The organism is Thermoanaerobacter kivui (assembly GCF_000763575.1).
In the GTDB taxonomy this organism is placed as follows: Bacteria; Bacillota; Thermoanaerobacteria; order Thermoanaerobacterales; family Thermoanaerobacteraceae; genus Thermoanaerobacter; species Thermoanaerobacter kivui.
On sequence record NZ_CP009170.1, the window covers coordinates 894,681 to 1,010,023 of the forward strand.

101 protein-coding genes, 3 tRNA genes, 1 other RNA gene and 4 pseudogenes (2 of these 109 cut by a window edge) are annotated in these 115,343 nt (G+C 39.9%); 101 read left to right on the forward strand and 8 right to left on the reverse strand.

What is annotated here, in order from left to right; genetic code table 11:
* Nucleotides 1-1,159: the 3' portion of an asparagine synthase B gene (gene asnB, locus TKV_RS04520; protein ID WP_049684919.1), read on the forward strand. It extends 353 nt beyond the left edge of the window; the window shows 1,159 of its 1,512 coding nt (coding positions 354-1,512); the start codon falls outside the window, past its left edge; it ends in the stop codon at nt 1,157-1,159.
* Nucleotides 1,160-1,462: 303 nt separating this feature from the next.
* Here the strand turns inward: asnB and TKV_RS04525 are convergent, their stop codons facing one another.
* Nucleotides 1,463-2,725, reverse strand: a complete 1,263-nt coding sequence (locus TKV_RS04525) for a D-alanyl-D-alanine carboxypeptidase family protein (protein ID WP_049684920.1) — start codon at nt 2,723-2,725, stop codon at nt 1,463-1,465.
* 118 nt (nt 2,726-2,843) lie between these two features.
* Here TKV_RS04525 and TKV_RS04530 point away from each other — a divergent pair, with 118 nt between their 5' ends.
* Nucleotides 2,844-3,449 (forward strand): helix-hairpin-helix domain-containing protein, encoded by a 606-nt coding sequence (locus TKV_RS04530; RefSeq protein WP_049684921.1) that lies wholly within the window; start codon nt 2,844-2,846, stop codon nt 3,447-3,449.
* 56 nt (nt 3,450-3,505) lie between these two features.
* The gene (locus TKV_RS04535) at nt 3,506-3,775 is read left to right on the forward strand and encodes a hypothetical protein (protein ID WP_049684922.1); all 270 of its coding nucleotides are present in this window, start codon (nt 3,506-3,508) and stop codon (nt 3,773-3,775) included.
* Nucleotides 3,776-3,873: 98 nt separating this feature from the next.
* Here the strand turns inward: TKV_RS04535 and TKV_RS04540 are convergent, their stop codons facing one another.
* Nucleotides 3,874-4,344: a phosphatidylglycerophosphatase A family protein gene (locus TKV_RS04540; RefSeq protein WP_049684923.1), complete on the reverse strand. Its 471-nt coding sequence runs from the start codon at nt 4,342-4,344 to the stop codon at nt 3,874-3,876.
* Nucleotides 4,345-4,519: 175 nt separating this feature from the next.
* Between TKV_RS04540 and TKV_RS13440 the strand changes: the two genes are divergently transcribed.
* From TKV_RS13440 to gltX, 17 genes are all read left to right on the forward strand, one after another.
* Nucleotides 4,520-4,696, forward strand: coding sequence for a hypothetical protein (locus TKV_RS13440; protein ID WP_236617422.1), 177 nt, complete (start codon nt 4,520-4,522; stop codon nt 4,694-4,696).
* A 66-nt stretch (nt 4,697-4,762) separates the two neighbouring features.
* Nucleotides 4,763-4,897, forward strand: a complete 135-nt coding sequence (locus tag TKV_RS13800; protein ID WP_268870122.1) for a hypothetical protein — start codon at nt 4,763-4,765, stop codon at nt 4,895-4,897.
* Nucleotides 4,898-5,244: 347 nt separating this feature from the next.
* Complete coding sequence (locus TKV_RS04550) at nt 5,245-6,483, forward strand: coproporphyrinogen-III oxidase family protein (protein WP_268870114.1); 1,239 nt, start codon at nt 5,245-5,247, stop codon at nt 6,481-6,483.
* 35 nt (nt 6,484-6,518) lie between these two features.
* Nucleotides 6,519-6,947, forward strand: a complete 429-nt coding sequence (locus tag TKV_RS04555; protein WP_049684926.1) for an NUDIX domain-containing protein — start codon at nt 6,519-6,521, stop codon at nt 6,945-6,947.
* Nucleotides 6,947-7,624 carry a 4'-phosphopantetheinyl transferase family protein gene (locus TKV_RS04560; protein ID WP_049684927.1) on the forward strand — a complete coding sequence of 226 codons (678 nt, stop codon included), beginning with the start codon at nt 6,947-6,949 and terminating at the stop codon, nt 7,622-7,624. The genes TKV_RS04555 and TKV_RS04560 overlap by 1 nt, the downstream gene beginning before the upstream one ends.
* Nucleotides 7,625-7,643: 19 nt before the next feature.
* Nucleotides 7,644-9,140, forward strand: coding sequence for a class I adenylate-forming enzyme family protein (locus tag TKV_RS04565; protein WP_158506595.1), 1,497 nt, complete (start codon nt 7,644-7,646; stop codon nt 9,138-9,140).
* Between the two features lie 4 nt (nt 9,141-9,144).
* Nucleotides 9,145-9,402 (forward strand): hypothetical protein, encoded by a 258-nt coding sequence (locus TKV_RS04570; RefSeq protein ID WP_049684929.1) that lies wholly within the window; start codon nt 9,145-9,147, stop codon nt 9,400-9,402.
* 61 nt (nt 9,403-9,463) lie between these two features.
* Complete coding sequence (locus tag TKV_RS04575) at nt 9,464-10,306, forward strand: Gfo/Idh/MocA family oxidoreductase (RefSeq protein WP_049684930.1); 843 nt, start codon at nt 9,464-9,466, stop codon at nt 10,304-10,306.
* The gene (locus TKV_RS04580) at nt 10,293-10,946 is read left to right on the forward strand and encodes a hypothetical protein (protein ID WP_049684931.1); all 654 of its coding nucleotides are present in this window, start codon (nt 10,293-10,295) and stop codon (nt 10,944-10,946) included. The genes TKV_RS04575 and TKV_RS04580 overlap by 14 nt, the downstream gene beginning before the upstream one ends.
* Before the next feature lie 14 nt (nt 10,947-10,960).
* Complete coding sequence (locus TKV_RS04585) at nt 10,961-12,244, forward strand: phenylacetate--CoA ligase family protein (RefSeq protein ID WP_049684932.1); 1,284 nt, start codon at nt 10,961-10,963, stop codon at nt 12,242-12,244.
* On the forward strand, nt 12,222-15,359 hold the full coding sequence (locus TKV_RS04590; RefSeq protein WP_049684933.1) for a non-ribosomal peptide synthetase: 3,138 nt from the start codon (nt 12,222-12,224) through the stop codon (nt 15,357-15,359). Before TKV_RS04585 ends, TKV_RS04590 begins: the two co-directional genes overlap by 23 nt.
* A gap of 6 nt (nt 15,360-15,365) precedes the next feature.
* Nucleotides 15,366-16,586, forward strand: coding sequence for an ATP-grasp domain-containing protein (locus TKV_RS04595; protein WP_049684934.1), 1,221 nt, complete (start codon nt 15,366-15,368; stop codon nt 16,584-16,586).
* The gene (locus tag TKV_RS04600) at nt 16,583-17,848 is read left to right on the forward strand and encodes an MFS transporter (protein ID WP_049684935.1); all 1,266 of its coding nucleotides are present in this window, start codon (nt 16,583-16,585) and stop codon (nt 17,846-17,848) included. The genes TKV_RS04595 and TKV_RS04600 overlap by 4 nt, the downstream gene beginning before the upstream one ends.
* The gene (locus TKV_RS04605; RefSeq protein ID WP_049684936.1) at nt 17,845-18,609 is read left to right on the forward strand and encodes a TatD family hydrolase; all 765 of its coding nucleotides are present in this window, start codon (nt 17,845-17,847) and stop codon (nt 18,607-18,609) included. The genes TKV_RS04600 and TKV_RS04605 overlap by 4 nt, the downstream gene beginning before the upstream one ends.
* A gap of 260 nt (nt 18,610-18,869) precedes the next feature.
* On the forward strand, nt 18,870-19,046 hold the full coding sequence (locus TKV_RS13450) for a hypothetical protein (RefSeq protein WP_236617424.1): 177 nt from the start codon (nt 18,870-18,872) through the stop codon (nt 19,044-19,046).
* Nucleotides 19,031-19,330, forward strand: coding sequence for a hypothetical protein (locus tag TKV_RS13455; protein ID WP_049684937.1), 300 nt, complete (start codon nt 19,031-19,033; stop codon nt 19,328-19,330). The genes TKV_RS13450 and TKV_RS13455 overlap by 16 nt, the downstream gene beginning before the upstream one ends.
* A gap of 178 nt (nt 19,331-19,508) precedes the next feature.
* Complete coding sequence (gltX, locus tag TKV_RS04615; protein ID WP_049684938.1) at nt 19,509-20,948, forward strand: glutamate--tRNA ligase; 1,440 nt, start codon at nt 19,509-19,511, stop codon at nt 20,946-20,948.
* A 328-nt stretch (nt 20,949-21,276) separates the two neighbouring features.
* Here the strand turns inward: gltX and TKV_RS04620 are convergent.
* Nucleotides 21,277-21,352 (reverse strand) — tRNA-Glu (locus TKV_RS04620).
* A gap of 4 nt (nt 21,353-21,356) precedes the next feature.
* Nucleotides 21,357-21,430: transfer RNA gene (locus TKV_RS04625), tRNA-Gln, on the reverse strand.
* Nucleotides 21,431-21,600: 170 nt separating this feature from the next.
* Between TKV_RS04625 and TKV_RS04630 the strand changes: the two genes are divergently transcribed.
* The 17 genes from TKV_RS04630 to holA all read left to right on the forward strand — a co-directional run bounded on the left by TKV_RS04630 (nt 21,601) and on the right by holA (nt 40,468).
* Nucleotides 21,601-21,774, forward strand: coding sequence for an indolepyruvate ferredoxin oxidoreductase subunit alpha (locus tag TKV_RS04630; protein WP_049684939.1), 174 nt, complete (start codon nt 21,601-21,603; stop codon nt 21,772-21,774).
* A gap of 117 nt (nt 21,775-21,891) precedes the next feature.
* Nucleotides 21,892-22,764, forward strand: coding sequence for a branched-chain-amino-acid transaminase (gene ilvE, locus TKV_RS04635; RefSeq protein WP_049684940.1), 873 nt, complete (start codon nt 21,892-21,894; stop codon nt 22,762-22,764).
* A 57-nt stretch (nt 22,765-22,821) separates the two neighbouring features.
* A complete protein-coding gene (locus TKV_RS13460; protein ID WP_236617425.1) occupies nt 22,822-22,965 on the forward strand; it encodes a hypothetical protein in 144 nt (47 codons plus the stop codon).
* A 138-nt stretch (nt 22,966-23,103) separates the two neighbouring features.
* Nucleotides 23,104-23,310 (forward strand): hypothetical protein, encoded by a 207-nt coding sequence (locus TKV_RS13465; RefSeq protein WP_049684941.1) that lies wholly within the window; start codon nt 23,104-23,106, stop codon nt 23,308-23,310.
* A gap of 137 nt (nt 23,311-23,447) precedes the next feature.
* A complete protein-coding gene (locus TKV_RS04645; protein WP_049684942.1) occupies nt 23,448-23,669 on the forward strand; it encodes a hypothetical protein in 222 nt (73 codons plus the stop codon).
* A gap of 70 nt (nt 23,670-23,739) precedes the next feature.
* Nucleotides 23,740-23,928, forward strand: a complete 189-nt coding sequence (locus tag TKV_RS04650) for an aspartyl-phosphate phosphatase Spo0E family protein (RefSeq protein WP_049684943.1) — start codon at nt 23,740-23,742, stop codon at nt 23,926-23,928.
* A gap of 715 nt (nt 23,929-24,643) precedes the next feature.
* A complete protein-coding gene (locus TKV_RS04655) occupies nt 24,644-28,276 on the forward strand; it encodes a cobaltochelatase subunit CobN (protein WP_049684944.1) in 3,633 nt (1,210 codons plus the stop codon).
* Between the two features lie 44 nt (nt 28,277-28,320).
* Entirely contained in the window at nt 28,321-29,046 is a 726-nt protein-coding gene (locus tag TKV_RS04660) for an energy-coupling factor ABC transporter permease (RefSeq protein ID WP_236617426.1), read from the forward strand.
* Nucleotides 29,043-29,381: a PDGLE domain-containing protein gene (locus TKV_RS04665; protein WP_049684945.1), complete on the forward strand. Its 339-nt coding sequence runs from the start codon at nt 29,043-29,045 to the stop codon at nt 29,379-29,381. Before TKV_RS04660 ends, TKV_RS04665 begins: the two co-directional genes overlap by 4 nt.
* A gap of 182 nt (nt 29,382-29,563) precedes the next feature.
* A complete protein-coding gene (locus TKV_RS04675) occupies nt 29,564-30,190 on the forward strand; it encodes an HD-GYP domain-containing protein (protein WP_049684947.1) in 627 nt (208 codons plus the stop codon).
* Nucleotides 30,190-31,620 (forward strand): GGDEF domain-containing protein, encoded by a 1,431-nt coding sequence (locus tag TKV_RS04680; protein ID WP_049684948.1) that lies wholly within the window; start codon nt 30,190-30,192, stop codon nt 31,618-31,620. The genes TKV_RS04675 and TKV_RS04680 overlap by 1 nt, the downstream gene beginning before the upstream one ends.
* Nucleotides 31,621-32,057: 437 nt before the next feature.
* Complete coding sequence (locus TKV_RS04685) at nt 32,058-34,670, forward strand: calcium-translocating P-type ATPase, SERCA-type (protein WP_049684949.1); 2,613 nt, start codon at nt 32,058-32,060, stop codon at nt 34,668-34,670.
* Between the two features lie 479 nt (nt 34,671-35,149).
* Complete coding sequence (locus TKV_RS04690; protein ID WP_049684950.1) at nt 35,150-35,650, forward strand: ECF transporter S component; 501 nt, start codon at nt 35,150-35,152, stop codon at nt 35,648-35,650.
* Nucleotides 35,651-35,726: 76 nt separating this feature from the next.
* The gene (locus tag TKV_RS04695; RefSeq protein ID WP_236617427.1) at nt 35,727-36,431 is read left to right on the forward strand and encodes an HAD family hydrolase; all 705 of its coding nucleotides are present in this window, start codon (nt 35,727-35,729) and stop codon (nt 36,429-36,431) included.
* Between the two features lie 18 nt (nt 36,432-36,449).
* Entirely contained in the window at nt 36,450-37,172 is a 723-nt protein-coding gene (locus TKV_RS04700) for an MBL fold metallo-hydrolase (protein WP_049684951.1), read from the forward strand.
* 1 nt (nt 37,173) lies between these two features.
* Complete coding sequence (locus TKV_RS04705) at nt 37,174-39,447, forward strand: DNA internalization-related competence protein ComEC/Rec2 (RefSeq protein WP_049684952.1); 2,274 nt, start codon at nt 37,174-37,176, stop codon at nt 39,445-39,447.
* A gap of 4 nt (nt 39,448-39,451) precedes the next feature.
* Entirely contained in the window at nt 39,452-40,468 is a 1,017-nt protein-coding gene (holA, locus tag TKV_RS04710) for a DNA polymerase III subunit delta (RefSeq protein WP_049684953.1), read from the forward strand.
* Between the two features lie 24 nt (nt 40,469-40,492).
* On the opposite strand, the gene rpsT is transcribed toward holA, so the two are convergent.
* Nucleotides 40,493-40,777 (reverse strand): 30S ribosomal protein S20, encoded by a 285-nt coding sequence (gene rpsT / locus TKV_RS04715; protein ID WP_049684954.1) that lies wholly within the window; start codon nt 40,775-40,777, stop codon nt 40,493-40,495.
* A 137-nt stretch (nt 40,778-40,914) separates the two neighbouring features.
* Here rpsT and TKV_RS04720 point away from each other — a divergent pair, with 137 nt between their 5' ends.
* From TKV_RS04720 to TKV_RS04815, 20 genes are all read left to right on the forward strand, one after another.
* Complete coding sequence (locus TKV_RS04720) at nt 40,915-41,241, forward strand: phage holin family protein (RefSeq protein WP_049684955.1); 327 nt, start codon at nt 40,915-40,917, stop codon at nt 41,239-41,241.
* A gap of 5 nt (nt 41,242-41,246) precedes the next feature.
* Entirely contained in the window at nt 41,247-42,212 is a 966-nt protein-coding gene (gene gpr, locus TKV_RS04725; RefSeq protein ID WP_049684956.1) for a GPR endopeptidase, read from the forward strand.
* A gap of 69 nt (nt 42,213-42,281) precedes the next feature.
* Nucleotides 42,282-43,460, forward strand: a complete 1,179-nt coding sequence (spoIIP, locus tag TKV_RS04730; RefSeq protein WP_049686210.1) for a stage II sporulation protein P — start codon at nt 42,282-42,284, stop codon at nt 43,458-43,460.
* A 260-nt stretch (nt 43,461-43,720) separates the two neighbouring features.
* The gene (locus tag TKV_RS04735; RefSeq protein ID WP_049684957.1) at nt 43,721-45,895 is read left to right on the forward strand and encodes an alkaline phosphatase family protein; all 2,175 of its coding nucleotides are present in this window, start codon (nt 43,721-43,723) and stop codon (nt 45,893-45,895) included.
* Nucleotides 45,896-45,907: 12 nt separating this feature from the next.
* Nucleotides 45,908-47,026 carry a glycosyltransferase family 4 protein gene (locus TKV_RS04740; protein WP_049684958.1) on the forward strand — a complete coding sequence of 373 codons (1,119 nt, stop codon included), beginning with the start codon at nt 45,908-45,910 and terminating at the stop codon, nt 47,024-47,026.
* A gap of 3 nt (nt 47,027-47,029) precedes the next feature.
* Nucleotides 47,030-47,305, forward strand: coding sequence for a hypothetical protein (locus TKV_RS04745; RefSeq protein WP_049684959.1), 276 nt, complete (start codon nt 47,030-47,032; stop codon nt 47,303-47,305).
* Nucleotides 47,306-47,331: 26 nt separating this feature from the next.
* Nucleotides 47,332-49,143: a translation elongation factor 4 gene (gene lepA / locus TKV_RS04750; RefSeq protein WP_049684960.1), complete on the forward strand. Its 1,812-nt coding sequence runs from the start codon at nt 47,332-47,334 to the stop codon at nt 49,141-49,143.
* Complete coding sequence (hemW, locus tag TKV_RS04755) at nt 49,140-50,267, forward strand: radical SAM family heme chaperone HemW (RefSeq protein ID WP_049684961.1); 1,128 nt, start codon at nt 49,140-49,142, stop codon at nt 50,265-50,267. The genes lepA and hemW overlap by 4 nt, the downstream gene beginning before the upstream one ends.
* 95 nt (nt 50,268-50,362) lie before the next feature.
* Nucleotides 50,363-51,394, forward strand: a complete 1,032-nt coding sequence (hrcA, locus tag TKV_RS04760) for a heat-inducible transcriptional repressor HrcA (RefSeq protein WP_049684962.1) — start codon at nt 50,363-50,365, stop codon at nt 51,392-51,394.
* Nucleotides 51,384-52,025, forward strand: a complete 642-nt coding sequence (gene grpE, locus TKV_RS04765) for a nucleotide exchange factor GrpE (RefSeq protein ID WP_049684963.1) — start codon at nt 51,384-51,386, stop codon at nt 52,023-52,025. Before hrcA ends, grpE begins: the two co-directional genes overlap by 11 nt.
* A 17-nt stretch (nt 52,026-52,042) precedes the next feature.
* A complete protein-coding gene (gene dnaK, locus TKV_RS04770) occupies nt 52,043-53,869 on the forward strand; it encodes a molecular chaperone DnaK (protein ID WP_049684964.1) in 1,827 nt (608 codons plus the stop codon).
* Between the two features lie 55 nt (nt 53,870-53,924).
* Nucleotides 53,925-55,085: a molecular chaperone DnaJ gene (gene dnaJ / locus TKV_RS04775; protein ID WP_049684965.1), complete on the forward strand. Its 1,161-nt coding sequence runs from the start codon at nt 53,925-53,927 to the stop codon at nt 55,083-55,085.
* A gap of 21 nt (nt 55,086-55,106) precedes the next feature.
* Complete coding sequence (gene prmA, locus TKV_RS04780) at nt 55,107-56,033, forward strand: 50S ribosomal protein L11 methyltransferase (RefSeq protein WP_049684966.1); 927 nt, start codon at nt 55,107-55,109, stop codon at nt 56,031-56,033.
* Nucleotides 56,034-56,039: 6 nt separating this feature from the next.
* Nucleotides 56,040-56,777, forward strand: coding sequence for a 16S rRNA (uracil(1498)-N(3))-methyltransferase (locus TKV_RS04785; protein WP_049684967.1), 738 nt, complete (start codon nt 56,040-56,042; stop codon nt 56,775-56,777).
* A 127-nt stretch (nt 56,778-56,904) separates the two neighbouring features.
* Nucleotides 56,905-57,183, forward strand: a complete 279-nt coding sequence (locus tag TKV_RS04790; RefSeq protein WP_049684968.1) for an ACT domain-containing protein — start codon at nt 56,905-56,907, stop codon at nt 57,181-57,183.
* 9 nt (nt 57,184-57,192) lie between these two features.
* Complete coding sequence (locus TKV_RS04795; RefSeq protein ID WP_049684969.1) at nt 57,193-58,560, forward strand: PFL family protein; 1,368 nt, start codon at nt 57,193-57,195, stop codon at nt 58,558-58,560.
* A gap of 645 nt (nt 58,561-59,205) precedes the next feature.
* Nucleotides 59,206-60,552, forward strand: a complete 1,347-nt coding sequence (gene mtaB, locus TKV_RS04800) for a tRNA (N(6)-L-threonylcarbamoyladenosine(37)-C(2))-methylthiotransferase MtaB (RefSeq protein ID WP_049684970.1) — start codon at nt 59,206-59,208, stop codon at nt 60,550-60,552.
* A 36-nt stretch (nt 60,553-60,588) separates the two neighbouring features.
* On the forward strand, nt 60,589-60,933 hold the full coding sequence (locus TKV_RS04805; protein WP_049684971.1) for a histidine triad nucleotide-binding protein: 345 nt from the start codon (nt 60,589-60,591) through the stop codon (nt 60,931-60,933).
* A gap of 111 nt (nt 60,934-61,044) precedes the next feature.
* Nucleotides 61,045-61,230: a 30S ribosomal protein S21 gene (rpsU, locus tag TKV_RS04810; RefSeq protein ID WP_049684972.1), complete on the forward strand. Its 186-nt coding sequence runs from the start codon at nt 61,045-61,047 to the stop codon at nt 61,228-61,230.
* Between the two features lie 14 nt (nt 61,231-61,244).
* Nucleotides 61,245-61,688, forward strand: coding sequence for a GatB/YqeY domain-containing protein (locus tag TKV_RS04815; RefSeq protein ID WP_049684973.1), 444 nt, complete (start codon nt 61,245-61,247; stop codon nt 61,686-61,688).
* 30 nt (nt 61,689-61,718) lie between these two features.
* Here the strand turns inward: TKV_RS04815 and TKV_RS13945 are convergent.
* Nucleotides 61,719-62,020 (reverse strand): annotated as a pseudogene (locus tag TKV_RS13945) (asparaginase domain-containing protein); the annotation flags it as partial.
* Nucleotides 62,021-62,235: 215 nt separating this feature from the next.
* Here TKV_RS13945 and yqfC point away from each other — a divergent pair.
* The 38 genes and pseudogenes from yqfC to TKV_RS04995 all read left to right on the forward strand — a co-directional run bounded on the left by yqfC (nt 62,236) and on the right by TKV_RS04995 (nt 106,661).
* Nucleotides 62,236-62,508 (forward strand): sporulation protein YqfC, encoded by a 273-nt coding sequence (gene yqfC, locus TKV_RS04820; RefSeq protein ID WP_049684974.1) that lies wholly within the window; start codon nt 62,236-62,238, stop codon nt 62,506-62,508.
* A gap of 11 nt (nt 62,509-62,519) precedes the next feature.
* Nucleotides 62,520-63,713, forward strand: a complete 1,194-nt coding sequence (gene yqfD / locus TKV_RS04825) for a sporulation protein YqfD (protein ID WP_049684975.1) — start codon at nt 62,520-62,522, stop codon at nt 63,711-63,713.
* On the forward strand, nt 63,706-64,692 hold the full coding sequence (locus tag TKV_RS04830; protein ID WP_049684976.1) for a PhoH family protein: 987 nt from the start codon (nt 63,706-63,708) through the stop codon (nt 64,690-64,692). Before yqfD ends, TKV_RS04830 begins: the two co-directional genes overlap by 8 nt.
* 12 nt (nt 64,693-64,704) lie before the next feature.
* Nucleotides 64,705-66,771, forward strand: a complete 2,067-nt coding sequence (locus TKV_RS04835; protein WP_049684977.1) for an HD family phosphohydrolase — start codon at nt 64,705-64,707, stop codon at nt 66,769-66,771.
* Entirely contained in the window at nt 66,768-67,244 is a 477-nt protein-coding gene (ybeY, locus tag TKV_RS04840; RefSeq protein ID WP_049684978.1) for an rRNA maturation RNase YbeY, read from the forward strand. The genes TKV_RS04835 and ybeY overlap by 4 nt, the downstream gene beginning before the upstream one ends.
* Before the next feature lie 4 nt (nt 67,245-67,248).
* Nucleotides 67,249-67,947: a diacylglycerol kinase gene (locus TKV_RS04845; RefSeq protein WP_049686211.1), complete on the forward strand. Its 699-nt coding sequence runs from the start codon at nt 67,249-67,251 to the stop codon at nt 67,945-67,947.
* Between the two features lie 11 nt (nt 67,948-67,958).
* Nucleotides 67,959-68,861: a GTPase Era gene (gene era / locus TKV_RS04850; protein ID WP_049684979.1), complete on the forward strand. Its 903-nt coding sequence runs from the start codon at nt 67,959-67,961 to the stop codon at nt 68,859-68,861.
* A gap of 108 nt (nt 68,862-68,969) precedes the next feature.
* A pseudogene (locus TKV_RS04855) lies at nt 68,970-70,042 on the forward strand (hypothetical protein).
* 148 nt (nt 70,043-70,190) lie between these two features.
* A complete protein-coding gene (gene deoC / locus TKV_RS04860) occupies nt 70,191-70,847 on the forward strand; it encodes a deoxyribose-phosphate aldolase (protein ID WP_049684980.1) in 657 nt (218 codons plus the stop codon).
* A 21-nt stretch (nt 70,848-70,868) separates the two neighbouring features.
* Nucleotides 70,869-71,615: a DNA repair protein RecO gene (gene recO, locus TKV_RS04865; protein ID WP_049684981.1), complete on the forward strand. Its 747-nt coding sequence runs from the start codon at nt 70,869-70,871 to the stop codon at nt 71,613-71,615.
* A 14-nt stretch (nt 71,616-71,629) separates the two neighbouring features.
* Nucleotides 71,630-72,040 (forward strand): DUF4342 domain-containing protein, encoded by a 411-nt coding sequence (locus tag TKV_RS04870; protein ID WP_049684982.1) that lies wholly within the window; start codon nt 71,630-71,632, stop codon nt 72,038-72,040.
* A gap of 106 nt (nt 72,041-72,146) precedes the next feature.
* Nucleotides 72,147-73,535 carry a glycine--tRNA ligase gene (locus tag TKV_RS04875; protein WP_049684983.1) on the forward strand — a complete coding sequence of 463 codons (1,389 nt, stop codon included), beginning with the start codon at nt 72,147-72,149 and terminating at the stop codon, nt 73,533-73,535.
* A gap of 181 nt (nt 73,536-73,716) precedes the next feature.
* On the forward strand, nt 73,717-74,358 hold the full coding sequence (locus TKV_RS04880; protein ID WP_049684984.1) for a helix-turn-helix transcriptional regulator: 642 nt from the start codon (nt 73,717-73,719) through the stop codon (nt 74,356-74,358).
* A gap of 12 nt (nt 74,359-74,370) precedes the next feature.
* Nucleotides 74,371-75,183 carry a pyruvate, water dikinase regulatory protein gene (locus TKV_RS04885; protein ID WP_049684985.1) on the forward strand — a complete coding sequence of 271 codons (813 nt, stop codon included), beginning with the start codon at nt 74,371-74,373 and terminating at the stop codon, nt 75,181-75,183.
* On the forward strand, nt 75,180-77,813 hold the full coding sequence (ppdK, locus tag TKV_RS04890; RefSeq protein ID WP_049684986.1) for a pyruvate, phosphate dikinase: 2,634 nt from the start codon (nt 75,180-75,182) through the stop codon (nt 77,811-77,813). Before TKV_RS04885 ends, ppdK begins: the two co-directional genes overlap by 4 nt.
* 126 nt (nt 77,814-77,939) lie before the next feature.
* Nucleotides 77,940-78,491: an HD domain-containing protein gene (locus tag TKV_RS04895; protein ID WP_049684987.1), complete on the forward strand. Its 552-nt coding sequence runs from the start codon at nt 77,940-77,942 to the stop codon at nt 78,489-78,491.
* 9 nt (nt 78,492-78,500) lie between these two features.
* Nucleotides 78,501-80,630, forward strand: coding sequence for a ribonuclease R (gene rnr / locus TKV_RS04900; protein ID WP_049684988.1), 2,130 nt, complete (start codon nt 78,501-78,503; stop codon nt 80,628-80,630).
* A 198-nt stretch (nt 80,631-80,828) separates the two neighbouring features.
* A complete protein-coding gene (smpB, locus tag TKV_RS04905) occupies nt 80,829-81,299 on the forward strand; it encodes an SsrA-binding protein SmpB (protein ID WP_049684989.1) in 471 nt (156 codons plus the stop codon).
* Nucleotides 81,300-81,302: 3 nt separating this feature from the next.
* Nucleotides 81,303-81,656, forward strand: a transfer-messenger RNA (tmRNA) gene (gene ssrA / locus TKV_RS12340).
* An 11-nt stretch (nt 81,657-81,667) separates the two neighbouring features.
* Nucleotides 81,668-81,743: transfer RNA gene (locus TKV_RS04910), tRNA-Ala, on the forward strand.
* A 717-nt stretch (nt 81,744-82,460) separates the two neighbouring features.
* On the forward strand, nt 82,461-83,399 hold the full coding sequence (gene nikB / locus TKV_RS04920; RefSeq protein ID WP_049684991.1) for a nickel ABC transporter permease: 939 nt from the start codon (nt 82,461-82,463) through the stop codon (nt 83,397-83,399).
* Nucleotides 83,400-83,403: 4 nt separating this feature from the next.
* On the forward strand, nt 83,404-84,342 hold the full coding sequence (gene nikC / locus TKV_RS04925; RefSeq protein WP_049684992.1) for a nickel ABC transporter permease subunit NikC: 939 nt from the start codon (nt 83,404-83,406) through the stop codon (nt 84,340-84,342).
* 6 nt (nt 84,343-84,348) lie between these two features.
* Complete coding sequence (locus TKV_RS04930) at nt 84,349-85,323, forward strand: ABC transporter ATP-binding protein (RefSeq protein ID WP_049684993.1); 975 nt, start codon at nt 84,349-84,351, stop codon at nt 85,321-85,323.
* A 9-nt stretch (nt 85,324-85,332) separates the two neighbouring features.
* On the forward strand, nt 85,333-86,298 hold the full coding sequence (locus TKV_RS04935) for an ABC transporter ATP-binding protein (RefSeq protein ID WP_049684994.1): 966 nt from the start codon (nt 85,333-85,335) through the stop codon (nt 86,296-86,298).
* 62 nt (nt 86,299-86,360) lie between these two features.
* Entirely contained in the window at nt 86,361-86,546 is a 186-nt protein-coding gene (locus TKV_RS04940; RefSeq protein ID WP_049684995.1) for a hypothetical protein, read from the forward strand.
* 17 nt (nt 86,547-86,563) lie between these two features.
* Nucleotides 86,564-87,601 (forward strand): methyltransferase, encoded by a 1,038-nt coding sequence (locus tag TKV_RS04945; RefSeq protein ID WP_049684996.1) that lies wholly within the window; start codon nt 86,564-86,566, stop codon nt 87,599-87,601.
* Complete coding sequence (locus tag TKV_RS04950) at nt 87,594-89,183, forward strand: ABC transporter substrate-binding protein (protein WP_049684997.1); 1,590 nt, start codon at nt 87,594-87,596, stop codon at nt 89,181-89,183. The genes TKV_RS04945 and TKV_RS04950 overlap by 8 nt, the downstream gene beginning before the upstream one ends.
* 13 nt (nt 89,184-89,196) lie before the next feature.
* A complete protein-coding gene (gene cobN, locus TKV_RS04955; RefSeq protein WP_049684998.1) occupies nt 89,197-93,090 on the forward strand; it encodes a cobaltochelatase subunit CobN in 3,894 nt (1,297 codons plus the stop codon).
* A complete protein-coding gene (locus tag TKV_RS04960; RefSeq protein ID WP_084574187.1) occupies nt 93,033-94,649 on the forward strand; it encodes an ABC transporter substrate-binding protein in 1,617 nt (538 codons plus the stop codon). Before cobN ends, TKV_RS04960 begins: the two co-directional genes overlap by 58 nt.
* A 127-nt stretch (nt 94,650-94,776) precedes the next feature.
* On the forward strand, nt 94,777-98,406 hold the full coding sequence (locus TKV_RS04965) for a cobaltochelatase subunit CobN (protein WP_049685000.1): 3,630 nt from the start codon (nt 94,777-94,779) through the stop codon (nt 98,404-98,406).
* A gap of 38 nt (nt 98,407-98,444) precedes the next feature.
* Complete coding sequence (gene nikC, locus TKV_RS04970) at nt 98,445-99,344, forward strand: nickel ABC transporter permease subunit NikC (RefSeq protein ID WP_173402327.1); 900 nt, start codon at nt 98,445-98,447, stop codon at nt 99,342-99,344.
* A gap of 19 nt (nt 99,345-99,363) precedes the next feature.
* Nucleotides 99,364-100,311 (forward strand): annotated as a pseudogene (locus TKV_RS14250) (ABC transporter ATP-binding protein); the annotation flags it as partial.
* A 42-nt stretch (nt 100,312-100,353) separates the two neighbouring features.
* Complete coding sequence (locus TKV_RS14255) at nt 100,354-101,328, forward strand: ABC transporter ATP-binding protein (protein WP_201769492.1); 975 nt, start codon at nt 100,354-100,356, stop codon at nt 101,326-101,328.
* Nucleotides 101,329-101,381: 53 nt separating this feature from the next.
* Complete coding sequence (locus TKV_RS04980; RefSeq protein WP_049685002.1) at nt 101,382-102,926, forward strand: ABC transporter substrate-binding protein; 1,545 nt, start codon at nt 101,382-101,384, stop codon at nt 102,924-102,926.
* A gap of 144 nt (nt 102,927-103,070) precedes the next feature.
* Complete coding sequence (locus TKV_RS14135; protein WP_407702017.1) at nt 103,071-103,244, forward strand: Rossmann-like domain-containing protein; 174 nt, start codon at nt 103,071-103,073, stop codon at nt 103,242-103,244.
* Between the two features lie 41 nt (nt 103,245-103,285).
* On the forward strand, nt 103,286-104,824 hold the full coding sequence (locus tag TKV_RS04985) for an ABC transporter substrate-binding protein (protein WP_049685003.1): 1,539 nt from the start codon (nt 103,286-103,288) through the stop codon (nt 104,822-104,824).
* A 566-nt stretch (nt 104,825-105,390) separates the two neighbouring features.
* Nucleotides 105,391-106,161 carry an ATP-binding protein gene (locus tag TKV_RS04990; protein ID WP_049685004.1) on the forward strand — a complete coding sequence of 257 codons (771 nt, stop codon included), beginning with the start codon at nt 105,391-105,393 and terminating at the stop codon, nt 106,159-106,161.
* Nucleotides 106,162-106,358: 197 nt separating this feature from the next.
* Nucleotides 106,359-106,661, forward strand: a complete 303-nt coding sequence (locus tag TKV_RS04995) for a TroA family protein (protein WP_407702018.1) — start codon at nt 106,359-106,361, stop codon at nt 106,659-106,661.
* 1,330 nt (nt 106,662-107,991) lie between these two features.
* Here TKV_RS04995 and TKV_RS05000 read toward each other — a convergent pair.
* Nucleotides 107,992-108,891, reverse strand: coding sequence for a selenium metabolism-associated LysR family transcriptional regulator (locus tag TKV_RS05000; RefSeq protein ID WP_049685006.1), 900 nt, complete (start codon nt 108,889-108,891; stop codon nt 107,992-107,994).
* 319 nt (nt 108,892-109,210) lie between these two features.
* Between TKV_RS05000 and TKV_RS13480 the strand changes: the two are divergent.
* From TKV_RS13480 to TKV_RS05015, 4 genes and pseudogenes are all read left to right on the forward strand, one after another.
* Nucleotides 109,211-110,015, forward strand: a pseudogene (locus TKV_RS13480) (NADH:flavin oxidoreductase); the annotation flags it as partial.
* Nucleotides 110,016-110,243: 228 nt separating this feature from the next.
* Complete coding sequence (locus tag TKV_RS13485) at nt 110,244-110,978, forward strand: NAD(P)/FAD-dependent oxidoreductase (protein WP_236617459.1); 735 nt, start codon at nt 110,244-110,246, stop codon at nt 110,976-110,978.
* A gap of 11 nt (nt 110,979-110,989) precedes the next feature.
* Nucleotides 110,990-111,580 (forward strand): alpha/beta fold hydrolase, encoded by a 591-nt coding sequence (locus TKV_RS05010; RefSeq protein WP_049685007.1) that lies wholly within the window; start codon nt 110,990-110,992, stop codon nt 111,578-111,580.
* A 119-nt stretch (nt 111,581-111,699) separates the two neighbouring features.
* The gene (locus TKV_RS05015) at nt 111,700-111,915 is read left to right on the forward strand and encodes an ATP-binding protein (protein ID WP_049685008.1); all 216 of its coding nucleotides are present in this window, start codon (nt 111,700-111,702) and stop codon (nt 111,913-111,915) included.
* Nucleotides 111,916-111,937: 22 nt separating this feature from the next.
* Here the strand turns inward: TKV_RS05015 and TKV_RS05020 are convergent, their stop codons facing one another.
* Nucleotides 111,938-113,170 carry a M48 family metallopeptidase gene (locus TKV_RS05020; protein WP_049685009.1) on the reverse strand — a complete coding sequence of 411 codons (1,233 nt, stop codon included), beginning with the start codon at nt 113,168-113,170 and terminating at the stop codon, nt 111,938-111,940.
* Nucleotides 113,171-113,318: 148 nt separating this feature from the next.
* On the opposite strand from TKV_RS05020, the gene TKV_RS05025 reads away from it, so the two are divergent.
* Nucleotides 113,319-115,007, forward strand: coding sequence for a B12-binding domain-containing radical SAM protein (locus TKV_RS05025; RefSeq protein WP_049685010.1), 1,689 nt, complete (start codon nt 113,319-113,321; stop codon nt 115,005-115,007).
* Nucleotides 115,008-115,071: 64 nt separating this feature from the next.
* Nucleotides 115,072-115,343 carry the start of a glycerophosphodiester phosphodiesterase gene (locus tag TKV_RS05030; protein ID WP_049685011.1) on the forward strand. It continues 460 nt past the right edge of the window, so only the first 272 of its 732 coding nucleotides appear in the window; it begins with the start codon at nt 115,072-115,074; its stop codon lies off the right edge, out of view.

Here is a 115,343-nt window from a genome sequence, read left to right on the forward strand (position 1 = left end):
AGTTATTTATGACTCTAAAAAAAAGACCATATTTATTGCTCGCGATCCGTTAGGAATAAAGCCATTGTATTATGGTAAAACAAAAGAAGGTTATTTTGCCTTTGCTTCGGAGATTAAAGCACTTCAGGAAGTAACTGATGATATAAATGAATTTCCTAATGGATATATTTATACAACTGAAAATGGATTTGAAAAATATTATTCAATTCCACAAGATCCGATGTATTTTGCAGATGTTGATAATATTATTAATGGATTAAGGCTTAGATTAGAGGATTCAGTAAGAAAAAGGTTGATTGCTGATGTGCCTGTTGGAGTATTTTTAAGCGGCGGATTGGATAGCAGTCTTATAGCAGCAATAGCAGCAAAATACAAAAAACCCCTTCATTCATTTGCAGTAGGTGTCGAAGGAAGTAATGACTTAAAGAATGCAAGAGTTGTTGCTGATTATGTAGGTACGATTCACCATGAATTTATTTATACAGAGGAGGACATAAAAAAAGTTTTACCCGAAGTTATATATCATCTTGAATCCTGTGATCCAGCCTTAGTCAGAAGTGCTGTTGCAACATATTTTGTATCAAAACTTGCAAGCAATTACGTAAAGGTTGTTCTTTCGGGAGAAGGTGCTGATGAATTGTTTGGTGGATATCATTACCTTAAAAATTATTCAAATCCTTGGAAATTACAATCCGAATTAAAATATATAACTCGAAATTTGCATAATACAAATCTTCAAAGAGTTGACAGAATGACAATGGCACATTCCATTGAGGGACGTGTACCGTTTTTAGATGTAGAAGTATTAAGGTACGCATTTAAAATAACACCGTCATTTAAAATTAACGGCCGAGAAAAAATCGAAAAGTGGATACTTAGAAAACTTGCAGAAAATTATTTGCCAGAATCAATTGTATGGAGAAGAAAAGAAAAATTTGCAATAGGAACTGGTACATCTGAAATATTAAATAAAATAGCCGAATCAGAAATTAGTGATGCAGAGTATATAAAAAATAGGTTTCTTTCTAATGGTTTTGAAATAAAGTCAAAAGAAGAAATGTATTATTTTAAAATTTTAAAAAGATTTTTTAATGTTGATTCTTTTATAAAAGACATGGGAAGAAGTAGAAGTCTCAATGACAACCAAATATATGCATAAAAAGAGGGCATTCTGCCCTCTCAGACTGTACACAAACTTTCGGAAATAGGATATTTTGCATAAGGAACGACTTGTGACAAAGCGGCAACAAAACTTAGCAAGACCAAGGGTGGAGGCAGGGCCGAAGCCAAGGATGGCGGAGGCGGTCACTAAGACAGGACGTCGAATGTGCCCGGAACCCTGCCGGAACCCGAAGGTCGAGTTTAGTTTTGTCGCTTTGGAACATCGGAGTGACGATGCAAAATATCCTATTTAAAAAATTTTTTTACTTTGTCAACAAGCTGAGAGGGCTTTTTGCCCTCTTTAATATTTTGAGAAGATATATTTTTTTCTATTTCTAATTTTCCGTCTTCTCCAAAGGATAAAAGCTATTCCCAGACTTGTTGTTCCGACAATAAATTTTACAGGTCTTACATACATTATATTTCTTACACCAGAAGGTTGTACATCCCCATAATAATTTCCCCAAAAATTTTTGTAAACTGATTCAGCTGCAATGAGAGGATTTGTGCCTATTTCTTTCCCGTCTAAAGTGTATTTAATATATCCTAAAATATCCCCTTTATTTATTGGTGCTTTTATGTCTTTATTTAGTATTATTTGAGACTCTATGGAATTTTCTTGACCTTTAGGAACTTCATAGTAAAAATCATTTTTTGCTATAAGAGGAAGTTTAAATTGAGATTTTCCTAAATTTACATATGTTATTAACTTGCCTTTTTGTACCTTTTTTACTAAGCTAAAGTTTTCAAAACCATAGTTTAAAAGTTTTATAGTGTCTGTCCAAATGTTTGTTCCCTGGTCACCCATTATGACAGATATAAGTCTATGACCGTCTCTTGTAGCAGAAGCTACTAACACTTGACCTGCTGCAACCGTATATCCTGTTTTAACTCCATCAGCTCCTTCGTAATTAAAGCTTGAAGGTTTTATTAAGCGATTGCTTAGCCACAGGTCTCTAACTTTATCACATTTATTTGTGGGAGGAATTTGGTAATGTATAGTACTCACTATTTTTCTAAATTCCGCATTTTGCATGGCGTATCTTGCGATCAATGCCATATCATAAGGGGTGGAATAGTGATTTTCATCAGGGAGGCCATTTGGATTTACAAAATGACTATCATGAGCCCCAATTTCTTTAGCTTTTTCGTTCATTATTTTAGCAAAATTTTGTACACTCCCACCAATATATTCCGCTATAGCAATGGCAGCATCATTAGCTGATTCTAACATAAGAGCATAAAGTAACTGCTTCAAAGTGAGTTTTTCACCAGGAGAAAGATAGATAGAATTTCCATCTATTTTTGTGACATTATCACTAGCAGTTACAATATCATCTAAGTTTCCTCTTTCAATGGCAATAATTGCCGTAAGAATCTTGGTTGTACTAGCAGGGTACATTCTTTTGTGCATGTTTTTATCATATAGTACTTGGCCTGTAGTAAAATCCATCAAAACTGCGGTGGGTCCGACTATTTCTGGTTTTTGCGTGGTAGCATAGATAGGAGTAATTTGGCCTATTACAATGAGTATTGCGATTAAAAATATCAATATTTTTTTCATTTTTATGCCTCCAATTTATGCTGATACTTAAAGTATACCAAAAAATCGCGAAAAATAAAAAGGAATTTTTTAATTCATGTAGAAATAAATAAAGGAAGCTGTAAAAAGAGGTGTTAGTATGCCTTATTTTTCAAAAAAACAGCAATATGCTATAGTTGTTTTATTATGCCTTATACTGGCATTTTCAGGATATGTAATTTACAAAAATTATAAATTAAAAAATGAATTTGTCGTCAATGCAAGCAATGATAGTATGCCAGTGGAAAGACCTGTAGATAGTGAAGAGAACAAAGAAAAGTCTTTAGAGATAAAGGTATATGTCACAGGATTGGTAAAAAATCCGGGAGTTTATACTATGGAAGAAGGAGAAAGAGTAATAGACGCTATAAATAAAGCAGGAGGACCTTTGGAGGAAGCAGACCTCACAAATATAAATCTCGCGCAAAAAGTTAAGGATGAACAAATGATAATAGTTCCAAAAAAGGGTGAAACAAATAATATTTCTCCTACTAGTACAATACAAAAAAATGAAAAAATAAATATAAATACTGCGACTAAAGAAGAATTGCAAACTTTGCCAGGAATAGGACCTGTGACGGCTGAAAGGATAATCGAATTTAGAGAAAATAAAGGTTCTTTTAAAAAAATTGAAGACATAATGAATGTTCCGAGAATAGGTCCTAAATTGTTTGAGCAGATAAAGGACAAAATTACTGTAGATTAGTTAATGTTAAATAGTTCCATGTAGAACAAAAAATGCTATATTAAATGAGGGGTTTTATGAAAAAGTTGATAGCTATTATAATTGCGAGTATATTTTTATTTAATTTTATACTAGTACCAGCGCAAAGTGATACTTTTTCGGATTTTGATAAGGCGAAAAAGGAGGAACAAAAACTTGTATTAGAGCTATTAAATCTTGAGGTAGAAAGGCTTAAAACCCAAAAGTCTTTGGAGAATCTAGCGGTAGAAATTGTTAATAAATTCTCTAAATATAGGAGATATAAAAATTGGCGGCCAGTTGCTTCAAAAAATTCTTTATGGCTATGACACGACTATAAACATTAAAATTCCTGTTGAAGGATTTAAATTAAAAAAGGTGGAGGCAGAAAAAGGCTATGTAAAGTTTACTTTAGAAAAATAGTTTTTTATAAAACTTCTTTTTTAGAATGGGCAATTCTGGCACAAGCAGCAGCTACTATAGCAGCCACTAAATCGTCAATAAAAGTATTGCACTTTTTTTCTTTATCTTCATTTAGTTTACCTATTATTCCAGGTTTTACTTTGTCAAGATAGCCGAAATTAGTAAGCCCAATAGAGCCGTACACGTTTGTTATGCTGAGAGCTAAGATTTCATCAATGCCATATAAAGGTTCATCCCTTTTTAAAATTGATAAAAGCGGTTCTTCCAGCGCATCTTTTTCTGCCAATTTATCTAAAGCGATGCCTGTTAGAATTGCGTTTTGAACTTCTCTCTTTTCAAGGACGGCATGTAAGTTTTCTATGCACTCTTCTAATGTAAGGACATAATATTTTTTTTGAAGCTCCATTACCAATTTTGCCATGTCCTCCAATGTGACTCCACGTTCTTTTAAAAGATTTATGGCAATGTCTTTCATTGTTAACAACCCCTTTTTAAAAAATTTATAATATGATTATACCACAAATTTCTCCTATAATACTGATAGTGTAAAATTTCAGTAGGTAACGAAGCAGGAAAATGAGGTATAGATGTAGAAAAAGACCTCACCGGGAAAAAATCAAAAATCAAATCAAAGGAAGGTGAGGTCTGATATGTTATTAGATATTCGACACATAGTGGGCATAATCCTGCTTTTTGTTCAAGGTTTAACGAGAATAATAAGAGAGAGTAAAGATTTTTATGAACTGGAGAGAGGGATACATGAACTTAACAAAAAGTATCGAAACAACTTCTTGAGAGGGCAGCAGAAGAGATGGATAGAAAGTTAATGGAGAACCAAGAGAAAAGAGTGTGGGAAGTAATAGGATTTAGAGCAAAGCAGGTAATAAGCATTTTTGGGGAATTTACATATAGGAGAATGGTTAAGAGTTTCATTACCGATATTAGAAGGTCCATTTGCGAGCAAGCCATGGATAAAATACGTTTTAAAGGAAATAACACGAGCAAATGGTTCAGCAGTAGGTATTTGAGGAAGGAGTATAGTTCCATTATTTTACATTAAGAAAAGCAAAGAAAGAAAAGATATTTGTGTTTTTGTTAAAGTAATAATTTAACATAAATGGAATATATATAAATTACTAATCAAGCTTATAGTTTATTAGCGGTGAAGTCAGTTACAAAAATTTTTACCTACAAAATCTTGACATAGACAGATAAATAGTGTAAAATCAAATAATTGATGGAAGTAGTATATAATAATGATAATTTTGTTTTTAAAAGGGGGAATGACATGGATTTAGAAACAAAAGTAAATGCATTATCAAAGCAAATCAGCAAAATGATTCAAACTGGTTTTTGGCCTGGATTTGTAGTTGGAATGTATCCAAGTCAATTTGCTTACAGACCAATAAAAGTTGATTTTAATTGTTGGAGAAAGGTAAGGGAGGTTAATTTGTACTACCATATTCCATTTTGCAAATGGAAATGTCCTTACTGCACGTTCTTTATGACTGTTCATTATGACGATGAAGTTGCTGCTAGATATATAGATAAAGTAAATGAGCAGTTCAACTTTATCAATTCTTATTTTGAAGAACCTATGGTTGTAAAATCTATTTGTTTTGGTGGAGGGACTCCAAACAGCATTCCTGTTGATTTATACGAAAAAATATTCGATACTTTACGAAAGGCAAATGTTATCTTCCATGAAGATTTAGAGCCTTCCATGGAAGTATCCCCTGAGATTCTTGACGAGCCGTATATTAAACGATTGGCGGAAATCGGAATTAAACGATTAAGTCTTGGGGTTCAAAGTTTAGATAAGGATTTAAGAAAGAGTATCAATCGTAAGGAAAACCTAAATATCTATGATATCGTGGATATTTTGAGAAAATACAACCTGAATATTAATTTCGATGTCATGTATGGATTGGAAGGACAAACAGCAGAAAGTTTCATGGATACGTTAAAGGAATTGGTGAAATTGGCACCTGAAACTTTCTCTTTATATCCGCTGGCAGGTTCGAAGACCAGTATGTTTAAAAAGAAGGATTCTTTAATGACTACGAAAGAAAGATATCAATTATTTGACGTATTTTATGATTATTTGACCAGCAATGGTTACGAGTGTGAATCGCACGTTAAGTTTAAAAAGAAAAATCAACATTCGACACACCAGCAAAAAATCTATGAATATCAAGGGACTCCAACGTTAGGATTGGGTTGTGCTGCAAGAAGTTACAATGAACACGTGCATTACACAACAGAATACACCAAGAACAGCCTTACTGCTCGCAAATATATAGACGAATATATCGAAAAAGACTATAAAGACCTTCAATTTTGCGGATTTGAAATGAATGAAGATGAAAATAAACGAAGAACAGTGATTTATGCTTTCTTCATGGGTAAACTTGACCCAAAAATTTATTTCGACAAATACGGAACAGATGTATGGCAAGATTTTCATGTAGAGCTTAATGCTTTGCTTCAAAATGATTTAATTGTGATTAAAGATAATGAAATCTATCTCACAAGGAAAGGTCGAAAATACACTGATTTAGTAGGTTTCATTTTCTGGAGCGAAGGTGTTGCAAGCATGTATGCTCCAATATAATAATCAGGTAAACAAATAAAGCGGGAGGAGTTCTCATGTATCCTAATTATCGAATTTCTGTTGAAATCATTTTACTGCATGAGGGGAAGGTTCTTTTGACTAAACGTGCACCGCATTGCAAGGTCGCTCCGAATGTCTGGAATGTTCCAGCAGGAAAAATAAAATATGATGAAATTCCCATTCAGGGTATGTATCGAGAAGCAAAAGAGGAAATCAATTTGGATGTGGAATTGTTGGAAGAGCTATCAGTTAGAAATATAAAAAGTAAAAGTGGAGATGAAGATATATACCGAGTTGTGTTCACGTATCTTGTCAAACCCAAAAACGATGATATTTCTTCGCTCAAACTGAACGATGAACATTCCGAGTATGCTTGGGTTACCAAAGAAGATCTCAATAATCCAAAATATGAAACACTTCATGAAGATATACGGAACATTCTTTTAACGGAAGTGTTTAAGTGATGAATGAGGTATATGCTGTAAAGCTGGAAACTCCTATTGAAGAGGGACGACTTTTGGAATTTGTGTCTCCTGCGAGGAGAAAGGAAATTAAGCAATTTTCGCTTCGAGCTGAACGAATACGGAAACTTGTTGGACAATTGCTCCTTCAATTTGTTTTACAAAACAAGAAAAAGATATTTCTGTGTCCATTACAATTTATTCGAAATGATTGGGGAAAGCCTTCTATTGCTGGTCTTGAGGGTGTTCATTTTAACATTTCTCATTCTTATGATTGTGTTGTTTGCGGAATCAGCTTACTTCCAATTGGTATAGATGTGGAGAAAGTCAGAGAAATAAATACAAATATTGCCAACCGCTTTTTTTCTACCGAAGAAATTGAATACGTTAATATGAAAAATGGAAATGAGCGATTGGAACGCTTTTTTCAAATTTGGACAAGAAAAGAAAGCTACGTTAAAGCAGTTGGAAAAGGATTAATGATTCCGCTTAATAGTTTTAATATAACGCCTGTGAAGGTTTCTCAACTCTATGACCAGAATGGGTTTATCTATTATATAAAAGATTATCACTTAAAAGATGGTTACAAGTTAGCCATATGTTCTCAAAGTAATGAGTTTTTTGATGATGTTGAATTCATAACAATAAGAGAAATCCTGGATGGTCTACAGGCCTCTTAACAAAGAAAGGGAGGGGGCTTTGTCTATTGTATATTGGCGATATTTAGCAAAGTGGGAAAATAGTCCCAAAATAGCGATCAAACAAAAAAACCGCTCGATTAGTTATTCAGAGCTATATGAAAAATCAACTCTTGCTGCAAGGCAAATACAAAAAGAGAAAAAACCGAATATCGGTATTTATTTACCCAATTCGATTGATTATGCTATATCTTATTTTGGAATTACTTTAGCGAAAAAGTGTATTGTGCCGATTCCAATTGAATTTACAATAAAAGAAATTCGAGACACTGTCTTGCACTGTGAGCTAAGTGCAATTATTACCAATCTCGCCAACTTAGAAAAACTTAAACCATTAAAGATGGCTTTCCCCCAATCGCTTAGGATTCTAACCATAGAAGATCTTTTAAGTAACAATAATATTTCAGAACAAGAAAACAATATTCCCTTGGCTTCCGAATCCAGCGAACATGATGTTGCCATTATGTTATGTTCGTCTGGAACTACAGGTAGCTCTAAACGAGTTATGCTAACCCACCATAATTTAATTACTAATATCAAGTCCAACATTTTATCTTTAAGTTTTAACCAAGATGATATTACCCTAATCGTTCTTCCTATGTACTTTGGATATTGTAATACTGCCCAATTCCTCACTCATCTATATGTAGGAGCGACCATTGTAATTAATGAACCTCCTTTTACACCACAGTCTCTTTTAAGCACTATTCAGAAGGAGAAAATTACAAATTTTACAGCAGTTCCGAGTATATTGGTTATGTTAATGCAGTTCAAAAGAAAAGATCAATATGACTTGCATTCCCTAAAAATGGTTTGTTTTGGAGGAGGAATTATTGCAGAAGAGATCATTAAAGGTTTAATTGAAGCGTTCCCAACTGTTGGGTTTGTTCATACGTATGGCCTAACAGAAGCATCACCCCGATTAACCTGTTTGCTTCCCAGTGATGCACTTAGGAAAATAGGCTCAGTAGGGAAACCAATTCCTTTTGTTCAAGTGAAAGTTGTTGATGAAAATGGGAAAGAAAAGAAAATAGGAGAAGTCGGAGAAATTATCGCATTCGGGGAAAACATCATGAAGGGTTACTATAAAGACGAAGAAGCGACCCGAAAAGCGATCAGAAATGGTTGGCTTTATACGGGTGACCTTGGATACTTTGATGAAGAGGGATATCTCTATATTGTTGGAAGAAAGAAAAACATCATTATAAGTAAGAGTATCAATATATTACCCGAAGAAATAGAAAAAGTGTTATTAAATCATCCATTGGTAAAAGAAGTGTGCGTAACAAGTGAGCCAGATGAGGTTTTGGGAGAAGCTGTCATTGCAAAAGTAGTTCCTTCCAGTTCAATGCCAAGCACCGAAATAGAAAATATATTGGAAGATTACTGCAGGGAAAATCTTGCTACTTTTAAGATCCCGAAAAGGATCGACATTGTTCCTTCCTTAGATAAAACTTATACAGGAAAAATCAAGAGAAATTATAACGAAAGGAGATAGATAAATGTTAGAAAAATTAAAAAAGATTGTTATCAAACATGCAAGAAAAAAGGTAACTGAAAATGAACTAACAGAAAATACCGATCTGGTAAAAGATCTCTGTTATGAATCAATTAATGTTGTTCAGTTAATGGCAGATTTTGAAGCAAATTTTGATTTTGTCTTTGAAGATGATGAAATTGACTTTGACGTGATTTGTAATTTTGGGAAATTGAGTAAATTTGTTCAGATGAAAGTAGAAGCAAATGCAACTAAACAATAGGAACTCTTAAATAAATTCTAGTTAAATATTATCCTGAATCATACTATACGAGGTGATGTGCTTGAAAAACAGTCAAATAACCTTATTGAATACAAATGCAACTGAAACCAAGCAAAGTTTGCAATATATTCCATTAGTGATAGTTGGATTGGGACCTCATTCCAAACGAATTTACTTTCATTTCTTAATAAAACATGGAATGGCTCCCCAAATAATCGTTGAATTATCATCTAAAAAACAAGATGTTGAAAAATTTTTAAAGCAAAAAAGACTAGATGGGACTTTGGTTTATTATGTGGATGATTCTGTCAAATATAATGAAGTATTACCCGAAAAGGTTCAATCCGAATTAAAAAAACTTTTGTCCCAAAACCGTATTACCCATGCTATTATTTCTACAGAGCCAAAAGCCCATTTTTCATATATCCGATTCTTTTTACAATCCGATATTCACATATTAGTGGACAAGCCAATCACTTCGCCTGTAGATGTTGCTAATGATGAAAGAATGGCAAAGAAAATAATAGATGATTATAGTGCCATTATCGATGTTTACAAAGAAAAGAAAAAGAAAGGTATAAACTGCATAGTTCAATGCCAACGAAGATGGCACGAAGGATATATGTTCATACGTAGGTTGTTAAAAGACACAATTTCCAAATATCAAATACCTATCACCTCAATGGAAATATATCATTGTGATGGAATGTGGAATATGCCCGATGAATTCTTGTTTAGAGAAAACCACCCATATAAATATGGTTATGGAAAGCTATTTCATAGTGGGTATCATTTTTTCGACTTAATGAGTTGGATGATTTCCCTGAATAACATTCTTGAACAAAAGAAAATAGACAATGTTGAACTATACACAGCAGTAATAAGGCCAAATGATTTTCTTTGAAATCATTAATAAAGAGGATTATCACCGTTTGTTTGGAACAACTAAATTTGACAACTTGTTTGAAAATAAAGCGACGCTAAATCTAGACAGTTTTGGCGAAATAGATTGTTGCAGTTTAATTCAATTCAAAAAAGCCGAAACACCTATTACGATATGTAGTGTAAATCTTCTTCAAAACGGATTTTCCCGCCGTGCTTGGACTGAACTTCCAGAAGATACCTATAAAGGTAACGGAAGAGTCCGTCATGAGCGAGTGAATATACAAGTGGGACCATTGATGAATATACAGGTTCACAGTTATCAGTCTACTGAGATTAAGGACAGAGGTTTAATCAATCATAATGATGTAGGAGCAGTAGAACATTTTGATATTTATGTTTTTCGAAATGTCGGTTTGATTGGCGGAAAGCCTTTTGAAAAGATTGCTATAAATGATATTGTGAAAGAGGAGCAATCTTCCTCTTTTATTGGCTACAATGAACGGGCAAGGGAGAATTGTTTGATGAATTTCTTAAACAATGTTCCGACTCATTCAGATATATTGGACCATGAAATGACAATCAAATTACTCTCACATACCTATTTATCTATTGCAAAACGCAAACATAAAGAAAATCCTATCGTTCAATTTGCTTTGTAAAAGGGGTTGGAACGATGATAAACGAAATATTTTTTGGTGAAAAAAAAGATAAAATTTATTCAGCTCTGAAAAACGTACTGGAAAACGTTCCGTACTATCGTGAAAATTGGGGTTTTAAATTGCCTCCAATAGAAAAATTTGATTATTCCTTTTTCCAACAATTTGTGCCGATTTTAGAAAAAGATGAGGTTAGAACTCATAATGACCAATTTATTTCTACCAGATACGACAAAAATGAACTAACATTCGATGTAACAAGTGGGACAACAGGAAATCCTCTCCTTTGTTACAAGTCAAAAAAGGAAAGGCTAAAAAGAGCAAACGAACTTTGGAAGCAACGAAGAATGTTTGTTCCAGACCTATCAGTGTATGATAGATTCGCTCGCTTCTATGCTTATCGCATGAATGAAGAGTATTTAATCACTAACAAAGTTTTGCACCGAGGCAATGAGCTTCATATCCCTCTTTTCGATTATAGTGAAGATAGAATAGAAGAGTATTTGAGTGAAATATCTCAATTTCATCCAAGATGGATGCATGGTCCGTCTACTGCTATTTTTAATTTAGCCAAACATGCAAAATCGAAAAAGATTGATTTAAAAATTGAATTGATAGAACTTAATGGAGAATTCGTTACGGATATCCAACAGTCCTTAATTAAAGAAGTCTTTCAGTGTAAAGTGGCAAATCATTATGGAAGCCGAGAATTTTGGGCAATGGCTTATAGCTGCGAAGAAGGTCATTTGCATGTATTGGATGAAAGCCTTTTTATTGAGTCTATATACAATGAATCTTTGCAAGATTATGAACTGGTCGTCACTTCTCTGAGCAACGATGCATGGCCTTTGATTCGATATAAAATCGGGGACGTAGGAACCATCGAAAAAATCAGTTGTAATTCTCATTCATCTTCTTATGTGCTTCATCTAAAAAAGGGAAGGATAGCAGATTACTTTACACTTGCAGGGAACAAATATATCAATGCAATTACGTTCTCTGGTATTATACGGGGACTGAGCAATATTAAAGGCAGTTTGGTGGTTTATCAATATCAAGTCCTTAAAGTAGCGGAAAACGAATTAATCATAAAGTTATGCATGAACAAAGAAAATGCTGAGAATATCAAATCATTTATTGTTCGATTAGGAACAGAAATTCGAAAAATCATTGGGAACGAAATCATTCTTCACTTTAAGATAGTCGATTCTATTCAACCAGACCCCAAAACAGGTAAGTGCAGAGATTTTGTAGACCTAACAAAGAAAGGGGTAGAATATGAAAGGGCATTATTGGAATAAAGTAAGTTTAATTGAACTATTAGAAAATAAATTTCAGCAATATCAAGACCGAACAGCAGTTATATATGAAGGAAACAGCCTGACGTATCGAGCCTTAAATAATAGGGCAAATCACTTGGCAAAAAAATTAAGGAATAAAGGAATTGTTCCAAATGACATTGTTGCAATTTGTTCTGAACGATCTCTCCATTTAATGGTCGGCATCCTTGCGATTATGAAAGCAGGAGGTGTTTACCTGCCAATTGAAGCAACTACTCCTTTAGAAAGAGTAGAGTACATGCTGAGAAATAGCAACGCAAAGCTGTTTCTCACGTATAAAAAATATCAAGAAAAAACCTCTTCCTTCATTCCAAGTATTTTTTTAGATGAAGAAATCAACGAAGAAGAGTGCGAAAATCCCCGTCCCTGCTTAACAACACCCAATGACCCGCTATATGCTATTTACACATCAGGAACAACAGGTCTTCCAAAGGGAACGGTATTAAGAAATAATTCGTTTGTAAATCTGATTGAATGGTATACCGAGGAGATCAAATTAGACAAGGATGAAACCACGCTTGTCTATACTCCTGTTAGTTTTGATGCTACACAAAAAAGCATTTTTTCACCATTATTAACAGGCGGAAGATTATTGTTGGCATCTTCTGACCCTTACGACCCATCGGTTATATTAAAATACATTCAGGATTATCAAGTGAACCATATTATTGCCACGCCGAGTTCTTTTTATCCTATTTTATATTTAGCTGAAAAAGAAAGATTTGAAACCTTACGAAGTCTAAGAATTTTATCTTTAAACGGAGAAACTATCAATATCAAGAACTTAAAAAATTGGTTGCGTTCTTATAACTGCAATGCAACGGTTTACAATCTTTATGGTCCATCGGAATGTGCGGATATTTCTATTGCAAGAAAACTTAACCCATATCCGTTGCTCCGAGACGATGAAGGAACTATCATCGGCAGACCGATCCCCAATGTAAATGCCTATGTGCTAAATGAGAGCGGTCAATTAGCTGATATAGGAGAAATTGGTGAGTTGTATTTAGGCGGAATCTGCGTGGGAAACGGTTATTTCGACAAGTCCTTGAATAAAGGAAAATTCGTTCCAAATCCTTTCAATGAAAATGAAATCATTTATAAAACGGGAGATTTGGTGCGGATTTTGGAAGATGGCAACATTCAATATATTGGAAGAGTTGACAATCAGGTAAAAATAAGAGGGCAACGAGTTGAACTGGAGGAAATAGAAAACGTAGCACTTCGCTATCCAGGGATTCTTCAATGTACGGTTACTTTTGACTCTGACAAAAATTGCTTGACACTCTATTATTTTTCAAAGGAAATTTTAAATCCAGAAGAGATTCGCTCATTTTTAAAAAATAAACTTTCTGGTTATAGCGTTCCGTCGTTTTTGTATCAAGTGTCAAAGATACCATTAAACAAAAACGGAAAAGTTGACCGTCCATCTTTACCCAAATATATTATTAAGACTGAAACGAAAAAGGAAGAAGAATGGAGCGAGTTAGAATTAAAAATTAAGGAAGTATGGAAAGAAGTGATTTATACTGATGTGAAAAAAGACGATATTTTCTTTCACGTTGGTGGCGATTCTTTAAGTGCGTACGTTATTCTTAATGGTTTATACGATGTGTTTAAAGTAAAAATTACGATGAAAGAGTTTTATGAAAATCCTACAATATCAGGACTTTCAAAGCTAATCAAAGAAAAACTGTCACAAGGTGCTTCTGAAGAACCCAAGAAAAACCTCGAACAAATAGGAGCCAATATTGCTCGGACATTATCAGAAGTAGATTTGCAACAAATAAAGCTAAAATATCAGGAGATCAATCAAAATCTATTTGAAACAGTGATTAACTCCAACATCAGACATGAATATTCATTTCCTTATTTCCGAAAAAGCAAGCACGGTTTTAAGGGGAAAAAATCAGATATTTATCACTTTGTTTATGAAGTTGTTCTGGATAACACATCGGTACAAGAAATTCAAATGATGTTCAATAAACTTTTAGAAAGTCAAGTTCTCCTTAGAACCACATTAAAGGAACAGGGGAAAGAATTTATTTGTAATGAGTATTCATATTCCCCTGCGAATATAGACTTCATTGACATTAGTGCTTACGATGAAGAATCTCAAAAGAAAATAGAAAAATTACTATTGAATGAGATGAAAGATTCGATTTATCAAAATTGGGAGAACCCTCAATTATATTATCGGATGTGTTTACTAAAGATCAATGTTACAAAGTATAAACTGTTATTTGTATTTGAACATCTTATTTCAGATACAGAAACGGGAAGGATTTTGAACGAGTATTTTAAATCTCCAAGCTATAGTTCTTCTATTGTTCAGACAGATGATTTCAGGCTTTTCTTAGAAGAAATCTATAGGTTAAACAAAGACGAAAAATTGACAAAATATAAGGACTCATCTCAATATCGTTCGCTTCGGAACGAAATTGAACTCTTTTATCAGAAGAATCCATCTTACAAAAAAGGGAATCCGATAATACTGTCAAGTCCCAAAATATTAGAAATTGATATGCGAACTATTGATAGGAAAGTTGGAAATATTCCTATGCATTATTTCTTGTATATTTGCACGAATTTATTAAGTATTGCGTTCAAATTAAAGAAGATTCCAATACGAATTTTTGTAAACAAAAGGAATTATGGAAAGCTCAATTTTTACAACACTATCGGTGATTTTTCGGAAACAATTCCTGTAGTCTTTGATGCGGAACTGCAAAGCGGAGAACTATATTACCTACAATACAAAGAAAATAATGACTATTTAACGAATAACAAAATAGCGTTGAAAAGTTTCAGAGATGATCCCGAAATCTTCAATGTTATCTATTTGAGTTGTCCATTTACGTACAACTTTTTAGGAGAACTAACAGATGAAGAGGATAGGTATTACAAGGAAAATGCCTCTAATTTCCATAGCCTCCCATATCCAATATTAGGTTATTGCAAAGAAAATCAGATGACCATCATTATTAATAATGGATTAAAAATGGAGGAGGTGGAAGAGTTTGAACAATTCCTAAAGTCACTAAAAATTTCCTATAAACTTACAAACAAGGAGTGATGTTAAGTGAGTAAGCACGTTATGGTTTTTGGCGGATTCTTTCCTCTTCATGAAAGATTAGTTGAAATGGGGGCAAGTTTAACCATTTTGACAACAACAGACAAGATTAAAGCACATTACCCCAAAATATATAAGAGAGTAGTCACTTTAGAAAAAGGAGCAAAAAGAGAAGATTGGATTGCAATGGCAAAAGCCATTGATGAAATCGAAAAAGTGGATGCTATAGGAGCTTTTCAAGATTATCTGCAAAAAGAAGCCGCATGGGCTGCAGAAGCATTAAACCTTCCGTTTGATAATACAGCAGATGTTGTAAGGTTAGTTGAAAACAAAAATTTAATGAGAGACAGATTGAGAGCAGCTGGTGTAGATAAAATCAAAAACGCTGTTATCAACAACATTGAAGAAGCTCTTGCTTTTGTATCAGAAGTTTCCTATCCAGTAATCCTCAAGCCGACTGATTCCATGGGAAGTACAGGAATCTACAAAATTGAGAATGAAAAAGAATTAAGAGAAAAAATTTCCGACTTTAAATCAAAATATCCACATTTGCAGATGTACATGGAGGAATTTATTGAGGGAGAAGAATTTAGCGTGGAGGCATTCTCTAAAAATGGAACGCATTACGTTTACGGTATCACAAAAAAATACAAGGAATTAGAACGGTTCGTTGAGATCGGACATACCGTTCCCGCTGATATACGTTCTGAGAAAGAACAAGAAATCAAGTCTTTTGTAGAAAAAGTTTTAACCTGTTTAGGGGTAATGAATGGTCCCACGCATACAGAAGTTATGATAAGCAAAGATGGGATCCATGTTGTCGAAACCCACACTCGGTTGGGTGGAGATATGATCCCTGAATTATATTCTTACTCAGTAAATAACAAAGTTGACATTTTAGATTTAGTAGCAAGACATACCTTAGGGGAAAATGTAATGGAAGAGTTTAAAAAACATTTTAAAGGAGAAAAAGAAATATTTGCTTCTATCTTCTATAAAATTCCTGAAAAACTAGGTGTAGTAAAAAGAATTTCGGGATTGTCTGAAGCAAAGGCAAAAGAAGGGGTACAACAAGTTGAATTATCTGTGAAAGAAGGCGATAAAGTAACAGAATTACTAAATTCCTTTACACGACTTGGATTTGCTATTGCAACTGGAAGAACTGCAGAAGAATCGCTCCAACGAGCAAAAGAAGCAATTAATTCAATAGAAATGGAGATCGAGGAATGATGAAGTACTTATTAAATCTCCTAAAAGATTTCTTGACTTTATCTCGCAACTCTAAATTTCTTTTGTTATCTGTTTTGATTTCTAACATTGGAAATGGAATTCAATTGTTGACCGTTGGAAAAGTGCTATATGATAAAACAAATTCGGTAGGAGCGTTTGGGTTTGTGATTTTGTCCGAACAGCTAATTAAATTCTTTTTGCAATTATTCTCGGGTTCCTACGTAGATAGTAGGAACCCGAGAAATGTCGTTGTCGCATCAGATGCAATAAGAGGAATTATGTTATTGTTATTATTGCTCTGTTTTTGGAGTAATGATTGGATAGCAATTGGATTAATGGTCACAACATTAGCAATAAATGCAGTGAAACCTTTCTACAATGCCAGTATATTTGCTCTATCCAGTAGAATTGAAGAAGGGGATGAATTGTTAAAACTAAATATTGTGTTCAATACTTTCTTCCAAGTAGGTCAACTTTTAGGAAGTGGCATTGCCAGTATTATATTAATGTGGTTTAATCCGTTATGGGGTGTTTTTATTAATGCTGTAACATTTTTAATCTCTGCGTTTTTCCTTAGTTGTATAACCAATGTCGAGGTTGAACATGGGACGGAGAGACAAAAAAAGAAGATTACCCTCGCTTTTTTCCTACAAGATTGGAAGGAATTTTTCAAAAAGCTGAGATACAAACTCGCATTAGTTATTCTGGTTTTGCTATCAGTTGGAGATATTTTTATGGTAAATGTGATTAACCTCTTAATGATCCCCATTATTAACAACAAATTAAGTGGTCATTACAACTGGTTGTTTTTCTTGGATGGTGGTTTTGCTTTCGGGGCAGGTGTATTTAGTCTATACGTCTACAAAGTTAAGCAAAAAATAGGGATTTACAAAACTATCCTGCTCTCAGTTCTGATTCAAGCTGCCTCTTTTGCTTTAATTTCCGTAACTTACTCACTAATTCCTATGACTATACTCTTCATACTAATAGGAGCTACTAATGCTTCTTCTATTTCACTTTCTATAACCCTGACCCAACAATTTAGCGAAAAAGAAATAAAAGGAAAAATATCTTCATTGAGACAATTAGTCTTATCTATTTTCCTCCTTGTCAGCATACCTCTCATTGATAAACTGCACAAAATTAATTTTGATGCAACGCTCCTGTTGAGCAGTGGCATTCTTTTCTTGTTTTTCTTAGGATACTTTGCAAGCAAGTCGGTTATTTTTCAATCCAAAAAAACAGGAGTGATAGCGGGATGATTGACACCCATGCTCACATGGACAATATATTTTATCTACGTGATCGAGATAAAGTAATAAAAAATGCGATAGAAAAAGGAATTAAGCACATTATTACAATTGGGATAAATGTAGATTCATCTAAGCAATCTATCCAGTTAGCAGAAAAATATCCTCAAATTTATGCAAGTGTTGGTATTCATCCTCAATGTGTAAATCAACTTTCAGATGAAAGTGTTTTAAATAAGATTGAACAATTGGCAAAACACCCAAAAGTAGTGGCAATTGGGGAAGCAGGACTTGACTATAAATACGGTCAAGTAAATGATGAATTTGCTCGTCGTATTTTTATAGGACAAATTCAAATTGCCAAGAAAAGAGAACTTCCTATTATCATTCATAGTTGGCTATCTCATAATGAAGTAATAGAAATTTTAACAAAAGAGGGCGTTCCACGCTCAGGTGGAATTATTCATTGTTTCGATGAAGATTGGGAAACAGCTAAAAAATATTTATCATTAGGAATGTATATATCCCTATCAGGGATTTGCACCTATAAAGAAAATAGCTTTTTATTAGAAGTGATAGAAAAAACTCCAATTGAAAAATTGCTGCTTGAAACAGATAGTCCGTATATTTCTCCCGAACCTAACAGGACTAAACGAAACAATCCAAGTAGAGTATTAGATGTTGCCAAATTCGTTTCAGAAGTTAGAAAGGAACCTTTTGAATATATTAAGGAAAAAGTAACTGAGAATGCAAAAAAAATCTTTAAAATATAAATATCAGAAAGGTTTCTTCTTTTGTTTTTAATTTCTTTTTTTAGCATGATAAGCGAAAAGGCTCCTGCCTCTATAGGTAGGAGATGAATCGCTATTTTTATAGGGGGATTTTAATTGAGAAAACATTTAGGGAAAGTATCTATTGCTAGATAGTGTAAAATTTCAGTAGGTAACGAAGCAGGGAAATGAGGTATAGATGTAGAAAAAAGACCTCACCGCGAAAAAATCAAAAATCAAATCAAAGGAAGGTGAGGTCTGATATGTTATTAGATATTCGACACATAGTGGGCATAATCCTGCTTTTTGTTCAAGGTTTAATGAAAATAATAAGGGAGAGTAAAGATTTTTATGAACTGGAGAGAGGGATACATGAACTTAACAAAAAGTATCAAGACAACTTCTTGAGTGGGCAGCAGAAGAGATGGATAAAAAGTTGATGGAGAACCAAGACAAAAGAGTGTGGGAAGTAGTGGGATTTAGAGCAAAGCAGGTAATAAGCATCTTTGGGAAATTCACATATAGGAGAATGGTTAAGAGTTTCATTACCGATATTAGAAGGTCCATTTGCGAGCAAGCCATGGATAAAATACGTTTTAAAGGAAATAACACGAGCAAATGGTTCAGCAGTAGGTATTTGAGGAAGGAGTTAGTTCCATTATTTCACATTAAGAAAAGCAAAAAAGAGAAAGGATATTTATACTTTATTAAAGTAATGATTTAACATAAATAACAATATATACAAATCACTAATTTAAACTTATAAATTCTTAGCGGTGAGGTCGACTACAAAAAATTTTTACCTACAAAATCTTGACACGGACTATAATACTTCTTTTGTTGAAAAACAAAATAGATTAAAGTATAATCAAAATAGTTTAAACTTATGAAGAGGTGATAAGATGAGTGAAGTGAGAGTAAGATTTGCCCCAAGTCCTACAGGGAGTTTACATATAGGCGGTGCCAGAACTGCTCTCTTTAATTGGCTTTTTGCAAGGCACAATGGAGGAAAATTTATTTTAAGGGTGGACGATACTGACCTACAAAGGTCTACAGAAGAATCTATGAAAGGAATACTTGAAGGACTTAGATGGTTAGGTATTGATTGGGATGAAGGACCTATTTACCAATCGCAAAGGATAGAAGAATATAGAAAATTTGCAAATAAATTATTAGAGGAAGGAAAGGCTTACTACTGTTTTTGCACAAAAGAAGAGTTAGAGGAAATGAGAAAACAGGCAGAAAAAGAAGGTAGGCCTCCAATGTATACGGGAAAATGTAGAAATTTGACCAAAGAGCAAATAGAGGAGCATTTAAGGCAAGGGAGAAAACCTGTAATAAGGTTAAAAGTGCCTCAACAAGGGAAGACAGTAGTTCACGACGTAATAAGAGGGGATGTAGAGTTTGATAATTCCACCTTTGATGACTTTATAATTATGAAATCAGACAATATGCCTACTTATAATTTTGCTACTGTGGTAGATGATTACCAAATGGGGATAACTCATGTTATACGGGCAGAGGAACATTTGTCAAATACTCCAAAGCAAATACTAATTTATGAGGCTTTAGGATTAGAAATTCCTCAATTTGCCCATGTGTCTATGGTTTTAGCACCTGATAGAAGTAAACTTAGTAAAAGACATGGAGCGACTTCTGTGCAGGAGTTTAGAGACCAGGGGTATCTTCCTGAAGCAATTGTAAATTATATAACTTTGCTGGGATGGATGCCAAAAGATGGGGAAGAAATTTTTGATGTGTCAAAAGGCATAAAAGAATTTACTTTAGAAAGGGTATCAAAAAATCCTGCTATTTACGATGTACAAAAGCTGACTTGGATAAACGGCCATTACATAAGGAATTATGATCTAGATAAATTAACTGAAGCAGTCATTCCGTTTTTGAAAGCTAAAAACTTAATTAGGGAGGATTTCGATTATGATTATATCAAAAAAATAGTAAGTGCAGTAAGAGAAAGGGAAAAAACTCTTGTGGATATAGCTGATGCCATGAGCTATTATTTTACAGAAGTTAACGAATATGAGGAAAAAGGAGTTAAAAAGTATCTTACTAAAGAAAAAGTTGTGGATATCCTAAAAAAAGCAGTAGTGACTTTAAAAGAAGTCGAGCCTTTTAATAAATTTACAACTGAGGAAGCTTATCGCAAACTTGTGGAGGAATTGCAAATATCCAGTGGTGAACTTTTCCATCCTACGAGATTAGCTATTTCGGGTAGAACTTTTGGACCAGGACTATTTGACATAATGGAACTTTTGGGAAAAGAAAGAACTATAGAGAGAATTGAAAAAGCCATAGATTTTATTGAAAAGATGAGGAAATAACAAAAATATTGCCATAGTGTATAATTTTTACTACTATAGACAATAGTATTACCCTTATAAGGGTGATACTATTATTTTAACCCATGAAAGGGTGGTACCACGTGTATACAGTGATAACAGGCGACATAATTGGTTCAAGAGAACTGTTGGCAAAGGGGATTAAATTCCATCGCAAGATATAAAGAGTTAGATGATAAAAATTTTGCAGAATACTATTTAATAGGGACAATGTTAAGTATGTTTATACCTCTTTTTGAAAGTTTACTGATAAAAACTGTATTAAAAACATAAAAGGCATCCACAGGATGCCTTTTTCTCAATTTGATATTGGTAGCCCCAAGGGGACTCGAACCCCTGTCTTCGCCGTGAGAGGGCGATGTCCTAGGCCGCTAGACGATGGGGCCAAAATGGCTGCCGAACTAGGACTCGAACCTAGACTAGATGATCCAGAGTCACCTGTGCTACCATTACACCATTCGGCAGCGCCTCGACGAGTGTAATTATAGCACAGTTTTTCTTTTTTGACAAGAGACTTTTTTGCTATTTTGAATTGAGAGATATCTAAAAAGTTTGATTTAATTATTTACATGTTGTTGTAAATGATTTATAATTTTTATGGAAGTACATCCTATTTACAGAGAGGGGGAAAAGAATGGCACATTATATTGTTACTGATGAATGTACCGGTTGTGGGTCTTGTGCTGCAGAATGTCCGGCAGAGGCGATTCACGAAGTGGATGGGAAATACGAAGTTGACTCTGATACTTGCATTGATTGCGGCGCATGCGAAGATGTGTGCCCTACAGGTGCTATAAAAGCTGAATAAACTTAAAAACAAAAAGCCTCATTTTGAGGCTTTTTGTTTTTAAGTTGCATTGACTAAATCATTTTAAAGTGATAAAATTTTGCTAAATTAAGTTGAAGTTAAGGAGGAGTCATAATTATGGGGTTAGTTTATGTCAATGGAGAATTTGTAGACAGTGAAAGGGCGTCAGTTTCGGTTTTTGACCATGGGTATCTTTATGGTGACGGTATATTTGAAGGTATAAGGGCGTACGACGGAGTTATATTCAAGCTTGATGAACATTTAAAGAGACTTTATAGTATGGCAAAGGCTTTGCTGATTGACATTCCTTTGACAATGGAAGAAATGAAAGAAAAAGTTGTCGAAACGGTAAGAATCAATAATTTGAGAGATGCCTATATAAGGCTTGTGGTATCAAGAGGAAAAGGAGATTTAGGTCTTGACCCTTACAAATGTCCTAAACCTACGGTTGTAATAATAGCTGATAAAATTACTTTGTATCCTGAATCAATGTATCAAAACGGTTTAAAAATTATTACTTCAACTTACAGGAGAAATTCTATTCAGGCATTGGACCCCCAGATAAAATCTCTCAATTATTTAAACAACATACTTGCAAAAATTGAAGCAGTTAAGGCAGGCTATCCAGAGGCATTGATTTTAAATCAGGAAGGATATGTGGCAGAGTGTACCGGAGACAATATCTTTATAGTTTCAAATGGAACTTTATATTCTCCACCTTCAGCAGTAGGAGCATTAGGTGGAATTACAAGGGCTACAGTAATTGATATAGCAAAACAAATGGGAATACCTTTTGAAGAGAAGTATTTTTCGCTATTTAATGTGTATACAGCGGATGAATGCTTTTTGACAGGAACGGCTGCAGAAGCGATACCGGTAGTAGAGGTAGATCACAGAGTAATAGGAGACGGTAAACCAGGTCCAATAACAAAGAAAATAATAGAAGAATTCAGAAAACTCACTACTGTTTTAGGAACAAAAGTTTATTAATAAAATTGCATGGATTACTTCCATGCAATTTTATTGAAGAAAAGAATGTGGATTTTTATGTCTGAGAAGCTTTTTTATGAAGACAGCTATATTACTGAGATTGATGCCAATATAATAGACAAAAGAAACTCACAGAATAAATGGGAATTAGTTTTAGATAAAACTTATTTCTATCCTGAAAAAAGTTCATTGTCAAATTGAGTAGGATAGAAGATTTGACCATAATGTAAAGGAAAGCATATTGCTAAAAGAAGCTAAAGAGCTGGTAAAGAGCTCTGAATTGTATCGGGGAATACATATAATGTACAAACTGAAAATAGGACACCTGAAGATATAAAGGTGTTAGCTAAATACATAGCTTCTAATGACAAATGTATAGCTATACTTGGAAACAAAAGAGGAGAAACAGCAGATTTAGCGATTTCAAGGTCCAGTGGCGTAGACATTGTAGTAAACGGTTTTTTTAAAGATGTTTTAAGAGTCTTTGATGGAAAAGGCGGAGGAAATGCTAACATGTCCAAGGTGGAGGCTCCCCAGAGAGATTAGAGCTAGCAATGGACAAGGCTTTAAGCATTGTTATAGAGGAAATAAAAAGAAAGGAAAAAATTTTAAAATTGTAGGAGGAAATTTATAACATATATAGAATATATTATAATAAATACTAAAATGGGGAGAGTAGAAAAATGGGTGCAGAAAAAAACTTGAATGAGGAATTAAAAAAATTGATGGCAAACATTAATGAAAAAATAAAAAGTGACGATATACTTAATAGTTTGCTAAACAACGATATATCTTATGTACGTGAGGGAGAAAGTGATTGGAAACTGAAATACGGGCGGGAAATTGTAGAAATTTATAAGAAATTGCTCAAGATAGTAGATAAATTAAGTGCTGTTTCGCAATAAAACCTATTGTAATTTTTGTATTATGATGGTAAAATTGTATTTGCAAATTCTCAAAAAAGGGGAACAGGTGATGAAAAACATAGAGGCATTAGAAGAGCAAATAAGTGTTTTAAGGCGAGAACTTGATAACCTTGTAGATCAGAAAGAAACTAAGTATGACAAGGTTCTTGATATAAGTAGGCGTCTTGATGATTTGATTGTTTTGTATATAAGCAATAAAAAAGGTAAATACACTACAATAGGTGATAATTTTTATTGATTTCGTGTCACAGATATAGTATTATATATAGTATCAAAAATTGACAAACAAATTTAAACATGTTAAAATTTTTAATAAAATATATACTTTCTTAGTTCAGAGGGACGATGAACTTATGCACAAAGGTTGAAAGCTCCTTGGTGGGAATCGCTCACTGCAAGGCTAAATTCTAGTTTTGCATAGTTAGACGCCAAAACAATGGTGGGCGCAAGGGAGTTAACTAATTAAGTTAAAGAATTAGAAAGTATTCCCCGAAGCATTTGCGGAGGGGATAGAGGGTGTAGGGTTACACCCGGTTAGGCTGAACATAGCCTAATAAAGAATAATGTTTAATAAAATTTTGAATGGTTTTTAATATTTTAAACACTATTCATAACCTAGGTAATCAGTTTTATGGTTCTGAAGAGGAATTTTTTTTTAAATACTCAGTGTTACAAATTATCAAAAAGTAATACGTCATTTTACCTGAATAACCTCATCAGCAATTATCGCATTGGTCAGGCCTATGGTAAGACCATATCTACGAAAGTTCACCGGCGAGCCAGGTCAACACGTTAGGCGAGATATTCATCCGTGAAGAGGAGGTGGGGGGGAAATCAGGGCCATGCTCTAGGAAAGCGTATCAGGGATAATTTTAGATTGACCTGGCACGACGAGACGGCTAAAACAGGGACGAGTTTCTTAAAAGTCAAGGTCTCAGAATGGAGGCGAAAGAATGGTCGATTTTCTTATTCTCAGCACCATTGATAATACCCGGGAGCTAAGAGAAGCTATGTTAGAGATCAGGGCGGAATATGGAGAAATTCTTTCGGTCAAAAAAATCTATTTCTCCGACTGGGAGCGGGGAAGAATTGACCCAGAAAAGGTAGAAGAAGCGGTAAAAAGCGCCCGGGTTATTCTCGTGGACATCCGGGGGCAGACAGAATTCACGGACCGACTCCGGGAATTAATAACCGGGAGCACCGCCACGGTGGTGGTTCTGGTCGGTGGTAGCCGCGATATTCTTTCTCTCACCCGGATGGGTTCTTTTTCCGGAGCCGATCTCCCCCGGCGCGAGGGGCGCTTTGACATCGAGGCTTATCTTAAAGCGAGGAAGTTTGCCGAGATTGCTAAAAAACTGGGAGCAGTTCTCCCCGTGGGCAAGCTTAAGCACATGCGCAACTGGGTGCTGGCCTGCGAATATTACGCCGAGGGCGGTAAGGAGAACCTCAAAAACCTGCTCCTTTTCTTACTGCGGGAATACTGCGGGGCAAAGGTAGAGGTCAGGCCGCCCCAAAAAATGCCCGACTGGGGGATCTGGTGGCCTCCTGATCGCCACTTTACCGACTTGAAGGCTTTTAAGACTTCTGTAGGGTGGGACGAGGGCAAGCCTGCCGTGGGTATTTTCTTTTACGGCGGCATGCATTTTGACGACTGCACGCCGGTGGTGGAAGCGCTGGCCAAGGAATTAGGAGACGAGGTCAACCTCATCCCCGTTTTTTCCAAGGCGGAACACAACCTCACAGCTCTCCGGGCCTGCTTCTTTGACGAAGGGCGCCCGGCGGTTGACCTCGTGGTTAACCTGCAGTATTTCCGGTTGCACGGCGGGCCTTACGGCGGGGCGCCCGAACCCACCTACCAGTTGCTGTCTGAACTTGGCGTTCCGGTGCTGACAGGATTTCGGTCTTACACGACGGAAATAGGGGAATGGCAAAAAGAGAACCGGCTTAATCCTCTAGAAATTACCCTCGGCGTTATGTTGCCGGAGCTGGACGGCTGCATAGAGCCGGTTTACGTGGGGGGGCTCGTGTCCCTCGGGGAAGACGGGATCTTGGGTGGGGAAGTAAAGGAAGTCCAGGCCTTGCCGGAAGGAATAGAGAGGCTGGCCGGGCGAATTCGTAAATGGTTTGGGTTACGGCGCAAGCCTAACGCCGAAAAAAAGGTGCCCATCATTCTTTACGATTATCCTCCGGGAGAAGCTAAGCTGGGCAGCGCCGGCTATCTCGATGCTCTGGAAAGCCTACGGGTCTTCCTCGAAAAGCTGGCGGCTTGCGGGTACCGGGTAGAAATTCCGACAGGGGATTTGGGGGAGTTTCTATTATCCCGCGGCGTGGCGAACACACCTAAATGGCAGGTGGCTCCTCCTGGGATAGCAGTGGATGCGGCGGTTTACCGCCGGTGGTACAGTGAGCTGCCGCCAGATTTGCGGGCGCAAATCGAAAGGCACTGGGGAGAACCGCCGGGAACCGTAATGGTCAGGAATGACGAGATTCTGCTTCCCGGCGTGGTGGTAGGCAATGTTTTCATTGGCGTGCAGCCGTCGCGCGGTGTTCACGAAAATCCCGAAAAAGCTTATCACGACAAGGAGTTGCCGCCGCACCACCAGTACCTCTGTTTTTACTGGTGGTTGCAAAAAGAATTTAGGGCGGACTGCATCATCCACTGGGGAATGCACGGCACCCTGGAGTTCACCAAGGGCAAAGAGGCCCCGGTATCGCGCCGCTGCTTCCCGGACATTCTGATTGGCGACGTTCCCCACCTCTACTATTACTGGGTGGGGAACCCCTCGGAATCCACCATCGCCAAGCGGAGAAGCTACGCGGTTACGGTTTCTCACGCCTCGCCGCCGGTGGTTGCTGCCGGCCTTTACGGCGAGTACTTGGAGCTGGAGGAACTGCTGGCTGAGTACCGGAAAGCCGAGGGCCGGGACAAGGAGACCCTTGCCGGTGCAATTAAAGAAAAAGCGCAGGTGCTCTCTATGCCTGTCGGGGATTTGGCAGAATTGGAAGTCTATCTTTACCGGATGAAGAGGCGGCTTATCCCCAAAGGTTTGCACGTTCTGGACCGGCAGCTTGAGGGAGAAGATTTGGTCAATTACTTGGCGGCTCTGGTGCGCTTTGACCGGGAAGTGCCCTCATTTTACCGGATGGTGGCCGAGAGAATGGGCTTTTCCTACGAGAGTCTCGCCCGGGAACCGGAAGCATTTGCTGCTGTTGACCGCGAAGTTCACCAGGCGATCAGGCGCTGGCTGGCGGGGGATGAGACGGCCCTGCCGCCGGAAATAGGCCAGTATCTTGCCCAAGTGAGGGAAAACATTGCCCGCTCGCAGGAAAGTGCGGGGCTCCTCTCAGTGCTGGATGGGCGCTACCTTCTTCCCAACCTGGCCGGAGATCCGGTGCGTTCGCCCGAGGTTTACCCTGTTGGCCGGAATATGTACGAGTTCGACCCGCGGCTGATTCCCACTTCTTTGGCGCTAAAGCGCGGGGAGGAGGCAGTAAAGGCCATTTTGGAGAGATTTTACCGCACGTACGGGCGCTACCCCGAAACAGTAGGGATGGTACTGTGGGGCTTCGAGACCCTGAGTACGGGGGGCGAAACCATTGCCCAAATTTTGGCTTATCTCGGCGTGCGCCTGGTGCGGAAGGAAAGCCCCTGGTTCAAAGAACTGGAGCTTATTCCTTTGGAGGAGTTGGGCAGGCCTCGCGTCGATGTTCTGGTGACCATCTGCGGCATTTTCCGCGACATATGTAGTCCTCAGATTGAACTGATCAACCAGGCAGTAGAACTGGCGGCCAATGCTCCGGAACCGGAAGATATGAACTTTGTCCGCAAACACAGCTTGGAAATGGAAGCGGAACATGGTAATGTCGGCCGGGCACGAGTATTCGGGCCCCATGCTACGGAGTACGCCACGTCGATGCGGGCACTGGTGGAAAGCGGGGTCTGGCGGGAAGAAAAGGATCTGGTGGAAAGTTATGATAGTTCCATGTGTTACTGCTATTATCGGGGCAAGGTCGAGGAAAACCGTGCTCTCTTCGCCAGGCTTGTCTCTACAGTTGACGTGGTTTCGCAGGTAAGGCACAACACGGAGTATGAATTTACTGACCTCGACCATTACTACGAGTTTTTTGGCGGGCTTTCCCGGAGCGTGGCGGAAAAGAAGGGAGAGACCCCCGAGCAGTGGGTGGTGGACACTACAGAAGAAATCGTTGAAGTGTCCGATGTGGGCCTGGCTATTGACCGGGCGGTGAGGACGCGACTTTTCAACCCCAGGTGGATTGATGAGATGCTGAAGCATAAGTACCATGGCGCCCAAAAAATAGCCGAGCGGCTGGAATATCTAATCGGCCTTAAGGCCACCACTGGCCAGGTGAGCGAGTGGGTTTTCCGGGAGGCGCTCCACCGCTTCCTGCTGGACCAGGACATGCGCCGCCGGTTGGCGGAGAACAACCGCTTTGCCGCCCTGGAAATAGCCAGGCGTATCGCTGAAGCCATCCGCCGGGGCTACCTCAACTGCAAAGACGAAGAGTTGACCGGATTCCAAAACGCGGTACTGGAACTGGAGGGCTGGATTGAAGAGAAGACTTGAGGAGGTCGGACTTATGCGTTACGTGTATCCTTGGAGGTTCCTACATGTACAGGCTGAGGCGTTCATTTTTATTTCCTCGGCCTCACACAAATCCTAAAAAGGGGGCGATTTTAGTGCATATTCCCGATGGCTTTTTAGATCCTAAAGTTTGGATGGGTGCTAGCGCAGTAAGCGCCGGAGCGCTGGCCAGAGCGTTGGTCCAAACCAAAAAGACCCTGGAGGAACGCCAGGTGCCACTGCTGGGTATCACGGGTGCATTTATATTTGCCGCACAAATGTTCAACTTTCCAGTGGCCGGAGGCACTTCAGGTCATCTCATAGGAGCTGCTTTGGCAGTTGTGCTGCTGGGGCCATGGAGTGCCACGTTGATACTCACCGCAGTCCTGGTAATCCAGATGCTCTTCTTTTATGACGGCGGCCTAACTGCCCTGGGGGCCAATGTACTGAACATGGCCGTTATTGCGCCGTGGGTAGCTTACGGTACCTATCGCTTGTTCGTAGGCCTTTTCAGGGGAAATATCGGCCGTGTAGCGGCTATTTTCGTGGCTTCCTGGCTTTCGGTGATGGCTGGGGCTATGGCTTGCAGTTTAGAGCTTGCTCTTTCCGGCACGGTGCCCTTGAGAATAGTTTTGCCGGACATGATGGGATGGCATGCTCTCATTGGTATCGGCGAGGGTCTAATTACTACAGTTGTAGTTAGTTTTGTGCCTTGGGCTCGGGGCTTAGAGTATTTCGGACAGAAATGTCTTGTGGAGGGTGAGAGGAGATGAAGAAGAATTTATTCTGGGGATTTTTGATTGCCTTGGTCGTGGCGGCATTTCTTTCCCCCTTTGCTTCTCCTTACCCTGACGGGTTGGAGCGTGTAGCCAAAGATAAGGGCTTTCTGGATTTGGCCGAGGGCAAAGAACTGATTCACGCCTTTATGCCCGACTACCAATTCCCGGGGATCCCCCATAAAGGCCTGGCCACATCCATTGCTGGTATAATTGGCACACTTTTGGTTTTCGGGGCTGTGTACTTACTGGGAAGGGTTTTATCAAAAACCCGGCGGGGATCCTCCTCCGGCAGTGAAAAGATGAGAGGCGATATTGATTTTGGGGATTGATGTGTGTGTGCTTCCGCCTGGGATGCAGGCCTGAAGCTGGCTGCAATGAAAGTGCTGCTGCCAACGACCTGCCCGGCAAAGCTCTTGCCGGGTTGGCTTGGCTGCTGGTGTGAAAACCAGCTCTCTAACCTATATAAGAGGAGTCTTTGTGTCCTTATTTTTTGGGATGGAGGGAAGCTTTAATGATAAATAAGCGGTGGGGGGCTTTGGCGGTCGATGAAAATGTTTTATATCCACGAGCTTACTCCTTTTTAGAGCGCTTTTTCCCCGAACTTGTTAGTTTCCAAGAATTACTAATGCACAGTGTGCGTACAGCAAAGTATGCCTTTCAATTAAGTTGCTTTCTTGGGCTCGGCGACCCCCAACTCCTTTTTTGGGCTGGTGCCTTGCATGACGTGGGTAAGCTGATGGTACCCCGTCATATTTTGGAAAACCCCGGCCCTTTATTAGAAAACCAATGGAAAATAATGATGCAGCATCCTTTGTGGAGTTTTAAACTGGTGGAAACAAGGTGCCGCGGTACCCGGTGCCTGAAGGGTATTCTGGTCGCAATCAAAGCGCATCACGAGGCCTGGGATGGCACGGGCTATCCTGCGGGCCTGAAAGGTAGCGACATTCCCCTGGAGGCGAGAATTTTGGCCCTAGCTGATGTGTTTGATGCTCTAACTTCTCCACGGCCCTACCGTCCTCCTTTGAGTCTAGGAGAAGCTCGTAAGGTGATGACGGAAATGGTGGGTAAAAAGCTGGATCCCTACTTATTCCAAAAAGCACATATTTCCCTGCTTTCTTTTAAGGAGGAAAAAGGTTGATGTGGGGGAACAAGAGAAGGCGTAGTATAATCCAACTATTCACCTTATGGTTTTTTGTCCTTGCTCTAGTTCCCACTCTACTGGTTATCTATGCTACCGCCAAGTACCTTACCTTACAAACCGTTGCTTGGGCAAATAGATACCTGACCCAGATAGCTTTTGACGAGAGCCGGGATATTTCTCTTTCCCTAAAGAACATCCTAGGAGAAGATGAATTTTTCTTCTCTTTCCAGGGGGACATGATTATAGCTACTAAAGATGGGTTGGCAAAAAGGATAGACTTGGCTCAGCTTGCGCCGTTGCTTCCTGTGGAACCTGAGCCCGAGCAAATTTTTGCTCCCAAGTTTCTTTTTGGGTTTGGTTACCAGCCCAAACTGCGGCTTAGGGAAAAGCCCGCCATTTACCTAGAGGATAGTAATGGTTCTACTCTTCATTTGGCCGGGGAAGAAGAGGAACTCCTGTCCAGGGAGGGGTTGTTACTTAAGGCCTTTGGGTTAAAAGAAAACCTTGAGGTTAGCGTGCCGGTACCAGGAACCAATCTTAAGGTAAACGTTCGGGCTTCAGTGGGAGGATTTCTGAAAGAACCTTTGCAACAATTATGTGTTCCTCTAGGAGGTACATTTATCCTGGTGATATTGCTATCGACCCTTCTTTATCCCCTGGCTGCGGCGCAAATAGTATATCCCTTGAAAAACCTGGCTGACCGCTTGTCTTGCTTCGACCCGGCAAAAAAAGAAAATAGTTTTTCAAGCAAAATTTACCAGACCAGCGAATTGGCCGAGATTGCCTCTTCATTTGATAGAATGGCTTTGCGGGTACGAGAAACTATGTCTGAATTAGAACAGAAAGTAAAAGAACTAGAGGAGAAGAATAAACTCCTTGACCAGGCTCAGCGGCGGCTGGAATGGCTGGCTAGCTATGATCCCCTTACAGGTGTTTTAAACCGCAGGTCTTTTATGGAGCGGTGTTTGTATTTGCTCAAGGAAGAAGAGGGAGAATTTCCTTATGTGGCTACTTTGATGATGGACGTGGATAATTTCAAAACCATAAATGATACATACGGACATCCAGTGGGTGATATGGTTCTGAAAAAGGTAGGAGAATTGTTGAGGCAGCAGGTTAGGAAGGATGATCTTGTAGGACGGTACGGTGGTGATGAATTTGTCCTATTCTTTCTCATTAATCAAGTGGAAGAATTTAATGCTCTTGCCCAGCGTATTTTTGCTTCTCTTTGCTCTGCGTTAGCTTCTATGTCAGAATTAAAAATGACTGTTTCCGTCAGCATGGGTGGAGCAATTGCCAGACGCTTTTTGATTGAGAAGGGATCTGATCTTGAGCAGCTTATTGACCTTTCTGACCAGCTTCTTTTAGAAAGCAAGCGCCAGGGGAAAAAGACGGTTAAAACACAATATGTGGAAAAATTACCCTAAATACGTATAGAAGAGCAACTTAATAAACCTCCGTGAGATTTTATCCAAAATCCAAAAAGAGGCCATCACTGTTATTCTAAAAGAGGTGCCGGTTGAATTTGATAACTTCCAGCAGACTCCGCGGGGGTTTCAGGGGGGTCAAGTCCAAATTTTTGTGTAAAATTCCTTTTGGTTAGAACCGGGCGTTTCAATCACCACCGGTTGGCTTATTACCTATTAAATCTTGACACGAACTAAGGTGATATTGCTAATTGACTTTTGGTTTAAATGATAGTATAATTTCTTCAGTAAAGGGGAGTAACTCCAAGTCAATCAGTCGTCATGACGGCTTTGCCCGGCTGATTGAGCAAAAAATGCGAGTGAGACCTTTACTTTGTGGGATACTACAAAGTAAGGGTCTATTTTATTTTGCAAAAATTTTTAAAGGAGGGCTGCTAATGAAAAGATATTGGAATATGGATGTAGAAGAGATAAAAAAAGAATTAGAAACTGATGATAAAAATGGATTGACACAAGAGCAAGCTAATGAAAGGTTATTAAAATATGGTAAAAACGCTTTAAAAGAAAAGAAAAAGAAATCAATATTTTCATTATTTCTTGAACAGTTTAAAGATTATATGGTGTTAATTCTTATTATTGCCTCAATTATATCTTTTTTTCTCGGAGAAACAACGGATGCTGTTATAATATTAGCTATAGTAATTTTAAATGCATTATTAGGAACGATTCAGGAAAACAAAGCTGAGAAGTCTCTTGAAGCTCTTAAGAAATTGTCTCAACCTCTTGCAAAAGTAATAAGAGATGGAAAAGTAATGGAAGTTGAAGCATCTTCTCTTGTAATAGGAGACGTAGTATTAATAGAAGCAGGAAATATTATACCTGCAGATGGAAGATTGGTGGAGGCTAAAAACCTTAAAGTAGATGAATCAGTATTAACTGGTGAATCAGTACCTGTTGAAAAAGTTGATACAGTAATAGAAAAAGAGGATATACCTTTGGGTGATAGATTTAATTTAGTTTACATGGGAACTACTGTTACTTACGGTAGAGGAAAATTTATTGTAACTGCTACAGGTATGGATACCGAAATGGGGAAAGTAGCCGGTTTGATAGAAGACGAAAGGGATGTCAAAACGCCACTTCAATTAAAACTTGAGGAATTGAGCAAATATTTAGGAACGGCTGCCATACTCATAAGCGCAATAATATTTGCAATAGGAGTACTTCAAAAAAGACCAGCATTTGATATGTTTATGACGGCTGTAAGCCTTGCTGTTGCAGCGATTCCTGAGGGACTTCCTGCTATTATAACTGTTACGCTTGCACTTGGCGTACAAAAGATGATTAAGAAAAATGCGATAATAAGGAAACTTCCGGCTGTAGAAACGCTTGGCAGTACAAGTGTTATTTGTTCTGACAAAACAGGAACCCTTACACAGAACAAGATGACAGTTGTGAAACTTTATATTAACGATAGAAAAGTGAATGTTAAAGAAGATGAAGTAAAACAGGAGGACTATTTCCTTTTAAAAAATGCTGCATTATGTACTGATGCTTTTATAGATGAAACAGGAAAAGGAATTGGCGATCCTACGGAAGTTGCGATTGTTAACCTGCTAAATGATGTGGTAGGCCTAAAAAAAGCCGATATAGAAAAAGAATTTCCAAGAATTGCAGAAATTCCCTTTGATTCGGATAGAAAAATGATGTCAACAATACATATTATGGATAAAGGGGACTTTAGATTAATTACCAAAGGAGCGCCTGATAATATCATAAAAAGGTGTAAATATATTTTGAAAGAAAATAAGATTTTACCCTTTGATGAAATAGAAAAGAATAAGTTAAGTTCTATCAACGAAGAAATGGGAAAAGAAGCTTTAAGAGTTATTGCAGTTGCTTATAAAGATATCAAAGAAATACCTAAAAATTTGAGCAGCGATGAAATGGAAAAAGATTTGATATTTATAGGGCTTATTGGCATGATAGATCCGCCGCGAATCGAGGCCAAACATTCAGTTGAAATATGTAAAAAAGCAGGAATAAAACCTGTTATGATAACAGGTGATCACAAGATAACGGCTTCTGCGATAGCACGGGAGCTTGGAATTCTTGAGGATAATGATGAAGCAGTAACAGGCGAAGACCTTGACAGAATCTCTGATGAAGAATTAAAGGAAAGGATAAAAAGAATATCTGTTTTTGCAAGGGTATCTCCTGAGCACAAGATGAGAATTGTAAAAGCGTGGCAAAAAAACGGTGCTGTGGTAGCAATGACAGGCGATGGTGTAAATGATGCACCTGCCCTCAAACAGGCGGATATTGGAGTTGCAATGGGTATAACTGGTACCGATGTGGCAAAAGAAGCAGCAGATATGGTTTTAACTGATGACAATTTTGCGACAATAGTTGCAGCAATAGAAGAAGGCAGGACCATATTTACAAACATAAAAAAAGCTATCCATTATTTATTAACCTGTAATTTAGGCGAAATAGTTGTACTGTTTATTGCTACAATATTAGGCATGCCGATGCCTTTAAAACCCATACATATACTATGGGTGAACCTTATAACTGATAGCCTGCCAGCTCTTGCTCTTGGATTTGAACCGCCGGAAAAAGATATAATGGAGAAAAAACCTAGACAAAAAGGAGAAAGTATTTTTGCAGGAGGATTGGCCTATAGAATACCGCTTGAAGGTATGTTAATTGGATTGGTTACATTAATTGCTTTTATAATAGGACTTAAGCAAAATATAGAGACTGCAAGAACAATGGCTTTTGCAGTGTTGACTTTATCGCAGCTTGCTCAAGCTTTAAATGTAAGGTCGGACAAATCCCTTTTTAAGATAGGATTATTTACAAACAAATATATGGTTTTTGCTTTGATAGTGGCGATTTTGTTACAAGTTATTCTAATTGTAACTCCTTTAAACACTATATTTGGACTTAGAAATATTAATATTTATGACTGGGATATAATCGTTGCAATGTCAGTTACACCCTTTTTGGCGATGGAGATAGTGAAATTTTTTAAAAATAAAAGGTAGGATTCCTTTATTTCAGTCCCAAGCTTGTTGATAAACCTTTTTATTGGATTTAAAGCCTCCTGCTTTTATGCTTAAGTGCAGGCTCACGTATCTAAGTGTGCCTAAGGTTCGTTTTGGGCAGCTTCCGAATTCGCTTTCTTTCTTTCATGGGTCATCCTGAGGAGTGCGCAGCAGAAGCCTGAGAGAAGCGAAGGGTCTGCGGAGCACGACGAAGGATCTCAGACCCTAAAGAATCTCTTAGGTATTTCTTTCCCGTCTGAGATCCTTTGCCTTCGGCTCAGGATGACAAGCCAAGGCACACTAAGATACTTCCGCGATGCACTTTGCGCATAAAAGCAGAGACTATTAAAAATGACTTTGCTACAGTCTAAGACTGTTTTATTGCGGTCTCTTTTTTGTTATTACATTGTTATGATTGAATCATTACAATTGTATAGTATAATATAGCCATAATGCATATATTTATTGGAGGTGTGACTATGGAGCAAAACAATGTTAAAAAAATAGTATATGGAGCTTTTATGATGGCATTAATCACTGTTGGTACTATGGTCATTCAAATACCCACTCCTGCCACAAAAGGCTATATAAATGTGGGTGATTCTTTTATATTCCTAAGTTCTACTTTATTTGGTCCTGTGATGGGGCTTATCACAGGGGGAATTGGTTCGGCTCTTGCGGACTTATTGTCAGGATATGCTTATTGGTCGCCGTGGACTTTTATAATTAAAGGAGTAGAAGGTTTATTTGTAGGACTCATGTATAAAAAATACAGTAATGAGTATTTAAAAATTGCTTCCCTTGCTATAGGGGCATTATGGATGGTATTTGGTTATTACATTGCGGGAGGGATTATGTACGGTTTTAAAACTTCATTAGTTGATGTGCCAAGTAATTTAGTGCAAGGTTTTGCAAGTATCATAATAGGTTATATTTTGATACGTCTGATATCTCGATTAGAGGTATTTAAAAAAGTGTAGCAGGGTTTTTAAACCTTGCTTTTTTTTGTATAAAAATATATCATTATATAGAGAAAAGAAATTTGGAGTGATGACGATGATAGATACATTTTTGTTTGACCTGGATGGGACACTGCTTCCTGTCGATACGGACAAGATGTTGGATGAATATTTTTTAAGCCTTACAAAAAAACTTTCTCATCTATTTGACCCCCATTTTCTGTTTAAAAGTATTTATAGTGCCAGTATGGATATGATAAACAATTTGGACCCCAATAAGACAAATGAAGAGGCGTTTTTTGAGTCTTTTTTGCAAAAAGTCAATTATTCCAAAGAAGAATTGGTGGCTCTTTTTAATGACTTTTATTTAAATGACTACAAAGAGCTGGGAAAAAGTATTAAAGCCAATGAATATGTCAAGAAGTCATTGGAAATTTTAAAAGAAAAAGGTTATAACATTGTATTGGCGACAAATCCTGTATTTCCAGAAGTTGCGATTTTGGAAAGGCTTAAATGGGCAGGTCTTGTTGAAAGTTATTTTTCCTTTATAACTACTTATGAAAATATGCATTTTTGTAAACCCCATATACAATACTATGAAGAGATATTAAAAATCATAAATAAGAAGCCGGAAAATTGCTATATGGTTGGAAATGATGTGGAAGAGGACCTTATAGCTTTTAAGCTGGGGCTGAAGACATTTTTGATTGAAGATTATATGATAAACAGAAACTCAAAAGAAATAGTTGCAACCCAAAGTGGGAGTTACAAAGATTTATATGAATTTGTTTTTAAGTTATGATAAAGGAGGTAACAACAGTTGAAACTTATAGTATTGGGGTGCCATGGACCTTTTCCTGGATCTTATGGGGCTACTTCTGGCTATTTGGTTGAAGAAGAAAATACCCACATTTTATTGGATTGTGGGAGTGGAGTGATAAGTAGGTACCAGCGATATTACGGCTTGGACAAGTTAAAGTACATAATCCTTTCTCACTTACACTCTGACCATGTGGGCGACATGATGGTTTTAAGGTATGCCCTTGATATTATGAGGGCAAGAGGGATGGTAACAGAGGCTGTAAATGTGTATTGTCCTCAAACCCCTCAAAATGTTTTTGAAGATTTTAAGTTTAATGAAGTCTTCAATCTGCAGATTATAAATGAGGAGACTACTTTGAATATAGATGGGATAGAGATTTCTTTTGAAAAGATGACACATCCTGTAGAAACTTATGCGGTTAAAATGAAAAAAGGAGAAAAAGTTTTTGTGTACAGTGGAGATACTACCTATAATGAAAAATTGATATCTTTTGCAAATAAAGCCGATTTATTTCTGTGTGATGGAAACCTTTTAAAAGAAGCCCAAGGACCCCATTTAACTGCAGCGCAAGCCGCTGAAATTGCAAAAAAAGCTGAATGTAAAAAATTAGTATTAACTCACTTATCGCCTCTTAATTCTATTAAGGATTATTATGATGAAGCGACTAAGGTTTTTGGGAATACAGAAATTGTAAGAGATTTTGAAGTTTACGTGATATAAAATGGAAGTGCCTTTTTTATACTTCACAATAACCCTCTCTTTAGGAATGATAGCAAGTAGATACTTTTTTCATCCCTTTGTATTTTTATTTTTATTAGCAATTTCGGTGGCTATATCTTTAGGGTTATACATAAAAAAGAAAAATGCAAGTTTACCTCTTTTGATTTCTTTTGTTTTTGTGGGTGTCATTTTGGGAGGCAGTGCGATTAATTTCCCTAATCCCTATTTAAAACTTCAAGATAAGTTTGTAACTATAAAAGGAACTGTAGAGGATGTAAAAATATATGAAGAATACGCTAAGTATACAGTGAAACCGACAAAGACTCCAAAAATACTGGTGACTCAATATGGCGGCAAATATCCTTCTGATGGAGATGTTGTAAGTATAAGGGGGATAGTTTCAATACCTAAAAGGGCTACAAATCCAGGAGGTTTTGATTACAAGCTCTTTTTAAAGAAAAAAGGAATTTATGCAGTTATGAAGGTGCAGGGGCATGCCGTTGACATTATAGGCAAAGGTAATTTAAATTTTATTGAAAAGGCTGTACACGCTGCAAAGCAGAAAATAGAAAGCAATTACATAAATTCAATGCCCGAAAGAGATGCTAAGTTTGTCATATCGGTTTTGTTAGGAGATAAACTTGTTGACGATGAGACTTTGGGACAATTTAGGACAGCAGGTATTTCACATATTATTTGTGTATCAGGAATGCACGTAGCAATTATAACAGGTTTTATACTTTATATCTTAAGTCTTTTTAACATAAGAAGGTACAAAGTTCCTATCATTATAACTGTATTGACCTTCTATGCAATTTTAACAGGAGCAAATCCGCCAGTTATAAGGGCAGTTCTTATGGCTTCTATCGCTTTAATTGGTACTACTTATGGCAAAAAACATAATTCTATAAATTCTTTGTCTTTTGCTGCTTTTGTGATATTAATATTTAACCCTTTGATGCTGTGGGATGTAGGTTTTCAACTTTCATTTGTTGCTACTTTAGCTATTTTGTATTTCTATAAGCCGATACAAGAAAAATTATCAATGCTAAATCCCAAAATACGAGATTTAGTTGCTTTAACTCTTTCTGCTCAAATTGGCACAATCCCCTTTACCATGTATTATTTTCATTATATATCCATAATTTCGCTTTTGTCCAACATTGTAATAGTGCCATTGGCGGATATAGCAGTTGTTTTGGGATTTTTATCGGCTGTTACAGGATTGATTTTTCATCACTTGTCGTATTTTATAAATTATATAAATATACCTGTTGTAGAAGCTATTTTGTATATAACGAAATTGTTCGACAGTTTGCCTTATGCCAGTATAGACACTATTGTTCCGCCTTTTTATGTGATTGGTTTGTATTATGGGATTTTAGCAGTCCTATTGAGCAGTTTTGATAAAAAAACTAAAAAGATTTCTATTGCAATTGCCTTGACTTTTATTATAGCAATTTTCTTTTATAATTATCTATCGCCTAAAGATTTAGAAGTGACTTTTCTGGATGTAGGACAAGGGGACAGCACTTTTGTCAGGACATCACACGGCAAAACTTTTTTAATAGATGGTGGAGGCAAACCTTTATTTGCGACTTCTTCTTGTGATGTTGGAGAAGATGTGGTACTTCCATTTTTGTATTACAAAGGTGTTATGAAGCTTGATGGAGTTTTTATATCTCATACTGACATCGACCATGTAGGCGGGATACTTACTGTGTTACAGCAAATGAAAGTTGACAAAATCTTTATAGGAATACAAAAGGTTACTGACGATAATTTCAAGAAAATAATGGAAACTGCAAAATCAAAAAACATCCCTGTCATTTTGTTAAAAAAGGGTGATAAAGTCGAAATAGATGATGTTGAAATATATGTTTTGCACCCTGACCCTGCAAATTTGATAGAGGAAAATCCCATAAATAACAATGCTCTTGTTTTTAAGATAAAGTACAAGGAGATGGAGTTTTTATTTACAGGTGACATAGAAAAACCGGCGGAAGAGATTTTAAGGAATTTGGACCTAAAGACTCATATTTTAAAGGTGGCTCACCACGGGTCAAGTACTTCTTCTACTGAGGAATTCATTGAAAAAGCCAATCCCAAAGTATGTATTATTCAAGTAGGTAAAAACAACTATGGACTCCCTGATGAGAGAGTGCTAAAATATCTTAAAAGCAAAGCTAAAGTGTATAGGACAGATAAAAATGGAGCAATTATAGTAAAAACAGATGGCAAAAAGGCTTACATAAGTACTGTTGTCAAGGAGTGAAATAATGAATTATAAAGAATTAATAGACAGCTTAAAAAAAGAAGAAATACATAACGTATATCTTTTTTACGGAGAAGAGAGATTTTTGTTGTCAGAAGCTATCAAGAGGTTTAAAGAAAGACTATTAAAAGAAGAAACTTATGAGATGAACTATGTAGTCATTGAAAAAAATGACCCAGAAGAGTATGTAGATGCTATTATTGAGAGCTGTGAGACTTTGCCTTTTTTTTCTGAGTACAAGTTAGTTGTAGTAAAAAACGAAGAGGACCAACTTTCTAAATTGACTGATAAGGGTCTAAAAAAACTTACGAATTATATGGAAAAAAGAATTAATACGCTGGAGAATAAAACAGTTTTGATTATTGTAGATGGTGAAAAGATAGATTTGAGGAAAAAATTTTACAAATTTATAGAAAAGGTAGGTAAAATAGCGTATTTTCAAAGACTTTCTTTTGAGGAAGCAGTAAATTATGCAGGATATTTGCTAAAAAAAAGCGGTAAAAAAATAAGCAAAGCTAATGTGGAATATCTTGTAAAGAATGTAGGCACTGATTTGTATGCTATTGTAAATGAAATCCACAAGATTGTATTTTATTGTGACAAAGAAGAAATAAAAGTTGAAGACATGAAGGAAGTGTTAACCACTAATGTGCAACAGAATATTTTTGACCTTGTAAATGCTATAGGAATGAAAAGAGAAAAGGAAGCTTACAGGGTATTAAATGCTCTTTTGGAAAAAGGTGAGATGCCTCTTATAATATTGACAATGATTGTAAGGCAACTGAGGCTTATTGCAAAAGCCAAAAAATTTGATGGCAAATGGGTGGATAAAAAGACTTTTGCATCTTATGTGGGGATTCCTTATTTTGCGGTAGATGAGCTCATGAGGCAAAGCAGTTTATTTAAAAAAGAAGATTTAAAAGAAGCTTATAGAGAGTGCTTAAAATGCGATATAGCCTTGAAATCAGGAATGGATAGTGATCTTGCGCTAGAAAGCCTTATAAAAAAGCTGTGCAAATGATAAAAAGCGTACTTTTGGTACGCTTTATTCATTACTGGCTGTAGATTTGATGAGGGCATTAAATTTGGCATAAAGTCTGGATTTTTTTCTTGCTACTGTGTTTCTGTGAAGTACTCCTTTTGTTGCGGCCTTGTCCAACTCTTTTACAGCAAGTCTTAATCTTTCTTTTATCGTATCTATATTTCCCGTTGCTAAGCTTTTTTGAAATTTTGAAATTGCAGTTTTAACTCTGGATTTTATCATTTTATTGCGTAAAGTCTTTCTTGCAATTACTGAAATTCTCTTTTTAGCAGATTTTATGTTTGCCAAAAGTTTCACCTCCTCAATCAATCGAATTTAATTTTACCACGAAAGAAATAGTTTTTCAAGGATTAATACATTTTTTACTTTACCACATAGGTATAAAATTTGTCAATTTGTTCATTATAATTAGAGGAGGTGATTTGATGTTACAAACCATTATACGTTTTATTGTATCAGCGATTGTGCTATTGGTGGTCGGATATCTTGTACCTGGCTTTAGTGTTGCAGGCTTTTGGGGAGCTCTCATTTCTGCGGTGGTAATAGCGTTATTGGGGTATATTGTTGAGTTGATATTAGGAAAGGATATTTCACCAAGAAGCCGAGGCTTTGTAGGGTTTATTGTTGCAGCGGTAGTGATATATGTTTCGCAATTTATAGTTCCTACCATTCATGCGACAATAGTTGGTTCTCTCATTGCCGCTTTTGTGATAGGGCTGGTAGATGCGTTTGTACCGACTGAGTTGAGGTGATTTAAGTGTTTAATATAAGGACAGACCTTGCTGTAGAGGCCAGGGAACTTTACAAAGGCGGTGAAATTCCGGGGGTAAGTGTAGAAGAAAATCGCTTTAATGGAGTAAAAGTGACAAAGGTTAGGATTTTAAATGAAGAGGGAGAAAGAGCAATGGGAAAGCCTGTGGGGGATTATATAACAATTGAAGCCCCCGGGCTACTTGAAAGAGACTTGGATTTAGAAGAAGAGGTCGCTAAAGTACTGGCTGATATAATAAAGGAAATAGCTAACTTAGCTCCTCATACAAAAGTGTTAGTAGTAGGTTTAGGAAATTGGAATGTCACTCCCGATGCATTGGGGCCCCGTGTTGTTTCTAATATTGTAGTGACAAGGCATTTAAAAGAATACGCACCGCAGCAATTTGGAGAGGAAATTCGTTCTGTTAGTGCGATTTCCCCAGGAGTACTCGGCATAACAGGAATTGAAACAGCAGAAATTTTAAAAGGAGTAGTTGATAGAATAAAACCTGATTTAATAATTACAATTGATGCTTTGGCTTCAAGAAAGTTGGAGAGGCTGTCTACTACAATACAGATTTCAAATGCTGGAATAAGTCCGGGTTCAGGAGTAGGTAATAAAAGGCTCTCTATTACTCAACGAAGTTTAGGAGTACCTGTTATAGCAATAGGTGTTCCTACGGTAGTGGATGCAGTGACAATAGCTAATGACACTATAGAATATTTGACAGAAGAGTTGCTAAAACAGACAAAAGAAGAGAGTTCTTTTTATGCAGTACTTAAAAACATGAGTCAACAAGAAAAATACAGTCTCATACAAGAAGTGTTGACCCCCTATGTGCATAACCTTATGGTCACCCCTAAAGAAATAGATTCACTGGTAAAAAATATATCTTCAGTTATTTCCAGAGGGATAAATCTTGCCCTCCAACCCGGTCTTACAGAAAAAGAAATGAATCAACTGCTGCATTAAACACTAAGTATAAAGCACCCTTCTTTAGAATATGTATTAATATAGAAAACTAAAGAGGGGTGCTTTTTGTTGTACAGATATTACAGTTATTCTAAAATAAACAAAATAATGTTTTTGGTTTTGGTGCTAATAAATCTTTTTACATACAATTGGCTGACAAAAACTTGCATAATAGATTCTAAACAAGTTATTGGAGATTCTTTTTCTGAAGAATATGATAAGATGGACAGCATTTTTGTAACTGCTATAAATTACGCGATTCCAGCGATAGATATAGCGTTTACATCTCAGGGATATACAGGAAAAGATTTGACTTTTTCTTCTTTTTTAAACGCAAAAGTAAAAAATCCGATTAATATATTGAAGTTTCAAATACCTGTTTTAGCACAGATTGAGGTAAAAGAAAATAAAAATCTCAATATAGTAATAGAAAATTCTCAAAATAGTGTGTCGGAGGAAGAAAAGGAAGAGAAAGAAAAAGTTACAGAAGAAATTAAGAAGCAACAAGACAATGAAGCGCAAACTGTTTTGGAAAACAAAAATTTTGATCAACCTTATCTTTTAATATACCACACCCATACAATGGAATCATATGCGGCAACAGAAAAAAATAAGTATGAGGCGAAATACGGCTACGACAGAACTAATGACTTAAATTATACAGTAGCCAAAGTGGGAGACTATCTTGCAGAATATCTCATAAGAGAGGGTATACCAGTATTGCACGACAAAACTATTAATGATTATAATTATGATAAGTCCTACGTCAATTCTTTGGCTACAGTGAGTAAAATTCTTAAAGAACATCCTTCCATTAAAGTTACTATTGATTTGCATAGGGATGGATATGGTGCTGTCATGATGCCAGGAGTAGATAGCATACCTGTTTTGAGTAAATTGCCAAATCAAGATTTTAGAAAAAAATATGTAACAGAGATTAACGGAGAAAAAGTAGCAAAGGTCTCTTTTATAATCGGGTCAAGAAGGACGCCGGAAATGAAGGAAGACTGGAGAAAAAACTACGAGTTTGCCAAAAAAATAAGCGATAGATTAAATAAACTTTATCCAGGATTATCCTTAGGAGTTCAGGTAAAACCTTATAGTGAATATAATCAACACCTTCTTGAAAAAGCTATACTTATAGAATTGGGCAGCAATTACAATACATTAGAAGAAGCAATTGCTACAACTAAATACCTTGCGAAAGCAATAAGTGAAGTGATAAATGAAGAAGGCTATTCAAACTAAAAGCAGTATAATACTGCTTTTAGTTTGTTGACAAACCTTTTTTAAGACTGCTCATGGGAAGCTGCTTTTCCAAAACTTCGCCAAGCCGTCTCCGATACTTCCGCGATGCACCTTGTGCATAAAAGCAGAGACTTCTTGAAAATGACTTTGTTTACAGTCCGAATGCAGTATGATGCTGCTTTTTTGTTAAGATTGTTGATATTAATCATAAAAAAGGGTAAAATAAAATACTGTAATTACGATTTAATAGGAGGTTTTTTATGAAATTTTTAGCAAGGTTACTGGGATTGTTTACAGTATTTTTTATTGTCTTAAGTAGTGTTTCTTATGGACAAGTTAATAGCATGAAAGATAGAAAGATAGTAATTTTTATCATAGACAGAGTTAATTTAAAAGATTATGTGAGTTACGACCTTCCAAATATAAAATATCTGATGGAAAATGGTACATACGGCATTATGACTGTAAATTCTGACGGCGGAAGAACCCCTGAAAATGTATATATGACAATAGGTTGTGGGACAAGAGCTGTTGGGTCTGAGGCTGCTTCTGCTAATTTTAATGCATATGAAATTGTAAATGGAGAGCCCGCATCTGTAATTTTTGAAAGAAATTCAGGCATTAAACCCAAAGAAGAAAACATTGTAAATTTGGATATTGCACAGATTCAGAGAAATAATTTAACAAGCAATCATATTGTAGTCCCTGGGTTGTTGGGTAAACTTCTTAAGGAAAACGGGCGGAGTGTGGCTGTTTTTGGCAATGAAGATACTGACAAAGACCAAAAGAGATGTGCTCCACTTATAGCAATGGATGAAAGAGGAATTATTGACTTTGGAGATGTAAGTGAGAATATTTTAAAAAAAGACCTTCTAAGCCCTTTTGGGATTATGACAGATTATGACGTCCTCTATCAAAAGTATATGGAAATGGAGAAAAAACCTGATTTGACCATATTTCAATTAGGAGATACATCAAGGGCAAACGATTACCAAAGATACGCATCTGATGAAGTCAACCGCAGGAATAAAAAAAGAGCTCTTGAAAATGCTGATGAATTTATAGGGAGGGTCATAAGGGAAGGAAACCCAGGTACGTTGTACATTGTTTTGACTCCAATGCCTCCTTCAAAAGATATGAGCGAAAAAAATTATCTAACGCCAATAATACTTTTTGGTCCTGGTTTTACTAGTGGGTACGTTACTTCTGAAACTACTAAAAGAGACGGCATTGTGACAAATATTGATGTAATGCCTACAATTTTGAAATATTTTAATATACCAATTCCTGCCTATTTAACAGGACACCCTCTTTACAATTCCGGTCATAAAGGTGATGTGAATAAGCTTCTTGAAGAGAATTATAAGTTAGTTTATAACTACACTTATAGGCCTCCTTTTTTGAAAACATATGTAGCTTTGCAAATAATAATATTGATTTTATCCTTGATTACTTTAATATTTTTGAAAAAATATTCTGTTTATATGAAGCCATTGCTGTTTTTTGTATCTTCCATTCCACTGACGTTTTTGCTATTACCGCTTTTTAATTACACTAGCATTTCAAACAGCATAGTGGGAGTGTTTTTCCTAACAGCGGTTGCAATTATAGCAGTTTATGAGGTTAGTCCTTACAGCTATTACTTTTATGCTATAATAAGTTTGATTACTACAATTGTTTTATTAGTAGACCTTGCGACAGGGCAGTATTTGTTAAAAAATTCCTTTTTGAGTTATGATGCTATAGGAGGAGCTCGATTTTACGGCATTGGAAATGAATACATGGGAACATTGATAGGGGCTACGCTGTGCTTTACTACAATGGCTTTTGAGATTTTCAACAATAGAAAGCTACTTTTTGTTTTGACTGCGATTATATATGCATTGGTATTTTATTTTATAGCAGCTCCCAGCTTGGGCACAAATGTAGGAGGAGGAATTGCAGCTTTTGGAGGGTTTGCAGTAGCCATACTTCTACTTTCTGGTAAAAAAATAAATGTAAAAAATTTGTTGTACATTGGAATCGGCATAATTTTGATGTTATTAGGATTGTTTTATTTGGATTCTTTAAGGCCGGTTTCACAGCAAACCCACATAGGACAAACCTTTGCTTTAGTGAAAAGTCACGGCATAAAGCCTTTGTTGCAGATTTTTGAGAGAAAGCTTTTGATGAATTATAAACTTATAAAATATTCCATCTGGTCAAGAGTATTGCTAACACTTATAATTGTTTTGATGGGGCTTTTCTTTAAACCAGTTGGGGTGTTGAGTGAAATTTTTAAAAAGCACAAATACATTCAAATATGTTTTGTTTCAACGATTATCGGAAGTATTTTTGCTTTAATATTTAATGATTCAGGCATAGTGACTGCTGCCACAATGATGGTGTTTATGGGTCCAATGCTAATACATTTTGTTATTGATGAAGTATGTTAAAAAGGTGGTTTTATGAGTAAAACAAAGGTCTTGCATATTATAAGAAGGTCAGAAGGGGGCATGAAAAAACACCTCTTGTCATTGGTGAGGCTTTTAGATAAAGAAAAATACCAAATAGCCATTTTCTGTTCCTTTGACCAAGAAACGCAGGAGTACCTAAAAGGATTGGGAATTCAAGTTTTTGAAGTGGATATTGATGATGGGATTAACTTTAAAAAAGATTATAAGGCGATTAAATCTATACGCAAAATAGTATCTGAATTTAAGCCAGATATAGTTCACATGCACGGAGCAAAAGCTTCTTTAGTGGGAAGAATTGCCTGCTATAATAAACCTGTTAAATCAGTAGTGACAGTGCATAACTTTCTCAATTACAACAATATGAATTTATATAAAAAGAAGCTCATATTGGGGTTATCAAAAATTTTAGACAAAAAAACTTCTCAGTTTATTGCTGTTTCTAATGCTTTAAAAAATGATTTGATTTTGAACCAAAATGTAGATAAAAACAAAATAAAAGTGGTGTATAATTGCATAGATACGACTTTTTATGATGAAACAAGTTTTGATTTAAGAAAAGAGCTTAATTTGCCTGAAAATTCATTTGTTGTAGGAAGCATTGCAAGGCTTATTCCTGCAAAGGGAGTACAGGATTTAATAAAAGCCGCCTCTATTTTAAAAAATATTAATGCTTATTTTGTAATAGCGGGAGATGGCCCTTTTAAAGAAGAGCTACAAAAAATGATTGAAGGTTTAAATTTGAAAGACAAGTTCTTTTTATTAGGATATAGGCGTGATATTCCAGCTTTTTTGAGGAATTTGGATGTATTTGTACTTCCATCCCATGAAGAAGGATTTGGAATTTCTGTGATTGAAGCTCTTAATGAGGGGATACCCGTTGTAGCTACCAAGGTCGGAGGTATCTCCGAAATAATAGAAGATGGTATTAACGGAATTTTAGTGGAAAAAGGAAATCATATAGAGTTGGCAAAAGCTATACAGCGGCTTTTAACAGATGAAGAATTGAGAAAAAGATTGAGCTTGAAAGGGAAAAATTCTGCTGAAAAATATAGTTGTAAAAAAATGGTTGAAGAAATAGAACAAATTTACGATAGTTTGAAAGGGAGATAATTGATGAGGCTTAAAAGGACAAAAGAGAGGAAAAAAGAAATTAGAAAGAGAAGGCTTGTAATATTTGCTTTTTTGTTGTACATTGTTATTATGATAGCTGGGCTTATAATGGCAGATTCCTCTTTTAATGAAATTGCAATAGGGGTTAAAAAAGTAAATATATTTGGAATTTATCGACAAGACCAAAATGTTAATTTCAAATTTTTTGGGAAAGAGACAGCTATTGATATAGGCAAAATACTGGACCAGTTAAAAGTTTTTTCACAAAATAGGTTTTAAGTCTTTGTTTTTAGAGGAGGTAAAAAATGTCGGATAGAATGCAGTATATTAGAAACTTTTGCATAATTGCTCACATAGACCACGGTAAATCTACTCTTGCGGATAGACTCATCGAAAGGACGGGTTTTTTAACAGAGAGAGAAGCCGACAAACAGATTTTAGATAATCTGGAATTAGAAAGAGAAAGAGGAATTACCATAAAGCTCAAACCAGTAAGAATGATTTACAAAGCCAAAGACGGCAATGAATACGAACTCAATCTTATTGATACACCGGGGCATGTAGATTTTACCTATGAAGTATCAAGAAGTATTGCTGCTTGTGAGGGAGCCCTTCTTGTGGTAGACGCTACGCAAGGCATTGAAGCGCAAACCCTTGCCAATGTGTACATGGCATTAGAACATGATTTAGAGATAATTCCTGTCATAAATAAAATAGATTTGCCTTCAGCAGACCCTGAACTTGTCAAAAGAGAAATTGAAGATGTAATAGGAATTGAGGCAGAAGATGCTTTGCTTACTTCTGCTAAAGAAGGCATAGGAATAGACGAGGTTTTAGAAGCGATTGTAAATAGAATTCCTCCTCCAATGGGAGATGAAAACAAGCCCTTGAAAGCACTTATTTTTGACTCTTTTTATGACAATTACAAAGGGGCAATAAGTTTTGTAAGATTAGTAGATGGACGCGTGAAGCCGGGTATGAGGATAAAGATGTTTTCAACAGGAAAAGTTTTTGAAGTGACAGAAGTAGGAATGTTTAAGCCCAATCTCTATCCTGTTGATGAACTTAAAGCGGGAGAAGTGGGATACATCGCTGCCAGCATAAAAAATGTCAAAGATACGCGGGTGGGAGATACTATAACAGATGCAGACAATCCTGCCGATTCTCCATTGCCGGGTTATAAAGAAGTAGTGCCTATGGTTTTTTGTGGAATATATCCAGCTGACGGACAGGACTATGAAAACCTAAAAGAAGCTTTGGAAAAACTTCAACTAAATGATGCTTCTTTGATATTTGAGCCAGATACTTCTGCGGCGTTAGGATTTGGGTTTAGATGCGGTTTTTTGGGTCTTTTACACATGGAGATAGTCCAAGAAAGATTGGAAAGAGAATACAATTTAAACCTTGTAACAACTGCTCCCAGCGTAATTTACAAAGTTTATAAAACTAATGGAGAAGTCATGGATTTGGACAATCCTACTAAAATGCCTCCTCCTACTCAAATAGACCATATTGAAGAACCGATAGTGGAGGCTACCATCATGACTCCATCTGAATATGTAGGACCTATTTTGGAGCTTTGCCAAGAGAGGCGTGGAGTATATTTAGGTATGGAGTACCTGGAAAAAACTCGCGTCCTTTTAAAATATGAAATGCCTCTTAATGAGATAATATATGACTTTTTTGACGCTTTAAAATCGCGAACAAAAGGTTACGCTTCTTTTGATTATGACCTTAAGGGATACAAAGAATCCAATTTAGTAAAACTTGATATTTTAATAAATGGGGAAATAGTTGATGCGTTATCTATGATAGTCCACAAAGACAAGGCGTACGAAAAAGCACGTCGAATTGTGGAAAAGTTAAAAGAAAATATTCCAAGGCATTTATTTGAAATCCCAATACAAGCAGCAATAGGTTCTAAAATCATTGCAAGGGAAACCGTTAAAGCCTTAAGGAAGAATGTCCTTGCTAAATGTTATGGTGGCGATGTGACAAGAAAGAAAAAACTTTTGGAGAAACAAAAAGAAGGTAAAAAGCGCATGAGACAGGTTGGAAGTGTGGAAATACCTCAAGAAGCTTTTATGTCAATATTGAAGTTAGATGATGAAAAATGAAAGCGATAGGGATATATGTGCACATTCCTTTTTGTAAAAGAAAGTGTTATTATTGCGATTTTAATTCATATGCTGGTTCTGATCACCTTTTTGACAGTTATATAGAGGCACTGTTAAAAGAAATAGCTTTAAATTCTACAAGGGATTACAGTATTGTTTCAGTGTATATCGGAGGGGGTACACCTAACCTTTTGCCTCCTTCGTACATTGAAAAAATATTAAATGCTGTTTTTCGAAACTTCCGATTAGTTGAAAACTGTGAAATTACTATTGAAATGAATCCTGGTCTTATCACAGAGGGAAAATTAAAAATTTACAAAAGTAGTGGAATAAACCGAGTGAGTATAGGGCTTCAAGCTTTTCAAAATCGTCTTTTAAAGATTATAGGGAGAATCCACACAAAGGAAGAGTTTTTGCAAAACTATGAATTGGCGAAAAAGTACTTTGACAACATAAATATAGATTTAATATATGCTCTTCCAACACAGACGATGGAAGAATGGAAAAACACTTTGGAAGAGGCAGTAAAATTACAGCCTTCTCATATTTCTACCTACAGTCTTATTTTAGAGCCTAACACTCTTTTTTATAAACTTTACACAGAGGGAAAATTGCCAACTGTAGAAGAAGATATTGAGATTGACATGTACCATTGGGCGATTGAATTTTTAGAGAAAACAGGTTACATTCATTATGAAATTTCTAATTTTGCATTACCTTCTTTTCAATGCCGCCACAATATGCTTTATTGGAGCTGTGGGCATTATTTAGGATTTGGGGCGGGAGCTCATTCTTACATGGAGAATATACGGTATAATAATATTGAAAGAATAGAAGACTATATAAAACATATAAACGAAAAAGGCGATGCTACTGCAAATAAAACAGTATTGACAAAACAAGATGAAATGGCAGAGTTCATGTTTTTAGGTTTAAGGATGATGAAAGGGGTATGTGATAAAGATTTTTACAAAAGGTTTGGTGTGAGCTTGTTTGATGTATACAAAGAGGTAATACAAAAATATAATAAAGAAGGATTAATTGAAGTTGATAATATGTGTGTAAGACTTACTAAACGCGGCATAGATGTCTCTAACATTGTTTTTGAAGAATTTCTACCCTAAATGAGTATTGACAAAAAATTATAATAGTGGTATTTTAAAAGCATGAATTAGCACTCAACTTCGTTGAGTGCTAACAAAAATACGGGGTGGTGAAAATGCCGTTAGATAACAGGAAAAGGAAAATACTGTATGCGATTATTACTGATTATATAATGACGGCAGAACCAATTGGGTCCAGGACGATAGCCAAAAAGTACAATATGGGTTTGAGCTCAGCTACGATAAGGAATGAAATGGCTGATTTAGAAGAAATGGGATATTTAGAGCAACCTCATACTTCAGCTGGAAGGATACCCTCAGATAAAGGGTATAGATTTTATGTTGATAGCATTCTTGAAAATTATGTAGATAGGACTCCTGTAAGAACTCCTCCTACTCACGAAGAAGTGATTGTGGAATTTGATGAAATTATAAAGAAGTATGCAAAGATTTTGGCTAACATCACTCGACATACAACTGTAGCTAAAATGCCAAAACTTAATCCTGATAAAATAAAGAGAATACAATTGATACCGGTAGCTTCTAACAAAATGATTTTTCTCTTGGTGACAGATACGGGAATTGTGAAAAATTATCTCTTAAACTTCTGCCAAAATATAGACAGAAATCTCTTTGAGTTTTTGAATAACTTGCTCAATGATAAAATTGCGGGTAAGAGCGAAAAAGATATATTTGAGTTTTTGCAAAATGACATAAGACAGATGTTAGGAGAAGTCGCTTTTATTGCTGATGAGCTTATAAAAACTATCCTTTTAAGCTTAAAACAATTGCAGGAAACAGACATCTATGCAGATGGAACATCACATATTTTAGATTTTCCTGAATATAAGGACTTGGGGAAGGCAAAAAACTTCTTCAACCTTTTAGATAATAAATCTCTATTAAACAAAGTATTAGAACCTGAAGTAGACTTTATTGACGTCAGAATAGGGAGAGAAAACAAGTTTGAAGAGATGAAGGACTTGAGCGTTATAAAGACTACTTACAAAATCAATGGACGGGTAGCTGGAACCATAGGAATTATAGGTCCTACACGGATGGATTATCAGAAATTGATTAATGAAATCAATATGATGACAAAAGAGCTTTCAAATATTTTGTCAAATATATACAAAGATGAAATATGAGGTGATACGAGTGCAAGGAATTGATAAAGAAGTTAAAAAGGAGGAGGTCAATAAGGAGGATTATCAAGCTTCTAAGGTTTTAGAAGCAGTAAACGAACAAATGGAGGGACCACCTTCAGAACAAGAGATTCAGCAAAAGGAACAGCCAAAAGAAGAAATTATAGAACAAAAGGAAGATGTTGAAGAATTAAAGAAAAAGTTACAAGAAAAAGAAAATGAAGCAAAAGAATATCTTGACATTGCTCAAAGATTAAAGGCAGAATTTGAAAATTACAGAAAAAGGACAGAAAAAGAAAAATCCGAAATGATAGAATATGGGCAGGAAACTGTAATTGTGGAACTTTTGCCTGTCATAGATAATTTTGAAAGAGCTTTGTCCAGTGAAGGAGATTATAATTCTTTAAAAGAAGGGATAGAATTAATTTACAGACAGTTTAAAAAAATATTAGATAAATTTGGAGTAAAAGAAATAGAAGCAGAGGGTCAGATTTTTGACCCTTATAAGCATCATGCTGTGATGCAAGAAGAAGTGGAAGGTAAGCAACCTAATGAAATTGTAGAGGTATTTCAAAAAGGCTATTTTCTAAAAGATAAAGTAATAAGACCAAGTTTAGTTAAAGTAGCAAAATGAAAAGGAGGATGGAGAATATGGGAAAAGTTATAGGAATTGACCTTGGAACTACTTTCTCATGTGTTGCTGTTATGGAAGGAGGACAACCAGTAGTTATACCTAATGCAGAAGGAGCACGTACTACTCCTTCAGTTGTTGCTTTTACAAAGGAAGGCGAAAGGTTAGTAGGACAGGTTGCAAAAAGGCAAGCAATTGTAAATCCTGAAAGGACTGTAATGTCTATAAAAAGGCATATGGGAACTGACTACAAAGTAAAAATTGACAACAAAGAGTATACACCTCAAGAGATTTCTGCTATGATTTTGCAGAAATTAAAAGCGGATGCAGAAGCATACCTTGGTGAAAAAGTGACACAGGCTGTTATCACTGTCCCTGCTTATTTCAATGACAGTCAAAGGCAGGCTACAAAGGATGCAGGTAGAATCGCAGGTCTTGAAGTTTTAAGGATAATAAATGAACCTACAGCAGCGGCTTTAGCATATGGACTTGACAAAGAAGGCAACCAAAAAATAATGGTGTATGATTTAGGTGGTGGAACATTTGACGTTTCCATCTTGGAAATAGGAGATGGAGTATTTGAAGTTTTGGCTACAAGTGGCAATAACCATTTGGGTGGGGATGACTTCGACCAAAGGATAATAGATTGGCTTGCTGACAACTTCAAAAAAGAATATGGAATTGACTTAAGAAATGACAGGATGGCATTGCAGAGACTAAAAGATGCAGCTGAAAAGGCTAAGATAGAATTGTCTTCTGCTACAGTAACTAACATAAACTTGCCTTTCATCACTGCAGATGCCACAGGTCCAAAACATATAGATGTTAATCTCACAAGGGCAAAATTTGAAGAGTTAATTTCTGACCTTGTGGAGTCAACTGTTGGACCTGTCAATCAAGCTTTGAGCGATGCAGGACTAAAACCTTCTGATATAGATAAAGTAATCCTCATTGGAGGTTCTACAAGAGTACCTTTGGTTCAAGAGACAGTAAAGAGGATAATGGGGAAAGAGCCTCATAAAGGTATTAATCCAGATGAGGCAGTGGCTATAGGTGCAGCTATACAGGCAGCAGTTTTGTCTGGAGAAGTAAAAGATATTTTGCTGCTGGATGTAACACCTTTGTCACTGGGAATAGAGACGTTAGGTGGTGTGTTCACTAAAATCATCGAAAGAAATACTACTATACCTACAAGAAAGAGCCAGATATTTACGACTGCTGCAGATGGTCAGACTTCTGTGGAGATACATGTACTGCAGGGAGAAAGACCTATGGCAAAAGACAACAAAACCCTTGGAAGATTCATATTGTCAGGGATTCCACCGGCTCCAAGAGGAGTGCCACAAATTGAAGTTACTTTTGACATAGATGCTAATGGAATAGTACATGTTTCTGCAAAAGACTTGGGTACTGGCAAATCTCAGGATATAACTATTACTTCTACAACTAATTTGTCAGAAGAAGAGATACAAAGAATGGTTAATGAGGCTAAACAATACGAAGAACAAGATAGAAAGAAGAGAGAAGAAATCGAAATAAGAAACAAAGCTGACTCTCTCATCTATCAGGCTGAAAAGACGATGAAAGACCTTGGGGATAAGATGACGCAAGCTGAGAAAGATGAGATTAATAAAGAAATAGAAAATGTCAGAAAAGCTCTTGAAGGAAATAACATTGAGGAAATCAAAAATGCTTCAGAAAAACTTTCTCAAGCCTTCTATAAAGTATCTTCAAGAATATATCAGCAGGCAGGAGGAACGTACAGCGGTTCTTCTAATGCAGGTCAAGGTACAACACAAGGCAATGTGTACGAAGCTGATTACAAAGTGGAGGATGATAACAAGTAATAAAGAACCAGGTTTTTCCTGGTTCTCATTTACGTAATGAAAGGCAGGTGAAAATGTGGTCAAAAAAGACCTGTACGAAATATTAGGGGTGGACAGAAATGCAACAGAAGAGGAAATCAAAAGAGCTTACAGAAGACTTGCTAAGAAATACCACCCTGATTTAAACCCAGGAGATAAAGAAGCAGAACAAAAGTTCAAAGAAATAAACGAAGCATACGAAATTCTTTCTGACCCTCAAAAAAGAGCACAGTACGACCAATTTGGCAGTGCAGCTTTTGAACAAGGCGGTTTTGGCCAAGGTGGATTCGGCCAAGGAGGTTTTGGAGAAGGCGGTTTTGACTTTGGAGGCTTTGGCGGTTTTGGTGATATCTTTGGAGATATATTTAGCGATTTCTTTGGTACCGGAAGAAGAAAGACAGAGACTGGGCCTCAAAAAGGAAGCGACATAAGGTACGACCTTACATTGACATTTGAGGAAGCAGCTTTTGGCGTGGAAAAAGAGATAGAAGTAGAGCGATTTGAAGAGTGTGACATGTGTAAAGGAACAGGAGCAAAGCCTGGGACAAAACCAGAAACTTGTCCTGTTTGCCATGGGACGGGAGAAGTGAGAACTGCACAAAATACGCCTTTTGGTAGAATTGTAAATATTAGGACTTGCCATAGGTGCCATGGAGAAGGAAAAGTTATTACTGACCCTTGTCCTAAATGCGTCGGTTCAGGCAGGATTAGAAAGAGAAGAAAAATTAAGGTTAACATACCAGCTGGTATTGACGATGGACAGATGCTTACTTTAAGAGGAGAGGGAGAACCAGGATTAAGAGGTGGACCAAGAGGAGACTTATATATTGTAATACACGTTAAACCTCATCACTTATTTACAAGAGATGGATATAACGTGCTTTTAAAAATGCCTATAAGTTTTGCTGATGCTGCTTTGGGAGCGGAAATAAAAGTTCCTACCTTAGATGGTACGGTTAGTTACAAAATTCCTGAGGGCACACAGACTGGTACCAAGTTTAGATTAAGAGGTAAAGGAATACCTCATATAAACGGAAGAGGACGCGGTGACCAGATCGTGGAAGTTTATATAGAAGTTCCAAAAAAATTGACAGAAAGACAGAAAGAGTTGCTAAGAGAATTTAAAAAGCTGGAAGGTGAAGATACCTCAGAGTCAAAATCATTTTTTCAAAGGATGAAGGATGCTTTTGGAGGATAATAAATTAAAGGATGTGAAATGATGAAATGGATTGAGGTCCAGGTTATGACTACACAAGAAGCTGAAGAAGCTGTAACAAACATCATGCACGAGTTGGGTGCGGGTGGTGTAGTTATAAAAAATCCTAATGATGTTAAATTATTAGCTCAAAATGACAGCTGGGATTACCTTGACCCTTCTCTTTTTGAAGAGAATGAAGCTGTTAAAGTGTTTGCCTATTTTCCGATGGCTTCAGACACTACGGATAAAATCAACCTCTTAAAGGAAAGGGTTGTAGAATTAAAATCTTTTGGAATTGACATTGGCAATTTTGAATTTAAAGTGTCAGAAGTAAATGAAGCAGACTGGGAAAATAACTGGAAACAGTATTATAAACCTTTAAAGGTAGGAGAAAAGATTGTGATCAAGCCTTCTTGGGAAGAATATAACCCCGAAGAAGGAGAATTGATTGTTGAGTTAGACCCCGGAATGGCTTTTGGTACAGGTACTCATGAGACAACTAAAATGTGTTTAGAGTTTTTGGAAAAAATTATAAAACAAGGTGATGTGGTTTTTGACATAGGGTGTGGGTCAGGTATACTTAGCATTGCAAGTGGGAAGTTAGGGGCTAAAGAGGTTTATGCTGCAGACATAGATGATGTTTCTGTAGAGATAGCACGTCAAAATGTGGAATTAAATAATTTGCAAAATGTAAAAGTATTTAAAAGCAATTTGTTAAAAGAATTTGTTGGAAAGGCTGATGTCATAGTAGCGAATATCATTGCTGATGTTATAATTAAACTGTCAGGAGAGGTACCTCATTATCTGCAGGACAAAGGGTTATTTTTAGCCAGTGGCATAATAAAAAGCAGGAAAGAAGAGGTTGTAGAAAAAATACAGAATTTTTTTGAAATATTAAAAATAAAAGAAGAAGGAGAATGGTGTGCAATATTAGCGAGGAAAAAGTGAGTTATCATGAGGAAATTTTTTGTTGATAAAGAAAAAATAAAAGAAAATTTTGCCTATATAGAGGGAAAAGATACTCATCACATAATAAATGTCCTTCGATTGAAAAAAGGAGATAAAATTGTAATATCTGATGGTTCTACTGAATATCTAACATCTATTTATGACGTAGAAAAAAACAGAGTAATTTTATTTTTAGAAAGCAAATTACAATCGAATACTGAAAGTTCAATTGAAATTGCATTGTTTCAGGGCTTGCCCAAGTCAGATAAAATGGAATTAATAATTCAAAAATGTACAGAGATAGGAGTTAAAAAATTTATTCCCATTATAACTCGCTATTCGGTTGTAAATATAAAAAACAGCAATTTAAACAAAAAAATTGAAAGATGGAATAAGATATCTCAGGAAGCCTGTAAACAATCAGGCAGAACATCATTGCCCGAAATTTGTATGCCTATTTCTTTTGAGGAGGCATTAAAACAAATTGACGAATTTGATTTATGTATAATTCCCTACGAAAAAGAAAAAACTTTAAAATTAAAAGAAGTATTAGATGGAGTAAAAAATATTAAAAAAGTCGCTATTTTTATAGGTCCTGAAGGAGGATTTTCAGAAAAGGAAATTGATTTAGCTTTAAGATATAGCGCTAAACTTGTGAGTTTGGGACCGAGGATTTTAAGAACAGAGACAGCAGCTATTAGTGTGTGTTCCATAGTGATGTATGAGTTGGGAGATATGGGTTAACAGTAGGAACACAAAAGTTATATTACATAAAATTACGAAAATACAATTAAAAAATATATATTGATTGCAAATATATTCGCACTATAGTATACTATACTATACAGAAATAAGGCAAGGAGTGGTTTTGGTGGACGCACAAAAAGCGATTATATCCATAATTGGAGTAGACAAAGTCGGTATTATTTACTCTGTTTCAAAATTGTTAGCTGAAGCAAATATAAATATTCTCGACATCAGCCAGACAATTTTAAGGGATATATTTACTATGATTATGATTGTTGATATATCAAATAGTACAGTGGAATTTAATATTTTAAAGGAAAACTTAAATTCTCTTGGAGAGAAAATGGGACTTAAGATTGATATTCAAAAAGAAGACATATTCAGAGCAATGCATAGACTGTGAGGGATTAATATGAGATTTGCGTTTGATGAAATAGAAGAAACCATACGTATGGTACAAGCTGAAAAACTTGACATAAGAACTATAACAATGGGTATAAGTTTAAGAGATTGCGTAAGCGATAATGTAGAAACTTTATCAAATAAAGTATACGATAAAATTACAAAAAAGGCTAAAAACCTCGTAAAAGTAGCAAATGACCTTGAATCGGAATTTGGCATACCTATTGTCAACAAACGTATTTCTGTAACACCAATAGCTGTAATTTCTGAAAGTGCAAAAAGCGCGGAAGATTTTATAAAAATAGCAAAGACTCTGGATGCTGCAGCAAAAGAAGTCGGGGTTAATTTCATCGGAGGGTACTCGGCACTTGTACACAAAGGTTTTACTGATGGCGATTTAAGATTAATAAATTCAATACCTGAAGCATTATCTTCTACTGAACGAGTTTGTTCTTCAATCAATGTAGCTACAACAAAAGCAGGTATAAATATGGATGCTGTAGCTTTAATGGGGAAAATAATTAAAAAAACCGCCGAACTTACAAAAGATAAAGACGGAATAGGTGCAGCTAAACTTGTAGTTTTCTGCAATGCGCCAGAAGACAATCCATTTATGGCGGGCGCTTTTCACGGTGTAGGTGAAGGCGAATGTGTCATAAATATTGGCGTAAGTGGACCAGGCGTAGTCTTAGCAGCACTTTCAAAACTTGATAGCAAAGCTGATTTCGGTCAAGTTTCCGAAATTATTAAAAAAACTTCCTTTAAAATTGCACGTGCAGGTGAACTTATAGGAAGGATTGCAGCAGAAAGATTAAACTCATCTTTCGGCATACTTGACCTGTCGCTTGCACCAACTCCCGAAATTGGTGATAGTATCGCAAACATACTTGAAGCAATGGGACTTTCAAAATGCGGTGCACATGGTACAACAGCAGCACTGGCGCTCTTAAATGACGCCGTCAAAAAAGGCGGTGTAATGGCATCATCCTATGTTGGAGGTTTAAGCGGTGCTTTTATACCTGTAAGTGAAGACGCAGGAATGATAAGCGCTGTTGAGGCAGGTGCACTATCAATAGAAAAGCTTGAAGCAATGACATGCGTGTGTTCTGTCGGTCTTGACATGATTGCAATACCTGGGGATACGCCAGCCGAAACTATATCAGCAATAATTGCAGATGAAATGGCAATTGGCATGATAAACAAAAAGACAACAGCTGTAAGGATCATCCCTGTACCCGGCAAAAAAGAAGGAGACCATGTTGAATTTGGTGGACTTTTGGGACACGCACCTGTTATGAAAGTAAACAATTTTTCCGCCGATACATTTATAAAAAGGGGTGGCAGGATTCCTGCCCCGCTTCATAGCTTGAATAATTAATTCTATAAACAAATAAAAAATAGCCTTATTCATCTAGGATTTTCAACAAGGCTTCGTCGGAAGTACGAAGCTCGCCAATTTATTGGCGATGTAGTTTACAAGTTGGCTAACTACGTAAAGGGGAGTAACTCTAAATCAATCAGTTGTCATGATGGCTTTGCTCGGCTGATTGTGCAAAAAAATGAGAGTGAGACCTTTACTTTGTGGGTGGGGTTAACATTAACGATTGATATATTCTGAAATGGCTACATTATTATAGCCATTTCAGACTGTAGACAAAGCCCAAGGAATCCCGTATAATAAAAGGGATTCCTTGATTTAATGAAACAATTCCAACGCCAACGGCTCCGGAAAAAATAAAAGTTCCTGAAGGTGCTTTTATAACTCTTATTGAAGCTTATATGCCACCTGTTAGAGATGAAATGGCAAATAAAAGTGTAAAAAAGACAGTCACTATTCCAAGATGGCTAATGAAGCAGCGAAAAGGGCTAATATAAATTTTTCACAAGTGCTTCAATATGCATTAAAAGAACAGTTAAGAATAACGAATAAGATATAAAGTATTTTGAATTATTGTTATAATAATGGCATGTTATAATATGTGATATAATATAAAAAGATTTTAACAGAAGGAGCATTTTTAAAGTGGCAAAAGTAGATTTATCTTTTAGTTATGGTCATAAAAAAGCTGTGGCTTTTTACACTTTAGGCTGTAAGGTAAATCAATATGAGACAGAAGTCATGGCTGAGCTTTTTAAAAAAGCTGGTTATGAAGTAGTTGATTTTGATGAAAAAGCGGATGTTTATGTAATAAACACTTGTACTGTAACAAGTAGAAGTGATATGAAGTCAAGGCAGGAGATACGAAAAGCTAGAAAGAAAAATTCTGATGCGGTGGTAGTAGCTGTTGGCTGCTATGTGCAAGTAAGTCCAGATGAAGTTTTTTCTCTTCCGGAAGTGGATATAGCGATTGGCACAAAGAACAAAGATAAGATAGTAGAATTGGTAGAAGAGTTTATAGAGAAAAAGGAAAAAATAAACATAGTGAATGATATAATGAAACAAAGAAAGTATGAGGAATTTGAGGCTTCTGCCTATACTGAAAGGACGCGCGCTTTTATAAAGATACAAGATGGATGCAACCAGTATTGCACCTATTGTATAATACCTTATGCCAGAGGACCTGTGAGAAGCAGAAAGCCCGAGAGCATAATTGAAGAAGCAAAGAGATTTGCAGATTTAGGCTATAAAGAGATTGTTCTTACAGGAATTCATATTGCATCGTATGGGAAAGACCTTAAGAATGTGGGATTGTTGGATGTCATAAAAATGATCCATGAAATTGAGGGAATAAAGCGAATAAGATTAAGTTCAATTGAACCTACTTTTTTGACAGAGGAGTTTATAAGTGAAATATCTAAATTAGAAAAAATGTGCAGGCATTATCATGTCTCACTGCAAAGTGGTTGTGATGAAACTTTAAAGAGAATGGGAAGAAAGTATACCACAGAGGAATATAAAAAAGTAATTGAAAGGTTGCGCCAGTATATTGAGGATGTGGCAATAACAACAGATGTGATGGTAGGCTTTCCGGGGGAAACAGAAGAAGAATTTGACAAGACTTATAATTTTTTAAAGGATATATGTTTTAGCAAATTGCACGTTTTTAAATATTCCAGGAGAAAAGGCACAAAAGCCTATAACTTTCCAAACCAAGTTCCGAATTCTGTAAAAGAAGAGAGGAGTAAAAAACTGATAGAGTTGTCTAATGAGTGTGAGCATCAGTTTATGAGTAAATTTATAGGAAAAACTTTAGATGTGCTTTTTGAACAAGCTGTAAAAGACAAAGAAGATTACGTGGAAGGCTTAACAGATAACTACCTTAGGGTAGCAGTAAATGGGGATGTAAATTTATTAAGAAATGAAATTTTACCTGTAAAAATAAAAGAGATAAAAAATGATTTATTGTTAGGAGAAATTGAAGGATTTTAAAAAAGTTTGTAGAATAAAAAATGAGGAGGTGAAAATATGAGTGATTGTATTTTTTGTAAAATTATAAATAAAGAAATAAGTTCTAATATTGTGTATGAAGATGATATGGTAGTAGCATTTCGCGATATAAATCCTCAAGCTCCTGTACATATACTTATTGTGCCAAAGGAACATATACCTACTTTATTGGACTTAAATGATGAAAATAAACAAGTAGTAGCCCATGCTTATATGGTGGCGAAGGAGCTGGCTAAAAGAGAAGGGATAGACCAAAAAGGGTACAGGATTGTGTCAAATTGTGGAAAAGATGGTGGACAAACAGTGTATCACATACATTTCCATCTTTTAGGTGGAAGATTTATGACTTGGCCGCCAGGTTAATCATTGACACATATTGGTTTTAGGAGTATAATAGAATAAGAATTCCCAGCAAGACGACGCAGCACTATACGGAGCTTAGACCAAGCAGTTTATCTGGAGGGAGGGAGAGTAGTGTCTGAAGTAAGAGTTGGCGAAAACGAATCGTTGGACAATGCCTTAAGAAGATTTAGGCGCCAGTGTTCCAAAGCCGGAGTATTGTCAGAACTTCGGAAAAGAGAACATTACGAAAGTCCCAGCGTAAAGCGCAAAAAGAAATCAGAAGCAGCAAGAAAAAGAAAATATAAATATGATAGATAAAGGAAGTGCTTGCTATGACCCTAAAAGAGCGCATATACAAAGATATGGTAGAAGCCATGAAAAACAAAGACAGCTTTAAAAAGAATATATTGAGCATGGTAAGGTCTGCTATACTTCAAGTAGAAAAGGACACGCAAAAGGAGTTAGATGATGCAGGGGTCATCAATGTAATTTCTAAAGAGATTAAGCAACGCAAAGAAGTCTTGCCAGATTATGAAAGAAATGGAAGACAAGATTTGGTGGAAAAAGCTAAAAAAGAGATTGAAATCATGCTTACCTATTTACCTGAGCAGCTAACGGAAGAAGAGATAGAACAAATAGTCAAGAAAGTGATAGAAGAGACAGGGGCAGCGAATAAAAGCGATATAGGCAAAGTTATGGCAAAAGTGATGCCAATGGTAAAAGGAAGAGCAGATGGCAATTTGGTAAAAACTATAGTAAGTCGGTATTTACAGTAAAAAGGAAGAGGGAGATTAACCCTCTCCTTTTTAGCTTTCGAATAATTTTTTTATTTTGTTATAGTCTTGTGTGTATTCTAATGCTGCCATAAGTTTTATTCGGGCTTTTTGACCTAAGAGGTACCCTCCTAAAATTACTCCCATCGATTGCAAGTGTCTACCTCCACCTTCGTAACCATAGGAAGCATATTGATAGCCTTTTCAGAAGAAGCAGTAACTATGGATTCAATTAAATTGCTGGGACCATCGTATCCTGTTTCAGAAGAGTTTTTCATTGCTCCTGTGAGCACAATTGGCTTTTGAAAATTCAATGTCAAGTCTAAAAAATATGCTTAAGAACATGCAAAAATTGAGATTATTCAATTTGGAAACTACCCAAGCCCTCACATGACAGCCGATTCTAATATTTCATTTCCAGACAAAGCTGGTATTGCAGCATTTAACTTTGGGTCAAGTTTCATAGATAGTCAAAAGGTGTCACGTTTTAAAAGGAATAGAATTTTTTTTATGTCTATCTCATAAAATTTTAAAGAAGGGAGGTTGCAGTATGAAATCCGATGTAATAAAAGGCGGAGTTATAAATATCATAGACTTTCCTAAAGACGTACTGCTAAATCTCCCTAAAATTACTTTGATAGGGAAAACTCAGCTTACTATAGAAAATCACAGAGGAATTATTGAGTACATTCCAGAGAGAGTGAGAATAAACACTACAATCGGGGTTGTGAGAATAACTGGCAAGAACATGGTTATAAACTCGATAATGACAGAAATCATCACAATTAGCGGCGAAATAACAAATATAAAAATAATAGTATAGGGGGAGTATTTTTGCTTGCGATAAAATTATGGAATTTTTTTAGAGGATATGCTATTATTAAAGTGGAAGGGCTCGCAATTGAAAAATTTTTAAACCTCATAATGGCTAATGATATTTACATTTGGGATGTTGAAAGAAAAAGCTATACAACTATCGTTGCAAAGGTAAGCCTTAGAGGATTTAAAGAGATACTCCCTTATGCTAGAAAAACCAATTGCCGAGTTTTTGTACTTTCCAAAAAGGGATTTCCTTTTTTGGCTTTGCATCTAAAAAGGCGAAAAATGCTGGTTTTTGGAGCATTGTTGTGTTTTGTATTGATTTATATTTTTTCTACTTTTATATGGAGAATTGAAGTAGAGGCAGTAAATAATGTGGATAAAGAGGTAGTAATAGAAAAACTTTCAAAATTAGGTTTAAAGCCCGGCATATCAAAGTTTGCAATAGATATTGATAAGTTAGAAACTCAATTTTTGATAGAAAATGATAATGTATCGTGGATAGGGATAAACGTAAAAGGCACTAATGCTTTTGTAAAAGTTATAGGTAAGGTAAAGCCAAAAGAAGTATTGTCAAAAGACGAACCATGCAATATAATAGCTAAAAGAGACGGAATAATCTATAAGATGACAGTATTAGAAGGAGAAGCAGTAAAAAAAGTAGGGGATACAGTAAAAGCAGGAGACATAATTGTTACAGGTATAATTGAAAAACCGGGGCTTGAGACAAGATTTGTTCACGCAAATGCGGAAGTTATTGCAAGGACGTGGTATGAAGTTTATGCAGATGTGGAGCTTAAAAAACAGGTTTTTGAAAGAACTAATAACAGTATAACTATTACGAAAATAATTTTAGGCAATAACACTATCACAATTTCACCTAAAAAAGTGGATTTTAAAACTTTTGACAAAGAAGAAAAAAGTATTACACCACCTAATTTTCCTGTTAAAATTGTAAAAGAGGTTTACCATGAGACAAAAGCAAAGACTTTAGTTGTATCCTATAGCGAAGCACAAAATATAGCTTTTCAAAAAGCACTGGAAAATCTCAAAAATGTGTTAAGCAAAGATAGCAAAATCGTCGGTAAAAAAGAAAATGCCACAGTTATACAAAATAGAATTTTAAGAGCAAATCTCATAGTAGAAGTGTTAGAAAATATTGGTATAGAAGAAAAAATATCTTATATACAGGAGGGAAACATTGATTAAGGAGTTAGCTATTAATATCGATGACCTTGAACAGGCAGCCAATTTGTTTGGCAAGTTTGATGAAAATATTAAATTAATAGAGGATGGTTTGGATGTAAAAATTGTAATAAGGGGAGGAAGTATTAAAATAACGGGGGAAGAAAAAAACGTGGAATCTGCAAACAAACTTTTCAATAAGTTGATGGGAATGATTGAAAAAGGTGATGTGATTACTACTCAAAATGTATTGTACACTATGAGCATGATTGATGCCGGTGAAGAGGAAAAACTAAAGTCATTATTGTCTGATATTGTGTGTATAACTGCAAGAGGCAAGCAGATAAGGTGTAAAACTTATGGGCAAATGCGGTATGTAGAAGCGATAAAAAGAAATCAAATTGTGTTTGGCATAGGTCCTGCTGGTACAGGTAAGACTTATCTGGCTATGGCGATGGCTATCACTGCGATGAAAAACAAAGAAATAGGAAGGATTATTTTGACAAGACCGGCTGTAGAGGCGGGAGAAAAGTTAGGCTTTTTGCCCGGGGATTTGCAAGAAAAAGTTGACCCTTATTTGAGACCTTTGTATGATGCACTATATGATATTTTAGGGGTAGAGGTCTTTCAAAAATACATGGAAAAAGGCTTAATTGAAGTAGCACCATTGGCTTATATGAGAGGCAGAACGTTGGATGATTCTTTTATAATACTTGATGAAGCGCAAAATACCACTCCTGAACAAATGAAAATGTTTTTGACAAGAATAGGTTTTGGTTCTAAAGCAGTGATAACGGGTGACATCACACAAATAGATTTGCCAAGAGGTAAAAAATCTGGTTTAAAAGAAGTTATGGAAATACTAAAAGGAATTGAAGGTATAGAATTTGTTATGTTGACTGAACAAGATGTCATAAGGCATCCTCTTGTCGCAAAAATCATAAAAGCTTATGAAATTTACGAAAGAAATATGAGGGAAAGCGAAACTGAAAAGCCAGACTGAGGGGGCTAATCCATGAAAAAATTGGACAAACCCATAAAAGAAATAATAAAAAGCGAAAAAGTGATAATCATTTTTTTTGTCATTTTGAATTTTGTTTCTTCTTATGCATTAATTTATACAACTGTAACCCCTCCTAAATTTGACCTTAAAGCAGGAGATGTGGCAACACAGGACATAAGAGCACCTAAAGATGTCATAGACACAATAGCCACTCAGAAAAAAATTCAAGAAGCGGTAAATGCGGTAAATCCTAAATACGATTACAATGAGAATATAGCTAAAGAGTCTTATCTTAAGCTTATTGAGTTTTTTAATAAATTGAGGGAAGTTCGCAAGTCTTCTGAAGCAGAGGACAAAAAGCTTCAGGATTTTAAAGCTGTTACCTCTATCATTTTAGAAGAGAATGACATAAAAGTGCTTTTAAAAATAGATGACAATGCGCTTATCAACATGGAGTCAATGGTATTGTCAACAGAAAAAGCGATTATGGCGAGGCAGATTACAGACGATGCACTGCCTACTGTTTTAAATGATGCGAAAAGCATTATTGAAAACTCAGATATTGCTGGGGAGTTAAAACCAGTAGCTACGAAGATTTTGTCTTCTGTCATCGTTCCTAATATGATATACAATGCTTACGAGACAAATCTTGCCAAGAAAGAGGCGGAAGAAAAAGTACAGCCGGTAATGTACAAAAAAGGCCAAAACATTGTGGTAAGTGGAGAAGTAGTTACGCAACAACAAATTGAAATTTTAAAGTCGTTGGGGCTTTTAAAAAGTAGTAGCAAAATTGATTATGGCATGATAATAGGCTTATTTCTCTTTCTGGCTTTGTCACTTTTTTTGTCAATCTATTATATCATAAGGTTGGATAAAAAGATAACCACAAAAAAGATATATATTGAACTTTTGTGCTTGACAGGGATTTTTTACCTGATATTGGTAATGACATTTAGAAGTATAAATCCTCTTTTAATACCTTCTGCCACACTACCTATGCTCATTTCAGTTCTTATTGACCCTTATGTTGCTATTATGATTGACATAATTTATTCTCTGTTGGTAGGCTTAATGGTAGGCTTTAACCAGACCTTTATAGTTATGTCATTGTTTGGAGGACTGATTGGTGCAATTAGGCTTTCACATGCCAAGCAAAGATTAGATTTTGTTAAAGCAGGGTTATATGTGAGCGGCGTAAACCTTGTAAGTATTGTTGGAATAGGATTTTTAAACAGCAATGATATAATTTCTGTGTTAAAAAGTAGCTTATGGGGAATTGTTAATGGTGCTTTTAGTATAATTTTGGTTATAGGGACTTTGCCTTTTTGGGAGGCGGCTTTTGATATTTTGACTCCTTTAAAACTTTTGGAATTGTCAAACCCTAACAATCCTCTTCTCAAAAAGCTTATGATGGATACACCGGGAACTTATCATCACAGTATAGTTGTAGCAAATCTTGCCGAGGCTGCTTCTGATGCTATAGGCGCTAACAGTTTGCTGGTGAGAGTAGGTTCTTATTATCACGATATAGGTAAAATTAAAAGACCGTATTTTTTTAAGGAAAATCAGTTATCGGGAGAAAACTTACACGACAAAATTTCTCCGGATTTGAGTACCCTTGTTATAATATCCCACGTAAAAGATGGGGTAGAATTAGCTAAAAAATATAGACTTCCACAAGCTATAATTGATTTGATAAAGCAGCATCATGGCACTTCTTTAGTAAAATATTTTTACAATAAAGCTTCGCAAAATGAAACGGAGACTTGTGAAGAAGAGGCCTTTAGATACCCTGGGCCTAAGCCTTCTACCAAAGAAGCAGCAATACTTATGTTGGCAGATTCTGTTGAGGCTTCAGTAAGGTCTATTCCAGACCCTACAGAGGAAAACATAGAAAATATGGTAAATAAAATTATAACTGACAGGTTAAATGACGGGCAATTAGATGACAGCGATTTGACGTTAAAAGATATTAAAACTATAAAAAACGCATTTTTGACAGCGTTAAACGGTATGTTTCATCGAAGAATTGAGTATCCTGATATTGAAACCAGTAAGGACAAAGAGGTGTTAGAATGAATATTTTAATAGATGACAGGCAGGATAAAATAAATTCAGAGAATTTAAAGGAATTGGTAGAGCGAGTCATACAAACTGTGTTGGAAATAGAAGAGGTTGTTGACAATGTGGAAGTGAGTGTGTCCTTTGTAGACAATGAAGAGATTCAAAAACTCAACAAATATTATAGAGGCATTGACAGTCCAACAGATGTTTTGTCTTTTCCTCTTGTGGAGTTTGAAGAAATATATTCTGACATAGAAGAGGAAGAAGAAATAGAAAAGGTCCATCCGATAGGAGATATAGTCATTTCTTTAGAAAAAGCTATGGAACAGTCTCTTGAATACGGACACTCTTTCGAAAGAGAAGTGGCCTATTTGACAGCCCACAGCATGTTGCATCTTTTAGGCTATGACCATGAAACTGAAGAGGACAAAAAGATTATGAGGCAAAAAGAGGAAGAAGTCATGGCAAAACTAAACATTGGACGGTGATTTTGTGAGGTCCAGGAATTTAATTGACAGTTTTAATTATGCAATAGAGGGAATTTTACATGCATTTAAGACTCAAAGAAACATGAAAATACATTTTATTATAGCAATATTTGTTTTGGCTTTTTGCCTTTTTTTTAATCTTTCACGGGTGGAATTTGTAGTAATTTTGCTTACCATTTCACTGGTACTCGTCTCTGAAATGATAAATACTGCCATTGAGACGACAGTGGATATTATTGTAAAAGGATATAATCCATTGGCAAAAATTGCAAAAAATGTAGCTGCAGGAGCTGTTCTCGTATCTTCTGTCAATGCAGTTATTGTAGCTTATTTAATATTTTTTGACAGAATAAATCCATGGACAAAAATAATTTTACTAAGACTTAGAGAGTCTCCCATTCATATTACAGTTATAAGCCTCATAGTTGTCATATTTTTATCTATAATTTTAAAGGTACATTTTGGGGAAGGAACTCCTATGAGAGGAGGAATGCCTAGCGCTCACAGCGCTATTGCTTTTTCTATAGCAACAGCTATAACTTTTATGACTGCGAATGCCTTTATTGCAACATTGGGTTTTCTTCTTGCACTCATGGTGGCGGAAAGCAGAATTGAAGGCAAAATCCACTCTTTTTCTCAGGTGTTGTTTGGTGCTTTTATTGGCATACTAATTACAGTTTTATTTTTTCAAATAATTAGGTGAGAGGTGATGTTATGGGCTATAAAGCGGGATTTGTTGCTTTAATCGGGAGAACTAATGTTGGCAAGTCTACTCTTTTAAACGCTATAATGCAAGAAAAAATTGTAATTACTTCTCCTAAACCTCAAACGACGCGAAACACAATTCGAGGAATCTTGACGACAGATGAGTATCAAATCGTATTTGTGGATACTCCTGGTGTCCATAAACCAAAATCAAAATTGGGTGAGTTTATGATTGAAGTAGCTAAAAGGACTTTAAAAGAGGTAGACCTCATTTTGTACATGATAGAACCAGACAATGTAGTAGGACCGGGAGACAAGTATATAATCGAGCATTTAAAAGAAGTGGATACTCCTGTAATCCTTGTAATTAACAAAATAGACTTAGTACCTAAGGAAAGAGTGGAAGAAACGATAAGAATTTTTAAGGCAGAATACGACTTTAAAGATGTTGTGCCTATTTCCGCCATTGAGAGTAAAAACATTGACTTACTAAAGGAAAAAATTGTTTCAATGCTGCCGGAAGGACCTAAATATTATCTTGATGACTACATAACAGACCAGCCGGAAAAATTGATAGTGGCGGAGATAATCCGCGAAAAAATGCTTCATTATTTAGAAGAAGAAGTGCCTCATGGTGTTTACGTAGAAGTTGAATCTATAAAGCAAAGAGAAGACAAGGACATAATAGATATTGAAGCTTATATTTATTGTGAAAAAGAGTCCCACAAAGGGATTATTATAGGGAAAAATGGGCAAATGCTTAAAAAAATAGGTCAAAGTGCTCGACTGGATTTAGAAGAATTTTATGGTCAGCAAGTTTTTCTTGATTTATGGGTAAAAACCAGAAAAGGGTGGAGGGACAATACTACTCTGCTTAAAAAGCTGGGGTATGCCATTGACAAAAAGAGCTAATAAATAGTAAAGTATTTATTGAAAAACAAGAGGAGGTATCAACAGTTGAAATAAAAAGTAAAAAATGGTATAGTTTTAATTAAGTGAAAGGCAAAGGGGCCAAAAAACATGATAGTAATACAGGCTAAACTTATTTTCCTAACTCAAGAAGATAAACAAATAGTATTAGACTTAATGAGAAGATGGTCATCCTGCATGAGATTTGCATACAAGAGACTTTTAGAGGGTTATGATAGAAACACACTAAAAAGAGACCTTCAGGGAACATTTGATTTAAACTCAAGATATGTAGATGATGCAATAATGAAAGCAAGAAATACATTAGAATCTGCCAGGGAATTAGGTAAGAGTCCAAGAAAAGTCATCTTTGGTGGGAAAAAGCTGTTTAAAAAACTACAAAAACGCTATATAAACGGGAAAGCATATAAAAAATTAAAAATCAGGTGGCAGGAGAAGAGAAAAGGAAATCTTTATTCAAGAGGAGATAAAAGCAAAAAAGGAAATCTCAACACAAGAATAGAGATAAATGAAAATGGTACTTTCTTAAGGATAAATGTAGGAGAAAGAAAGTACGTATATGCGAAGATACAGGCGGGATGGAAGAAGAAAAAAACAGAGAAGAGATACTTCAGGAAATCTCCAAATCCAATATGCCAGGGCATAACTTTAGCTACAAATCACTTTTAAAAAAGATAAAAGTTTTAGCAAAACGAGAAGAGATAGAAGTTATAGAGGTTAATCCTTCTTACACATCAATAATAGGCATGTTAAAATATGCACCGCAATATATGATAACAAAAGATGTAGCAGCAGCCTATGTAATAGCAAGAAGAGGGTTGGGACTGCAAGAAAATATACCAGATAATTATATAAAGTTTCTCAACGTATTGACTGTAGAAGAATTAGAAGAATTAAAAGAGTACGTAAAGAAAACAGTTAGAAACAAGCATTTAAGAGAGAAACATATAAAGGAGATAAAGAAAGCAATAAAATTTATACAAAGCCTTGGAAGTGAGTCAGAAAGGGTGCTAAGACCTCTGGATGGAACAAGTTTTAGTATCCATAATTTCTGGCGAGTTCTCAAGGTAGCGGTGGTGACACCACTCTCCCCTGAGAAAGTACCAAGAGACTTCTCTGTCCTGAAAGAATTATTAATCCAGGGCAAGTGGGGAGGCTTGTAAAAGCGCAAGTTCCTGCTTCTTGGGGCAGGGGCTATGACTTTCCCAAAAACCGCCTGCTGGGGCTGGGAAAGTCTGAAGGGCGGACTACAAATACCCCAGCTGCCTAAACTGTACATTTTTGTACAGTTTGGGTAACCAGGTTGTATTTATGAACATAGCTAAAATGATTGACCACACATTGTTAAAACCAAACGCTCAAAAAAGTGAAATAGAAAAACTCTGCAATGAAGCAAAGGAGTATAGCTTTGCTTCAGTTTGTGTAAATCCTTGCTTTGTTGACCTTGCCTACAGCATGTTAAAAGATACCGATGTCAAAGTTTGTACAGTTGTAGGTTTTCCTTTGGGTGCAAACACCATTGAAAGCAAGGTTTATGAAGCAGTAGATGCCGCAAAAAGAGGAGCTACAGAAGTTGACATGGTATTAAATATCAGCATGTTAAAGAGCGGAGATTATGACTATGTAAAAAGGGAAATTGAGGAAGTTGTAAAGGCTGTAAAGGCTCATGGCGTTATAATAGTTAAAGTAATACTTGAAACTTGCTACCTTACTGACGAAGAAAAAGTAAAAGCTTGCCAGCTTGCTGTAGAAGCAGGAGCTGACTTTGTAAAGACTTCTACTGGCTTTGGAACAGGAGGCGCTACTGTTGAAGATGTAAAATTAATGAGACAGACTGTAGGTAAAGATTTTGGAGTAAAAGCCTCTGGTGGAATAAGAACAGCAGAGGATGCCAAAGCCATGATTGAAGCGGGAGCTAACCGAATTGGAGCAAGCGCAGGAGTAAAGATTGTAGAGGGTTGGAAATAAATTATAAATGAGTTGGTAAAAATGCGTCTATTTAAGACAGAGGCAATAGTACTAAAAAGCAATTTGATAAGCGAAACTAATAAAATTGCTACTCTTTTTACAAAAACTCATGGCAAAATTCAAGCTGTAGCTAAAGGGGCGAGGCGTTCAAAAAGCCGATTTATAAACGCTATAAGGCCATTTGTAGTTGGCAACTATCTTCTTTTTGAAGGGCAAAATTACTACTATATTGACCAATGGGATTTGATTGAACTTCATCCTAACATAGAAACAGATTTAATTAAATTTTCTGTAGCCTCCTATTTTGTAGAGACAATGAATAAAATTTTAGAGGAACATGAAAAAAGCGACAACTTATATTTACTTTTAAAAACTTCATTAAAGGATGTTGACCAATTTCAAATTGACCCATTGGTTTTTATTTCATCCTACAATCTAAAATTGATGGCTTTGTTAGGCTATATGCCTCAGCTTAACAATTGTGTTGTTTGCGGCAGGAGTGAAAATTTAAAGTATTTTTCCTCCTCTTGTGGAGGAACTTTATGTACTACCTGTAAAGATAAATGCCGTGATGGAGTGCCTATTAATGAAACCAGCTTAAAAGTTATGTGGTATTTATTAAGAGTCAATTTTGAAAGTCTTCAAAACATCAAAATTTCGAGTGTTATTAAAAAAGAGGTGGATAAAATAATAACAGACTACATGAAAGAGCATTTAGGTTTAGAGTTCGCATCAAAAAGTTTTATTGATAAGTTGAAAAATATTTAAAAGGAGAGATTTCTATGTTGGATGAAGAATTGGAAAAGATAGATATGATAGTTGAGAGAATGGGTGTAAGCTATAAAGAGGCCAAAGAAGCCTTAGAAAAGTCAGGGGGCAGTGTTGTAGATGCCTTGATATACTTGGAGGAAAATAAAAAGAGCTGGACAGAAAGTTTTACTGTGGCAAGCTCTGAAGTAATGGATAAAATAAAAGAAATAATCAAAAAGGGAAATGTCACGAAAATCAGAATCAAAAAGGACAACAAAGTGCTTTTAGAAATTCCTGTGACTGCCGGCGCTGTTTCGGCAGTAATAATTCCACAATTGACGTTGGTAGGAGCAGCAGTAGCTCTTCTGGCTAACTGTACTATTGAAGTGGAAAAATACGATAAAAGTGTGACAGTACTAAAAGAAGAGAAGAAAAAAGATTGACATAAGTTTATCTGTTTGATATTCTTAAATAAGTAGCAGTAAAACCTTTCTTCCCAAATTGGGATGAAGGGTTTTTGTATAATTGCAAGTAGGAGGAGTGTTATTGATGCCACAACAGGTAACGATGGACAAAATAGTTGCTCTTGCTAAAAATAGAGGTTTTGTTTTTCCAGGGTCTGAAATCTATGGAGGACTTGCCAATACCTGGGATTATGGACCTTTAGGAGTAGAGTTTAAAAACAACATAAAAAAGATGTGGTGGAAAAAGTTCATTCAAGAAAGCCCGTATAATGTAGGGATAGACTGTGCCATACTCATGAATCCAGAAGTTTGGGTTGCTTCCGGTCATGTCAGCAGTTTTAGCGACCCTTTGATGGATTGCAAAGAATGTAAATCAAGATTTAGAGCTGACCAGTTAATTGAAGATTACGTAAAAGAAAAAGGGCTTAACATTTCTATTGAAGGTTGGACAAATGAGCAGATGATGGAGTTTATAAAAGAACATAAAGTCCCCTGTCCTAAATGCGGTGCTCATAATTTTACAGATATTAGAAAATTTAATCTCATGTTCAAGACGCATCAAGGGGTTACAGAAGATTCTAAGTCGGAGGTCTATTTAAGGCCAGAGACAGCGCAAGGAATTTTTGTAAATTTTAAAAATGTTCAAAGAACAACGAGAAAAAAAATACCTTTTGGAATAGGACAAATAGGAAAGTCCTTTAGAAATGAAATTACCCCGGGAAACTTTATATTCAGAACGAGAGAGTTTGAACAAATGGAGTTAGAATTCTTCTGCAAACCAGGAGAAGATATGGAATGGTTCAATTATTGGAGAAATTGCTGCATGGATTGGCTTTTAGAATTGGGGCTTAGGAAAGAGAATTTAAGATTTAGAGACCACAAAAAAGAAGAACTATCCCATTACAGTGCCGCTACCACAGATATAGAATATTTTTTCCCGTTTGGTTGGGGAGAACTTTGGGGAATAGCTGATAGAACCGATTTTGATTTAAAACAGCACATGGAACATTCTGGTGTTGATATGTCATACATGGACCCTGTAACAGGAGAAAAGTACATACCTTATTGTATTGAGCCTTCTGTAGGGGTAGATAGGTTAATGCTAGCGTTTTTAATAGATGCATACAATGAAGAGGAATTGGAAGATGGCGAGACGCGAGTAGTTCTTAAACTTCATCCTGCTCTTGCTCCTGTCAAGGCAGCGGTGCTTCCATTATCTAAGAAATTATCAGAAAATGCCTATAACCTCTATGACCAGTTGAGAAAGAAATTTGTAGTAGATTACGATGAGACAGGAAGCATAGGCAAAAGATACAGAAGGCAAGACGAAATAGGGACACCTTTTTGCATTACTTATGACTTTGAGTCTGAAAATGACCATTCTGTAACTATAAGGGATAGAGATACCATGGGGCAAATACGAATAAAAATTGAAGATGTGGAGAAATACCTTGAGGAAAAATTAAATTTTTGAGGAAGTCAGGCTTTTGCCTGATTTTTTTTTAGCTTTTGTGGTATAATATGTGGTAAATAAAAAGGTGAAGTTGGTTATATTTCAAAACTTGTGATATAATTATATTAAAGTGGTAAAATGATAGAAAACGTTTATGAGTTACCGATAACAATGAAAAGAAGAGGTTAAAAACTTTAAAGGGGTGATAAAGATTCAACTGACAAACCGCCAGCATATAATTATTGACATTGTTAAAAAACATCAACCCATTACAGGAGAGCAAATAGCGGAAAAGTTAAATGTAACAAGAGCTACACTAAGGCCAGATTTAGCAATTTTGACTATGTCAGGGATCCTTGAGGCAAGACCTAAGGTGGGATATTTTTATACAGGAAAATCACCCCTCAATTTAGTAGAAGACTATATAAAAAGCATAAAGGTAAAAGATGTAAAATCCTTACCGGTAGTAGTTGAAGAGAACACATCAGTGTATGATGCTATTGTAACGCTTTTTTTAAAAGACGTCGGGACGATTTTTGTACAGGATAAGGGATTTTTAACTGGTGCCGTTTCCAGAAAAGACTTTTTGAAAATCGCTATAGGCAATACCGATATCTATAAAGTTCCAGTGGGAATAATTATGACCCGTATGCCTAATATAGTTACAACTTACGACGATGAACCGGTATACAATGCGGCAGTTAAAATAATTGAGCATGAAGTGGATAGCCTTCCTGTAGTAGAACCTGTAATGGGGAGTAATGGAAAACAAGGGTACAAAGTGACGGGAAGGATTTCTAAGACCAACATCACTAAATTATTTGTGAAGCTTGGGGAAGGTTAGGGGGGCTTTTTGATGGAAGAAGGAGTATCAATATATCTAGTTTCTGATTCTAATTTGGATACAGCAGAAAACATTGCAAGCATTGCAGCTGCTCATTTTGATACCTTTATTGGAAAAATAAAAAAATACCCTTACGTTGGAGATAAAAATCAGATAGAAGAAATTGTGATAGAGGCATCTAACGATGCTAATAGTATTATAATTCACACTATGGTGGTTTCTGAGCTTAAAGATTATCTCCAGAAAAAGGCTGAGAAATTTGGAATAAAGATAGTTGATGTGATGAGACCGGTGATGGACGCCATTGAAGATAGCACTGGTCTTTCTCCACATACAAACCTGATGAAAGATAGTAAAGAAGATTATTTAAAAAAGACTGAAGTTATAGAATTTGCTGTAAAATACGATGATGGCAAAGATGCAATGGGGATATTATTGGCAGATGTGGTTGTTATAGGAGTTTCCCGGACTTCTAAAACTCCTTTGTGCATGTACCTTGCTCATAAATACATAAAAGCTGCTAACTTACCTTTAGTTCCGGAAATTGAACCCCCTCAGGAATTATTTGAGATTAATCCTAAAAAAATTTTTGGACTGACTATAGACCCTGATGTATTGGTAAAAATAAGAAAGGAGAGGTTAAAGTCTCTTGGTCTTGATGCTAACGCAATATACGCTAGTGAAGAAAGGGTTAAAAAAGAGGTCAAATATGCTGAGGGGGTGATGAAAAAATTAGGCTGTACTGTAATTGATGTTACAAACAAAGCTGTGGAAGAAACAGCAAATGTAATATTGAATGTACTAAAAGGAGGAGAGACTGTATGAGCAAGAAATACGTGTATCTATTTAGTGAAGGCGACGCTTCCATGAGGGACCTCTTAGGTGGGAAAGGTGCAAACCTTGCTGAAATGACAAGACTGGGATTGCCTGTTCCACCAGGTTTTACAGTTACTACTGAAGCTTGTACTAGATATTATCAAGATGGAAAAGTTATTGCACAAGAAATTGTAGACCAAATATATGAATATATGACAAAATTAGAGGAAATTACAGGAAAGAAATTTGGTAACCCTTCAAATCCTCTGTTGGTATCTGTTAGATCTGGTGCAAGAGTTTCAATGCCAGGGATGATGGATACTATATTAAACCTTGGTTTAAACGATGACACAGTTGAAGGCCTTGCTAAAGCTACAAACAATGAGAGATTTGCATATGACAGCTACAGAAGATTTATACAAATGTTTTCTGATGTTGTAATGGGCATTGACAAAAATAAATTCGAGGATATATTAGATGAAGTAAAGGAAGAAAATGAAGCAAAATTTGATACAGACTTAACAGCTGAAAATCTCAAAGAAGTAGTAAGAAGATTCAAAGAGCTTTATAAGAAGGAAATGGGTGAAGACTTCCCACAAGACCCTAAAGTTCAGCTTTTAGAAGCTGTAAAAGCAGTGTTTAGGTCTTGGGACAATCCAAGAGCTATTGTGTATAGAAGGCTTAATGACATTCCCAGCGATTGGGGTACAGCAGTAAACGTCCAATCAATGGTATTTGGTAACATGGGAAATGATTCAGGTACAGGTGTTGCATTTACGAGAAATCCTGCGACAGGCGAAAAAGCACTTTTTGGCGAATTCTTGATGAATGCTCAAGGTGAAGATGTTGTCGCAGGTATTAGAACACCTCAGCCGATTTCGACTTTGAAAGAGACTATGCCAGAAGTATACAACCAATTTGTAGAAATTGCAGAGAAATTAGAAAAGCACTACAAAGACATGCAGGATATAGAGTTTACCATTGAAAGAGGAAAACTCTATATGCTTCAAACGAGGAACGGAAAGAGAACTGCTCAGGCTGCCTTGAAAGTTGCAGTGGATTTAGTTGCAGAAGGTTTAATAGATGAAAAGACAGCGGTTTTAAGAGTTGACCCAAAACAGTTAGACCAGTTGCTACATCCAACTTTTGAGCCTAATGCATTAAAAGTTACTAAACCAGTGGCAAAAGGTTTACCTGCATCGCCTGGTGCTGCTTCAGGTAAAGTATACTTTACAGCTGATGAAGCAGTAGAAGCTGTAAAATCAAGAGGAGAAAGAGTCATCCTTGTTAGGGCAGAAACTTCTCCCGACGACATTGAAGGTATGTCTGTCGCTGAAGGAATACTCACTACTCGCGGCGGTATGACTTCTCACGCAGCTGTTGTTGCAAGAGGAATGGGTACTGCCTGTGTTGTAGGATGCGGTGATGCGAGGATAGATGAACAAGCAAAAGTGATGAGAATTGGCGATATAGAAGTTCATGAAGGAGACTACATATCAATAGATGGCAGCACAGGTAATGTTTATATTGGCGAGATAAAAACTGTAACTCCTGAGTTGACAGGTGACTTTGCAACACTTATGAGGTGGGCAGACAAATATAGAAGATTAAAAGTCAAGACCAATGCAGATATACCAAGAGATGCAAAAGTTGCAGTACAATTTGGCGCTGAAGGAATAGGCCTTTGCAGAACAGAACACATGTTCTTTGATGAAGACAGGATTCCTGCAATGAGAGAGATGATTATATCAAAGACTGAAGAGCAAAGAAGAAAAGCTTTAGAGAAACTTCTACCTATGCAGAGGTCTGACTTTGAAGGTTTGTTTGAAGTGATGGGTGAATACCCTGTTACAATACGCCTTTTAGATCCACCATTGCATGAGTTCTTGCCTCATAAGGATGAAGAAATTGAAGAACTTGCTAAAGATATGGGAGTACCTTTTGAAGAATTAAAAGCAACTGTAGAAAGCTTGAAAGAGTTTAACCCAATGTTAGGTCACAGAGGTTGTAGGTTAGCTGTGACATATCCCGAAATAGCAGAAATGCAGACAAGAGCTATTATAGAAGCTGCTATAAATGTGAAGAAGAGAACAGGTCGTGACGTAAAACCGCAAATAATGATACCACTTGTAGGAGAGTTAAAAGAGCTCAAATATATCAAAGACATAATAGTAAAAGTCGCTGATGAAGTCATAAAAGAAAACAATGTTGAAATAAAATACCTCGTCGGAACGATGATAGAAGTACCAAGAGCAGCTCTTACGGCAGATCAAATAGCGAAAGAAGCAGAATTCTTCTCATTTGGTACTAATGACTTGACACAGATGACCTTTGGATTCTCAAGGGATGACGCTGGCAAGTTCCTTGAAGTCTATTACGATAAGAAGATATACGAATTTGACCCTTTTGCTAAGCTTGACCAAGAGGGAGTTGGCAAGTTAGTTGAAATGGGTACAAAGCTTGGCAGACAAACAAGACCTGACCTTGAAGTAGGCATATGTGGTGAGCATGGCGGAGATCCATCCTCTATTGAATTCTGCCACAAAGTTGGACTTGACTACGTATCCTGTTCACCATTCAGAGTGCCTATTGCAAGATTAGCGGCTGCTCAAGCTGCAATAAAATACGATAACAAATAATGAGTTTAAAGGCAGCAAATTAATCATTTTGCTGCCTTTAAACGTCATCGAAACTATTTGTTTATTGCCTAAACATGTTATAATATTAAGTAAAATTGGTAACTTTAATACTAGGAGGGGTTTTAAATGGATAGAGATGCTGCGTTGGCACTTGTCAAAGAATACGTATCTGATGAAACGCTGATATACCATATGATAGCGACAGGTGCAATAATGGGAGGATTGGCTGGAAAATTGGGACAAGACGTCGAAAAATGGGTAGTTACAGGCATATTACACGATATTGACTATCAAGAGACAAAAGACAATCCAGAACTGCATAGCCTAAGAGGTGGCGAGATTTTAAGAGAACACGGAATTGACGAAGAAATTGTGCATGCAGTGATGGCTCACAATGAAATTCACGGCATTGAAAGAAAGACTTTGCTTGACAAAGCCCTTTTTGCTGTAGACCCTCTTTCAGGATTAATCACTGCAACAGCATATGTGATGCCTTCTAAAAAACTGGAAGAGGTTCAATTGAAATCAGTGAAGAAAAAATTTAAAGACAAAACTTTTGCTAAAGGTGCAAATAGAGCTCAAATTAAAACTTGTGAAGAATTTGGGATATCATTAGAGGAATTTTTAGAAATTGCGCTTAATGAGATGAAAAAAATTGCACCACAGATAGAATTGTGAGGAATGGAAATGAACATAAGGGAAAGACTTTTGGAACTAATGAAAGAAGAAAGCTATAAACCTTCTAAAATAGAAGAAATCATGAAAATTTTAGACATAGACTACAGTCAAAAAAAGATTCTTGAGAGCACTCTAAAAAATATGGAAAAAGAAGGTTTGGTTTTTAAAACAAAACATGGGAAATATGCTCTTCCTGAAAGGCTAGATTTGGTAAAAGGGAAAATTGAATTTCATTCAAAAGGCTATGGCTTTTTAATACCGGAAAGCAGTGAAATAAAAGATATCTTCATACCTATAAGTGGTATGAACGGTGCAATGCAAGATGATACTGTTTTAGTAAGAGTTACAAAAAGAGTAGACGGAAAGAGTGAAGAAGGCGAAGTTGTAAAAATACTTAAAAGAGCAAATACAACTATTGTTGGCACTTACGAAAAAAACAAAAATTTTGGTTTTGTAGTGCCTGATAATAAAAAGATTTACCAAGATATATTCATTCCTAAAGGAGAAGATAAAGGCGCAAAAACTGGTATGAAAGTTGTAGTCAGAATTACCAAATGGCCGGAAGGAAGAAGAAGTCCTGAAGGAGAAATTATTGAAGTATTAGGGTACAAAGGAGACCCTGGCATAGATGTAATGTCTGTGATAAGGTCTTATGATATACCTGAAGTATTTCCTAAAGAGGTTTTAAAAGAGGCGGAAGAAATAGCTGAAGGTATTGACGAAGAAGAAAGAAAAAGAAGAATAGACTTAACTGATTTAAATTTTGTCACAATAGATGGGGAAGATGCCAAAGACCTTGATGATGCTGTTTGTGTCCAAAGACTCAAAGATGGAAATTACCTTTTGTATGTAAGTATTGCGGATGTAAGTCATTACGTTAAAGAGGGTTCGCATCTCGATAAAGAGGCATTGAGGAGAGGATGCAGTGTATACTTTATCGACAGAGTGATACCTATGCTACCCCCTAAGTTATCTAATGGGATTTGCAGTTTGAATCCAGATGAAGAGAGGTTAACTCTCACTGTAAAGATGAAAATAAACTCTAAAGGTGAAGTTATAGACCATGAGATTTTTGAAAGCATTATAAAAAGCAAAGAAAGAATGACATACACAAATGTTTACAAACTTTTAGAAGAAGATGATGCACAATTAAAAAACAGATATGGATATTTATTAGAAGATTTTAAATTGATGAAGGAATTAGCACTTATTCTGTTGGAAAAAAGAAAGCGGAGAGGTAGTGTAGATTTTGATTTTCCTGAAGCTAAAGTAATCGTAGACGAAAAAGGAAAACCTATTGACATTGTAAAAATCGAAAGAAATATAGCCCATAGAATAATTGAAGAATTCATGTTGGCAGCTAATGAAACGGTTGCAGAACACATGCATTGGCTAAATATCCCTTTTGTGTATAGAATTCACGAACATCCCGATATGGAAAAGCTGATTGCTTTTAATAAATTCATTCATAATTTGGGATATCACATAAAAGGCATTGGCGGAGAACAGATACATCCTAAATCTTTACAAGAGTTAATTAAGCAGGTGAGAGGAAAAAGCGAGCAAAGAATTGTGGAAACATTGCTTTTAAGGTCATTGAAAAGAGCCAGATACAGTCCTGATGATGTAGGTCATTATGCTCTTGCGACGCAATACTATACCCATTTTACTTCTCCAATAAGAAGATATCCTGACCTTATAATTCATAGAATAATAAAAGAGTATATAAATGGCAAATTAACAGAAAAAAGACAGCGCCATTACAACAGGATTTTGAACGATATTGCTTTAAAGTCTTCTGAAAGAGAAAGAGCAGCAGAAGTTGCAGAAAGAGAGATAGAAGAATTAAAGAAAGTAGAGTACATGGCAGATAGAATAGGAAATGTCTATAAAGGGATAATTTCTAACGTGACAAATTACGGATTTTTTGTAGAGCTTGACAACACTGTGGAAGGGCTAGTAGATGTTGCTTCATTAGAGGATGACTATTATCACTTTAATGCGGAAAGATATATCTTAATTGGTGAAAGGACCAAGAAAATTTACTCTATAGGAAAAGAAGTTTATGTAAAAGTTGTTCATGTAGATGTAGACAGGAGAGAAATAGATTTTGTATTGGCAGAAGATAAGACCAGTTGACAAATTAAAAAATGTGCTTGCATTTTTTAGAGATTGACGACCTTGGAATTGTTCGGGTAGGTAAAGTAATAAACGAAAGATAGGTTTAAAGGGATATTGACACAGTTTTAAAATGTGCTATAATATAATAGCGACAGCAGTGCCCTATTTGTGACACAACAAGTAGGGCAATTTTATCCTAAAGAAGGTGCTTAAAATTTGGCGAAGGAAGAAATTAAAATAATCGCTCAAAACAAAAAAGCTTACCATGATTACTTCATTGAAGAAACTTATGAAGCAGGAATAGTGCTCACTGGGACAGAAGTCAAATCTATAAGGATGGGAAAAGTTAATTTAAAAGACAGCTTTGCAAGAGTTGAAAACAACGAAGTTTATCTTTATAATATGCATATAAGTCCTTATGAAAAAGGCAATATATTTAATAAAGACCCCTTAAGAACCAGAAAATTACTTCTCAATAGACATGAGATTAATAAACTAATTGGTTATGTGACGAGGAAGGGTTACACTTTAATTCCTACAAAGCTTTATTTAAAGCGTGGGCTTGTTAAAGTGGAATTAGCTGTGGCGAGAGGTAAGAAATTGTACGATAAAAGAGAAGATATAGCAAGAAGAGATGCAAAAAGAGAATTAGAAAAACATTTTAAAGAAAAGCAGTATGGCATATAACATGGGGGTGTACTGGTTTCGACGGGGGCAGTCGAGGTAAAAGCAGCGAGCCGAGTTGTCCGCCAACTCGTAAAAACGGTGGAAGTAAAAATAAACGCAGACAAAGAATTAGCTTACGCTGCCTAATTTAAGGTAGCCGTCCAACCTGAAATGCCCACGTTTCAGGATTGGGCGTCAAAACAGTGGGGAACTGGTTTTGCTCAGGCTTCGGGGCAAAACCGGAACTTATGAAGCTACCGAGGTGGTTATCCTGTCGCTGGGAGAACCGCTGAGGGAATGTTAAAACAGTGACTGCGCTCGGAGAAGCTTTTACTGTGACGCCTTCGGACCGGGGTTCGACTCCCCGCACCTCCACCAAAAATAAATATGGGGCTGTAGCTCAGTTGGGAGAGCGCCACAATGGCATTGTGGAAGTCGTGGGTTCAAGTCCCATCAGCTCCACCAGAAAAGAAGAAAAAGGATTCTAGGGTGTTAGAACTCTAGAATCTTTTTTTATTGGGTCACCCTTTAAGATTTCCTTTACTGCAACTTTTTTGAAAGTTATCAGGTTTAATAAATTTGTACTTGACTCAAGGTTATTATTGTGTTATTATTTTTATGAATGTAACACAATAATAAAAATTCTCCCTCCTTAAATTGGCCAGGATTAGGGGCGTACCTTGCGGGTATGATACATAACAACCTTGCGGATGCGATAAAAGCTTGACAGGGCATCCGGGGGTACACCCCTGGTCTGCTGGCTACTGCAAAGGTCTCACTCTTTTTCGAACAGTCACCAGATTACTGGTCTACAGGAGACGCTAAGAGTAACTTCAGGTCAAGATTATGAAAAAAGACTTCCAAGTTGTGGATGAAAGATTTGTTTTTCATAGGATTTACGCCTTGAAGCAGATGACCGTTTTTTTAATAAAGATGGAGACATGGATTATGAGAATGCAAAGCCGTTATCAGTGATGCTTAAAGAGCATGGAATGGAGTTTATTTATATCTATTATTCTATCCCGCGTGCTTACATATCGGAGCAACAATCTGTGGTGCACCTAAAAAATCTGCCTTTACCAGCTGCTAAGAAGATTATACACGATTTAAGAGATATTTTCATTCTCTGATGGTGATGCTTCTTGCATCATGAAAGTTTAAATAGGGGGATATGCTATTATAATGTGGCGGTATTTGATAAAGCGTTTACTTTATTTAATTCCAGTGATGTTTGGAGTATCCATAATTACTTTCGGATTAATTAATCTTGTGCCCGGTGACCCGGCGGAGCTCATCTTGCGCTCCGGTGGAGTAGAGCCGACTAAAGAAGCAATAGAGGCCCTGCGGGAAGAACTCGGCTTAAACGACCCACTTTACGTCCAGTATGGGCGCTGGCTATGGCGGGTGCTGCACGGAGATTTAGGGAAGTCTTTTCGCACCGGACAGCCGGTGGCCGAGGAGATTTTCTCCCGCTTTCCGGCTACCTTGGAACTCACCTGCGCGGCCATGGTCTTCATGGTATGTCTTGCTCCGCTGGCGGGGATCCTCTCTGCCCTTTACCGACATACTTTCATCGACCACTTAAGCCGCCTCGGGGCTCTTCTGGGCACTTCGCTTCCCGGCTTCTGGTTGGGGCTCCTACTCATCTACTTATTCGCGGTGAAACTTGGACTATTACCGGTAATGGGCCGGGGCGGGCCGGAGCACCTGGTGCTACCGGCGGTAACCTTAGGGTTTGGCCTGGCTGCCGTCTACGCTCGAATCTTACGTGCCAGCATGCTGGAGGTACTAGGACAAGATTACATCAGGGTGGCCCGGGCTAAAGGGTTAAAGGAAAAGTGGGTAATCGGGCGCCACGCCTTGAAGAATGCCCTTTTGCCCGCAGTGACGTTACTGGGCATGAGCTTCGGGCACCTTTTGGGGGGAGCGGTAATTGTGGAAACCATCTTTGCTTGGCCGGGCGTGGGGAAGTTTGCTGTTGATTCCATCTTCAACCGGGACTACCCGGTGATCCAGGGGTACGCCCTTTTCATGGCCGTGGTGTTCGTGCTGATAAACTTGCTGGTGGACCTATCCTATGTTTTCCTCGACCCGCGCATCCGCTTAGAAAGGGGGATATAGCCCGATGAGTATCTCCAAAAATTCCGGTGTTGAGGTTGCCGGTTATCCCGCTACTGCGGAGTCAGCGGGCCACGCGAGGACGGTCTCGCGCGGTGGCTCGGCCGCCGTATTGGAAAGACTCCTGCAGGACAGGCTGGCTCTTTTGGGACTTGTTATCATCCTGGTTGTGGTGGCTGTAGCGATCTTTGCGCCCTATATTGCTCCCAATGATCCTGTTAAGGTAGATCTACAGCACCGTTTGGCTCCACCCAGTGCCCAGTACCCCTTGGGTACCGACCATCTGGGGCGTTGTCTTTTGTCCCGGCTGATTTACGGTGCGCGGGTTTCCCTGAGTACGGCGGTTCTAGCCCTTTCGGCTATCCTGCTCATTGGTCTTCCTGTGGGTATACTGGCGGGTTATTGCGGCGGCTGGGTGGACAACCTTTTCATGCGGCTAGTTGATATAATGCTGGCCTTTCCGGGACTTATCCTGGCACTGGTTATTGCTGGGATGCTGGGGCCGGGGCTTTTAAACGTGATGCTAGCGTTAGCTTTGGTCTGGTGGGTAGGGTACGCGCGGGTAGTCCGGGGGATGGTCCTTTCGGTAAAAGAAAAGGAGTTTATCTTAGCGGCTCGGGCCTGCGGCACCTCAGAATGTGGCATTATCATCCGGCACATCCTACCCAACATTATTTCTCCTGTGATCGTCCTAACTACACTGGATATGGGCAAGCTCATCCTGGCCATTTCCGGGCTTTCCTTTCTGGGTCTTGGTGCCCAACCGCCCACGCCGGAATGGGGGGCCATGCTGAACGATGGCCGACCTTACATGCAGGTGGCGCCGCAACTCATGATTTACCCGGGTCTTTGTATTATGACGGTGGTGCTGGCCTTCAACCTGCTGGGCGATGGGCTCAGGGACGTTCTTGACTCGCGCATCACTACTGGCGTTAAGGAGGTATAGCAAAATATGTCAACGATTTCCGTTCTGAAAGTAAAGAACCTTTCTACATACTTTTATACACAGCGAGGAACCGTCCGGTCAGTTAACGGGATAAGCTTCACGGTGGCGGCCGGGAGAACCTTGTGTTTGGTGGGGGAGAGTGGCTGCGGCAAGAGCGTCACTGCTCTCTCGCTTCTACGCTTGATCGAGCCGCCGGGAAAGATTGTCTCCGGAGAGGTTTGGCTTGACGGACGCAACCTGCTCGAACTCCCTCTTCTGGAGCTACGGCGGGTGCGGGGCAAGGAAATATCGCTTGTTTTCCAGGATCCGCTGACTTCCCTGAACCCGGTTTTAACCATCGGTACGCAGCTTGCGGAAACCATTGTCTCTCATGAAGAGATATCCTGGGCTGAAGCGCGGCGGCGGGCGGTGGAGCTTCTTTTGCGCCTGGGCCTGCCCGACCCGGAAAGGCTCATGCGCCTGTACCCTTTTCAGCTTTCCGGGGGCATGCGCCAGCGGGTGATGATGGCCATGGCGCTCTCGATGCGCCCGAAGGTTTTGATTGCCGATGAGCCCACCACCGCCCTGGACGTTACCGTCCAGGCCCAGATTCTGGCGGAGCTGAAGCGGCTGCAGGAAGAGCTGGGGATGGCCGTCGTCCTCATCACCCACGACCTGGGGGTGGTGGCGGCCGTGGCCGACGAAGTGGCGGTGATGTACGCCGGATCGATCGTGGAGCGCGGCCCGGTGGCAGAAGTGTTTGACCGTCCCGCCCACCCCTACACCCGGGCTTTGCTCCGCTCCGTGCCGCGCCTGGATAGAGATGAACTGGTGCCTGTTGAGGGGCAGCCGCCGTCGCTTCTAAATCTCCCGGCCCATTGCCCCTTTCTCCCCCGCTGCCCGCAGGCGGGCGCGGCGTGCTGGGGGGAGAAGCCGAAACTGCGAGAGATCGGGCCGGGCCATGCAGCGGCTTGCCACCGTTTGTTTAACCATGCCAGCTGAGGGGGAGGGATGCGGGTGAGCCTCCTGGAGGTAAGGGATCTGATTAAGCACTACCCGGGAAAAGGAGGGATTCTGGCAGTCCGCCGGGAAAAGGTACGCGCTGTTGATGGGGTTTCTTTTTCCATCGCCCGGGGAGAAACCTTGGGTCTCGTGGGGGAAAGCGGCTGCGGCAAGAGCACCCTGGGGCGGCTTGTGGTGCGGCTGGAAGAACCCACGGCTGGAAAAATTCTTTTTGCCGGCGAGGATATCACCGGCTGGAAGGGGAGAAAGCTGCGGGAGATGCGCCGCCGCTTCCAAATCATCTTCCAGGACTCTTCTTCCTCCCTCAACCCGCGCCGTACGGTGGGAGCGACCATAGAGGAACCTCTGGCCAACTTCGGCGTGGCAAAAGAGGAGCGGCGGGAGCGGGTGGCCGAACTATTAACGCTTGTCGGCCTGGAACCTAGGGATGCGTCGAAATACCCGCACGAATTCAGCGGGGGTCAGCGCCAGCGCATCAATATTGCTCGGGCCCTGGCCTTGCAGCCGGAACTGGTGGTCTGCGACGAGCCCGTTTCCAGCCTGGACGTTTCCATCCGGGCGCAAGTATTAAACCTTTTGCGGGAGCTAAAAAAGCGGCTGGGCTTATCCTACCTCTTCATCTCCCACGACCTGGCGGCAGTGAACTACCTGGCCGACCGGGTGGCGGTAATGTACCTGGGCAAGATCGTGGAGATCCTGCCGGCAGAAGGCCTTGTCTCACAGGCCCGCCACCCCTACACCCGGGCGCTCCTGCAGGCGGTACCGGAACCCGACCCGCGGCAGAAGATCAGCCAGAAACCAGTGGTGCGGGGCGAGCCGCCCGACCCAGCCAATCCTCCTGCAGGCTGCCGCTTTCATCCCCGCTGCCCTGAAGCCCGCGAAGCTTGCCGGCAGGAGGAGCCCGTCTTGAAGGAGGTGGGGGATGGGCATTGGGTGAGGTGCCATTTGAGCTAGAGTACCTTTCGTAACTATCCGGAGGTACAAAGGGCGATAACCGGAGAAAGGGGTGTAGAAACGTGAAATATTTAAGGCAAATATTGTCTTTCTTGGTCATCATAATATTATTTGCTGGATTGGCGGGTTGTGGTAGTCAACAAAGAGAAGGACAGGCAAGCAAAAAGGAATTAGTTGTGGGCGTTGGAGCCGATGGTTATAGCCAAAGGGACAGCGAGTTAGGAATTTATCCGCAGGGGGCTTTTTAAAAAGGAGGGTTTCTAAAATGGACATTGCTGGCTTAACTGACTTTAAACCACCTGTCTCAGGAGAAGTACTGGCAGAGATGGCCAGATGCTACCAGAAATCTCTGCTCCTGGAACAGGCGTTTAGGTTAGGGATTTTTGAAAATCTTGCGGCCGGTCGAAGTGTTGCGCAATTGGCCGAGCAAATGGGGGCCCGTCCGGAGCGGTTAGCTCTCGTACTGGATGCGTTAGTGTCTGTTGGGCTTTTGGAGAAAAACGGCGACACTTACACTAACACCGTTATGACCAATACCTTTTTGTGTTTACACAGCAAGTTTTACCAGGGCGATCTCCTTAGACTGCAGCTTGCGCCGGAGCGGCGCCGGCAATGGGAACGAATTGGGGATTGGCTGAAGGGAGAGACAATAAGGCAACCTGGCAGTACTGGCGAAGTGTTTAATCCTTCCTTTATCCGGGCCATGGCCCAGGCCACGTTGAGCCACAAGGGTTTTGAGGCTACGTTGGAGCTGGTGGCCAAGCATCCCGGTTTTGGGAAGGCAAAAAAGTTGCTTGATCTTGGCGGCGGCCATGGGCTTTATGCTATTGCCTTAAAAAGGCTGCGACCAGAGCTGGAAGCTACAATCTTCGATCTCCCGCACGCGGAAGAGGTAACGCAAGAGTATGCCCGGCAGTACGGGGCGATGGTAGCTTTTTATGCCGGGGACTTTTACGTGGACGAGCTGCCTAAAGATCAGGACCTCATTTTAGCCTTTGACGTTTTCTACGGCCCCCCTGCGAAGACGAAAGAAGTGCTCGGCAGGGTTTATCGTTCGCTCAGACCCGGCGGCTACCTCTTCACCAAACACTGGTTCCTAGATGATACCCGCACCCAACCGGAGCGAGCCGCGCTTTTTGCCCTGATGCTGGCCCTTAGCAATCCAACTGCGCACGTCTGTACCTGCCGGGAAATGGCGGAAATGCTGACAGAGGTGGGATTGGCCGTTGAAAAGCTGATTCCTATTGGCGATGCGGCATCTACTATGATTATCGCATGGAAGGGGGAAGGGATAAATGGTTAAAAAAAGTTACCTTGGTCGGATTTGGTGTTTTCTTTCGCTTGGTTTGTTGCTCATTTTAATGAGCCTTGCCCTTTTGGGCTGCGGTGGGGCTAAAAAAGAGCAGCCCAAGGCTGGTGACAATGGTACTACAGTGAAGGTGGGTATCCGCAAGGACATTGCTTCTCTCGATCCGGCTGTCTTTGGGCAGGGTGGTCCCGATCCGCAGCGTTACTTAATCTATGAGCCGCTCCTGTATATGGATGAAAGCTTTAATCTTAAAGGCCGGCTGGCGGAGAGCTGGACCGCCGAAGATCAGGGAAGAGTCTGGACGGTGAAACTTAAAGAGGGTGTGCGCTTTTCCGACGGTACACCTTTCAACGCGGCGGCGGTAAAGTTTTCCCTGGAGTATCTTTTAAAGGCAAAGCGACTCTTTTGGCCGTTAGAAAGGATAGAAACGCCGGATGATTATACGGTTAAGCTGGTTTTCAAACGCCCTTATGCGGTGCTGCCCTATGATTTGACTACAGCAGAAATTTTTTCACCCACTTCCTTTGATCCCGAGGGGAAATTTAAGGCTCCGGTTGGAACAGGTCCCTTCGTTTTTAAGGAATGGAAAAAGGACCAGGAGCTGATTTTTGCCCGCAATGAGAACTACTGGGGGCCAAAGCCAAAGGTAAACACGGTGATTTTTAAAGTCATTCCCGATCACCAAACGAGGGCCATGGCCTTGCAGAGCGGGGAGATTGATATTGCTGATTATCTCCCCGTGGCGGCCATACGTGAAATGGAAAGGACAGGTAAGTTCTCCATTTACAAAAAACCAAGTCCCTGCATGAACTGGATTGCCTTCAATACCTACCGGGAACCCTTCGATGACGTGAGGGTGCGCCAGGCCGTTTGCTACGCGGTGGATGTAGAACGCATCGTAAGTTCGGTGGTTGGCAGGGAGGTAGCTACGCCTGCATTAAAGGGCCCCCTTTCCTCGCCGGCGCACGATTACATTAGAAAGCCGGACCTGAAGTGGTACAGCTACGATCCTACCAGAGCAAGGGAGTTACTTTTGCAGGCCGGGTGGAAGGATGTCGACGGGGATGGCATTTTAGAAAAGAACGGAAAGAAATTCCAAGTAACGCTTATTGCCTCCACGCTTTATGAAGAAGGCAGAGCCATTGCCGAGGCCGTACAGGCAGACTTGAAGAAAGTTGGTATTGCCGTGGAAGTGCGGGTGCTGGAGTCTGCGGCTCGTTTTGAGGCTTTAAAGCAGCGCAATTACGACCTCGTTGAACTGGGCGGGATCTGTGCCACCAACGATCCGACACCTTGGTTCAGCTATTATTTTGGCACCCAACGTCCGGAATACTGCGTGCTAAAAAACCAGGTTGTGCAAGAACTGGTTAGCAGGCTCTATGCTGCGGTTGAGCCCGAGGTGCGACGGGAAATCTTCTTTAAGCTCCAGGAGCTACTAAAAGAGCAGGCGCCGGGCATCTTCCTTTACAATCAGGATGCCGTTACGGTGGCCAGGGAAGCAGTTAAAGATTTTGCCATGGAAGGCGGCATGCCCGGAAGCTATTCCTACCTGCGGGTTATTTCAATAACCAACTAAGGAGGTGCTTTTTGTGCTCAAAATTGCTGGTTTTCGCGTGATTTACGGCCCGAGTACGGTAGGGCGGGTTTACCAGGAGGCTCTGGCCGAGCTTGCAAGCGGGGAATTGGCGGTGGACCTCAGGTACAGCCAGCCGCCGGCAGCGGGTATGCCTCTGCCGCCCCCGGGCTGGCTTGAGTTTGCGCGGGAGGAGGCGGACGCGGTCTTTTTCAGCTTTCCGCCGGAGTTTAAAGCGTTAGGAGAGTTTTTCGGCAGGCTAAAAGAGGAACTGCAAAAACCGCTGGTGCCGGTGACCGTCGAGGTGGCGGGGACGGGCAACGTGTCCCCGGAAGCGGCCCAGCGCGCTATCCATTACCACCTTTTCGGCGGCAAGGAGAACCTGAAAGCCTTCCTCTTGTGGCTGGGCGAGCTGGCCGGGAAGTTGCCGGCCGGGACGGCGCCCGCTCCGCAGGAACTTCCCTGGGCGGGGATTTATCACCCGCGGGCAAAAGGATATTTTACCCGCCTGGATGATTACCTGGCCTGGTACGGGGAACGACAGCCGCTGGTGGGCCTGCTTTTCCCCCGCGTTTTCTGGGTGGAGGAAAACCTGGCGGGGTACGAGGCTATTATCGAAGAAATTGAGCGGCGCGGCGCCGGAGTAATCCCCGTCTTTAGCGACGGCTGGTTTGGCCAGGTAAAGAACGATGACGTAATCCGGCAGTTTTTCTTCCGGGATGGAAAGCCGGCCATCGAAGCACTAGTGGCCTACAGCGCCTTTTTCTTGAAGACGCGGCGGGAGGTAGTCGCCCTAAACCGGGAGCCGGCTGATGATGTGCTCGTAGAACTCAACGTGCCCATCTTAAAGATGATCCACGCTGCGCGGCAGACGGAAGCCCAGTGGCGGGAAGACCCGCAGGGTCTAAATCTGCCGCAGGTGATCATCAGCATCACCTTGCCGGAATTCGACGGGCTCATCGAGCCCCTTTTGGTCAGCGCGGCGGAGAACGAGGGGGATTTTGCTCGCGGCCGGCCCCTTCTTTCGGAAGTGCGCTACTTGGTTGACCGGCTCTTCCGTTGGATAGAGCTCCGGCATAAGCCCAATGCCGCAAAGAAAGTGGCCTTTGTCCTTTTAAATTCTCCCTGCAAGAGCGCGGAGGCTACGGTGGGGACGGCTTTCGGGCTTGACTCCCTGGAGAGCGTGGCCCGCATTTTAAGGCGCATGAAGGAAGAGGGCTACCAGGTGGACTGGGTGCCGGAAAACGGGCGAGCGCTGGCAGAAGCAATTTTGGGGCGAAAAGCGCTTCCCGACTTCCGCTGGACCACGCTTGACGAGGTAATAACAAAGGGCGGGGCGGCGGCCATGGTGCCCCTGGAAAAGTACCTTCAGTGGTTTGAAGAACTCCCGCCGCAGGCTAAGGCGAAGGTGGCAGCAGCCTGGGGAGACCCGAGGGAAGCCGGAGAACTTTCTGGCGTGCAAAAGCTCTCCCTGGGGCTTTATAACGGTCACGTGGTCATCCCCGGAATCGTTACCGGCAATGTGTTTATTGGTGTCCAGCCAAAGCGGGGTTGCGCCGGCGCCCGGTGTGATGGCGAAGTGTGCAAGATCCTCCACGACCCGGACGTACCGCCGCCCCACCAGTGGATAGCCTGGCACAGGTGGCTCGAGGAGGAGTTCGGCGCCGACGTGGTGGTGCACGTGGGGACCCACGGGGTGCTGGAGCTTCTGCCCGGCAAGACTACAGCTCTATCTGAATCCTGTTTCCCCCGCATTTCTCTAGGCAAGGTACCGCACCTTTACATTTACAACCTGGTCAACCCCATGGAGGCGGTAGTGGCCAAGCGGCGCTCGGCTGCGGTCATCGTGGACCACCTCCCGCCGGTTCTGGCCAGCATGCAGTTAAGTGGGGAACTCGCAGAGCTAGAGGAACTTCTAGAGGACTACCAGAAGGCGATAAGCCTTAATGAGAAAGGGCGTGCCGAGGTAATCCGGGCGCAGATTGCCGAAAAAGCGCGGGCCGCCAACCTTTTGAGTGGGGAACAAGACCCCGACCCGGCGGTTTTGCACGAAAAGCTCACCGTATTGCGGGAGAGCCAGTTCCGCGACGGCCTGCATGTACTTGGCGAGGCGCCGGAGGGTGAGGCGCTAGCGGAACTTCTAAATGCAATCCTGCGGCTCGATCAGCCCGACTGTTCCTCTTTGCGGCGTGCTCTGGCAGAGTGCTTAAAGCTTGATTACGATGCCCTGTTTAAGGAACCGCAGGCATTTCACCCTGCAGCCGGGGTGAGCAACGGCAAGCTTCTTGAGGAGCTGGATGTGCTGGGGAAGGAGATCCTGGCTGACCTCCTGGACTTGCCGGTGGATGCGGTGGGCGAGCCTCTGGCCAGGGCGCAGGAGCACATTTCCCGCTTTGCCCGGCGCCGGGGCCTTACCCTTAATGGCGGTAAAGACTCGCTGGCCAAAGTGCTGGCCAAAGCCCTGCGCATCATACCCCTGGTGAGGCGCACGACTGATGAGGTAGAAAACCTCCTGCGGGGTTTTGCCGGCAAGTTCATCCCTCCCGGCGCTTCGGGGGCGCTGGCCCGAGGCAAGGTAGAAGTTCTGCCCACAGGGCGCAACATGTACTCCATCGACCCCTGGCGCATTCCCACCGCTGCTGCCTGGGAGGTGGGTAAGCGGTTAGCGGAGGAACTCATTGCTCGCTCGAAAAGCGAGGACGGTTCTTACCCGGAAACCATCGGCTTTACCTTGCGGGCGATGGATCCCTTCCGGGCTGATGGCGAGCTCATTGCCCAGATCCTCTACACCCTTAGTGTGGAGCCGGTCTGGGTGGCCGGGCGGGTGGTAAACGTTAGGCCCATCCCGTTGGAAAAGCTTGGCCGGCCACGCATTGACTGTACAGTGAACCTCTCTTCCATTCTACGGGACGGGATGCCGCGGGCCTTTGAACTCGTTGACCAGGCGGTGAAGATGGTGGCGGAGCTGGAGGAGCCGCCGGAACAAAATTTTGTGCGCAAGCACGTGCTGGAAAGGGAGGCCGAGCTCCTGGCAGAGCACGGGAAGGAAGAAGCCCGAAGGCTGGCCACCTTACGCGTGTTTTCCTCCGCTCCGGGGACCTACGGCACGGGTGTGGAGCTGGCGGTGGCGGCATCTGCCTGGAAAGAAGAGCGGGACCTGGCGGAGGTTTATTTCCACTGGACGAGTTACGCCTACGGCGAGGGAGTTTACGCCCGTAAAGCACCTGCCGAGCTGGTGGACAGGTGCCGCCGGGTAACTGTGACCTTCGAAAAATTTGACTCGGACGAAATCGACCTTTTGGATTGCTGCCACATCTACGGGGTGCACGGCGGCTTTACTGTGGCGGCCAAAGTCGCCTCCGGCCAAGAGCCAAAAACCTACTTCGGCGACACGCACGACCCCGAGCGCCCGGTAATCCGCACCCTGCGCGAGGAACTGTCCCGCATTGCCCACACCCGGCTATTAAACCCGGCCTGGATCGAGGGCAAGAAGCGTCACGGTTACAAGGGGGCCGGGGACATTTCCAGCCGGGTCAACCACATGTACGGCTGGCAGGCCACCACCCGCCAGGTGGAAAACTGGGTCTTCGACGGCATTGCCGAAAAGTTCGTCCTGGATGAGGAAAACCGGAAGTTCTTCCATGAGAACAATCCCTGGGCGCTGGAGGAGATCGCACGCAGGCTCCTTGAGGCGGAGAGCCGGGGACTCTGGCAGGCCGATCCCGAACTCCTGGCCCGGCTTAAGGAAATTTACTTGGAAATCGAAGGCTGGGTTGAAGAGCGCATGGGGGAGGTGAAAGGTGAGTTTCAGGGCGGGGCGGTGGATGTTCGCGCACTTGGGGAGATGGAGGGATGGCAGAAGAAATTAGCCGTTGTGCGGCGAGAATTGGAAAGGAGGAAAGCGCAGTGAAGAAAAAACGCTTGTGGTTTAAGGGACTTTCTTATGTGGTCCTAGCATTGCTCCTTATGGGGGCGATAACGTTAGCAGGTTGTAACCAAAGGAATGTACCGGCACGAGGGCAGGCGCAGGAGCTTGCCATAGCGCTGGGCGAAAAAGAAGTGATCTCCCTTGACCCTTTCGACCCGCATGGTTCCTCCTCTTCCTGGTACATTCAGCCGATGCTTTTTGAAACCCTGGTGTTCGACACGTTGAAGAGCACGGAACCAATGCTGGCGGAAAGGTGGGAAGTGTCGTCGGACGGGAAAAAATGGACGTTTTACTTGCGGCAGGGGGTAAAGTTTCATGACGGCAGTTTTCTTACGGCAGAGGCAGTAAAATTTAGCATCGAAAGGTCTCTGGCCAATAAAGTTTCCGGCTTGGGAGCCCGAAAACCTCCGGTGCCCATAACCAGAGTGGAAGCAGCGGATGAAAGGACAGTTGTCGTTCATCTCGATAAGCCGTACGGGCCTTTCCTTTCCGAAATCGGCAGCGTGAGGATTGTCAGTCCTGCCTCCTACCAAGGAGATAAGTTTATAAGACCCGTGGGGACCGGTCCCTGGGTGGTTGCTTCTTTTAACCCTCAAGAAATGGTCTTTACGCCTTTTGAAGATTACTGGCGGGGGAAACCCAAGCTTAGCAAGGTTGCGATAAAGTGCATTCCCGATCCGCAGGCGCGGGTGATGGCCCTGGAGTCTGGCGAAGTGGATGTAATTGGGGTGGACATGCAGGGAGTGGAGCCGGCGGCAGCCAAGAGCCTTGCGGCTTCCGGGAAGTACCAGGTGATATCTCTCCACCAGGCTTATTTAGTAGCGCTGTATTTCAACCCGCGCGCCGAACTGCTAAAAGACATCCGGGTGAGGCAGGCCATAAACTATGCGCTGAACCGTGGGGAAATGGTGGCCAAACTGTTGGAGGGTTACGGCGTTCCCGCCAAAGGACCAGTAGGATTTGACACCTCTATTCCCTGGACCAACCCGCGTATAGAAGGGTATCCTTACGACCCGGAAAAGGCCAAAGCGCTTCTTAAAGATGCCGGGTTTGAAGGGGACGCGCCGCTTAAGCTTGCCTACGAAGGCTACCGTGCCTACCACAAGACTCTGGCCGAACTGATTCAGGCCCAGCTTGGCGCCGTGGGGATTAAGGTCGAGCTTAATTCATACGAGTCAGGGGCTTTCACTCAAATGCTCCAGGCCGGGCAGTACGATCTGGCGCTCATTCCGCCCTACGGCAAGCGGGAAGAGGATCCTTACCCCTATCTCGGGATGTTCTTCTTCTCCCAGGGACGATACAAGGTGATGGGAAGCGCTGAATTTGACCGGCTTTTTATGGCCCAGCTCTTCACTGCGGATCAGAAGGAGCGCGAGAAACTCTACTGGGCGCTGCAGGAGGAAATTATGAAAAACTGCCCGGCGGCCTTCCTGTTCCACCCCGACCGGATAACGGTGCTTAAGAAAGACATTCAGGGCTGGGAGTCGCATTACGGTTTTAACAGCCTGACCACGCTGTGGAAGGTGAGCCGGGGAGAGTAGCTTTTGAAGGCGATTCGCCCCGGCGACACCACGTGCCGGAGCCGGGGCGAATTTGATTTTTGGCAGTTTAAGCGTTCCATTGCCTAAGCGACAAGTCAAGCGTCTGACCAGAGAACGGAGGTGAAGCATGGTCAATTTTCTTCTTCTCACCACCATGGACAACACCCGAGAGCTTAGGGAAGCGCTGGCAGAGATTAGGGCCGACTATGGAGAAATCCTTTCGGTGAAGAAAATCTATTTCTTCGACTGGGAGCGGGGGACGATTGATCCGGTAGAGGTGGAAGAAGCGGTAAGAAGTTCCCAGGTTATCCTCGTGGACATCCGCGGGCAGACGGAATTCACCGACCGTCTTCGGGAGTTGGTGGCTGGGAGCGCCGCCACGGTGGTGGTTCTGGTGGGCGGAAGCCGCGACATCCTCTCCCTTACCCGGATGGGATCTTTCTCCGGGGCCGACCTTCCCGCGTGGAGGCGCTTCGACATCGAGGCCTACCTTAAGGCCAAGAAGTTCATGGAGCTCACCAAAAGATTGGGTTCGGTTTTACCGGTGGGCAAGCTCAAACACCTGCGTAACTGGCTGGTAGCTTGCGAATATTACGCTGAGGGCGGCAAAGAGAACCTCAAGAACTTGTTTCTCTTCCTCTTGCGGGAGTACTGCGGAGCCCAGGTTAAGGTGGGGCCGCCCCAGAAGAGACCCGAATACGGTATTTGGTGGCCTCCGGACCGCTACTATTCGGATCTTCGGGCCTTCAAGTCCGCCGTAGGGTGGCAGGCGGACAAGCCCGCAGTAGGGGTGTTCTTCTACGGCGGCATGCATCTTGGCGACTGCCTGCCGGTGGTAGAAGCGTTGGCGGAGGAATTGCGCGGCGAGGTGAACCTCATCCCTGTTTTTTCTAAAGTGGAGTACAACCTGGCGGCTATGCGAGCCTTTTTCTTTGACGAAGGGCATCCGGCGGTTGACCTCGTAGTTAACCTGCAGTACTTCCGGTTGCACGGTGGGCCTTACGGCGGGACGCCCGAACCAACCTACCAGCTGCTGTCCGAACTCGGCGTTCCGGTGCTGACAGGATTTCGGTCTTACGCGACGGAAATAAGGGAGTGGCAAAGAGAGAACCGGCTGAATCCGCTAGAAATCACCATCGGTGTTATGTTACCGGAGCTGGACGGCTACATAGAGCCGATTTACGTGGGGGGGCTCGTGTCCCTCGGGGAAGACGGGTTCTTAGGTGGGGAAGTAAAAGAGGCTAGGGCTCTGCACGAAGGGATAGAGAGGCTTGCCGGGCGGATCCGCAAGTGGCTTTGCTTGCGGCGCAAGCCCAACGTCGAGAAAAGGCTGGCTATCATCCTATACGACTATCCCCCGGGAGAAGCTAACCTGGGCAGCGCCGGTTATCTCGATGTCCTGGAAAGCCTGCGGATCTTTCTCGAAAGGCTTGCGGCTGCCGGATACCGGGTGGAAGTTCCCGCGGGGCACTTGGGGGAATTTCTCTTATCCCGGGGGGTGGTGAACACGCCTGAGTGGCCTCTTACCCCTCCTGGCATAGCGGTGGATGTCAACCTCTACCGCCGGTGGTACGAGGAGCTCCCGCTGGATTTGCGGGCCGAGATCGAAAGGCACTGGGGAAAACCGCCGGGAACCGTAATGGTCAAACAAGGCCAGATTATGATCCCCGGCGTGGTGGCAGGCAACGTTTTCATCGGTGTGCAGCCGTCGCGCGGTGTTCACGAAAATCCCGAGAAAGCCTATCACGATAAAGAGTTGCCGCCGCACCACCAGTACCTCTGTTTTTACTGGTGGTTGCAAAAAGAATTTCGGGCGGACTGCATCATCCACTGGGGTATGCACGGCACCCTGGAGTTCACCAGGGGCAAGGAAGCCCCGGTGTCGCGCCGCTGCTTTCCGGACATTCTGATTGGCGACGTTCCCCACCTCTACTATTACTGGGTAGGAAATCCCTCGGAATCCACGATTGCCAGGCGGAGAAGCTACGCGGTGACGGTTTCCCACGCCTCGCCGCCGGTGATTGCCGCCGGCCTTTACGGCGAGTACTTAGAGCTGGAGGAACTGCTGGCGGAGTACCGGCAAGCCGAGGGTCGGGACAAGGAGACCCTGGCGGGGGCAATCAAAGAAAAAGCGCAGGCGCTCTCCATGCCTGTCGGGGATCTGGCAGAACTGGAAGTCTATCTTTACCGGATGAAGAGGCGGCTTATCCCCAAAGGTTTGCATGTTCTGGACCGGCAGCTTGAGGGAGAAGATTTGGTCAATTACCTGGCCGCCCTGGTGCGCTTTGACCGGGAAGTGCCCTCCTTTTACCGGATGGTGGCCGAGAGAATGGGCTTTTCCTACGAGAGTCTCGCTCGGGACCCGGAGGTATTTGTTGCTGTTGACCGCGAAGTGCACCAGGCGATCGGGCGCTGGCTGGCGGGGGATGAGTCGGCCCTGCCGACGGAAATAGGCCGGTATCTTGCGGGGGTAAGGGAAAACATTGCCCGCTCGCAGGAAAGCGCGGGGCTTCTTTCGGCACTGGATGGGCGCTACCTTCTTCCCAACCTGGCCGGAGATCCGGTGCGTTCGCCTGAGGTTTACCCTGTCGGCCGGAATATGTATGAGTTCGACCCGCGGCTCATACCCACACCCCTGGCGCTAAAGCGCGGGGAAGAAGCAGTAAAGGTCATTCTGGAGAGATTTTACCACACGCACGGGCGCTACCCCGAAACAGTGGGGATGGTGCTGTGGGGATTTGAGACCTTAAGCACGGGGGGCGAAACCATAGCCCAGATACTGGCTTATCTCGGCGTGCGCCTGGTGCGGAAGGAAAGCCCCTGGTTCAAGGAACTGGAGCTTATTCCTTTAGAGGAACTCGGTCGGCCCCGCATTGATGTTCTGGTGACCATCTGCGGCATCTTCCGCGATATATGCGGCCCCCAGATTGAACTAATCAACCAGGCAGTGGAACTGGCGGCCGGTGCCGCGGAGCAAGAAGAGATGAATTTTGTCCGCAAACACAGCTTGGGAATGGCAGCAGAATATGGCGGTGTCAGCCGGGGACGGGTATTCGGGCCTCATGCTACGGAGTACGCCACGTCAATGCGGGCGCTGGTGGAAAGCGGAATCTGGCGGGAGGAAAAGGAGCTTGTAGAAAGTTATGACAGCTCCATGTGTTATTGCTATCACCGGGGCAGGGTTGAGGAAAACCATGATCTCTTTACCAGGCTTCTCTCTACCATCGATGTGGTTTCGCAAGTAAGGCACAGCACGGAATATGAATTTACCGACCTCGACCATTACTACGAGTTTTTTGGCGGGCTTTCCCGGAGCGTGGCGGAAAAGAAAGGAAAAGCTCCCGAACAGTGGGTGGTGGATACCACAGAGGAGATTACCGAAGTGGCCGATGTGGGCCTGGCCATTGACCGCGCGGTGAGAACGCGCCTCTTCAATCCCCGGTGGATTGACGAGATGCTGAAGCACCAGCACCACGGCGCCCAGAAGATAGCCGAGCGGTTGGAATATCTGATCGGCCTCAAGGCCACCACTGGCCGGGTGAGTGAGTGGGTTTTCCGCGAGGCGCTCCACCGCTTCCTGCTGGACCAGGACATGCGCCGCCGGTTGGCGGAGAACAACCGCTTTGCCGCCCTGGAAGTAGCCAGGCGTATCGCTGAAGCCATGCGCCGGGGCTATTTGAACTGCAAAGATGAAGAGTTGACCGAATTCCAGAACGCGGTGCTTGAACTGGAGGGCTGGATTGAAGAGAAGGCTTAACTCCGGGTTTGCCCGGAAAAAAAGAAGGAGGCATAAGGATGGCCGACCTTCATGTCGGTGAGGTATTAAGACCGAAGTTTATTACCGGTAGCCGTTCTTTGTTTAGCGGGGCGATTGCAAGGCTCTGGCAAGATAAACTGGCTCTTTTGGGGCTGGTGATCATCCTGGCTGTGGTGGCCATGGCCATCTTTGCCCCCTACCTGGCGCCTAATGACCCAGTGAAAGTTAACCTGGCGCAGCGTCTTGCACCGCCCGGCGCGCAGTACCCCCTGGGCACCGACCACCTGGGGCGCTGCCTCTTGTCGCGGTTGATCTATGGCACGAGGGTTTCCCTAGCCACGGCGGCTTTAGCTCTTTCTGCCATCGTGCTCATCAGCATTCCCCTGGGCACCCTGGCGGGCTACTGCGGGGGGCGGGTGGACAACGCCATCATGCGGGTAGTGGACGTGCTGCTGGCCTTTCCGGGCCTGATCCTGGCGCTGGTCATCGCCGGGACGCTGGGGCCGGGGCTTTTAAACGTAATGCTGGCGTTATCTTTAGTCTGGTGGGTGGGGTACGCCCGGGTCATCCGGGGGATGGTTCTTTCGGTGAAAGAGAAGGAATTCGTTCTGGCGACCCGGGCCTGCGGCACGCGTGAGATGGGCATCATCACGCGGCACATCCTGCCCAACATGCTCTCCCCGGTGATCGTCCTGGCCACGCTGGACATGGGCAAGCTGATCCTGGCCATCTCCGGGCTTTCCTTCCTGGGTCTCGGCGCCCAGCCGCCCACGCCGGAGTGGGGGGCCATGCTCAACGACGGCCGCCCTTACATGCAGGTGGCACCGCAGCTCATGGTCTACCCGGGCCTTTGCATCATGACGGTGGTGCTGGCCTTCAACCTGCTGGGCGACGGCTTAAGGGACGCCCTGGACCCGCGGGGGATGACCAGGCTTTAAAAAATAGGGGGAGAACCGGATGTCCCTTGTTCCTGTTTTAAAGGTGAAAAATCTTTCCACTCACTTTCATACCCGGCACGGCATCATTAAGGCCGTAGACGGAGTGAGTTTTGAGGTGGCAGCGGGGAAAACCCTGGGGCTGGTAGGGGAAAGCGGCTGCGGCAAGAGCGTCACGGCCCTGTCCATCCTGCGCCTGATTGAGCCGCCGGGAAGAATTCTCTCCGGGGAAGTCTGGTTAAACGGCTATAACCTGCTTAAGCTCCCTCCAGGGCAGTTGCGGCAGGTGCGGGGTAAAGAAATAGCGCTGGTTTTCCAGGACCCGCTGACCTCCCTGAACCCGGTTTTAACCATCGGTACGCAGATTACGGAAACCATTGTCTCTCATGAAGAGGTATCCCGGGCTGAAGCGCGGCGTCGCGCGGTGGAGCTTCTTTTCCGCCTGGGCCTGCCCGACCCGGAAAGGCTCATGCGCTTATACCCTTTTCAGCTTTCCGGGGGCATGCGCCAGCGGGTGATGATGGCCATGGCGATCTCGATGCGCCCGAAAGTTTTGATTGCCGATGAGCCCACCACTGCCCTGGACGTTACCGTCCAGGCCCAGATCCTGGCGGAGCTGAAGCGGCTGCAGGAAGAGCTGGGAATGGCCATCGTCCTCATCACCCACGACCTGGGGGTAGTTGCATCCATGGCCGACGAAGTGGCGGTGATGTACGCCGGATCGATTGTGGAGCGCGGCCCGGTAGCAGAAGTGTTTGACCACCCCGCCCACCCCTACACCCGGGCTTTGCTCCGCTCCGTGCCGCGCCTTAGCAAGGAAGAACTGGTGCCCATCGGGGGACAGCCGCCGACGCTTCTAAATTTCCCAGCCCATTGCGCCTTCTTCCCCCGCTGCCCCGAGGCGCACACGGAGTGCCGGGGAAAGAAGCCGGAATTGCGGGAGATCGGGCCGGACCACGCGGCAGCCTGCCACCGCATTTCCCGGAGTTGCCCAGGGGGGGGCTGGGCGCAGGTGACCCTCTTAGAGGTAAGGGAAGTGGTGAAGCACTACGCCGGGAAAAGGGGGATATTTGCGGGTCACCGGGAAAAGGTGCGGGCGGTGGACGGCGTCACATTCGCCTTGGCACGGGGAGAAACCCTGAGCCTGGTGGGAGAAAGCGGTTGCGGCAAGAGCACCCTGGGGCGGCTTGTGGTGCGGCTGGAAGAACCCACGGCTGGAAAAATTCTTTTTGCCGGCGAGGATATCACCGGCTGGACGGGGAGAAAGCTGCAGGAGCTGCGCCGCCGCTTCCAGATCATCTTCCAGGACTCTTCTTCCTCCCTCAACCCGCGCCGGACGGTGGGGGCAATCATTGAGGAACCCCTGGCCAATTTCGGCGTGGCTAAAAGGGAGCGCCAGGAGCGGGTGGCCGAACTATTAACCCTTGTCGGCCTTGAACCCGGAGATGCTTGGAAATACCCGCACGAATTCAGCGGGGGGCAGCGCCAGCGCATCAACATCGCCCGGGCCCTGGCCCTGCAACCGGAACTGGTGGTCTGCGACGAGCCCGTTTCCAGCCTGGACGTCTCCATCAGGGCGCAGATCTTGAATCTATTGCGGGAACTAAAAAAGCGGCTGGGCTTATCCTACCTCTTCATCTCCCACGACCTGGCGGCGGTGAATTACCTGGCCGACCGGGTGGCGGTGATGTACCTGGGCAAGATCGTGGAAATCCTGCCGGCAGAAGGCCTCGGATCACAGGCCCGTCACCCTTACACCCGGGCGCTTTTGCGCGCCGTGCCGGAGCCCGACCCGCGGCAAAGAACCGACCGAAAAGCGGTGGTACGGGGTGAGCCGCCCGACCCGGCAAATCCTCCCGCGGGTTGCCGCTTTCACCCCCGCTGTCCCGAGTTTCGTGATATCTGCCGGCGGGAGGAGCCCACCTTAAAGGAGGTGAGGGAGGGTCACCTGGTGGCTTGTCATTTAGGTGAGGCTTGCCTTAAGTAAAGTAAATGTTAAAACAGTATGGTTTGAGTAATTTCAAAAGGGAGGCATGAACGTTGAGACTCAAGAAGTGTTTAATCGTACTGGTAGCATTTTGTGCACTTTTGCTGCTCCTAGCGGGCTGTACTGCAAAGGTTTCTGAGAAAACGGGAAACAAAGGAGAAACCGAAAATAAAACCTTGGCTATCGGTTTGGCCCAGTTCCCCGGCAACCTCGACCCTGCCGACCAGTACAACGGCTGGTACGTAGTCAAATTCGGTGTGGGTGAAACTCTTGTAAAAATAGGCAAGGACATGAAGGTTGAACCATGGCTTGCGGAAACATGGAAAAAAGTAGACGATTTAACTTGGCAGATAAAGATCAGGGATAATGTTATTTTTCACAACGGAACGAAGGTTACCGGTGAGGCGGTGAAGGCTTCGCTGGAACGCACAGTCGCAATGAATAAAAGGGCGTCCCAGTTGCTTGATATTGCTTCCATAGAGGTGAATGGCAATGAAATAACGGTCAAGAACAATCGTCCGAATCCATCGTTTATACCGACCCTGGCCGATCCTTTCGCGGTGATAGTGGATGTGGCCGCGGCCAGGGCGATGGGTGAAGAGTTTGCCAAAAAACCCGTGGCAACCGGGCCTTTTAAAATCAAAGGGTACGCAAAAGATGTTGAAGTAGTGGTTGAAAAGAACGACAATTATTGGGGAAGTAAGCCAAAGTTGGATGAGGTGGTCTTTAAATTCATACCAGACAGCAATACACGGGTAATGGCGTTGCAGGCGGGTGAAATTCAGGTTGCGGACAACATCCCAGCAGAAAGCGTGGGGTCAATCGTTAAAGCCGGGTCCTATCAAATTTTAAGCGGGTCCTCTCTCCGTACCCACATGCTCATTTTTAACGTGACGAAACCGGGACTTGATGATGTCAATGTCAGAAAAGCCATTAATATGGCTATTAACAGGGAAGACCTGGCCAACAAAGTGATGAAAGAAAGCGCCATTCCCGCCACCGGTCCGTTCCCGCACGTGCTACCTTTTGGAGGCGGTGAATTAAAAGGGTATGCTTATCAGCCTGAGGAGGCTAAGAAGCTCCTGGATGCCGCAGGGTGGAAGCCTGGACCCGACGGTGTCCGCCGGAAGAACGACAGGAAGCTGGAGTTCTCCGTGCTTTGTTATAAAAACCGGCCGGAACTGCCGGTTCTCCTGGAGGCCATCCAGGCAGAACTGAAGGAGATTGGTGTTAAGATAAACATAATCAATGTGGAAAACATTGGGGAAGCCCTGAAAAAAGATTTTGATGCCACCATTTACAGCTTGAATACAGCTCCGTACGGCGATCCGCAATACCTTCTCGAAACCGTTTTTAAAACAGGGGCAGCTTCCAACTTTGGGAAATACAGCAATCCCGGGCTGGATTCTTTGATCGACAGTCTTAAGACAGAATTTGATGTCCAGAAGAGAAATTCCATAGCAAGAGAAGCTCAACAGATAGTGCTGGGCGATGCTGCTTTTGCCTTCCTAGTTTACCCCAAATGTTTTCTCGCGGTGAGTGATGAGGTCGAGGGCATCCAGGTGTTTCCTTCCGATTTTATCATTTACATTATATAAAACAACGGGCAACTAACGGAGTTTTCCGGCGAAAGGATAGAGTGCGCTTAGGGATGATCCTGTGGAGAGTGGATGAGAGCTGGAGAGGTGAGATAGAGTAATATTTAAGGAAGCTGTCGTAAAGAGTTGGTAGAACTGGTGATGATGGTGGGACCGACTTGCTCTTTTTATCCGAAGGTGCTGTTTGAGGCAGGAGTTGATCTCATAGGTGCCATTTTATTACCAAACGATGAGCGCTTTCTTAACCGTTGGATAAACAGCAGGGGTTACTGGTATAGCGAAAGGGAGTTAAAACACCTGCTGATCTCAAAACAATAGATAATTGAAAGTAAGCCGAATAATGGGAGGGAAAAATAAGGATGTTGAAACATAGAAAAACCATTTTAATTTGGTGTTTAATTCTTGTCATCCTGGCTGGTTTGCTTTCCGCTTGTAATGGGAGGGAGCAGGTGCAGACCAAGATGCAGGAACTGGTGATTGGTATCGGGCGTGACTTTTACGGAGGGGAACAAAGTCCTGGCTTTGCGCATAATAGTACCGGCATTTGGGAAAGTCTAACCGTTCTTAATGAAAACCTGGAGCCTGTACCCCATCTGGCAGAGAAAATTGTCTCCGATGATACCGGAAAAGTATGGATTGTTTACCTGCGCCCAGGTATTAAATTTCATGATGGCACCCTATTGGATGCTCGGGCGGTAGTAGAGAGCGTTGAGCGGATAGCAAAACATCCCAAACTCGATGAGTACGGTACCTTCTTAAATTTGGAGAAGGTGGAAGCTATCGGCGAGCGTGAGGTAAGGTTCACCTTCAGACAGCCCGAGCCGGCTTTTCCGGCCAAGGTAGCCTACCATGGCTGTCCTATTTTCAGCCCCCACAGCTTTGACGCCGAAGGTAAAATCGTCCACCCTTACGGCACGGGACCTTTTAAATTCGCCGAGTACAAGAAAGGCGAAGCCTTGATCGTGGTTCGCAACGACGACTACTGGCAGGGCAAACCCAAGCTGGAAAAGGTAACTTTCAAGGTGATTCCCGATCCCTCTACCCGCTTGGCTGCCCTACAGACGGGCGAAATTCAGGCCGTGGCCGACGTAGGGGGTATCCTTCCGGAGCAGGCCCAAGTAATTAAAAGTGACCCTAACTTGGTTTTGTTATTCCGGCCGGTCACCACGACCCACTATCTGCTCTTTAACAACAAAAAGCCACCTTTTAACGATGTACGCTTGCGTCAAGCGGCGAGCTTGGCCATAGACCGTAACCAACTGGTCAAAGAAGTGCTCAGCGGCTACGGCGAGCCGGCGGACACCCTTTTTACTTCTCTTGCCAGGACATGGGTGGTTAAGGGGCTGTGGACAACGGATATGCAAAAAGCTCGCGAACTGGTCATGCAGGCAAAAGGTGAAGGGCCGTACAAAGTGGTGCTGGTGGTAAACTCGTCCCTGGCTAATCGCTGGCCATACAAGCCCATAGCAGAAATCTTGCAAGCGGAGCTCAAAGCGCTGGGCTTTGAGGTCGAACTCAAAATGCTTGAAATGGGCGCCTGGAAAGAAGCGCTCAAAAAAGGCGAGTACGACCTTACCTTAACGCCTTACACGTTGATGACCGGCGACCCGGATTTCTTCTTCGGCCGCTGGATTCATTCCCGAGGGCAGATGAACGTGCAGCGTGGAGTGGGCTACAACAATCCGAAGGCAGACCGTTTGGTGGAAGAGGCTGCTGCCGAGCGAGACCTAGTAAAGAGAAAGGAGCTTTATGTCGACTTGCAACAGTTGGTGGTAAGTGATGTGCCTCTTTGCCCTCTTTATCACGATGTATGCATTTATGCTGCCAAACAAGAAGTGCAGGATTTAACGCTTGACCCCTTCTTTAAGCCGAGTTTGGAAAAAGCGTGGATAAAGTAAAATAAGAGGTAGGAAGTAATATGTGTTTTTATCATTGGGACAGATTTTTTCTCGATTTAACACGAAAATATGTTGATATTGATTTTTTTAATATAAGTGTTATAATTTTTACAAAAGTAATACCGTGATTATATATACTTATTAATAGATATTTTTTTGTTTGATGATAGTTAAAGAGTAATCCTAAAACAGAAGACGATTTTTTTGGAGGTATGGTCAATATGTCGCTAAATTGTTATCGATAATATTTTAATGAAAAGGCGGCCATGTGGGATAGTTTATTATCAGCTGAAACAGTGGAGCGATTGAAAGACTGTGTAGTTTTTTAAGAGTAGATAACGAAAATTAAAATTTAAGATAAAGAGGTGGTCTTTTGGAAATAGTGAATATCTAAGTGATTTACAGTCCTTACAGGTAAGTAGATGAGGCGCCGAATCAGGGGTGTTTTTCTGACCAGTCAGTAGATTTGGAAATTTACCCTCAGTTTACTGTATTTTTCTAAGCTTGACAGTATTTCTGAGGTACGTAATGGACTGATAAAAAAATTTAAGGAGGTTTGGTTAAAGATGCCTAAGATTGTTATTAGCGGTCGAGGTGGCTGCGGGAAAAGCACATTGGTGACTCTGTTGGCACAACGTCTGGGGGAAGAAGGAAAAGTTCTTGTGGTAGACGCCGACGAATCTAATCTGGGATTGAGTGCAATGTTTGGAGTTGAACCACCTGAAAAAACTCTTATGGATTACTTGGGTGGTAAACCTGTGGTAGGGAAAAAACTCAGGGCTATGATTAAAAGCGACGGAAACGAAAAGGTAGAGCTTTTTGCAGAAAAAATGAATTTGGATAGTTTGCCAATGGAATGTGTCAGGAGGAAGGGACCAATAGTTTTGTTGCGGATTGGAAAGATCGAGCACAGCATGGAGGGTTGTGCCTGTCCTATGGGAGCAGTAGCGCGGAATTTTTTGAACTATCTGACAATTGAAGAAAGACAATGGGTTTTGGTTGATACCGAAGCTGGAATAGAGCATTTTGGACGTGGAGTTATAGAAGGAGTTGATGCCATTCTGATGGTGGTGGATCCTTCATATGAAGCAATTTTACTGGCCGAAAAGGCTGCGAGGTTATCTCAAGAAGTGAAAAAAGACTTTGGAGTAGTATTAAATAAAGTCGATGAGAAAACGGAGCCTATATTAAAAGAAAAGCTGGCTGAAAAGGGTGTTGTTATCAAGGGTGTTTTGCCTTATTCTGCGGATATAGCCCAGGCAAATCTTTTGGGAGGGGCTTTGAAATTAGGCACTGTTCGAGAGGAGCTGGACAGGATAGTAAGTGGAATTAAATAGCATCACATAAATCATCGGCATCCACACCGCAGAAAGTTGTTATTACTGACGTGCTAGGACGTCAGATAGAGGTCCCTATCCCAGCAAAGAAAATAGTATCAGTTAATGAGAGTGCACTACGGTTGATTTCTTATTGGACGGATTAGATAAGGTGGTAGCTAAATGTAGAGGAGATAGCTAAACTTAAACCGGATGTAATTTTTTATGTCCATTATGGAGATATGGATCCAGATAAACTGCAAGCACAAACGCATATCCCTGTTGTGGCACTGAAGTATGGAGAGAAATGTGCATTTAGCGAAGATGTTTATAAATCTTTACAAATCGTCGTCAGGATTATCGGCAGGATTATAGGTAAAGAAAAAAGGGTACAAGAAGTGGTTGATTACCTTAAAAGATGTGAACAAGATTTGAACAATAGAACGAAAAATATTTCTGAAGACAAAAAGCCCAAAGTCTATGTATGCGGAATAGGTTTCTATGGGATACTCAGTCTCTAAAAGCAGTTAAACAAGGACAGGTTTATACACAGTTAGGTATGTTTGTTACGACATAAACATTGAGAATGCTATAGCTGATGCTTATTGGCAGGAAAAGTGATTTTCCCTGAGCAATTTAAAGATATCAACCCCGAACAAAAAGCTGATGAAATTTACAGGTTTTTTTGCTGGGTAAACCTTTGTATCAAGAGATAATTAAAAATAATGGCGGATTTAAGAAAGTGAATCTTGCTAATCCATAAAAATATCGAATGATATAAAAAATGATAGTTGAGTACCTTGTTCATCAACACAAACTAGCTCCAGCTTAGAAGCGCTGATATCAATGCTTGCAAAGATAACCTGTGCTAAGCGAGTCTCCCCTCCTTGAGTTGGCCAGGATTAGGGGTGTACCTTGCGGTTGTGATATATAACAACCTCGCGGATGCGATAAAAACTTGACAGGATATCTGGGGTGCACCCCTATTTAACGAAAAAATGAGTTTTTAAAAGGTAAATGCAGGAGAAGATATTCAGTTTGTTGTAAAAAATATAAATATAATAAATGAAAATTTGATGAGGCTTTATACAAAATTATCAAATTAGCCGTTATAATGTGTAAAATTTGGTGTAAAAAGAAAAACATTATGCCTATAGTAAGTTCAATTACTTCACAAAAACTTGATAAAAGCAAAAAAGATATTCTAAAAAATGAAATTGCAAAGATTTAAAGGATGTTGCAGGAAAAGGGGAAAACTGGCTTACATTAAGACTTTTTGAAATACCAACGAATTATTAAGGCAAATAACGATGTATGCTACAAGAATATCTGAAATAGGATGAAGACTTTAAGTCGTAAAAATGTCTATACAAAACTTTCAAAAATCTTTACAAATCTTAAAAAATGTAATATATTCTCTTGTTTCATCTTTGCTCAAACCTTTAAATCATTAATTTAATACTATACGCTGCCGTAATACTTCATGTGCCTGTTATAATTGTACGCAAGATTAATCAATCTTATACATGAATATGAAAATTATTTAATTTTACATAATAGATAGGGCTAAATTATTTTACATTTTATGGTGTTGTTTTGGGTGAGATGATTTGCTGTATAACAGATATTGCAGCAAGAAGCCAGCAGATCATGCCTACATTAATTAATCTGATTAAAGCCATACAATCACAATGTGATTGCGTTGTGTGATTAAACTGTATTTACGGCAGGTAGTTCCATTGTTAATGCAGTGGGGAGCCTCATCTATAACACTTTGTGTTTAGATGGGAAGGCTTCACATCTCTATATTATTTTAATACACCCTTATAAGGAAGATGTGTATAATACCCTTCACTCTTTATAGAATATATCATGGAATTCCTTTAAGTGTCTTAAAAATTCATTGAAGAGTGGGGAGGGGTATTTGTCTTTGTGATATATTACATTGAATTTTCTTTTAAAATTGATGTCTTCTATTTGAATTTTTACCAGTTTGTCTTTTTTTAACTCCTCTTTTAAAGCTATACTTGAAATTACAGAAATTCCTATATTTGATTCAACAGCTTTTTTTATGGCTTCTGTGTTATTTAGCACATGTTTAATTTTATATTTTAAATTGTGCATTGACATGGTTGTTTCAAAAACTTCTCGGGTACCACTTCCCTTTTCACGAATTATTAAGTCTTCTTTTTCAATTTCTTCAGGTTGTATTACTTTTTTTGCTGCCCATTTGTGATTTTTAGAACAGACAACATATAATTCATCATCTATGAAAGGCTCTATTACAATTTCCTTGGAATGTAATGGTCCCTCTACAATTCCTATGTCTATTGCGTTATCAAGGATTTGTTTTTCTATAACGGCTGTATTGTCAATCGTGAAAAATATTTGTATGTCTTTGTACTTCTCACTGAATTTACTTATTATCTCTGGGAGAAGATATGTTCCCACTGTTGTACTTGCCCCAATGCGAAGCTTTCCTGCTTTTAGATTTGATATATCGAAAAGGGTGCTTTGTGCTTCTTCTACAAGGGCAAGTATTCTTTTGCTATATTTATGCAAAACTTCTCCTCCATATGTCAATAAAAGTTTTTTGCTCATTCTTTCAAATAATTTGACATTTAGTTCCTGTTCCAATTCAGAGATTGTTTGGCTTATTGAAGGCTGTGTCATATAAAGTTTTTTTGCTGCTTTTGACATGCTGCCACTTTCGCAAACTGTCAAAAAAATTTTCAGTTGCCTTAAGTTCATATTAACCCACATCCTTTCGCTTTGCTCAAGCACAAATTGTAATGAAAGTGTGTTATTGAGCGATATTTTTGATATAATTTCTTTAAAATATATAGATATACTACAAAGCACGGAGGAGGGAGTGGAATTATTTCTACCACTCATTGGACTCAAGTCCGCACACTAACCACCCTCATAAGTTTTCACTTATATGCTGTATAAAATTATATTATTTTACTTATGTCAATGCAAGTTTTAAAATATAACTATGAAAGAGGTGGTCAATGTGTTATTAAAAGAAGGGAAAATAGGGAATATTAAGTTAAAAAATAGGATAATTATGTTGCCTACTGTTACAAATTTATCAAATGAAGGGTTTGTAAGCGAAAGAGAAGTGGAATATTATAAAAGGAGGTCAAAAGGCGTTTCATTAGTCATTGTGGGTGCAAGTTACGTAAATAAGCTAGGGAAATTTTTTATAAACCAAATTGGAATAGATGATGACGACAAAATAGAGGGACTTAAAAGATTATCGGAGGCCATACATCAAAATGGTGCAAAAGCTGGGATTCAACTTGCAATGCACAATCCAAAATACAAGCCATCAGATTTTACAAAAGAACAGATACAAGGCCTTTGTACAAGACTTTGTAAGTGGAGCAATAAGGGCGAAAAAGGCTGGTTTTGATGCTGTGGAGTTGCACTTTGCTCATGGTTGGTTTGTAAATCAATTTTTATCTCCTGATACAAACAAAAGAACTGACGAGTATGGAGGAGATTTTGAAGGAAGGACAAAGTTTGCACTTGATATATTGCGAAAAGTTAAAAAAACTATTCCGGAGATGACAGTATTTTGCAGGATTAATGGCAGTGATTTTACAGAGGGGGGCTTTACAATTGAAGAGAGTGTAAGATTCACAAAACTGTTAGAATACCATGGTGCTGATGCTTTAGATATATCCTCAGGTGTATCTTCCACATCGGAGTATCATATTTCTCCTATGGGGATTGAAGATAAGCCTTTGATTGGAATTGTAAAGAAGATAAAAGAAAATGTAACTATACCTGTCATAGCGGTTGATAAGCTCGGCAGTGTTTACGATTGGGAAAAAATTTTAGAGGATGGCATAGCTGATTTTATAGGGATAGCGCGAGGCTTTATAGGAGATCCGGATTTAGTAGAAAAGTTGATAAAAGGACAAGAACAGGATATAAGGTATTGCATTCACTGCAATCAGGCATGTATTGCATACATTCAAAAAGGACTTTCTGTTTCTTGCATGATTAATCCAGAGGTAGGGAGAGAAAAAGAATTTGAAATAAAGACCGATAAACCCTTAAATATAGCTGTAATTGGCGGTGGACCTGCAGGCATGTCTGCAGCTAAATATCTTGCTAAAAAAGGTCATAATGTTACTTTGTTTGAAAAAGAGGATAAACTTGGTGGGCAGTTAAATGTAGCGAAAGTACCTCCCCACAAAGAAGAGATAGGAAAAGTGACTGAATATCTAGAAAATGAGTTAAAGAAATACAATGTCAAAGTGCATTTAAATAAAAAAATAAGTTTACAAGAAATAAAAGAAATGCCTTATGATAAAATTGTCATTGCTACAGGCTCAAAGCCAGCTAAAATCAATTTGGATGCGGATATAAATCCTTATACGGCTGTTGAGGTGTTAGAAGGAAATATTCCAAAAGGAAAAGATATTGCAATAATTGGTGGAGGTCTTACAGGACTTGAAACAGCTGAATATCTTTCCAAAAAAGGGAAAAATGTGACGGTTTTAGAGATGAAAGAGGAAGTTGGAGAGAATATATATCCAATGATAAAAAAATTGCTTTTAAATAGACTAAAAGAGCTTAAAGTGAATATAATTACAAATGCATCAATAAAAAAAATATCTGGGGGAAAACTTATGTATACCTCCAATGACACATATAAAGTAGTCAAAGTGGATGATGTAGTTTTAGCAGTTGGAAATTTACCTGATACTGAATTTGAGGAACTAAAAAATGAGGACAGATATTATTTCATTGGTGACTGCAAAACTGTTGCTTCTGCAGTAGAAGCGATAAGGGATGGAGCAGAGCTTTCACTCATTATATAGAGGTGATTTAAATGGTTATAAAAGGTGAGTATGTAAATATAAAAGGCAGTAAAATTTATTATTTAGAAATAGATAAAGAGAGTAGCAAAGATACAGTGATATTATTGCATGGCAAAAGATACAATGCTTATGATTGGATAAATTCAGGGATAGCTGAAAGTTTGTCTAATGAAGGATGTAAGGTGATATGTCTCGAATTTCCCGGATATGGTTCTTCTGAAGAGTGTGATTTAGAAAAGGAAGAGGTTTTATTAGAATTTGCAAAAAGCTTAAATATATCTTCTTTTCATGTTGTAGCTCCTTCTTTTAGCGGGGAGATCTCTATAAGATTTGCTCTCAAATATGGAAATATGCTTAAAAGTTTGACAATTGTAGATAGCATAAATGTAGATAAATACAAAGAAAAATTAAATGAAATATATGTAAAAACATTGATTGTATGGGGGAGGAAAGATAAAATTGCACCCTATGAATTTGCGGAAATATTGAAAAATAATATTAAAAACAGTACATTGTTTGTGTTTGAAAATTTGGGACATACCTGCTATTTTGATGATGCAAAAAAGTTCTCTGAGGTGTTGATAAATTTTATAAGAGCATAAATTAAAGGGGCTGTCTTTAAGGTGGCCTTTTTTTATGTTGACAAATACAAAATTTCGTGTATAATGTATACATGAACATCCCTAAACACAGGGGGAGTATTTTTTGTGGAGGTAGAATTATGAGAGTAGCGAGAATCAATGAAGATATATGCGACAGGTCGCCCTTTTGTCCAGCAGCAATGAGCTGTAGATTTAAGGCTTTTAAAGTTACGTTTGGAGGGTCATTTAGGAGAAACATAAGCATTGATGAAGAAAAGTGCACAGGGTGTGGTGTTTGTACGAGATATTGTGCACCTGGAGCAATTGAAATGGTTGAAAAAGAAAAGGATTCATAAAATAAGGCACTCAAATAGTGCCTTATTTTACATTTGCTTTTTGCACCAATTCAATTCTGTGCATTGTAGAGGGGTGTGAATAAGAAAACCATTCGATGAAAGGGGGAGGGTCTACATCCAATAAGCTTTTTTTGGCAAGCTCAATCTGAAGTTTTATTACAGCATTTTTGTCATGAATATATTTTACTGACAGCAAATCTGCTTGTTTTTCCATCTGCCTTGATATGTAATTCTGTATGGGGTTTGTGTCAAAATTTATAAGCAGTACAAACAAATATATCATCGCCATGACTGCTGGTGTCATTCTTTTTCCATAAGTTATTAATACACTTGAGTAAATTAAAATATTAAGTAAGTAAAGCCCAAGTATCAACCCCAATATGCCAATTATCATCCCTTTTAATACGTGATTTTCTTTCCAGTGGCCTGCTTCGTGGGCAATAACTGCTTTTATTTCGTCATCAGGGTAATGCTTTAATAATGTGTCATATAACACAATTCTACTTGTGTTTCCAAATCCATAAAAGTAGGCATTGGCAAGGGTGGTCCTTTTACTGGCGTCCATTTCTTGTATCCTGTCGATTTTTATTCCCGCATTTTTAGATATTTCTTTAACCATGTTTATTATTTTTGGGTCGTGAATGGGAGTAAAATTATTGAAAAGTGGAGCTATAAAAGTAGGATAGACAAAAATTTGCACAAACATGATTATGGTTAAAAAAATTGTTGCCTTTATCCACCAGGTTTTAGGCCAGCTGTTTATTGCTACAAAGAAAAGCAATACTCCTACTGCTGAAAATACAAAATCTAAAGTTGCACTTTTGAAATAGTCACTCCACCAAGAAGCCATTGTCTGTACAGAAAAGCCCCATTCAACTTGAACAGAATGGCTTAAAAGGCTGAAGGGCAAAGATATCAATCTTACGATGACCCACAAGGCTATAAAATACAAAAAGACATTTAAATAATATTTACCTGAGGCTGTATTTTCTATATAATGGGAAAGCTTAAGTGCATTATTCCCAAATACAAACCAAATTAAAAAAGATGCTTTTGTCAGAAAAGAGGTTATGTAAATTAATCTGTTTATCCTGTGATACTTTTGTGCTTTTGATATTTCTAAAGGGGAAAAGTGTCTATAGACTTCATGAGAAATATTTCCTGGAAATAATGTGTAATAAAGATATAGGGCAGAGAATATTGCGGCTATTAAGATAAGTACAAACCATAATTTGTTGAATTTGATAAAGGACATGTCTTTCAATCCTTTCTTAAAATTTTCTCTACCAATATTATATCTCATTTGGGTAATAAATAGATTTGCAAAACAAAAACTATTTGCTTTTTTGGACAAATACTTATATTATATATTTGTAAAATGCAGTAAAATGCGAGGGATATCTATGAAAATTCTTCTTGTGGGAATTAATGCTAAATACTATCACACCAATATTGCTATAAGAAATATAAAAAAGTTTTGTCATCCTTATGATATACAAATTTTTGAAACAACTATAAATGACAGCGCAGATTTTATGTTGGAAAGCATAGTTGAAAGAAACCCTGATGTAGTAGGTATTTCATGTTACATCTGGAATATTGAGATAGCATTAAATTTGTCTGAGAATATAAAAAAAATATTGCCTCATGTAATACTGGTTTTGGGGGGACCGGAGGTCTCTTATGATGTGGATAACCTACTTTCAAAAAGTTTTATAGATTACATTGTGGTAGGAGAAGGAGAAATAGCTTTTAAGGAGTTATTGGAAGCATTAGATGGCAAAAGAGATGTAAAAGATGTTTCTGGAATTAGTTACAAAGTTGGTGAACAAATATTAATTCAACCGCAAAAAAATTATGTTAACTTAGATGAAGTGCCGATATCTTACGAAGAAGATGAAGACTTAAGCAATAAGCTTGTGTATTACGAGACTTCAAGAGGATGTCCATTTAAATGCGCTTATTGCCTTTCTTCTATTGACAATAAATTGCGATTTAAAAGCCTTGAAAAAGTGAGAAAGGATTTAAAATGGTTTGCAGGTAAAGGAGTAAAGATATTAAAGCTTATTGACAGGTCCTTTAATTCAAACAAAAAAAGGGCAAAAGAAATTTTGCAGATTATGAAGGAAGTTGGAGGAGATATTGTATTTCACTGTGAGATAAATCCAGAGCTTGTGGATGAAGATTTTGTAAAAGAGTTAAAAGGTCTTGAAAATAAAATACAATTTGAGGTAGGGGTTCAAACTACTAATGTACAAAGTCTAAAGAAAATATCTCGGACAACAGCAGTTGAAAAGACATTAAATGGAATAAAGTTGTTGAAAGAGGCTGGAATAAAGCTTCATGTGGATTTAATCGCAGGACTTCCGGAGGATACATTTGGGACTTTTAGCAAGGCTTTTGATGATGTGTACAATCTTAAACCTGATGAGATACAGTTGGGATTTTTAAAGGTTTTGAAAGGCACTCCTTTAATGAGAAAAGTGGGGGAGTTTAAAATAGTTTATGATAGTAAGCCCCCATATGAGGTATTGTATACAAAGGATATTAGTTATCAAGAGTTAGTCATTTTAAAAGGTATAGCATTCCTTTTGAACAAATACTATAATTCTGGAAAATTTAAAAAAACTCTTGAATATTTGGAGAATAACTTTGAAAGGCCATTTGACTTTTATCTTGAATTTTATAAGTACTGGAAAGAAAACGAGCTATTATATAAAAATCATTCATTAAAAGCCTTATACGATATTTTATATAAATTTTCTATTGAAATGCTCGATCTCGATGAGGATTTAATAAAAGATATTATAAAATTTGATTTTTTGTATTTTAATGCTGCCAAAGATTTACCTGATTGTGTAAAAGAAAAATATGAGAAAGGTCAAGAGATTTTTAAAAGGTATCTTAAAGATGAAAATTGGTTGAAAAAAAATCTTCCACAAGCTATTGGACTTTCCAGTCTTGAATTGTCAAAGAGAGTGACTTATGAATTTTTTAAACACGATGTGACAGCAGATTTTAAAAAAGAAGATTTAATAATAATTTTCCTTCATGAAGAAGAACAAACTTATTATACAAAATTAATTTTGTGAATTTGTTTTTAAAGGTAAGTGTGATAAAATTTGTATAGTAATTGAAAAATGAGGAGGCATATTTATGAAACCTTTAGTAATCGCCCATAGAGGAGATTCAAGAAATGCTCCAGAAAACACATTAGCATCTTTTAAAAAGGCTTTAGAAATGGGAGCTGACGGTATTGAATTGGACGTGCAGCTTACTAAAGATGGACAACTAGTAGTGATTCACGATGAAAGGGTAGACAGGACTACAGACGGAATTGGCTTTGTTAAAGATTTTACTTTAAAAGAGCTTAAGAGGCTAGATGCTGGAATAAAATTTGACAAGAAGTTTGCAGGGGAGAGAATACC

Coding starts and splice junctions, on each gene's coding strand:
- TKV_RS04525 (WP_049684920.1), bottom strand. CDS start 2,725: ATGAAAAAAATATTGATATTTTTAATCGCAATACTCATTGTAATAGGC.
- TKV_RS04530 (WP_049684921.1), top strand. CDS start 2,844: ATGCCTTATTTTTCAAAAAAACAGCAATATGCTATAGTTGTTTTATTA.
- TKV_RS04535 (WP_049684922.1), top strand. CDS start 3,506: ATGAAAAAGTTGATAGCTATTATAATTGCGAGTATATTTTTATTTAAT.
- TKV_RS04540 (WP_049684923.1), bottom strand. CDS start 4,344: ATGAAAGACATTGCCATAAATCTTTTAAAAGAACGTGGAGTCACATTG.
- TKV_RS13440 (WP_236617422.1), top strand. CDS start 4,520: ATGTTATTAGATATTCGACACATAGTGGGCATAATCCTGCTTTTTGTT.
- TKV_RS04550 (WP_268870114.1), top strand. CDS start 5,245: ATGTATCCAAGTCAATTTGCTTACAGACCAATAAAAGTTGATTTTAAT.
- TKV_RS04555 (WP_049684926.1), top strand. CDS start 6,519: ATGTATCCTAATTATCGAATTTCTGTTGAAATCATTTTACTGCATGAG.
- TKV_RS04560 (WP_049684927.1), top strand. CDS start 6,947: ATGAATGAGGTATATGCTGTAAAGCTGGAAACTCCTATTGAAGAGGGA.
- TKV_RS04570 (WP_049684929.1), top strand. CDS start 9,145: ATGTTAGAAAAATTAAAAAAGATTGTTATCAAACATGCAAGAAAAAAG.
- TKV_RS04580 (WP_049684931.1), top strand. CDS start 10,293: ATGATTTTCTTTGAAATCATTAATAAAGAGGATTATCACCGTTTGTTT.
- TKV_RS04585 (WP_049684932.1), top strand. CDS start 10,961: ATGATAAACGAAATATTTTTTGGTGAAAAAAAAGATAAAATTTATTCA.
- TKV_RS04590 (WP_049684933.1), top strand. CDS start 12,222: ATGAAAGGGCATTATTGGAATAAAGTAAGTTTAATTGAACTATTAGAA.
- TKV_RS04600 (WP_049684935.1), top strand. CDS start 16,583: ATGATGAAGTACTTATTAAATCTCCTAAAAGATTTCTTGACTTTATCT.
- TKV_RS04605 (WP_049684936.1), top strand. CDS start 17,845: ATGATTGACACCCATGCTCACATGGACAATATATTTTATCTACGTGAT.
- TKV_RS13450 (WP_236617424.1), top strand. CDS start 18,870: ATGTTATTAGATATTCGACACATAGTGGGCATAATCCTGCTTTTTGTT.
- TKV_RS13455 (WP_049684937.1), top strand. CDS start 19,031: ATGGATAAAAAGTTGATGGAGAACCAAGACAAAAGAGTGTGGGAAGTA.
- gltX (WP_049684938.1), top strand. CDS start 19,509: ATGAGTGAAGTGAGAGTAAGATTTGCCCCAAGTCCTACAGGGAGTTTA.
- TKV_RS04630 (WP_049684939.1), top strand. CDS start 21,601: ATGGCACATTATATTGTTACTGATGAATGTACCGGTTGTGGGTCTTGT.
- ilvE (WP_049684940.1), top strand. CDS start 21,892: ATGGGGTTAGTTTATGTCAATGGAGAATTTGTAGACAGTGAAAGGGCG.
- TKV_RS13460 (WP_236617425.1), top strand. CDS start 22,822: ATGTCTGAGAAGCTTTTTTATGAAGACAGCTATATTACTGAGATTGAT.
- TKV_RS04645 (WP_049684942.1), top strand. CDS start 23,448: ATGGGTGCAGAAAAAAACTTGAATGAGGAATTAAAAAAATTGATGGCA.
- TKV_RS04650 (WP_049684943.1), top strand. CDS start 23,740: ATGAAAAACATAGAGGCATTAGAAGAGCAAATAAGTGTTTTAAGGCGA.
- TKV_RS04655 (WP_049684944.1), top strand. CDS start 24,644: ATGGTCGATTTTCTTATTCTCAGCACCATTGATAATACCCGGGAGCTA.
- TKV_RS04660 (WP_236617426.1), top strand. CDS start 28,321: ATGTACAGGCTGAGGCGTTCATTTTTATTTCCTCGGCCTCACACAAAT.
- TKV_RS04665 (WP_049684945.1), top strand. CDS start 29,043: ATGAAGAAGAATTTATTCTGGGGATTTTTGATTGCCTTGGTCGTGGCG.
- TKV_RS04675 (WP_049684947.1), top strand. CDS start 29,564: ATGATAAATAAGCGGTGGGGGGCTTTGGCGGTCGATGAAAATGTTTTA.
- TKV_RS04680 (WP_049684948.1), top strand. CDS start 30,190: ATGTGGGGGAACAAGAGAAGGCGTAGTATAATCCAACTATTCACCTTA.
- TKV_RS04685 (WP_049684949.1), top strand. CDS start 32,058: ATGAAAAGATATTGGAATATGGATGTAGAAGAGATAAAAAAAGAATTA.
- TKV_RS04690 (WP_049684950.1), top strand. CDS start 35,150: ATGGAGCAAAACAATGTTAAAAAAATAGTATATGGAGCTTTTATGATG.
- TKV_RS04695 (WP_236617427.1), top strand. CDS start 35,727: ATGATAGATACATTTTTGTTTGACCTGGATGGGACACTGCTTCCTGTC.
- TKV_RS04705 (WP_049684952.1), top strand. CDS start 37,174: ATGGAAGTGCCTTTTTTATACTTCACAATAACCCTCTCTTTAGGAATG.
- holA (WP_049684953.1), top strand. CDS start 39,452: ATGAATTATAAAGAATTAATAGACAGCTTAAAAAAAGAAGAAATACAT.
- TKV_RS04720 (WP_049684955.1), top strand. CDS start 40,915: ATGTTACAAACCATTATACGTTTTATTGTATCAGCGATTGTGCTATTG.
- TKV_RS04735 (WP_049684957.1), top strand. CDS start 43,721: ATGAAATTTTTAGCAAGGTTACTGGGATTGTTTACAGTATTTTTTATT.
- TKV_RS04740 (WP_049684958.1), top strand. CDS start 45,908: ATGAGTAAAACAAAGGTCTTGCATATTATAAGAAGGTCAGAAGGGGGC.
- TKV_RS04745 (WP_049684959.1), top strand. CDS start 47,030: ATGAGGCTTAAAAGGACAAAAGAGAGGAAAAAAGAAATTAGAAAGAGA.
- lepA (WP_049684960.1), top strand. CDS start 47,332: ATGTCGGATAGAATGCAGTATATTAGAAACTTTTGCATAATTGCTCAC.
- hemW (WP_049684961.1), top strand. CDS start 49,140: ATGAAAGCGATAGGGATATATGTGCACATTCCTTTTTGTAAAAGAAAG.
- hrcA (WP_049684962.1), top strand. CDS start 50,363: ATGCCGTTAGATAACAGGAAAAGGAAAATACTGTATGCGATTATTACT.
- grpE (WP_049684963.1), top strand. CDS start 51,384: ATGAAATATGAGGTGATACGAGTGCAAGGAATTGATAAAGAAGTTAAA.
- dnaK (WP_049684964.1), top strand. CDS start 52,043: ATGGGAAAAGTTATAGGAATTGACCTTGGAACTACTTTCTCATGTGTT.
- prmA (WP_049684966.1), top strand. CDS start 55,107: ATGAAATGGATTGAGGTCCAGGTTATGACTACACAAGAAGCTGAAGAA.
- TKV_RS04785 (WP_049684967.1), top strand. CDS start 56,040: ATGAGGAAATTTTTTGTTGATAAAGAAAAAATAAAAGAAAATTTTGCC.
- TKV_RS04795 (WP_049684969.1), top strand. CDS start 57,193: ATGAGATTTGCGTTTGATGAAATAGAAGAAACCATACGTATGGTACAA.
- TKV_RS04805 (WP_049684971.1), top strand. CDS start 60,589: ATGAGTGATTGTATTTTTTGTAAAATTATAAATAAAGAAATAAGTTCT.
- TKV_RS04815 (WP_049684973.1), top strand. CDS start 61,245: ATGACCCTAAAAGAGCGCATATACAAAGATATGGTAGAAGCCATGAAA.
- yqfC (WP_049684974.1), top strand. CDS start 62,236: ATGAAATCCGATGTAATAAAAGGCGGAGTTATAAATATCATAGACTTT.
- TKV_RS04835 (WP_049684977.1), top strand. CDS start 64,705: ATGAAAAAATTGGACAAACCCATAAAAGAAATAATAAAAAGCGAAAAA.
- ybeY (WP_049684978.1), top strand. CDS start 66,768: ATGAATATTTTAATAGATGACAGGCAGGATAAAATAAATTCAGAGAAT.
- era (WP_049684979.1), top strand. CDS start 67,959: ATGGGCTATAAAGCGGGATTTGTTGCTTTAATCGGGAGAACTAATGTT.
- deoC (WP_049684980.1), top strand. CDS start 70,191: ATGAACATAGCTAAAATGATTGACCACACATTGTTAAAACCAAACGCT.
- recO (WP_049684981.1), top strand. CDS start 70,869: ATGCGTCTATTTAAGACAGAGGCAATAGTACTAAAAAGCAATTTGATA.
- TKV_RS04870 (WP_049684982.1), top strand. CDS start 71,630: ATGTTGGATGAAGAATTGGAAAAGATAGATATGATAGTTGAGAGAATG.
- TKV_RS04875 (WP_049684983.1), top strand. CDS start 72,147: ATGCCACAACAGGTAACGATGGACAAAATAGTTGCTCTTGCTAAAAAT.
- TKV_RS04885 (WP_049684985.1), top strand. CDS start 74,371: ATGGAAGAAGGAGTATCAATATATCTAGTTTCTGATTCTAATTTGGAT.
- ppdK (WP_049684986.1), top strand. CDS start 75,180: ATGAGCAAGAAATACGTGTATCTATTTAGTGAAGGCGACGCTTCCATG.
- TKV_RS04895 (WP_049684987.1), top strand. CDS start 77,940: ATGGATAGAGATGCTGCGTTGGCACTTGTCAAAGAATACGTATCTGAT.
- rnr (WP_049684988.1), top strand. CDS start 78,501: ATGAACATAAGGGAAAGACTTTTGGAACTAATGAAAGAAGAAAGCTAT.
- nikB (WP_049684991.1), top strand. CDS start 82,461: ATGTGGCGGTATTTGATAAAGCGTTTACTTTATTTAATTCCAGTGATG.
- nikC (WP_049684992.1), top strand. CDS start 83,404: ATGAGTATCTCCAAAAATTCCGGTGTTGAGGTTGCCGGTTATCCCGCT.
- TKV_RS04930 (WP_049684993.1), top strand. CDS start 84,349: ATGTCAACGATTTCCGTTCTGAAAGTAAAGAACCTTTCTACATACTTT.
- TKV_RS04935 (WP_049684994.1), top strand. CDS start 85,333: ATGCGGGTGAGCCTCCTGGAGGTAAGGGATCTGATTAAGCACTACCCG.
- TKV_RS04945 (WP_049684996.1), top strand. CDS start 86,564: ATGGACATTGCTGGCTTAACTGACTTTAAACCACCTGTCTCAGGAGAA.
- TKV_RS04950 (WP_049684997.1), top strand. CDS start 87,594: ATGGTTAAAAAAAGTTACCTTGGTCGGATTTGGTGTTTTCTTTCGCTT.
- TKV_RS04960 (WP_084574187.1), top strand. CDS start 93,033: ATGGCAGAAGAAATTAGCCGTTGTGCGGCGAGAATTGGAAAGGAGGAA.
- TKV_RS04965 (WP_049685000.1), top strand. CDS start 94,777: ATGGTCAATTTTCTTCTTCTCACCACCATGGACAACACCCGAGAGCTT.
- nikC (WP_173402327.1), top strand. CDS start 98,445: ATGGCCGACCTTCATGTCGGTGAGGTATTAAGACCGAAGTTTATTACC.
- TKV_RS14135 (WP_407702017.1), top strand. CDS start 103,071: ATGGTGGGACCGACTTGCTCTTTTTATCCGAAGGTGCTGTTTGAGGCA.
- TKV_RS04985 (WP_049685003.1), top strand. CDS start 103,286: ATGTTGAAACATAGAAAAACCATTTTAATTTGGTGTTTAATTCTTGTC.
- TKV_RS04990 (WP_049685004.1), top strand. CDS start 105,391: ATGCCTAAGATTGTTATTAGCGGTCGAGGTGGCTGCGGGAAAAGCACA.
- TKV_RS05000 (WP_049685006.1), bottom strand. CDS start 108,891: ATGAACTTAAGGCAACTGAAAATTTTTTTGACAGTTTGCGAAAGTGGC.
- TKV_RS13485 (WP_236617459.1), top strand. CDS start 110,244: ATGTCTGCAGCTAAATATCTTGCTAAAAAAGGTCATAATGTTACTTTG.
- TKV_RS05010 (WP_049685007.1), top strand. CDS start 110,990: ATGGTTATAAAAGGTGAGTATGTAAATATAAAAGGCAGTAAAATTTAT.
- TKV_RS05015 (WP_049685008.1), top strand. CDS start 111,700: ATGAGAGTAGCGAGAATCAATGAAGATATATGCGACAGGTCGCCCTTT.
- TKV_RS05020 (WP_049685009.1), bottom strand. CDS start 113,170: ATGTCCTTTATCAAATTCAACAAATTATGGTTTGTACTTATCTTAATA.
- TKV_RS05025 (WP_049685010.1), top strand. CDS start 113,319: ATGAAAATTCTTCTTGTGGGAATTAATGCTAAATACTATCACACCAAT.